This window comes from Mesorhizobium sp. B2-1-3A, assembly GCF_006442655.1.
In the GTDB taxonomy this organism is placed as follows: domain Bacteria; phylum Pseudomonadota; class Alphaproteobacteria; order Rhizobiales; family Rhizobiaceae; genus Mesorhizobium.
In genome coordinates this window covers 228869-344211 of record NZ_VFWK01000006.1, presented here as the reverse complement: position 1 = coordinate 344211, position 115343 = coordinate 228869, and the positions used below count along the sequence as shown (strand labels likewise).

Below are 115343 nucleotides of genomic sequence, written 5' to 3'. Positions count from 1 at the left end.
GACCCGGAGGCCCTCCGCGATCCGGCAAGCCTGTTCCAGGGCGGCCAGAGGCTACCTGGACGCGCGCATTGGGTTCATGAAGCCGAATCCCCTGTTCACGGCGGCGAGCCCGCCGACGACAGCGTCCAGACGATGTACGGACGCGATTTCTCCTTGGGCCATTTCAACCAGCACGGCCGCGCCAGGGGAGAGATCCGTGTCGGCGATCAATCCTGGACGATCGACGGTCGCGGATGGCGCGATCATTCCTGGGGCCCGCGCTACTGGCAGGCGATCTATTTCTATCGCCTGTTCATCGCCAATTTCCCCAATGGCGACGGTTTCATGCTGCTGAAGATCACCGATCGCGCCGGCCGGGTGCGACGCGAGGGCGTCCTGCTCGTGGACGGGCGCTACGAGCCCGTGCTCGATCTCGACGTCTCCACCGAATGGACCGGGGATCGCGATCCCGCCTTTGTTCGCCTGGGCGTGCTCACCGCCAACCGCAAGGCCCGGATCGACGCCGAAATCCTGCAACTGGCGCCGTTGCGGAACCGGCGCCGGGCCGGCGATGAAATCCTTCTCTCGCGGATCGCCGAAGGCTTCACCCGGTTCCACTGGAACGGCCAGCAGGGACGCGGCATGACTGAGTACATAGAGCGGCTGGAAGACGGCAATCTTGCCGGGTTCCCGCTCTAGACCAGGACAGGCTCTGAAAGCCGCGAAAATCTCCCGGTCACGGCAGTGGCCGGCAGGCATCGCACCCGTGGGTTTCAGGGATTCTTGCCGCCCGCCAGACTTTCCAGGCGCGCCACCGCCTTCTCGATCCGTTCGGCCACATCGGCGCGACCGGACGCAGGGTCCGGCCCCAGCTTGCGCAGGCCACTGAGGATCAGTTCGACAATCGCGTCGGCGGTCGCGTCGGGGTCGAACTCGCCTTCGCCGCGCAGATACGACCATGTTCGGTGCTCCACGCAGCCGTAGATCATGTCCCTGACGAGCGCCAACGAAACATCGTCGCGCAGTTCGCCGGCATCGACCCCCTCGCGCACGATATCCAGCGTACGGCGCGTGTAGCGGCGGTTCAGTTCGTGGACGGCGGTGTGGCTGTAGTCCTTGCCGGTGCGCAGGAACTGGAACATCAGGTTACACAGCGCCGGTTCGTCGTGGATCGTCTTCAGGTGGCGCCAGATCATGTAGCGCAGACGGTTTCGAGTGCCCGTAATGCCCGCCAGACGCTGGTCGTAGTCGGCCAGCATGCTTTCGTACCAATCCTCGATGACCTTCACCAGAAGATCGCGCTTGTTCTCGAAGTATCGGTAGATGCTGCCTTCCACGACATTGGCGCGCTCGGCTATATCGGACAACGGCGCGTCCTCATAGCCCTTCTCGCGAAAGACCGACCGTGCGGCAGCCATGATGTCGGAGACGCGGCGCTCCTTCGAAAGCCGGAAAACCTGTCGGCGTGCGGTGCCGTTCGTCATCAGTCCCCTGCCCGGAAGCTCGGATTCCTTTTTTCCGTGAAGGCGGCCATCCCCTCCCACCATTCGGTGCCGGCGGCGGCGGACGCGACGGCGTCGAGCGCGATCTGGTCCGCTTCCTGCCCTCCCACGGTCTCGCATCGGTACAGGGCGCGCTTCGTCTCGGCAATCGAAATCGGGCTGCAGACCAGGAAGCGCCTGGCAAAGGCCTCGGTCGCCGAGGCCAGCTGATCGGCGGGGTGGAGCGATGTCGCCAGCCCGGCCGCAAGCGCCTCCTTTGCGCTGAGTTGATCGCCGAGCAAGGCGATTTCGAGGGCTTTCGCGCGACCGACCACACGGGCCAGCAACTGCACTCCTCCCGCAGCGGCGAGCGCGCCGATCCTGGTCTCGGTCAGTCCCATTCGTGTATGGTCGGCCATCAGCCGGAAATCGCAGGACAGAGCCAGTTCGCAGCCGCCCCCAAGCGCGAAGCCGTTGATCGAGGCGATGGTGACGCAGGACGCGTCGCGAACCTTGCTGAATACGTTCAGGATGGCGACCACATAGTCGTCGCGTATGGCGCGCGCGTTGCGATAGAGCGGCGATTGCGGATCGGTGAAATAGGTGATCTGCGCGCCGCCGCAGAAGGTGCGGCCCGATCCGGTGAGGATGAGGACGCGTGCCTTCCGCGCGCTGACTTCGCGCAGGAGGCGGCCCACCATGTCGAGGAAGTCGAATGTCACGGTGTTGTGGCTGTCGCCGCGCGTGAAGGTTATGCGCGCAATGCCCTCGTCGATCCATTCCAGAACAGCGGGAGCTTCCTGCGCGTTCCGCTCGTCCAACCTCGACCCTGTCACCCTTAACCTCCGGCTCTACCCTGCCTGGAGCATGATGCCGAAAGGTGTGAAGCGGCTTTCGACGACATCATGCCCTATCTCTTTGATCTGGAGACGGCTTCCGACTCTAGGCGTTTAGCACGGCTCCTGCCGTCGTGACTGCCCGTACGAGCGCTTCCGAGGTGATTTTCCCGCCGCTCAATTCCGTCGAGACCTGGCCCCGGCTAAGCACGAGGACACGATCGGCAAGGCCGACCAGTTCTTCCGGTTCGCTAACCGCCACCACCACCGAGCGCCCCTCGCCGGAAATCCGGGCAAGCAGGTCGTGGATTTCCTGCCTTGCCTTCACATCGACGCCGACAGTCGGGTCGTCCAGGATCAGGACGCGGGCGTCGGCCAGCATGCAGCGCGAGAGCAATATCTTCTGCCTGTTGCCGCCGGAGAGGGCGCGCAAAGGCTCCTCGATTCTGCGCTCGAGGCCCAGTTCCGAGACGACGGGCCGCACGAAACGGCTTTCCATCGCGGCATTGAGCACTCCGAGACGGCCGACCCGTGGAATGCTGGAGGCCATCAGGTTCGCGCGGATGGTGAGATCCAGCATGCCGGCCCGGGCCCTCTCGACGGGCAGGTACGAGATCCCGCAAGCCAGCGCATCCGCGGGATCGGCGAAGGCCACTTCGCGTTCGTCGACAAGGATCGAGCCACGCACGGGCCGCTCCGCGCCACCGAGTATCTCCATCAGTTCGTTGATGCCCGACCCCGGCAAGCCGCACAGGCCCAATATCTCGCCGCGACCGAGGCTGAGGCTGACACCGCGCAGGCGTTTGCCGACGATATCGCGGACCGCCAGCAATGCGGGAGAGGCGTCGTAACGGCCGCGCGCGCGCTCCGGCGCACTGCCCGTCTCGCCCTCGGCCATGATCGCGGATACCAGCTCATGCTGGTTGCAACGATCCCCGATAAGCCTGTCGACGGTGCGGCCGTCGCGCATGACGGTCACCTCGTCGCAGAGCCGCTCGATCTCGCCGAAACGATGCGAGATATAGACGACGGCAACCCCTGCTTCCCGGAGTGTTTCCACCACGCCCAGGAAGACTTCGGCCTCTGTCGCGTTGAGCGCCGCAGTGGGCTCGTCGAGAATGACGGTGTGGGCTCCCGCGTGCAACGCGCGGGCAAGCATGACCACGCGCTGCGAGGCCGGTCCGAGCTCTCCCGCCGGCGTCGCCGAGGGAATGTCGACATTCATGCGCCGCAGCACCGCTTCGGCGGCGCGCACAGAGTGGCGCGGGCTGAGCATACCCCACAGCGAGGGCTCGCGGCCGAGTGTGATGTTCTCGGCCACCGACAACTCCGGGACGATGGTGAGTTCCTGCGGCATCACGACGACGCCGGCAGCCAGGGCGTCGGGCACCCCCTGGAAGTGGACAGCGTCGCCCCGTACCCGGATTTCTCCGGCGTCCCGTCTGACTTGTCCCGACGCGATCTTGACCAACGTCGACTTGCCGGCGCCGTTCGGCCCTATAATACCGTGGATTGTGCCGGCTTCCACGCGCAGGCAGCCGTCCCGCAGGGCCGGCGCGCCGCCATAGGCTTTCTGGATGCCCTGCATCTCGAGGGCGATTGCAGGGGCGATGGAGGGTTGGCCCGTCATCTCGTTCGCGCCGCCCTGGCGACCAGCACGGCTGACACAAGGACCGCGCCCTGGACGAAATTGTCGACCCATGAAGGGACCTGCAGCATGATCAGTCCGGTGGACAGCGTGCCCATGAAGAGCACGCCGAAATAGGTATAGGCAGGGTAGAAGCGGTTCGCGCCCGCGGCGCTCCAACCGAGGAAACAGGCCGCGAAGGCCGGCAGCAGCAATCCGACCCCGCTGTTGGGATAATAGGAACCCGCCTGCGATGTCAGCAGGATGCCCGCGAACGCCGCGGTCAGACCCATCACCACGAATGTCAGCCAGCGCACGCGCTTGGTGCGGATGCCGGCGATCCTGGCGGCCTCGTCGCTGCCGCCGATGGCATAGATGCGGCGGCCGAATACGGTAAAGGACGAGATCAGGCTGAGCGCGATCACCACGAGGATCGAGATGATAACGATCAGTGGCAAGCCGGCAAAGCTGGTCTCGGTCAAGGCGACGTATCCCGGCGGAATACCGTCATAAACGGTGTTGTCGTTCATGACAGCGCGTTCGAGCCCAAGCGCCATCGAGCCCACGGCCAGGGTGGCGATGAGCGCCGGCACCTTGCCGTGGGCGACGATCATGCCGCTGATGGCGCCGGCCGCAAGTCCCGCTATCAGGGCAAGCAGGATGGCGATCGGAACCGGCAATCCGAGCATATACATGGAATAGACGGCAATGGCGCCCGCGAGGCCGGCGACATTGCCGAAGGACAGGTCGAATTCACCGATCGCAAGCACCAGCGTGAGGGCCGAGGCCACCACGCCGAGGACGGCCGCGTCGACCAGGATCGCCCGCAGCGTATCGATCTGCAGGAACGTTCCGGGCCGAAGCACCGAGAATATGACGAGCATGATCACGAAGACCGCGAACACGCCGTATCTGAGGAGAAACTGCATCGTGCGCTCCGCGCCTTTCCGGACCTCCACCCCGCCTGCGCCCGCCACGGGCGCAGGCGACTTCGCGACCTGCTGCATCGACATTCTTCAAACCCTGGTCGTATGTTGTTCGGACTGGATGCTGGCGGGATCAGTTCCCGCCATACTCCTTCGTCCACTTCTCCTTGTACTGGTCGATGTACTTCTTCACCGGATACGGGGTGAGGAAGTCCTCGCCAGCCGGCGGCAGGTTCTCGAGGGTGAATATCTCGACAGGAACCTCCAGGCGCTGGGCGGCGGACGAATCGAACGGCTTGTTCGCCTTGAAGTGACCCAGCAGCTGGTCGACCGCCAGCAGACCAACCTGCTCCACCGGACCGTCGGCAACCGCCTTGAGGGGCGAGCCTTCGGTCTTCATGTAGGGCACGTTCACGGCGTCGGCGAAGAACGAATAGACCGACACCTTGTCGGCCCGGCCGGCGCTCTTGATCGTGTTGCCGGCGGGCGCGGCGAAGAAGTCGTACACCGCCAGGATAGCCTTCAGGTCCGGATTGGCCGTCAGATAGGTCGATACGATCTTGCGCGAGTTGCCGACGATGTCGGTCAGATTGACCGATTGGTCGCCCACGATCACCGCCTTGGCTCCCGCCATGCCTTCCTTGACCGCGTTGGTGCGGATCTTGCCGGCCAGGATGACGGTGTCGCCGAGGATACCGACCTGGGCGTTGTCGCCGATCTGCTTGCCGACATACTCGCCCAGCGCATGGCCGACGGCGGCGTCGTCGAGCGGGAACGAAGCGTCCCACGCCTTCTCGTCGGTCATCGGGCAGCCTGCCTGGACAGCCGGGATGCCCTTGCTCTTGGCAAGTTTCAACGCCGGGCGCATCGGCGCCGAGTCGGCGCAGGAGACGACAAGCGCGTCGATGCCCTGGTTGATCAGGTTGATCGCTTCCGTGTTGGCCTTGGTCGGATCGCCTTGGGCGTCCTGGAAAATCACCTTCCAGCCGAGAGCGTCGGTGCCGGCGGTGAAGTAGCTGTAGAAGCGGCGCTGCATGGCACCGGAGGCAATCAGGTCGACATAGCCGATCGTCTTCTTGTCGACCGGAAACGAGACCGTCTTTTCTTGCGCGCTGGCGCTGCTCAGTGCCGCCGTGCCGAGTGCAAGGCCGGCGGCAATCGCGGCGACTGTCTTGCGCAATCGCAACCCGCGCTTCGTTGGAAATGTCATTATCTATCCTCCCTTTGGACTACCCTCTGCGCGGCGGCGCCCGCGCACCCAGGCCCGTGAATACGAGCCCGGCTACGCCGTTGGAGCTGATACCTCAGCCTCCAAGATCAGCGACTGGAATGACTTGCCGTGTCCATCGACACGCAGGGACATGGAGACGCCGCCGGCGAGCGCGCCCTTCATGACGAAATTGAGTGCGCGCGTTCCCGGCAGCTCGTAGCGGGTGATCTCGCCGTTGACCAAGCCTGCGTAAAGCCGGCGCACGACATCGATGGTTACTTGTTCCCTGATCAGTTCCCAGTGTTTCTTGTCATAGGGGATTACGGACACGTTGATCGTGTCGCCCTTGTCACCGGATCGGGAAAAGGCGATCTCGCGCAAGGGAATGAAACCGCTGCTGGGCTTCGACGATCCCATGTCAGGTCTCCATGTAAGAGATGGACGGGGTGACGACGCCGGCGTCGATGTAGATCGGGAACACGCCCAGCGCCGGTTCGACGCGCCTGACGACGCCGCCGCCGCCGGCGGGCCCTTCCAGGTAGAGCCGCTCGACTTCGAGCGAGAGACGCTCGGCCGCCTTGCGCGTGCGGCAGCGCGCCGCGACGCGCATGCGCACCTCGACGGGATCCTGGTTGCGGCGGTCGCGGAAGGTATCGCCGACAAGCGTATTGAAGCCGTGCAGATCCTGTCGCGATTCCAGAATGTCTCCGCCCATCGCCGCCAGCTTGTGGGCGATGATCTTCTGCGCCAGTTGGGCGCGCGACAGGCAGCCCGCGGCCGCGTAGGAGATCTCGGCGACGACCTTCCACCCCATGTCGATGCCGACGAGCACCTTCAGCTTGTCCGGGCGCGCGCTCCCCCTGGCGCCACGAACCAGGACCCGGTGCGGCGCCACGGTCTCGGCCGTGACCTGCGTGAAGTCCGCGACGATATCGGGATTGGTGTAGGCGGCCGGGTCATGGACTTCGTAGGACACCTGGGCCGCGATGATCCGGTCGTCCACCAGGCCGCCGGTGCCATCGAGCTTGGTGATGATGGCGTGTCCATCGCTAACTTCCGCGAGCGGGAACGGCAGGTTCTCGATACCGTCCACCTCGCGATAGGGCGGGTCGGCGAAGAAGCCGCCGGTAATGTGCGTGCTGCATTCCAGGAGGTGACCGACGAGTGTCGCATGGGCGACGCGGTCCCAGTCGTCGAGCGACCAACCCATCTCGTGGCAGATCGGTCCAACATAGAGCGACGGGTCGCTGAGGCGGCCGCCCACGCACCACTGCGCCCCCTGCCCGAGCGCCTCGACGATCTCGCGCGCGCCGAGATAGGCGTTGGCCGAGATCACCCGCTCGCCGAGATCACCTATGCGCTTGTCGAGTTCCTCGATGAACGGGTTGATCTCGCGGACCTGCTTCAGCACGTCGTCGCCGACGATCGCGGCGACCTTGACGCCGCGATGACCCGCATTGCGGAAGCGATCCACGATCACCTCGGCCGCGGCCTCGACATTGGCCGCGCCGAAGCTGCCGACGACCTTCAGGCCATTGGCGACATATGGCGCAAGACCGTCAAGCGTGTCCTCCAGCCGCGTGTCGTAACCATGCCGCGGGTTTTCCTGCCGCCGCAGTTGCGCCATGGCCAGGGTGCGCTCCGCAAGAGCGTCGAATGCGAGATAGTCGACCCTCCCGCTGGCGGCGAGATCGAGCGCGGGCTCCAGGCGGTCCATCGCAAAGCCGGAACCACAGCCGACGCGGACGGTCTTAGCGTGCGACATAGCCACCATCCACGGGTATGGCCGTTCCGGTCACGTAGCGCGAGGCCTCGCTGGCGAGGAACAGGGCGATCCCCGCCACCTCCTCCGGCACGCCGGTCCGGCCCAGCGGGACGAGTTGCTTGAAACGGTCCACGCCCCCGGCGACGTCGGCTCGCGTCGCGGCCTTGGGATCGGCAACATCCGCCGTGGCCCGGAAGAAATCGATCAGCATCGGGGTTTCCATCGTACCGGGGCATATGGCATTCGCCCTGATGCCTTCCGGGCCGAGAGCCGCGGCCACCGCCTTGGTGAAACCGACGATGGCGTGTTTCACGGCCGAGTAGAGCGGGCTGTTCGGCGAGGCCACTAGGCCGGCTATCGATGCCGTGTAGATCAGCGATCCTGCCTTGGACTTGCGCACAAGCGGAAGCGCCTTGGACGTCAGCAGGATTGGCACGCGCAAGTTCAGGTTAGTGCCCGCGAGCCAGTCGTCATTGGTCAGCGCCAAGCCAGGAGCGCACGCACGGCCGGCATGGTTGAACAGCACGTCGATGCGGCCCTGCTCGCGCTCGATACGGGCAAGCACCGCATCGATCGCGGCGTCGTCGCTTGCATCGATCGCCACGGCATGGATTCGACCCTGGGCGGAGGACACCTCCCCGGCGACCGCCTCCACGGCTTTGCCGTTGAGGTCAAGGCCGTAGACAGTGGCGCCGGCCTCGGCAAAGGCCCTGGCGCAGGCGCGCCCCATGCCGGAGCCCGCGCCGGTGATCACTGCCACGCGATCCCGCAGGCTGAATGCCGAGGGCAGCGACAGCCCTTCTCCCTGGTGTACCGTCATTCCCAACTCCTGTTATGGCCGGCAGCCGTCTGTCGTCTCACTTGGTGCCGAATGGCTTGGTTGGCTCGCCGTCGAGCGGCCACTGGATGTGCTTGGTTTCGAGATATTCGAGGAAGCCGTCCTCGCCGCCTTCGCGGCCGAGCCCGCTGAAACCGTAGCCGCCCCAGGGAACATCGGGCCGCATGCCGCCGCCGCCATTGATGGTGACGGTGCCCGACCTTATGCGCCGGGCGACGTCGATCGCCTCGGAGGTCCTGCCCCAGATGTTGGCGTTGAGCCCGAACGAACTGGTGTTGGCGATGCGGATGGCCTCCTCGACGTCGTCGAAAGGCATGACCACGCCGACCGGGCCGAACAACTCCGTCTGGGCGATGTCGCTGTCGTTGGTGACGCCGCCGATCACCATCGGATCGACGAAGTATCCTTGCTGACGATCCTTCGGATTGCCGGCCTCGATGCGGCCGCCGCCCGCCAGGGCACGATCCACATGTCCCTGCACGAAGTCGCGCTGTTCGGCGCGAATGAGCGGGCCGAGATCGGTCTTTTCGTCACGCGGGTCACCGACGACCAGCTTTCCGAGAGCATCGCGGGAGCGCTCGACATATTCGTCATAGGCCTGGCGCGCGACCAGAGTTCGCGTCGTGCAACCGCATCCCTGACCGCTGTTCAGGCAGAAGCGCAGCAGGGATGGCGGCACCGCCACGCTGAGATCCGCGCCGGGCAAGATGATGTTGGGCGACTTGCCGCCAAGCTCCAGCGTCACGCGCTTCAGGGTGCTGGACGCCTGCCGCATGACCTGGGCGCCGACCTTGTGGGAGCCGGTGAAGCTGACCACGTCGACATCCGGGCTCTCACTCAGCCGGCGGCCGACATCCACGCCACCGATGACGAGATTGACCGTTCCCTTCGGCAGGTCCGCTTCGGCGAGAAGTTCCATGAAGGCGATGGTCGAGAGCGGCGCGCGCGGCGACTCACCACGATCGTACAGCCCGCGGCGAGTGCCGGACCGAGCTTGCGCCCGAGCAGGAGCAGCGGGTTGTTATAGGCTGTAATGGCGGCGACCACGCCGGCGGGTTCCCGCACCAGCATGCTGGCCGACAGAATCGGCTGCTTGTGCAGGTTCAGGAGTTCCTCGAAGCCGCCACGCGGTCCCTCGGCGGCCTTGTCCGCGAACCAGCGCAGCACATCGATCGCGAACTGGATCTGCAGGCCGTGCGTGATGCGGATCGGCGTACCGACCTCATCGACGATCAGCTCCGCGAGCTGCTGGCGCCGCGCCTCGAACAGGTCGACCAGATGGTGCATGCGCCGACTCCGCTCGCGCGGAGCCATGCGGGACCAATGGCCCTCGAAGAACGACCTGCGGGCGGCGGCGGTAGCCCGGTCAGCCTGCTCGACGGACGCTCCCGTCAACCGATGCAGGACAGTCTCGTTCGCGGGATTGACGACGACGATTTCCTCGCCCTCGCCTGTTTCCCATACGCCGTCGATGAGGCATCCCGGCGACGACGGCAGCGTCGCGCCCTTCCCAACCATGATGTTCATGACCGCGCGCCCTCGCGAGTGACCGTGATGTCGTTGAAAGGCTCGTCGGCCGGGCGGCAGATGACGCCGTCGAGAGCCGAACCACAGGACGGGCAGAGGAAGCGACGGAACACGAGCGCATCGGTTACCTGCGTCGACGGATCGCCGAAATAGGGCGAGATCGAAGGCAGCGGCATGTCGAACTCGGCGCAGCCGGCGCGATAGCCGGTTTCGCCGGTGCCGAGGCCGGTACCGCAATGGCTGCAGGTGAGGACGAGACCTTCCGCATTTTCGCAGACATTGACGGTGGCGAGCACCTTGCCGATCACCTTGCCGGATGCCCGGGACAAGCCCGGACGGCGCGGCTTGCCGGCCTGCGACAGCCTCTGCTCATAAGCCTTCTTGCGGGCCTGGGCGGTGGCGTCGGCGTCGACGGAGCCGTCGTCCTTCAACACCACCCCGTAGATGCGCAAGGCGTCACCTTCGAGAAGACGGCCGGAGGAACCATCGCTGGCGACGAGCTGCGGGTCGCGCAACAGGGGATCGCCGTAACCTGCGCCCGGTTGCGCCCAGCTCTCGAACACATCGCCCTCGGCGAGCCGGTTGTCGAACTTCTTGGTCGGCGGCGGAGCAAGGTCCGGCACCAGTTGCTCGAGTTCCTCCGGGCCGCCCGGCAACGTACCGCCGGCCAGCAGGGCCGGCACGCCGGTTCCCGTCGCATGGCGCATCAGCCCGGCCGTCGCCGGAAAGCCGCCTACCAGGCCAAGTCCCTGCGTGACCGTCTGGAACAGGCCGCCCGAGGAGATGAAGGCGTGGTCGGTCCGGTGACCAGTGAAGCCCGATACGAAGGAGCAGCCGCCGCGGAACTGGCCATGACCGCCCGAGGCCGGCATTTCCTTGCGATAGAGATACAGGAACGGAATCTCGCGTTCGTAGCCCTCGCAACTGCCCACCGGGTTCATCATCGACAGGATGCCGCCACCGTGATCGATACCGTCTCGGAACGTGAAGGCCCCGATCGCGCCGACGACCGAGTCGAAGGGGAAATTGGCATAGGGGGTGCCGTTCTCGTCGCGTCCGAACACCTGGTTCACGACCAGCGTGTGCAGGCAGGACGCGGCGAACACATGCGCGCCGAGTTCAGGATCTGCCGAGAGCATCTTGGCGGCGAGATAGTGCGCCTGGGCGCCCGCCGTGCACATGCCGATCGACGTGCTGACCGCAGCCGGATGGCGCGCGGAGGTTATCCGGTCGCCGCCCTCCACGAGGAAGTCGATCTGCCGCAGGACGCCGGCTCCGCAAAGGAACTGGTCATAGGCAAGAAGCGGGATGAACACATTGGCGATGACCGCCCGCAGGACGCCGCGGGTGATATTGAAGGAACCGACGCTTCGGTCCGTGCCTTCATTGGTGACGCGCAGCCTGTCGCCGCGCTTCTCGAAAGTCAGGCCGAGCTTGTAGAGGTTCTTGTCGCCCGGGCTCGATCCGGCGACATAACGAAGGTCGCGCCACGTCGCATCCGGCAGTTTTTCGAGCCTGCGGCCCACTGTGCGGGCGGCGTTGTCGATGACGCCCCGCATGGCGCCCTTCACGATGGCGGCGCCGTAGCGCTCGATCATTTCCTCCAGGCGCCGCTTGGCGAACTGGACACCGGCCAGTTGCGCCTTGGTCTCCAACGTCATCAGGTCGGGCAGGCGCGACCGCCGGACCCACATGTCCAGCACGTCCTCTCGCAGCTCGCCGCGATCGACGATCTTGATCGGCGGCATGAATGTCGCTTCGCTATAGACGTCCTGGGCCTGCTGGACGAAGCCGCCCGGCTCCACGCCGCCCAGCTCGCGCTGGTGCACGACATTGTAGACCCACGCGAACAGCTTGCCGTCCACGAAGACCGGGGCGAACACCGCCGTATCCATCTGGTGGTTGGTGCCGACCCAGGGATCGTTCTGCATGAAGACGTCGCCCGGATTGATGCCGGAGCCGCCGGAGCGATGCTCCAGCGTCCATTTCACGCACAGATCGGCGCAGCCGGCGAAGAAAAGGTTGCCGGGCCCGAACACGACGCCCTCACCTTCTTCCGTTTGGATAGAGGTGTTGAAGTCGAAACCGTAGACGACCACGAGCGATCCCGACGCGCGCCGCAGCGCCTCCTGGTGGTCCCAGTTCAGGTTCCAGAACTTCGAGCGCAGCACTTCGTAGGTGACGGGATCGAGGTTCTTCTCGTAATCGCGATGGAAAGCCACGCTCGGATCGACGATGAGCTTTTCACCGGGCATATAGCCGTCGAGCAGGCTGGCTGCCCGGCGCCGGGCTTCGCTGGGATGGGTTACGGCGATATTCATGACGCCACCTTCTGCTTGGCAGCCCGCACACTTCCGATGGCCATGGCGGACAGGTCGATGACGACATTGCCTATCGGGTCGATTTTCGCGGTCTGGTTGGGACGAACGACAACTGTCGTATGCCGATATTCGATAACAGCCGGACCTTCGATCCGATGACCGGAGTGGACAGAGCCGCCGGCGTAGATCGGCGTTTCCACGGCCTTGCCGTATTCCTGCCAGTAGACCTGCCTGCTGGTCCGCCTCGCGAGCGGCTTGTCGGTCGCCGCCTCGCGCGGCACCTGCGGCCGGTCCCAGGCGACGGAAGCGCGCACGCGCACTTCGGTCAGCGCGTAGCCCGCTTCGGCATAACGCGACCCTTTCCCGTAACGCTGTTCGTAGGCGGCATCGAAGTTGGCGATCAGCTTGGCCGCGCCGGCTTCGTCGAGATGCCCGTCGGGGACAGGGGTCTCGACCTCAAACACCTGCAAAGCATATTTGAGGTTCGCCGTGCGCTCGATCTTGACGTCCTGCGGACGGGCACCCATCGCCACGCAATCCTGGATTGCCGCCTGCTGTAGTTCGGCGAAGGTCTGGTTCAGCGTGTCGATGGCCGTCTGGTCGAACGGGGTGCGCAGGTGCCGGCTGGCCTCGCGCGTCCTCACGATGTCGGCCGTGCCTATGCCGAAGCTCGAGAACACCGAGGCCAGGTTGCCCATCGGCACGACGACCGTCTGCACGCCGAGATCGCGCGCGTAAAGGGTCGCGTGGGCGCCGGCGTGACCGCCATAGGCCCAGAGCTGGAAGTCGCGGGGATCATGGCCGCACTGCAGCGTCACTCGCCGCACAAGGTCTTCCATTTTGCTGTCGACGATCTCGACGATGCCTGCCGCGCATTGCTCGACCGTCATGCCGAGCCGTTGCGCCAGTTCGCCGACGGCGGCCCGCGCGGCCTTGCCGTCGATCTTCAGGTCGCCGCCCAGACTGCCTTCGGGGTCGATGATGCCGAGAACGACGTCGGCATCCGTCACGGTGGCCTCGCGACCGCCGCGACCGTAGCAGGCCGGCCCCGGGACGGCGCCCGCGGAATGCGGCCCCACCCTGAGCGTGTTCGATTCCTTGTCGATCCAGGCGATGCTGCCGCCGCCGGCGCCGACCGACTCGACGTCGACCTTGCGCAGGTGGAAGGCATGCTGCTCGACGCTCGCGACATCGGCGACACTCGGGCGGCCATTGTAGATGACGCTTACGTCGAGCGTGGTGCCGCCCATGTCTGTCGCGATCACGTTCGGCATGCCTCCATAGAGGCCGACATTGGCGCTGGCGACGACGCCGCCCACCGGACCCGACTGCAACGTGATGATGGGATGGCGACGAGCGAAGTCGGCCGTGACCAGACCGCCGTCGGAATGGGCGAACAGCACATCGCCGCCAAAACCGTGCGCAGCCGCGCCATCCACGATCGCCCCGATATAGTCGTGCATCAACGGGCCGACATAGGCATTGAGAACGGTCGTCACCGTGCGCTCGTACTCGCCGAGACGCGGATCGGTCGCGTGAGCCAGCGATATGAAAGTATCCCCGGCCTCTTCGCGGATGATCTCGGCCGTGCGCAACTCATGCTCCGGTCGCAGGAAGCCCCAGAGATAGGAAACGGCAAAGGCCTCGACACCGCCGGCGAGGAGCCGGGCCACGCCACGGCGAACCTCGTCCTCGTTGAGCGGGACGACGATGCGCCCCTTCGAATCCAACCGCTCGGTAACCTCGACAATGTGCTCGCGCTCGACGAACTGGCGCGGCCGCTTGGAGCGCGTGTAGTCGAGGACTTCCTCGATGGAGACGCCGGTTATTCGGCCCGAATTGTCCATGATCCGGATTGCGTCGCCGTGGCCCTTGGTTGCCAGCAGGCCAACCTTCGCGCCGGTCCGCGTCACGATCGCGTTGATGCCCACCGTGGTGCCGTGGGAGAGACGCTCCGAGCGCCTGTACAACTCGTCGACGCCGATGCCGATCTGCGCCGCGGCGTCGGCGATGGAGCCGAAGAACCCTTCGGAAAGCGCGTGGCGCGTCGTCGGCACTTTGCCGACATAGATGGCCCCACCGCGCGACACGACCGTGCAATCGGTGAATGTCCCCCCGATATCGACCCCTATGCCGTATCGCTCACCTGCGCGCGCGGCGGCATTGCTGGCACCCGGTTCTCCTCCCAAGGCGCACCTCCCTCACTATTTGGCCTCAAAATCGCTAACTGAGTTAGACTTATCAATGCGATCGGCCGAAAATGTACACGATTGACCTCTTCGCGCAACCCATAATCACCAGATTGTCATCGGTAATCGCGAATTTTCGCCTGAAATTGTGTACCATCAAAACAGATGGATAAGCGTAAAAATTGATAAATGAATTACGCTCACTAGAAGTTTGTGTACATCACCATGTAGGCAGGCACGAAGTGTCTCATATTTTTCAATATGTTAGTGACGTCCATCATTTCGCGCAACTCGGGATTGTGTACGATCCTGCGCTGGTGTAGGACTGATAATGACGCCGGGCACATCGAGAGAATAGCGTTCGCACATGTCGACAACCGCCGAACTGCAGGATTCCCGGGCGATCGAGGACGATCGCTCTTTTGAAGCCGAAAACTCGCTCCTGCGCGCCAGCACGCAACCCCTTTATGAGGGCCTTCGCACGGAGATCCTCCGAGGACGTCTCCTGCCTGGCTCGCATCTGGTGGAGTCGCAGATCGCACAGACCTACGGGGTGAGCCGGACGCCCGTAAGAGCAGCGCTCGCGCGGCTGGAAGGCGACGGTCTCGTGGAGATCATCCCGAATCGCGGAGCATTCGTCAGCCGGCTCACCGACACCGACTTCGAGGAGATCTACGGGCTTCGCGTGCGGCTGGAGCCTTACGCGGCGCGTCTCGCCGCGGGCAAGATCGAAATGCCGGAACTGAACCATCTGGAGGAGCTGACCACCGCCATGACGCAGTTGCTCGATGCCGGGACGGATGGCTGGATCGAGCGGTGCACCGACCTCAATGCCGAATTCCATACCGCGATCCTGCGAGCCTCCAATTCGCCAAGGCTCGTATCGATCGTGACGGCGCTGACGGAACTGCCGATGGTCAGGCGTGCCATCAGCCTCTATCCGCGCGACGTCTTGCGGCGCAGTTTCGAACAGCACAGCCAGATATTGCAGGCCTTGAGGCAGGGCGACGGCGAATGGGCCGAAGCCTTGATGTCCGCGCACATACTGGGAGCGCGCCAAGCGCTTCGCCTGCAGAACGATGCGGCCTCCCTTTAGGGCGGGCCGCAACAGGCCGGCGGAAATCCGCGAGTGTTTCGCGGCAAGGCTCCCTAAGCCTGGAAGTAAGCCCGGTCGGACTGAAGCAGCCATCGGGTTCGATCTTTCACCGACAGGCGACGCCGGCTCGGCGGAAACGCCGTGCGCGGGTGATCAGAACGTCCAGTTCCAGTGGACGGGACGCACGCCGGGAACCGGCGAGCGGAAGGTCGGGAAACAGTTCATCTTGAGCGTGCCTAGATAGGCGGTTCGCATATCCTCCCCGCCAAAGGCGATGCTCGCGATGTGGTTGAGCGTCTTGCCCGCGTCGGCGTAGAGGATTTCGGCGGTCAGCCCCTCCTTCTTGAAGCTCTGCTCGGCCATGGCCACGTAGGCCGGGTCGGCGTCCTCGAACATCAGGCGCGGCCTGCCGTCGGGCTCGAAACGATAGATGCGGTTGGAGACCACACTGGTCAGCCAATAGCCACCCATGGCATCGAAAGTACCTCCATCCGGATAATCTCCGATGCCGAGCTCAGCAAAGGTTTCCCGTGCCCCGAGGGAACCATCCGCGGCGACAGGAAGGCGGGAAATCCGCCTGGCAAAGGTCTCGTTGACATAGAGATAGGCGCCGTCGTTCGACAGCCGGCACTCGTTGGTGTAGCCGAAACCCTCGGCAACGATCCTGGCGGTCTTGCCGTCCCACAGCACGATGTAGCCATCCGCGATATCGTGACGATAGGCTTTGGCGCGCGGCACCTGGCAGGTGCTGACGGAAATCCAGAGCCGGCCTTCCTTGTCCGCGAGCACGAAATTCACCGGGTAGAGATGCCGTCCCTCGACTTCCATTAGAAAGGGCCGGCAATCCCCGCTGCGGTCGACCTGCCAAACCCCGCCTTCCAGGCCGCTGTTTGCGATCATCAGCCGGCCATCCGGCATCAACGCGATGCCGTTTGGCGTGAACTGCTGGGAAGTTACGCCATCCTGGCGGCCATAGAGCTTTCGGCTGCCATCCGCGGCAATGTGAAGAACGCCTATCGGGTCGTGCGATACGAACATGCCCGCCGAAGCAGTGCACAGAATGCACTCCGGCCGGCTCAAGCCGTTGGAAACGAAACTAAGTTCACTCGGGTCTATCTTGTCCATACTGCCCCCAATTGGCGCGCAATGATTCCGGCGGCGGCGGCGTTGAGCCGCTTCCACCCTCGACATTCCTGGTTATCGCGATCCGCTTTCCTGTCAGGCGTTCCTCGCGAATTGCTTCGCCATCGACCTGAACCGTGCGGCAAGATCCTTCTCGTGCGGGGCGCCCATCGCAATGCAATCCGAAAGCTTGGCCTCGAGCGCCGCGTCGGTGATCGGCGCGGCGGGTGACCCAGGATAGGCCTCAATCGAGATGCGCGCGGCAACCGAACCTCCCCTGACGAGGCTGACGGTGACGCTGCCGCGATCGATGCCCACGCCGGCTTCTCCCGCGGTACTTGTCTCCCGCAGGACAACGCGCCTTGCGATGCCGGCAAATTCAGGGCTTGCGACGCTTTCGGGAACGAATGCCGACAGGCCCAGCCGTCCAGTCGAGAGCGCGTGCGCCACTGTATATTTGCCGGAGAATTTGGCTTCGGATCCGATTGCCGGAATGTCGACCGTGAGCGCCTTGAGGCAGCCCGGCGGAACCTCGACCTCAACCCCGGTATCCTGATCGGCGAGCAGGTCGGACGCTCCCGCTTCGTGAAGACGGATGGCGGCGGCTACCGGCCGATGGGCCATATAGCAGCAGGCGAACAGCTTTCGCGACAGGCCGGCGACCGCCGCCTCAATGTCCAATTCGAGCCGGGTATCCGGCGGTCCCTCGAAGACGGCCAGGAAGCCGTTATTGCCGGTGAAGACATCGCCGGGCCCTTCCAGGCCCGACCTCGCCAGGTGCGCGGCGCGGATGCCCGCTTGCGCGGCAAGACCCGCTTGCAGCGGCTTGATCATGGTGCCGAAATTGCGCTGCAGCCCTCCCGACTGGGCCGCGGCGACGGCGAGGCTGGAGCGGAAGGCGCGCTCGTCCAGGTCCAGCAGGTGCGCGATGGCCGCTCCCGCGGCCACGGCGCCGATGGTGGATGTGGCGTGCCAGCCTTTTTCGTAATGGGCGAAGCCCATGGCATTGCCAAGGCCCACATTGACGGCAAGGCCGACCGCAAACGCTCCAGCCTTCCTGCCACCGGTGCCGGGAACCAGCCGTGCGACGGCTTCGATGGCAGGAACAAGAACGGCGCTTGGATGCGTGACGCTGGTCATATGGACGTCGTCGTAATCCAGCGCATGGGCAGCTGTGCCCCAGGTCAGCGCCGTCGTCTCCGCATCGGACGGACTGACCGCCTCCCAGGGTGCGCGAACATGTGGGTAGGTCTGGCGCAAAGCCCTTGTGACCGGTTCATTCCACCCGGCACAAAGCACTGCCAGCGTGTCGATATAGGCGCGTTCGACTTCCCGTCTCGTGGCAGGCGACAAATCGCCAATGCCCTTCGAAAGCGCGAAAATCTGTCCCGCAGGCATGTTCAGCATCCCCTGAAAAGCGGCGCGCGCTTTTCGTTGAAGGCCCTGACGCCCTCCAGCCGGTCTTCGGTCGGAACAAGCCGATTGTAGGCTTCGATCTCGAAGGCCATTCCATCCGAGAGCGACAGGCCGCAGCTGCGCGCGATCGCCTGCTTGGCCTGCCGGACCGCGAGTGGCGCGTTGATCGATATCCGCATGGCGGTATCGAGGGCCCTGCCGGTGAGCGCATCGGCTGGGCACACGGCGTTGACGAATCCCCATTCCAGGGCGTCGGCGGCCGAGAAGGAACGTCCAGTCAGGATCAGTTCCTTGGCTCGCCTTTCTCCGACCGCCCGCGCCATGGACTGCGTACCGCCGGCCCCTGGGATGATGCCGAGCTTCACTTCGGTGAGTGCGAATGTCGCCCCCTCGGAGGCATAGATGAAATCGCAGGCCGCCGCGATCTCGCAGCCGCCGCCATAGGCCGCGCCGTTCACCGCGGCGATGATCGGCACCGGGCAGTTCACCAGCGCCCTCGCCATGCGTTCGAACACGAGGTGCTGGGCGGCCCAGGCCTCGACGGACATGCCGTTGCGCTCCTTGAGGTCGCCGCCGGCGCAGAACGCCTTTTCTCCCGCGCCGGTGAGGATCACGCAGCGCAGCCGCGACGGCGTCATCGCGAGCGCTTCGAAATAGGCAACCAGTTCCTCGCCCATGCGGGTGTTCAGCGCGTTCGCCGCTTCGGGCCGGCTAAGCGCCACCGTTTCGACGTGCTCGCGTTCCTGTATGACTTCAAGGGTCTGGAAATCGGCTGTCATCCGCTGCCCATGCGGTTGTGGGTCCGCGCGCAAGGCGCCAGGATCAATGCCGCGACAATAGTCGAACCGGCCGCGCCACCCTCATAGTTCCTCGTGATAGATTCATACGTCGATCCGAATACTAGGCGCCTCCTCGGTGCAGTATCCGTCGCGGCGATACCCAGCATGGTGGAGGACGCGGATGACGAAGGACTTTCGCCTTGCCAGGTCGTGGCTTTTCGTACCTGGCGATTCCCAGCGCAAGCTCGCCAAATGCTGGTCGAGCGGCGCCGATGTCATCATTGTCGACCTTGAGGATTCGGTGACGGCCGACAATAAGGCGGCTGCGCGCGAGACGGCCGCCGAGGCTATCCGCAACGCCCGGGCCGAGGGCGTGACGACGCCGATCGTGGTTCGCCTGAACGCCCTGCAAACCGGACTGGCCGAGCGGGATATCTCCGCAACGGTCGGCGCCGGCGCTGACGGCTACGTCGTTCCGAAGGTCGCCGGCGCGCCGGACGTGGTGGAATTCGCGCGGATGCTGGAAAGCGCCGAGGCGCCCGGGGCCAGGCCCATGGCGCTTATTCCGATCGCAACCGAACTCCCGGAGGCGATCTTCCATCTGCGCGAGATCGCACTCGCGCACCCGCGCGTCGGCGCGATGTTCTGGGGCATGGAGGATCTCGGCGTGGAGGTCGGCGCGCGCCGCACGCGCCACGACAATGGCGATATCCTCGAGGCCTTCAAGACCGTGCGTTCGCTGGCTATGTTTGCCGCCTCCGCCGCCGGCATCGCCTGCGTCGACACGCCATTCATCGACATCGCCAATGGCGAGCAACTGAAGCGGGAAGCGACCGAGGCAAGCTGGATGGGCTTTTCCGGAAAGCTCGCCATCCATCCCTCGCAGGTCGAGCCGATCAACGCGGCGTTCTCGCCTTCGGTCGAGGAAATGGACGATGCGCGCACCATATTGCGGATGTCTCGCGAGGGTGGAGGCGCTGCCTTCCGGTACAAGGGCCGGATGATCGACACGCCTCATCTCGCGGCAGCCGAGCGCCTGCTCGGTCGGATGGAGAAGACTTTCTAGCTATTCTGCAGCCAGATGGCATCGCTGGCACCGCTCGGCGTTACTGAACGGATCCTGGATTTCACGCAAACGCGGGGCCGCTTTCCTCAGCCCACCGCCAGCGGATCGACCGAGACAACCCGCTTCAGCGCCCGAAGCGAGAAGGTGCTGCGCGAATGCCGGATGCCGTTGATGCGGTACAGCCGTTCGCGCAGGAAGCGCTCGTAGTCGGCGGTGCCGGCGACCGCCACCTTGACGAGATAATCGTAGTCCCCCGTCACAAGGTGGCACTCCAGCACCTCGGGTATGCGTGCGAGCTCGCTGCCGAACTGCTGCAGCACATGTTCGTCATGCTGCTGGAGCGTGATCTCGATGAAGACGATATCGCCGAGGCCCAGCGCCGACTGATCGATGACCGCCGTATAGCCTTCGATCGTGCCGTTTGCCTCAAGGCGCCTGACGCGCGTCCAGCAAGGCGATGGCGAAAGGCCGACCTGCTCCGCCAGCTCGTTGTTGGTGAGGCGCGCATTCCCTTGCAGGGCGGATAGAATCTTTCGATCAATGACGTCCAGTTCGCCAGATGTCTGCCTGCGCTTCCTTACAGAAGACATATCGGTCAACTCCGTCTTTTGCAGAAAAACCTGCCGACAATATCCTCTTTCTGGCGGAAGAAAAGAAAGAAATCGGATGTGGATCAGAATAGCCTGCCTTGGCTGGGAGGCGCCATGCTGGACGAAAGATCGAAACTTCGAATGGACGTACTCCAGATATCGACAGTGCTCGTCGATCCGTTCGATGGAGCGATCCGGATCCTTGGCGATGCCCAGCGCTTCGGCCTGACATTGCGCAGGCTTCACCTTGAACCGCTGCCCGGTGGCAAATCGACCATGAACCTCGAACTGCTGGTGCCCGCCGGCTCGGATCCAATCCTGCTCACGTCGCGTTTCGCGCGGCATGGCGCAGTGGTCAGCATCGAACAGTCCTCACTTGGAGCTGACATGCAGGAAGACGGCGCCCCTGCCTTGGCGTAGCGGAGCCACCCTCGCGGCCAGGCCAGCAAGGCGATTACAGCCACCTGCATTTTTCGGCGGCCGGAGACGTCGCAAGGCTCGCGGTGGACGCGGACGCTGCCAGCATCACGGATCTGACCAGCGGGCTGGTCCGCGTGCTGGATGATGACGGCATCGCCAGGAGGCCGTAGGATCCCAGCCTATCCGCCGATGCCATGCGGGCCGACCTGCGCGCCACGTCTGCTCCCAGCCTGAAAGTCCGGTCGTCATCGCGAAACGCGATGTGGCGATAAGCCGAAGCTTGTTTGGCCGCGCGACCCCGCAAAATAGTCTGTCCGGATGTTTCCGGTGGGCCCGCTGCGGAGCGCCGGCATCGAGGGGTCAGACATCCGCAGCCGGTTCGAGGGCCGCGTGGGTGAATGGCAGCGATGGATGGACGTCGCGCTTGACCCAATCGCGTAACAGGAGATCGAGACCATGACCGTGCAACAAGACAAGAGGCCGGTTCTCGTCGCCTGCGCGCTGCCGGATGCAGCGCTTGCCGTGCTGAATGACGCCTTCGACGTCACGGTGGTGACCACTCCGGAGCGCCCCGAGCCGGAACAGCTGGTGGCGATGGCGCAAGGCAAGGAAATCCTGCTGCTCAGCGTCACGCTGCGTTTGACGCGGGAGCTCATCGAGCGGCTGCCCGATTCCATTCGTGGGGTCGCAACCTATTCGGTCGGGTACGAACACGTCGATATGGATGCCTGCCGAAATCGGGGCTTGGCCGTGTTCAACACTCCGGATGTGCTTACGGACGCGGTCGCGGAAGTTGGCCTCCTGCTTCTGCTCGGAGCCGCACGGCGGGCACGGGAGGCCGCGACGCTGATCCTCGACGGACAATGGACGGGCTGGCAGCCCACTCAGCTCAACGGCGTCGAGCTCGCGGGCAAGTCGCTTGGCATATTCGGCATGGGCCGGATCGGACGAAGCATCGCCCATCGCGCGCGGGCCTTCGGCATGGCCATCCACTATTCCAATCGCCGCCGCCTGCCGCCCGAACTTGAAGCGGGCGCCCGCTTCCATGCCGATCCCACATCGTTGCTTGCGGCAAGCGATGCGCTGATGCTTGCCTGTCCGGCCAGCGAGGAGACACGGCATTTCCTCGACACGAAGCGGCTGGCGCTCATGAAACCTGGAGCGATCGTGGCCAATGTGAGCCGAGGCAACGTCGTCGTCGACGACGCATTGATAGCCGCGCTCCAGACCGGCAGGATCCGCGCGGCCGGCCTGGACGTCTTCGACGGCGAACCGCGCTTCGACAAGCGTTATCTTGCCCTTCCCAACGTGTTCATGCTGCCTCACATCGGCAGTTCAACGATCGAGACCCGCGTGCGCATGGCCGAAAGCTTGCGCGATGGATTGCTCGCATGGGCCGGCGGTGCGACGCCTTCCAATCGCATCGACATCAAAGGGTGGTGATCGGCCCGTCGCCGGGACATAAACGTCGGTTATCGGAACTGCAAAAAACAGATTAGTGGACCGTTTCAAATGTGACCGCGATAGTCGCGCCGAGGAGGACGCCCGCCTGGTTTGCCGGAAGATTGTTCGCGTTGCAGCGGAAGGACCATGAACCTTCCTTCCATGCGGCGGCAGCGGCACCCGCGCGGCGTGAAATACTGGTACATGCTCAGAAAAAGCCTGAAAAACGTTAGGGTTGCCGATTTCAGCCAGATAGGCGCGGGCCCGACCTGTTCGATGTTCCTTGGCGACCTTGGCGCGGACGTCATCAAGGTCGAGCCGCCCTCGGGCGATATCGGCCGGGGGCTCGGCCCGCCCTGGGTCGCCGACAATGTCAGTTCCGTCTTCGTGGCGTTCAACCGCAACAAGCGAAGCATCTGCATCGACCTCAAATCCGAGCAGGGCCTTCGGGCGGCCAAGCGCCTTGTGCAGTCCTGCGACGTGCTGATCGAGAGCTTCAGGCCCGGGGTGATGGATAGGCTGGGGCTCGGCCATGGAGAGGTGAGCGCCGACAATCCCGGCATCGTCTATTGCTCCGTCTCCGCCTATGGGAGCACCGGCGAGGCGGCGCGCCTCGGCGGCGTCGACGGCATCGTCCAGGCGGAGTCTGGATTGATGAGCCTGCTTGGCGACGAAGGCCAGCCGCCGAGCAAGGTGCAGGCGCCGGTCGTGGATGTGACCACCGGCTATGTCGCGACGATCGCCGTGATGGCGCAACTCTATCAGCGCCAGGCGACCGGTTTCGGCGGCTACCTGGACGTTTCGATGCTCGGGGCCGCGGTCGCGCTGCAGCAGTCGTCCCTGACCGGCTTTCTCGGCGACGGCGAGTTGCCCGGCCGGCTCGGCAGCGCGGCGCCCTATTCGGCGCCAAACGAGGCGTTTCCCGCAAGCGACGGCTGGATCATGGTCGCCGCCTATCAGGGCGGCCGCTGGGAACGGCTCTGTGAAATCCTCGAAAGGACGGACCTAGCGCAAGATCCGCGTTTCGAGACGTCGGCCCTGCGGGTCCGGAACCGCCAGGCCATGCGCGCGGAACTGGGTGGCGCTTTCTCCCGCCATCCATGCGCCTATTGGCTGGAACGTCTGATGGCCAGGGACATATTGTGCAGCAAGGTCTGCGACTATGCGGACCTGATCGAGAATCCTGCCGTCGCCCATCTCGAACTCATCACGAGCCTGACCGACGACCTCGGTCGGAGCCACCGCGTCCCGGGCTTCCCGGTGAATTCCCGTGAGAGCCAGTCGCTGCCGCACCGCGCGCCCCCCAGGCTTGGCCAGCATACGCTGGAGGTGCTTTCCGAACTCGATTTCACCGCCGCCGAGGCGGCGGCTCTCGTCACCACCGGCGCGGTCTTCGCGGACCGCTCCGCCAGCCCCGCAGAAACCGCTTAGGAGGAACCTAGATGTCGGAGTTTTCCGTTCTCCCCGCCAACGATACCGTGCTGGTGCTGACCCACCTGCAGAACGAGTTCGCCCATCCGGATGGAAAGGGAGCGAGCATCGTCTACAAATTCCTCAAGGAGTCGGGCTCTCTCGACCGGATCAAGCGCGTGCTCGCCGTCTGCCGCAAGGTCGGCATTCCGGTCATCTTCCACAACGAGACGTTCCGGCCCGGCCATCCGGAACTGCGCGCCAGCCGAGGCGGCTATGTGCGGGGGACAGGCCGCGTGCTTGGACTTGCCCGCGACGACATGGCGGTGCGCGGCCAGTGGGGCGCCGAGGTGATCGACGATCTGGCGCCCGATCCGGGCCGCGACGAATTCGTCCTGCACAACGCCAAGGTGGATCCCTTCACCTGCAGCGAATTCGAGGTGCTCCTGCGAAACCTGAACCGCAACATCATCCTGGTCGCCGGCCTGGCCTGCAACTTCGGCATCGAGATGACCGCGCGCAGCGGCAACGAGCGCGATTACGGCATCTGCGTCCTGTCGGACTGCATCGATCGGTTCCTCGGCGAATACAGCGAGAAGACGGTCACCGAACTGCTTCCGCTTTATGGCCGCGTCGCAACCAGCGACGAGATCGTCAAGGAACTGGAAAGCCAGGCCTGAGCCAGATCGAGAGGAGGCCGCCGATGCAGCAATTCGGGATTTGGATCGACAACGAGGAGCAGGCTTCGGCCTCGGGCCGGTATTTCGAGAGCCTCGACCCGGCCACGGGCAAGGTCTGGAGCCGAGTCGCCGCGGGCGGGAAAGCCGATGTCGAGCGCGCGGTCGCGTCGGCATGGCGGGCCTTTGAAGAGCCCGCCTGGTTCGACATGGAACCGTCGGCGAGGCGCAGGCTGCTGCTCGCGATCGCGGCGCGCATCCAGCAGAACAGGCACCAGCTTGCGGAAACGGAGAGCAACGATTCCGGCAAGCTGCTGCGTGAATGCCTGCTGCATGTCGACGCGATGGCCGAATGGTTCGAGTATTTTGCCGGCATGACCGACAAGGTCTGCGGCTCGACGATCCCGTCGGACCGGGGCGTGTTCAACTACACCACCCTGGAACCTTACGGCGTCGTTGGCGCCATCGTGCCTGGAAACTCTCCGCTGCTGCTGTCCACGTGGAAGCTCGCGCCGGCGCTGGCCGCCGGGAACACTGTCGTGATGAAGCCCAGCGAATACACCAGCGCCTCCATTCTCATCCTCATGCGGCTGCTGAAGGACATCCTTCCGCCGGGCGTCGTCAACATCGTCACGGGCGACGGCGTGGAAGCCGGCGCGGCTCTCGTCGATCACCCCGACGTAAGGAAGATCTTCTTCACCGGCGGGCCGGCGCATGGCGCCGCCGTCGCTGCCGGTTCGGGTCGAAGGCTGGCGCCCTCGATCCTGGAACTCGGCGGCAAGAGCGCCAACATCGTGTTCGACGATGCGATCTACGACAAGGCGCTGGCGGGGGTCATGGCGGGGGTCTTCGCAGCCAGCGGCCAGACATGCATGGCGGGGTCCCGCGTCCTTGTCCAGGAAACCATATTCGACAGGTTCTTGAACGACATCCGCGAGCGGACGAAAGCAATCGTGGTCGGCCATCCAGCCGACGCCGCCACGCAGGTCGGGCCGCTCGGCAACAGGAAGCAGCTCGACCGGGTGGCGTCGCTCGTCGAGGGAGCCCTCGCCGAGGGCGCCCGGATTGCAGCGGGCGGCCACAGGGCCAGGGTCGAGGGTTTCGAAGGCGGTTACTATTTCCAGCCGACGATCCTCATGGACGTGACCAACGACACCGCCATCTGCCGCGAGGAAATATTCGGGCCGGTGATGACCGTCATGCCTTTCTCGACGGCCGAAGAGGCCCTGAAAATCGCCAACCGTAGTGATTTCGGGCTCGTGGCCGGACTCTGGACCAGCGACCTCTATCGCGCTCACTCACTTTCACGCAGCCTCGACGTCGGGACGATCTTCCTCAATCTCTACCGGAAGGTCGCGCCTCAGACGCCTTTCGGCGGACGGAAAGCGAGCGGCTTCGGGCGCGAAAACGGCTTCGCCGTTATGGGCGAATATCTGCAGGTCAAGAGCGTTCTCGTCGACACGGACGCCGAGCGCGTGCAGGACCCTTTCGTCATGCGGGTTGGCAGTTCCCGCTAGGCTGTCCAGGAGAACGTGAAGCGGCTTCTGTTCCGGAACCGCTTCACGACAAGGACGCCATCAGATCCCGGTCAAGTCCGCATCCTCCCAGCGTGCCTGACAGCAAGACGCCGCCGGAAAGCTCCGGCGGCGTCTTCGCGTTGAACGGGCAAACGGTGCTCAGTGGACCGCCGCATACATGATCTTTTCCTCGGTCACGCTGAGCGGCGAGAACTCCTCGACGATGCGCCCCTTCTGCGACACCAGGATGCGATCCGAAAGATTGATGACCTCGGGAAGGTACGACGAGATAACGACGACGGCCATGCCCTCATCCGCGAGGCGGTTGATGAGTTGGTGGATCTCGGCGATCGCGCCCACGTCGACGCCCCGGGTCGGCTCGTCGAAGATGATGACCTTCGGCTTCTGCACCAGCGACTTGGCGATCACCACCTTCTGCTGGTTGCCGCCGGAAAGCTCGATGACATGGGCGTTGTTGTTGATCGCCTTGATGTTGAGCTTCTTGGTCCATTCGTCGGCGAGTTGCTGCATCTCGCTGAAGCGGACCACGAAACCGCTTGAATGCGAGGATGTCAGTTCACCCATATGCAGGTTCTCCGCGATCGACATGGTCTCGAAGAAACCTTCCATCTTGCGGTCCTCCGTCACATAGACGATACCGTCGAGCACGGCCGGCCGCGGCACGCGATAGCGCACCGATTGCCCGTTGAGGTGTACCTCCCCGCCATGGAAGAAGTTGCGCTTCAAGACGCCGGCGACGATCTTTGCCGTCTCGGTGCGGCCGGCGCCGATGAGCCCGAATATGCCGGTGATCTGCCCGGCATAGACCGTGAAAGAGTTGTTGCGCACGAGCTTGCCCATCGACAGGTTCTGTACGCTGAGCACGCGCCTCCCGGGTTTCCTGACCGACTCGCGGCGATGATAGAGCGCCTGCGACAAGGTGCGGCCCACCATGGCGCGCACGATCTTCTCGCGGTCGAAGTTCTTCGTCTCGTCGGTGACGACGTGTTCGCCATCGCGCAGCACGGTGATGCGATCCGAGATCGCCAGCGCTTCCTCGAGCGCGTGGCTGATGAAGATGATCGAGACCCCGCGCTCCTTCAGCCGCTTCATCAGCGCGAAGAAGTAATGCTTCTCCTCGGGCGTCAGCGTCGCCGTCGGCTCGTCGAAGATAATGACGCGCGCGTTGTGGCGCACGGCCCGGGCGATTTCCACCATCTGCTTCTTGGCGGCGCCGAGCGTTGCCACGTTTGCCCACGGATCGACGTTGAAGTTAAGCGACTGCAGGAACTGCTGGGCCGCGATGTACAGGCCGCGAAGGCGATTGAAGTACTTCTCGTCGCCGAGATAGAGGTTCTGGGCGACCGTCATGGACGGAACCAGGCTGTTCTCCTGGAACACCATGTTGACCCCGTTGTGCAGGGCCTCGGCGGGAGTGGCGAAATGCGTCGGCTTTCCGTCGACAAGCATTTCACCTGAGGTCGGCGCTGTCACGCCGGCCATCATCTTGGTCAGGGTGGACTTTCCCGCGCCGTTCTCGCCAAGCAGCGCATGGATTTCTCCCTTCTCCAGCGAGAACGACACGTTCTTGACCGCCGGCACGCCCCGATATTCCTTGGTGACGCCTCGCATTTCGATCAGCGATGCCATGCTATTCTCCAAACCCTTCGTCGGTCGGCAGGGAAACGATCGCGTCTCCGCCCTTGCTCGTCGCCAGGAGGCGGCCGTCGGCTTCAAGGCACGACGTGATGCCGTGGCGGCGGCCATCGGCGCGGCTGTGCATGCTGAATATCGGCTGGAACGCCTCGTCCAGGCGCAGAACCAGTCCGTAGGAGCGTGTCGGGGCCCATGGCTTGACGATACCGAGGTGCTTCAGCCCTCCGCCCTGCAGCGGCTCGAGGAACGTCAGCGGCGCTGAAATCGAGGGAGCGATCCACAGATGCTCGGGCACCTCGGTCATCATGCTCTGACGGTAGTCCTCCTCCCTGAGCACGAATTCGATGAGCTGGCTGCGCGGCGCGAAGACCGCAAGCCATGCTCCGCCTCCCGCGGCTGGTGAAAGGCGCGCCGGGTAGCCGGCTATGTCGCCGAGTTCCACGACCGGCCGCTGTCCCTTGGCAACGCGTATGAGCTGGTTGCGCCAGCTCTCCGACACGATGACGCTGCCGTCGGCCTGCGCCAGCAGGCCATAGGGGAACGCAAGACCGTCCGCCAGGCATTCGGCTTCGCCGTCGACCGGCACGCGCCAGACCGAACCACTGGCATTCTTCTGCATGAAATCGCGCTTCCAGCGCGAGGGCTGGTTCGAGGCCGAGCCCACGGCCAGGACAAGCGTGCCTTCGTCAACGAAGCTCAGCGCGGTCGGGCATCTGATGTCGTGACCACCGACCTTCGACAATGTCCTGCCGTCGTGGCGTCCGCCCTTGAGCAAGACACGACCGTCGTCCAGCCCGACGGCGAAACCGCCGCCCGGACGCGCTGCGAGCGCTGTCACCGGGCTGTCGAAAGTCGCCACGCTTTCCGACGAAGACCCGCGCAGTGACCTGACCTCGTTGCCCGAGGAGAAGAGGATGCTCGAACCGTCGGATATGAGATTATCGGGCGATTTGGCTTCGAGGGCGAGCGGAGAGCCCTCGATGACCTGATTGGGACTGAGCGCGCCGTCCATGGGCGGCACGGTGACCGAATAGGCGCCGGCACCACGCCAGGCGTCGAAGAGATTTCGGATGGCGCTGATCATTTCTGCTTCCCCCAATAGCAGTCCTGATTGGTGAAGTTCGGATCGGCGCCCGGGATTTTGTATTTGCCGACCCGGTTGTTGTAGATGCCGCCGAGATAAAGGTAGCCCTTGTGCTCGTTGCAGGAGGTGAGCATGGGGTGGTTGACGCCGCTCTTGTCCCACAGGCAGTCGACGATCTTGCCCTGTTCGGTGAACTTCACCACATTGCCGACGTTCATCTGCGGGAAGAGCCATTCGTCCTGCGCCACCCGCTGCACCATCCGCTTGCGGAAGCCCGGCTTGCGCAGGGCGAGATCGAAGACCGGTGCAGGCATGCCGACGATCGCCAGCCAATATGTGCCGTCCGAAGCGCGATTAATGTTGTCGGCGTAGCCAGGCAGGTTGGTGATGAGTGTCTCGACCTTGCCCGCCTTCGGACCTTCCAGCCAGTAGCGCTCGACCGAGCAGCCCCAGGTTGTCGCGAACAGCACGGACTTGCCGTCGTGCGCCACGCAGACGCCGTTCGGGAAACGCAGGTTGGGAACGACGGTCCTTGTCGTCTTGTCCCGCGGATCGTAGCAAAGGATGCGACCGTTGCCGCGGCCCTCAAGCGCGTCCACCATCCATTCGTCCGGGTCGAAGCGTATCGTGCCCTCGCTGAAAAAGACCCGGCCGTCCGGTGCAATGTCGAGATCGTCCGCGTAGCGGATGCGGGAATCGTCGATGATGGAGAACAAGGACCGGTTCGTTTCGTCGGCGAGCTTGACCACCTCGCGCGTGTCCTTGCGGATCTGGTAGAGCCCCATGCCGGCAACGCAGCATGTCAGGTTGCCGTCCCGGTCGAAGGCCATGCCCAGCGGCGCGCCGCCGATATGGGCGTAGACTTCCCAGCGTTTGTGGTCCGGGCCGAAGTAGCGGATGATGTCGCCCTGCCGGTTGCCGAAGTAGATGTTGTCGTCCCGGTCGAGCAGCGGATCCTCGCAGCCATCGATCTCGCCAAGGCCGATAAGCTCCACGTCGCGCAATTTGTCGTTGAGCGCGTAGGGAGAGTCGGATCCTTCCTCGGTGGAGGGGCAAGGCACCATCTTGAAGTAGGTCGGCGAAACATAGACCTGCGACAACACCTTGTGACGGTTCTTCAGCCAGCGGACATCGATCGCGACGGCGATCAGCAACGCCATGCCGAGCACCATTGTGTTGGCGCCGCTGGTCAGGCCGAGCCGAACGAGACTGTTGGTGATGATGAGCACGATGATGGCGCCGAGGACGGCCTTGGCGATCGAGCCGCGGCCGCCGCCGAGGCTGATCCCGCCGAGGACGGCGGCGGTAAGCGCCGTGACCTCAAGGCCGACACCGGTGCTGGCGCCGGCCGAGGCCAGGCGCGAGGCATAGAAGATGCCGCCGGCCGCCGCGAGCAGCCCCGACATGACATAAGTTATCGCGACCGTGCGGCGCACGTTGATGCCGGCATTGTGCGCCGAACGGCGCGAACCGCCGACGGCGAGAATGTGCCAGCCGGGGCGAAGCCGGGACAGGAAGACATGGCCGACAATGGCGATCACCGCCGCGAGCAGGAACGCGACCGGAATGCCGAAGACGCCGTCGCCGCCGACAAAGTTCCAGACTTCCGATGTCTGGGTGGGCAGAAGGATGTCGATTGAATAGTTGAGCACCAGCGTGTCGTCGATCGCCCGCACGATAATCAGCGTGACGAGAGTGGTGAGAAAGGCGCGCAGCCGCAGGTAGCCGACCAGCACGCCGTTCACGAGGCCGACCGCCGCGCCCGACAACAGCGCGGCCCCGGCCGCCGCCCATACCGGGTAGCCCAGCCAGTTGAACATCGCCAGCATCACGAAATTGCTGAGCGCGAAGGTCGAGCCGACGCTGAGATCGATGCCGCCGGCGAGCATGACGACCGTCATGGCAAGCACGACGAAGAGAATTTCGCCGAGCTCCCTCGCCTGATCGCTGACGCCGACGCCGCCGAGGAAGTTGGGTATGAGGGACCAGAAGATGCCCAGGGTGACGACCAGGATCAGGAACGGGATCGCGTTGTCGATCCAGTTCTTGGACAGAATCTCACCGATCACATGGTCCGGTATGAGGCGCGTGCGCCAGCGAGCGTAGGTCTCCGAGGCCGACATCAGCGGCGCCTCCTGCAAAATCAGTCACAGGGAGCGGCGCTTGCGCGCCGCTCGTTTTTGTTTCGGATTGTTCGCCTCATCCACTCATTGCTGCGTCCAGCAGGAGGTCGGCGTGACGTTTTCCTTGGTGATGGTCGTCAGCGTCGAATAGAAGCCGAAGGGCTTGGAGCCGGGCTTTTCCGGTGGGTTCTGCAGCAGCGAGCGGACGGCGAGAGCCAGGTCGCGGCCCTGTTCCTTCGCGTTGTAGCCGACATAGGCGTCGAAGGTGCCGTCCTCGATACGATCGCAGGCTGCTTCCTTGCGGCTGCCGCCGTCCGTTATCAGCTTGACCTTTCCGGTCTTGCCGGCTTCGGCGATCGCAGCGGCAGCGCCCATGTCCTGGCTGTCCCAGAACCCCACGACGGCGCAAAGATCCTCGTTCTGCTTCAGGATGGTCGCGGTGATGTCCTTGGCCTTGGAGGCATCCCAGTCGCCCGACTGCGTTGCGACGACCTTGAGCTCGGGATAGCGGGTCAGGGCATCCTTGACCCCCTGGAGGCCGATGGTGACGGTGGGCGTCGTCGGCGTGCCGATGAGCAGCGCGATCTTGCCGGACTGGCCGGTACCCGCGCCGCAATATTTCGCGGCGATGTCGATCTCGCTCGAAAGCAGGTCGAACCAGTCGACACCGACATAGGCGTCACCGGTGTTGAGCGACTTCAGGTTGACCTGGACGACCGCGATGCCCTGCGCGTTCGCGCGGTCGACCAGCTTCGAATAGGCCGTCATGTCGAGCGGATGCAGGACAAGGACATCCGGCTTCTCGGCGATAAGCTGGGTGACGGCCTGCGCACCGGCGGCGACGTCCCAGCTCGGATCGCGGATGATCAGCTCGTAACCGAACTGTTCGGCGTCCTTCTTCAGCGCGGCGGCCCACGCCTGTGTCAGGTCGATGCCCATCGAGAGCGGCACGAAGGCGACCTTCTTGCCCTTGAGGGCCTTCAGCGTCGTCAGATTCTGGCCGTCGTCGAAATGCTCTGCAACGGCAACGGCCGGCAGCGTGAAGAACGCTGCCGTCAGCAGGCCCATGATAAACTTCCTGATACGCATGACTTTCCTCCCTGGTCACTTGTTGGCTTTGGATTAAGGCGGGTTAGATGTCCCCTTGCTGGGACGTCTGCTCATCGCGCGGATTGACGATCGAATCCGCGACGATGGCCACGAGAAGAATGCAGCTCTTGACGATGTTCTGGATCGTGTACGGGATATCCATGATCGTCATGCCGTTGAGAAGGATGCCGATGAGGAGCGTGCCGACGACGACGTTGCGGACCCCGCCCTTGCCGCCGCTGAGGCCGACGCCGCCGATCACTGCCACCAGGATGATGTCGTAGACCAGCGTCGAGTTGGCGACGCGGGCGTTCATGGAGCTGACGGCCGTGGCCGTGATGATGCCGGCCACGAATCCGATAAGCGATGAGATCACATACTGCACCACCATCATCGGGCGTACGGGCACGCCGGCGACCCGCGCCGTCAGAGGATTGTCGCCCATGGCGAAGATGAAACGGCCCGGACGTGTCTTGCGCAGGAACAGGAACGCAACGAACGAGAACAATGCGAAAAGCAGAACCGGATTGGGAATGCCAAGCACCCGGCCGCTGCCGATCGCCTTGAACGAGGTCGCGGTGGCCGGCATGAAGGTGACATCGTTGGCGACGAGAAAATAGCGGCCGAAGCCGTAGACGACGAGCCCCATAGCCAGGGTCGCGAAAAGCGCGGGTATTTCGACATAGGCGATGAGCAGGCCATTGGCCAGACCGACGGCGAGACAGAGGCAAAGCCCGTAGAGGAGCGCAATGCCGAGCGGCGTGCCGCTGTTGGCCAGCGTCAGCATCCAGGCAACGGAAATCGCCATGGTGGCGACTATGGACAGGTCGATGCCGCGCCCGATGATTGTGAGCGCCATGCCGATGCCGAGCACTCCCAGTATGGAGACGCTGCGCACAAGCGACAGCAGATTGTCGGCCTGCAGAAATCCCTTCAGCGTCGCCGCGAAGACGAGGAAAAGGACAACGGCAATGGTGAAGACGATCTTTTCCTGACTGAAGTGAAAGGCCTTCAGGTAACGGCCCGCCGAGGCGCTCACGACAGGAGCTCTCCGGATGGCCTATCAGTGGCCGGGCAAAGAACCGCCTTCATTGCATGACAGCGCACGGCATTCCTCCCTCATTCCCACCCTTAGCCGCCCTGCGCGCGAGTCCTCCGGCGCATGACGGCAGGGTTTCCTCAGACCCAAATTATCCCAGACGGTTAGAATAAATACTGATCAGTTTTATATTGTCCCGGAAGGTACATGGCTTTGTTTTTTTCCGCAAGCTGACCCTCGAATTTTCGCAAAGCGTTTCCGCGCAATCCATTCGCGGATCGGAAGGCGCGTCTTTGGATATGATGAGTTCTCCACCTTGCGCGCCGCTTCGGTCAGGCGCCCCGGAATTGCGGCTTGCGCTTCTCGGAAAACGCGCGCCGGCCTTCCACGCGGTCCGCGCTGCCGTACAGGTGGCCCCAGAGCATCTCCTCGAAATCCGCCGCCTCGGACAAGGGCAACTCAGCCGCCTTGTCCGCCAAGCGTTTGGCTGCCCGCACCGCCAGCGGCGCGTTGTCGGCTATGGAGCGGGCAATCTCCCTTGCGCGCGGCATCAGCCGCTCCGCCTCGACAACCTCGCTGACGATACCCCATTCCAGTGCCTTGGCCGCCCCGAAGATCTCCCCGGTCAGAAGCAATTGCATCGCGACGGGTCGCGGCAGGGAACGCATCAGGCGTTGGATGCCCGCTATGGCGGGGATGGATCCGATCCTCACCTCGGTCAGGCCGAACCGCGCATTGGCCGAGCCGATGCAAAGATCGCAGTTAAGCGCGATCTCCATTCCGCCGCCGACCGCCGCGCCGTTCACGGCGGCAATGATGGGCTTGGTCAACCCCATCCTGCTCAGCGCGATATTGCGGACATAGAGCGGGTGGGTCGCATCGGTCTTGCGATCGAAATAGCCCTGGAGGAAGCCGCGTTCCTTCGGAACGGTCTCGTGGATATCGGCGCCGGCGCAAAAAGCCAGGATTCCGGCGCCGGTGAGAATGGCGACCCGCGCGCTCCCGTCGTCCTCGAAACGCAGCAGCGCTTCGTTCAGCGCGACCATCGTCGAGGGCGCCAGCGCGTTTCTGCGAGCCGGCCGATCGATGACGATCGTCGCAATGCCGTCCGCGACCTTGAAATCGATCATCCGTCACGCCCTCCCCGGCTTCAATTCGGGCGAGGGTGCGATCGGGAGGCCCGGCTGTCTAATCGCAACTTTTTTTAAGGATACAAAAACGCCGGCTTTGAATGACCGGTCAGGCCATCGGTCCTGCTCTCCCGATTGGCCGGCGAAACCGCCCTAGCCCAGCCTGAGGTCTCTCGCCCGCTTGAGCATCTCAAGCACGATCGGCTCGTTCTCGCCCTTGCGCACCACGGCGAAGAACGCGATTGGGTCGGCGACCATCTCGGGCACCGGAACGAATTCGCCTCTCGCGATCCTGTCGCGTACCAGGAGTTCGGGCAGGATCGCCATGCCGCCGGAACTGGCGACGACATCGATCAGCGTGCGGACATGGTTGCAGGTGTTTATCACGGGCCGCTTCAGGTTGGATTGCCTGAGCGATTCCGCCATCACCTGGTAGAGATGTGAGGGCCTCGACAGGCACCAGACCGGAAGATCGGGCACCTCGCCGCCATCCACGGACCGCGAAAGCCGCGAGGCAAGCTCGCGGCCCATCAGCCACTTCATCTCGACCGTGCCGATCGGAGCTGCCTCCAGCGCCGGGCTGCCGATCGGTCCGACAAGGAAAGCAAAATCGATGGCGCCGGCTTCAAGCTTGTGCCGCAGGTGGATCGTGAGGTCGATCTCAACCTCCAGAGTGACGTTCGGCATCAGGCGTTTGATCTCGGACAGAAATGCCGGCAGGCTCTCGACCGCGACGATCTCGCCACAGCCGATCTTCACAATCCCGGTCGCCGTCGAAAATGCTTCCGTCGCGAGCAGGACGGTCTCGAGCTGCGCCCACAGGGCCTCGCATTGCGCGGCGAACTCCCTGCCCTTCACCGTCAGCAGCATGCGCCGGCCTTCACGCCGAAAAAGGCTGAAGCCGAGATGGTTCTCGAGTTCCCTGACGCGCGCCGATATCGACGGCTGGGTCGTGTTCAGTCTTTCCGCGGCCGCGTTGAACGTGCCAAGGCGCGCGATCCAGAGCAGCGTCTCGATATGATAGAGCGCGATGCGATTGATCACGAGCGGCAGGCCTCCGGTCCCAACATGAAGCTGCGGCGCCCGCCCTTTCTACGCCTCTCCAGGGATTTATCAGGACGCCCGGCCAATGGCGCTCGTGGCACGCCGCGAACGGCTGCCGCGATCAATGCACGGCCGCGTACATGATGCGCTCTTCGGTCGCCTCGCCCGGCGTGAACTCCTCGACGATGCGGCCGAGGCGCGAAACCAGTATCCGGTCCGAGAGGTTCATGATCTCGGGCAGATAGGACGAAATCACCATCACGGCCAGCCCGTCGTCGGCGAGCTTTCCGATGATCTCGTGGATCTCGGCGATCGCGCCCACGTCCACGCCGCGCGTCGGCTCGTCGAAGATCACCAGCTTCGGCTTCTGCACAAGGCCCGAGGCGATGACCACCTTCTGTTGGTTGCCGCCGGACAGTTCGATGACGCGCGCGTTGGAGTTGATGGCGCGGATATTGAGCTTCTTCGTCCACTCGTCCGCCAGGACTTTCGCGCTGGCATGGTTCACGACGGCGGCCGTGTTGAGGCCCGCGCCGAGCAACCCCGAATAGAGATTGTCGGCGATCGACATCGTCTCGAAGAACCCCTCAAGCTTGCGGTCCTCGGTGACGTAGACGATGCCGTCCCGGACCGCCGGTCGAGGCACGCGGTAGCGCACGGAGTCACCGAAGAGCTTTATCTCGCCGCCGTGGAAATAGTTGCGCTTCTGCACGCCCGCTACGACCTTGGCCGTCTCCGTGCGTCCCGAACCGATCAGGCCGAAGATACCCGTGATCTGTCCGGCGTAGATGGAGAAGCTGTTGTTGCGCACCATCGAGCCCATCGAGAGGTTCTGGACGCTGAGCACCTTCTCGCCGGCCGCGCGGTTCTTGCGCGGAGCATTCGAGTAGAGTTCGTTGGACAGGCTGCGGCCAACCATGGCTCGAATGATGCTGTCGCGGTCGAAATCGCTGGTATCGCCGGTGGTCACCAGTTCGCCGTCGCGCAGGATCGTGATGCGATCAGAGATCGACAGCGCCTCCTCCAGCGCATGCGAGATGAAGACGATGGAAACCCCGCGTTCCTTCAGCCGCTTGATCAGGGAAAAGAAGTAGTACTTTTCTTCCGGGGTGAGCGAGGCGGTGGGCTCGTCGAAGATGATGACGCGCACGTCCTGGCGCACCGCCCGGGCGATCTCGACCATCTGTTTCTTGGCAGCGCCGAGCGTGGCCACCGTGGCCCAGGGATCGACGTTGAAATTGAGCGACTGCAGGAACTGCTGGGCGGCGATGTAAAGGCCGCGCAGGCGGTTGAACAGTCGCTCGTCGCCCAGATAGATATTCTGCGCCACCGACATCGATGGAACCAGGCTTGTTTCCTGGAACACCATGGCGATGCCGTTGGCGAGGCCTTCGGCCGGCGTCTGGAAGGATACTTCCTTGCCGTCGAGCAGCATCTTGCCGCCCGAGCGCTCGGTGACCCCGGCCATGATCTTCATCAGGGTCGACTTGCCTGCGCCGTTCTCGCCCAGCAGGGCGTGGATTTCGCCTTTGCGAAGCGTGAAGTTGACCTTCTTGACGGCGGTGACCCCTCGGTAATCCTTGGTCACCGACTGCATTTCGACGATAGAGGTCATGCCCGCTCCGCTTTAGCTGCAAGCGCCATCAGGACGCCGTCCCCCTTGCTCGCCACCATGGTCGCGCCGTTCCAGTCCGCGGCGCTGGTCACGCCGTGGCGCTTGCCGTCGGACCTGCTGTGGAAGCTGTCGACCGGTTTGAAGTTCTCGTCGAGCCTGACAAGCAGGCCATAGGATCGGGTCGGCCCCCAAGGCTTGTGGATGCCGAGATGCTTCACGCCTCCACCCTGCAGCGGTTCCTTGAAGCTGCGTCCCGCGCGCAGCGACGGCGCCATCCAGAAATCCTCCGGCACCTCCGCTATCATGCGTTCGCGATAGACCTTCTCGCGCAGTACGAATTCGATCATCTGACTGCGCGGCGCGAACACGCTGAGCCAATAGCCCTGCCCCGACGCGGCACGTGCGAGACGACCGGGATACCCCGGAATGTCCCCCAGTATGGTCTCCCAGCTGCCATTGGGGCGCTTGCGCACCAGGCGATGCCTCCACGCCTCCGAAACTACCGGCGCTCCGCTGGGGTCGGTGACAATGCCGGCCGGGAACGCCATGCCTTGGCCGATCGTTTCACCCCGCGATCGTGAGGGCGGCACCCGCAGCACGGTCCCATCCGACCCGAGCGTCATCAAGTCCCGCTTCCATTCCGACGCGCTGTTCCTTGTCGAGCCGACACAGACCAGCAGCGCGCCGTCGTCCGCCAAGCTCATCGCGGTTGCCGACGCGCCTTTTTCCGGAAGATCGATCTCGATCTCGTTCGCATCGCCTGCAGCGGGCCTGATAAGAACGCCGCCTTTGTCGAAGCCGATCGCCAGACCGGCGCCTTCCGATGCCGCAAGCGTGGAGATCGGGGCGTGGTAGGCCTTCACCAGCCGCGGCTGCGCACCCGGCGCGTCCAATGCCAGGAGCTTTTCGGCCTGGCTGAAATACAGCACGCCGCCATTGACCGTGAGGTTGTCGATACCGGTCGCATCTAAAGCGGTGGGAGCTTCGTCCAGCCGCGCATTGGGACGCATGGCGCCGTCCATCGACGGAACCGTGATGGAATACTCGCCCCGGCCCCAGACGGCGTCCCAGATCCGTGTCAGACTGTTTCTCACGACCAGTTCCTGAAATAAAGCGCGCGATCGTTGAAGTTCGGATCGGCATCCGGCAGCTTGAGTCGGCCAAGCCGGTTGTTGAAGACGCCCCCCAGATAGAGATACCCCTTGTGCTCGCGCATCGAGGTGATCATGGGGTGCTTCTGGCCCGAACGGTCCCAGAGGGATTCGAGGATCTTGCCGTTGACGTCGTATTTGACCACGCCGCCGGTGTTGATGTTCGGATAGATCCATTCCTCGAAGGCCACGCGCTGGGTCATGCGCCGGCGGAAGCCCGGCATGCGCATGGCGAGGTCGAGCGAGGGTGTGCGCATGCCGAGCATTGCGACCCAGAAATGTCCGTCGGATGAGCGCCGGATGTTGTCGGGATACCCCGGCAGGTCGGTGATGACCGGAAGCACCTTGCCCTTCTGCGGCCCGGCGAACCAGTAGCGGTTGATACGTCCCGCCCAGGTCTCGGCGAAGAACAGCGACTCGCCGTCGCCCGTCATGCAGATGCCGTTCGGGAACATGCGGCCCGGCAGGACGGTGCGCGTGACCCCGGTCTTCGGATCATAGCGCAGGACACGCCCGTTGCCACGTCCCTCCATGGAGTCCGTCGCCCAGTCGGTGACATCGTAGCGGATCGTCGCCTCGCTGAAATAGACGGAGCCGTCGGGCGCGAAATCCATGTCGTCGGCGAAGCGCATGCGACTGTCGTCGATGATCGAAAGCCGGCTGCGATTGGTCTCGTCGGCCAGCCGGATCACCTCGCGGTCCGGCGTCACCTTGTAGAGGCCCATGCCGCTGATGCAGGCATAGAGCGCGCCTTCCCCGTCGAAGTGCAGGCCGAGTGGCTGGCCTCCGATATGGGCAAAGATTTCGCGGCGCGTATAGTCGGGCGCGAAGAACTTGACGATGTCGCCGTGACGGCTGCCCGTGTAGATGTTGTCGTCCTTGTCGAAGGCCAGGTCCTCGGCGCCGTCCACCTGGTCGAGGCCGATCGGCTCGGCCTCGGCCAGCCGGTCGTTGATCTCGTAGGGCGAGCCGGAACCCGGATCGGTCGCGGCGGCCGCTGTCGGGGCGAAGTAGGTCGGCGAGACATAGACGCGCGAAAGCAGCTTATGCCGGTTCTTGAGCCAGCGTACGTCGGTGGCGACGGCAACGAGCAGCGCGCCGCCGAGCAGAAGCGAATTGTAGCCGCTCGGCATCTGCAATCGAAGCAGGCTGCCGGTCAGCAGGACGACGATGAAGGTTCCGAGCAGCGCCTTGGCCACGGAGCCGCGACCGCCGCCGAGGGAGTTGCCGCCGAGCACCGCCGCCGTCAGGACGGTGACCTCCAGGCCGGCGCCGGTTTCCGAGCCGGCGCTGTTGAGGCGCGCCGCGTAGAGGATGCCGGCGAAGCTGGCGAAGATGCCCGATATGACATAGGTCAGGCACACGGTGCCGCGCACATTGATGCCGGCGTTGTAGGCCGAACGCCGCGATCCCCCGACCGCCGTGATGTGCCAACCCTTGCGCATGCGGGTGAGGAAGATGTGCAGCGCCACCGCGACGACCAGCACCAGCACGAAGTTGAAGGGAATGCCGAGCACGCTACCCGCCGCCAACAGGTCCCATAGATGCGAATCCGGCATGAAGAGGACGACGTCGCGGGCGTAGCGGAACGTCAGGATCTCGACGATGGCGTCGATGATGATGAGCGTCGCGAGCGTGGTGAGGAAGGCGCGGAGCTTGAGGTAGCCGACCAGGACGCCGTTGACGAGCCCACAAAAGGCGCCGACCAGGATCACGATCGCAATGCCCGCCAGCACTGGCACCTGGATATAATTGAGCAGGAACAGCGTCAGGAAATTGGCAAGGGCGAAGACCGATCCGACGCTGAGGTCGATGCCGCCGGCAAGGATGACGAGCGTCATCCCCAGCACCACGAAAGTCAGCTCGCCCATCTGCCTCAGCATGGTCGAGAAGGTTCCGAAGGTGAAGAAATTGTCGATGACGGTGCCGAAGAAGATCAGCAGCAGCGCAAGGATGAAGACCGGGATCGCATTGTCGATCCAGTTCTTCGAAAGCAGTTCACCCACGACGTGGTCTGGCACCAGGCGGTAACGCCATTTCGCATACGTTTCCGATATCGCCATTTCACATCTCTGAATTCGTAACCTGCGGAAAATAGAGCGCCCGTGCGGGGCGCTCTATCGAAATGGGCTCAGTAGCCGCGCTTGATCTCGTCCAAGGTCCAGCACGAACTCGGGGTCAGCGCCTCCTTGGTGAGGTTCTGCGTCGTCAGGTAGATGGCGAACGGCTCGAGCGTTTCCCCGGCCGGACGCTGCAAGATGACGGCGATTGCGTCGTTGATGTGCTTCGACAGCTCACGGATGTTGTAGGAGACGTAGAAGTCATAGCTGCCGTCGGCGATCTTTTCGCAGGCCGCCTTCTCTCCCGCGCCTTGCGAGACGACGAACACCTTGCCGGTCAGGCCGGCTTCGCGGATGGCGGCGGCCATGCCCGAATCCTGGCCGTCCCAAAGGCCGAAATAGCCGCAAAGGTCAGGCGACTGGCGGACCACCGTCGAGACGACCGAATGAGCCTTGCTGGCATCCCAGTCCGCGGCCTGGTCGGACACCACGGTCATTTCCGGATGCGCCGCCATGACGTCGTTGAAGGCCTTCATGCCGATGAAGTTCGTGGGATTGTTCGGCGTGCCTTCCAGAGCGGCGATCTTGCCGTTGCCGCCGTTCTTGGGGCTGCATTTCTCGACCAGCTTGAGAGCGTTCGTCTCGGCGTTCTTGTACCAGTCGATGCCGACATGGGCGGTCGAGTTGGTGGTCGCCTTGACATTGACCTGCAGCACCCGGACGCCGGCTTCCATCGCCTGCTTGATGACGCGCGCATAGGCCTGCATGTCGACGTTCTGGATGATGACGAGATCGGGATGCTCGCTGATGATCTGCGTGATCGCCTGGACGCCCTGGTCGACGTTCCAGTTCGGGTCGCGAATCTGGAGCTGGAAGCCGTACTGGTCGGCCATCCGCTGCATGCCCGCGGCGAAGCCCGCCGCGATGTCCATGCCGATCGAGATCGGCACGAACACAACCTTCTTGCCCTTCATGCTCTCGTAGAACTTGGTCGACATGCCGTCGTCGAAGCCGCCACCTTCAGCCTTGGCGGCCGACAGGCCAAGCGTGAGTGCGATGGCTGCGCTTCCTATGATGTTGATAAGCTTTTTCATTTTCTCCTCCATTTGGTCAGTAGCGTCAGATATCGCCTTGTTGCGACGTCTGTTCGTCACGCGGGTTCAGAACCGTGTCGATGATGATGGCGACCAGCAGGATCACTCCCTTGATGAGGTTCTGGATCGAATAGGACACGTTCATGATCGTCATCCCGTTGAGAAAGATGCCGATCAGCAGCGTGCCCACGATGACGTTGAAGATCCCGCCGCGGCCACCGCTCAGCACGATGCCGCCAAGCACGACGACGAGGATGACATCGTAGACCATGGTCGAGTTGACAACGCGGGTATTCATGGTGCCGACGAGCGTCGCCAGGACCAGCCCCGCAAAGAAGGCGATTGACGCCGAAATCACATATTGCAGCAGCATCATCGGCCGGGTCGGCATGCCCGCGATGCGCGCCTTCAGGGGGTTGTCGCCCATGGCCCGGATGAACACGCCGGGTTTGGTGTGGCGCAGGAAAAGATGCGCCAGCAGCGCGACCGCAGCAAAGGCAATCACCGGGATCGGAATGCCGAACAGGTAGCCCGCGCCGAATTCTCGGGTCCAGGACGCGCTTTCGGGAATGAAAAGGAGGTCGACATCGACGAAGGCGACACGGGTGAAGCCGTAGATCGCCGTGGTCATGGCGAGCGTGGCGAATATGGCGGGGATCTCCGCGTAGGCCACCAGGAAACCGATGACCAGACCAATGCAGACCACGAAGATGTAGCCGAGCAGGACCGCCTGCCAGACCGGCGTGCCGCCGCCCAGCATGAAGATCACCCAGGCGACCGACATGGCCATCGTCGAGATGATGGCCAGATCGATGCCGCGTCCGATGATGGTGAGCGCCATGCCGATGGCGAGGATTCCCAGGATCGAAACGCTCTGGACCAGCGACAGCAGATTCCCGGCATTGAGGAAGCCGGGAAGGGTCACGCCGAAGACAACGAACATTAGCGCGGCGATCGCGAGAACGATCCGCTCCTGCGAGAAAAATGCCGAGCGCCGAGCGCCGGCCCTCTCGTTGATTGCCGTTTGCATAGTACCAGTCCCTCCACAGGCCCCGAGGGGCCAACCATGCGGCAACTACATGGTCAATACACGCTCCGAATAGAGTTCGCTCAAAAGCTCCGCCCTATGTTCGTCAAGTACGGGCGCCGGTCGCCGGATGGCGCCCGGCGTGACGCTCAGGCGCCCAACAACCGCATGCATCGGCAGCGTGCCCATGTCGTCATCTTCCATCTCGACGAAAGTGCCCCTCGCCCGCACATGCGGGTCCTCCATGAGGCTCGCGGCGTCGTAGATCGGCCCGACCGTGACCTCGGCCTTGTCGAAATGCGAAAGGTTCTCGACAAGCGTGCGCTGCGCGATGAAAGCGCCGATTATCGCATCCAGCTCCTCGACGTTCTCGACGCGCTTCTCGTTGGTGACGAAACGTGGATCCGAGCACAGCTCCGGATGGCCGATCGAGCGGAACAGGCGAAACGCCATCTCCGGGGTGGAGGCCGAGAGCGCGACGTAACCTTCGTCCCGGGTGCGATAGATGTTTCGCGGCGCCGACAGAGCGGTCCTGTTGCCTGTGCGCGTCGGCACCGCGCCGGTCGCCTTGTAGACGGCCTGGTCCGCGCCGAGGATCGAGATGATGGGCTCGAGCAGCGAGAGGTCGATCTCTTGCCCCTTGCCCACACCGAGTTCGGCCTCCCTGAGGGCCACGAGCACGGCGGAAGCCCCGTAGAGGCCGGCGATGGAATCGGCGAGCCCAAGATTGGGCAGCAGCGGCTCGCGGTCGGGAAACCCGTTCTTGTAGGCGAAGCCGGACGCAGCCTCGACAAGCGTGCCGAAGCCGGGTTTGTCCTTGTAGGGGCCTGTCTTGCCCCAGCCGCTGATGCGCGCCACCACGAGCTTCGGCTGAAGCTCGAGCAACTCCTCCAGGCTGAAGCCTAGCCTGTCGAGGACACCGGGCCGGAAGTTCTCGACCAGGACTTGGGAACTAGCGACCAGCCGCCGGAATATGTCGCGGTCGTCATCCTTCTTCAGGTCGATGACGATGCTGCGCTTGTTGCGGCCATAGACCTTCCACTGCACCGGTATGCCGTTGAGCTTCCAGGCGCGCAGGGAATCGCCTTCCGGCGGCTCCACCTTGACGACATCGGCACCCAGATCGGCCAGCACATGGGTCAGCATGTTGCCCGCGACGAGGCGGGAAAGATCCAGCACCCGGACACCGTCCAGCGGACATTTCCTGTCGCGAGCGTATGCCTCAGCCACCAACTTCCTCCCTAAGTGCTGAGGCGGGTGTACGGCAGGGCGCGGAGGCGCGGAAATAGCATCTGCCGACTGGGCTATTGGAAAAAGCTTTCGCGAATTGCATGCTTCTCAAACGAGAACGGCGCAGAATGGACAAGCCTCCGGCCCGACACGCACAATGCGGTCGCTGGATCGAGGAAAGGTTGAAGGCGCCATGCACCCGTCGAAGGTTCAAATCACCGAGGTTGGAACGCGCGACGGGCTCCAGTCCGAAAAGACCTTTGTTCCCACGGATCGCAAGATCGAGTTCATCAAGGGCTTCACGGCAGCCGGCCTGCAGCGCATCGAGGCTACCTCGTTCGTCTCGCCTCGCGCCGTGCCGCAACTCGCCGACGCGTCGGAGGTCGTCGCCGCTGTCCGGGATATCGGTCCGACGATCGCCGCGCTAGTGCCCAACGCGAAGGGTGCGATGCGGGCAGTCGAGGCGGGCGTGGACGAAATGGTGGTTTTCATCTCGGCATCGGAAAGCCACAGCAGCACCAATCTGAACATGACCGTCGACCAGGCGATAGCGGCCGTGGAGCCCGTGGCGGAAATTGCCCGGCAAAGCGGGGTCGTGCTGCGCGCCGCCATCGCGGTGGCGTTCGGCTGCCCGTTCGAAGGCGACGTTCCGACCTCCACCGTCAGCGCGATCGCTACGCGATTGATTGCGCTCGGGATCGATTCCCTGACGCTTGGCGATACGACGGGCATGGCATCGCCACGCCATGTCGAAGCCGTCTGTGGCCGACTTCTGACGGATCATCCGGATATCCGGCTCACGCTGCATTTCCACAACACCCGAGGCATGGGCCTGGTGAATGTTCTGGCCGGCCTGCGGCTTGGCATAGACCAGTACGAATCCGCCGCAGCCGGACTTGGCGGTTGCCCTTTCGCCGCGGGCGCGACGGGCAACATCTGCACCGAGGATCTGGTCTATATGCTGTCGGAGCTCGGCATCGAAACCGGCATCGATCTCGAAGCGATGATCAGGGTCGCGAAAGAGATGGAACGCTGCCTCGGCAGGTCATTGCCCGGCCAGTTGATGCGCGCTGGCCCTCGCACACGGCTTCACCCCATCGAGTCGGTGCGCCGAGCCGTCGGCTGACCGGACGAAGGCCCCCGGCGGCGGCGCGCCAGTCCGGTCAGGCGGCCTTGTGGGCATCCTCGATGATCAGGTCGGCCGCCTTCTCGCCGATCATGATCGTCGGCGCGTTGGTGTTGCCGGTCGTCAGGTAGGGCATGATGGAAGCGTCCGCCACCCTCAGCCCTTCGATGCCGCGGACCTTCAGGCGCGGATCGACCACCGCCAGCTCGTCCAGGCCCATCTTGCAGGTGCCGACCGGGTGGAAGAGCGATGAACCTTCGCGGCGTACGAACTCCTCGACCTGCGCGTCGTCGCTCACCGCGTTGCCCGGGCGTGTCTCCTTCACCACATAGGGCGAGAAGGCCGGCGCCCCGAAGATACGCCTGGCATGGGCCAGTCCAGCCGACATGACCCGGAGATCATCCCGATCGGTGACATAGCCATAGCGGATCTTCGGCCGCGCGCTCGGGTCGGCGCTGTCTATCAGCACGCTGCCACGGCTGCCTGGACGCGTCGGGCAAACGGCGACTGTCATGCCCGGTTCGTTTTCGAGAACCAGCGCCTTGCCGAACACGTAGCTCGCCGGCGTGAAGAGAAGCTGCAGGTCCGGGCTCTCCAGGCCTTCCCTGCTCCGGCCAAACACCATCGCGCTCGTGACGCCGAACGTCAGGGCTCCGTTGCCGGCAAAGCCGAATTTCAACACCTCACGGGCGAGTCGCCATCCTCTTGCAAGCTCGTTGATCGTGGTCAGGTCGCGCAGGCGGCTGACGAGCCGCACGGTGAGATGATCGGACAGGTTTCGTCCCACGCCCCGCAAGGCGACCCGCGTCTGTACCCCCACGGACGACAGGTGCTGCGGGTCGCCGATGCCGGCGAGCTGCAGCAGCTGGGGAGATCCGATCGCTCCGGCCGACAACACGACCTCGCGCCCTGCCCTGACCTCCTTCGATTGCCCACCCTGGACATATCGCACGCCGACACACCGGTTGCCTTCGAAGATCAGAGCGGTGGCGGTGGCATTCGGGATCACCTCGACATTGCGCCGAGCGGCCGGAACCCGGAGATACGTCCGGTACGTCGACCCGCGCAGGCGGCCGCGCCGCGTCATCTGGGCATAGCCGACGCCCTCCTGCTGCGCGCCGTTGAGGTCGCGTGTGTAGGCGAACCCCGCTTCCTGCGCGGCCTTGATGAACAGATGGGTCAGGGGAAGTATGGTCCGGTAGTCTTCCACCTTCAGCGGACCCGACTTGCCGCGATAATGCGGATCGCCAGCGCCCGCGTATGTCTCGGCGCGGCGGAAAAGCGGCAGAACGTCGTCGTAGCTCCAGCCACGGCAGCCGAGCTGCGCCCAGCCGTCATAGTCTGCCGGGTTGCCGCGGACATAGAGCATGCCGTTGATCGAGCTGCTGCCTCCCAGAACCTTGCCGCGCGGCGTGTGGATCTGCCGGCCGTATGTGCCCTCCTCCGGCTCGGAGGCGTACATCCAGTTGTAGGTCGAGTTGTAGAGCATGTGACCCACGCCGGCGGGAATGTGGATGAGCGGATGGGCGTCCCGGCCGCCGGCTTCGAGAAGGCACACCTTGTGACCGGCTTCCGCGAGTCGTGCCGCGACCACGCACCCGGCCGAGCCGGCACCTATAACGACGAAGTCTGGCTGCATGACGCTCCTCCCGCGACCGGCGAACTCCCAATCGCATCGACTGCATGGAAGGATGGAAAACCACACGCTTGGACGCGCATGAAATATTGAACATCGCTATGGCTATACGTAAGCCTTATATCCTATGGAAGCGGACTCCGCCGCAACCGGGGTTCGCGAGGAACTGGAATGGAACTAAGGCAGCTTCGCTATCTCATATCCATCATTGATTTCGGCAGCTTCTCCAAGGCCAGCGGCCAGCTCAATGTCGCCCAGCCGGCTCTCAGCCAGCAGATAGCCAACCTGGAGAGCGAGCTGGAGAGGCCGCTTCTGGTGCGCAGCGCCCGCGGCGTCCAGCCTACAGATGCTGGATTGCGACTCTACCGCCAGGCACAGATCATTCTGGCTCATGTCGAGCAGGCCAAGTCCGACGTTCTGATGTCGGAATTCGCCGAGCAGTTCGTCGGCCAGGTTTCCGTGGGGTTGCCGACCTCGACCGCAACCATGGTCGCGCTCCCCTACATACAGCGCATGCGCGGTAATTTTCCGGGCATTCAGCTCCGCGTGGTGGAAGCGCTCTCCGGCCACCTGATCGAAATGCTGCTCAACAACAGGATCGACCTCGCCATACAGTTCCGCTCCGAGCCGGCGGCGGGCCTGCAGGTCGAAAGGCTTCTCGTCGAGGAACTCTTCTGGATATCGTCCGAGGCCGAGACGAAGGACAAGCCCATCACCTTCGCCGAAATGGCAAAACGCCCCGTCACGGTGCCTGGCAAGCCGCATGCGATGCGGGCCGTGATCGACCAGGCATGTCAGGACATGGGCATAGAACTCCAGATCGTCGCCGACGTCGATTCGCTCCCGGCCTTGCGCGGTATCGCGGCGACGGGCTTCGCCGGCGTTATTCTGCCCCAGTCGGCGCTGGCCGAGTCCACCGGCTATGGCGAGTTGTTCAGCCGCCCTATCGTCGAGCCGAAGCTGACCCGGCCGCTGGCGTTGTGCCGGTCCGAGGGAGCGCCGCGAAGTCGGGCCATGCAGGCAGCCGAGGAAGTGCTGCGTTTCCTCATCAAGGATCTGGTCGAAATCGGCACGTGGAAGGGTGCGACGCTGGATCCTGAACTGGCATCGCGAAAGCCCGACAAGAGCCTGACGCCAAAGGCGAAGCGCCGCAGCAGGCAACCCGAACAGCGAGCCGAGCCCGCCGCTCAGATGACGCCCTTGGTCCGCAAGGCGCCGATCCGGTCCTCGTCATAGCCGACCTCCCGCAACAACGCCTCCGTGTGCTCGCCCAGCCTCGGCGGCGGTAGGCTCGGGCCGGCTTCCATGCCGCCGTGGCGGATCGGCGAGCCGAGAATGAGGATAGGCTCTTCGCCGGGGCGTGTCGTTTCGACGACGATGTCCTGGCTGCGAACCTGCGGGTCGTCGAAAGCCCGGTCGAGCCCATACACTGGGCCACTGGGGATGCCTGCCTTGTTGAGCACCTCGATCCAATGCTCGGTCGAAGCCTCCCGCGTACGCGCCTCGATCAGCGCGTTTATTTCCAGCCGGCGGGCGGTGCGCGCCTCGTTGGTGGCAAATGCCGAATCCGTAAGAAGCTTCTCGAGGCCGAGCGCCTTGACCAGCTTCTGGTAGACGGCCTCGTTGGAGGGGGCGATCGCGATCTCGCCATCGGCGGTTGCAAACAGCCCGTAGGGTGCGACCAGCGCATGGTCGTTTCCCGTGCGCGACGCGGCCACGCCTGAGTTGAGGAAGTTGGTCCCGTGGAAGGACAGCATGCTCATGAGGCTTGCCAGCATGCTCACGCTGAGGGCGCTGCTTTCCGTGCGCTCGTCCCTGCCGTGGAGCGCCGCCGCGATCCCGAGCGCCGCATAGAGGCCGCAGACGAGATCGGCTATCGGCACTCCGCTGCGCATCGGCGGATCCTCCGCCCTGCCGTTGCAGCTCATGAAACCGCTCATCGCCTGCACTATGAAGTCGAAGGCGGGACGATCGGCGTACGGACCGTCGATGCCGAAGCCGTTGATGTTGCAATGGATGAGGGCCGGATTGATCGCCTTCAGCCGCTCCGGCGCGAAACCCATCTTGCCCAGCACGTCCGGGCGGAAATTCTCGACCAGAACATCGGCTTGCGCCAGAAGGTCCGCCAGTACCTGCTTGCCTTCGGGAGAATAGAGATCGAGCGCGATCGAACGCTTGTTGCGGTTATAATTGGCAAAGTAGCTGCTCATGCCACCGACCATGACGCCTTGCTCGCGAACCGGGTCTCCCTGCTCCTTCGGCTCGACCTTGATCACTTCGGCTCCGAGATCGGCCAGAAGAGCCGTACAGAACGGGCCCGAGATCACACGGGTGAGGTCGACGATACGCACGTCCTTGAAAGACAAGCAGATTCTCCCATTGTTCAGGCAAGCTCTTGCTGATGGAAACCGAAGGAAGCGCAAGGCGGCAACAAAAACTCCACGATGCGTGACCTTCCCGATCGAGAGGCCACGTTTCGTCGGCTGGGGCTAGGATCGCGAAATCTTATGGCCGCTTACCCGCTTCGTATTTTGCCGGGCGCGGTTCACGGCCTAGACTGGCCGCTTCTGATGCATCGGGAGAATGCCATGTCAGCGCAAGCGGCGTCCAAGGTCGAGAAGCCGACCCTCAAAGACCACGCGAATTTCATTGGCGGCAAGATGCGGCCGGCGGCGGACGGACGCACGATAGACGTGATCTGCCCGTCGGACGGCCAGGTCTTCGCTACGATCGCAAGAAGCGGGCAGGCCGATGTCGACGCCGCGGTCCGGGCGGCCCGTGTCGCCTTCGACACCGGAGCATGGCCGCGAACCTCGGCGACGGATCGCGGCCGGGTCCTGGCGCGCATGTCGGAACTGATCCTCAGCGAGCGCGAGAGCCTGGCCCGTCTCGAGGCCAAGGACGTCGGCAAGATCTATCGCTCGACGTTTTCGGACGTCACGGTGCTTGCGCGCTACTTCGAATTCTACGCCGGTGCGGCCGACAAGATCGGCGGCGACGTCATCCCGCTGCCGACCGGCTTCACGGCCTTCACCATTCGCGAACCCCTGGGCGTCGTTGCCGGCATCCTCCCCTGGAATTCCCCCACCCAGATGTTCGGCCGTGTCGTCAGCCCTGCGCTGGCGATGGGCAACACTGTCGTGCTGAAACCTGCCGAGGATGCATGCCTGACGGTGCTGAGGCTGGCCGAGCTCGCCATGGAGGCTGGCCTGCCGGAAGGCGCGCTGAACGTCGTGACCGGCTACGGCCACGAAGCGGGTGCCGCCCTTTCCGCCCACCCCGCGATCGACTTCATCAGCTTCACCGGCTCGCCCGAGGTGGGCACGCTCGTCCAGCAGGCCGCCGCGGCCAACCATGTCGGCGTCACACTGGAGCTTGGCGGAAAGTCGCCACATATCCTGTTCGACGATGCCGACTTCGCGGCCGCGCTGCCCATCATCACCAATTCGATCATCGTCAATTCAGGGCAGACCTGCGTGGCCGGCAGCCGCCTCCTGGTTCAGGCCAGTGCGATCGACAGGGTGAGCGAGCTTTTTGGCGCCCACTTCCAGAGCCTGTCGACCGGGCCGCATGACGTCGAGTGCGATCTTGGGCCGCTCATCAATGCCAAGCAGCACAAGCGCGTGAACTCGATGCTGTCGACGGCGATCGGCGAAGGCGTGCCGGTCATCGCCGAAGGCAGGATCGCCGACGGCAGCTCGCCGGACGGCTACTTCGTCCGGCCGATGCTGCTCGGACCCGTGCCGCGCCAGAACACCATCGCCCGCAAGGAAGTCTTCGGGCCGGTGCTGTCACTCCTGCCCTTCACTGATGAGAGCGATGCCATCGCGCTGGCCAACGACACCCCGTTCGGCCTCGCGGCAGCCGTGTGGAGCAGGGATGTCGGCCGCGCGATGCGTGCTTCGCGGCAGGTCCGCGCCGGCCAGGTCTACATCAACGGCTACGGCGCGGGTGGCGGCGTGGAGCTTCCCTTCGGAGGTTTCAAGAAGTCGGGCCACGGTCGTGAGAAGGGCATGGAGGCGCTGCACGAATTCTCGGCGACCAAGACCGTCATTCTCAACCACGGCTGAATGGGCGCGGAATATCTCTAGCCGACAGCCTATTTCACGATCTGCCCGGGAAGCTCGCCAAACCGCTTTCCGAGCAGGAATTGCAGCATGGCCCGGGTCTGCGCGGGCAACACCGCGCCTCGCCTCACGCAAATGCGCATCTCGCGCTTTGCCCATGCCTCCCCGAGCGGAACGGTGACGATCTGCCCGGAGCGGGCATGGGTGGCCAAACCCTGAGGCAGCACGGTGACGCCGAACCCCGCCGCCACCATCTCGCGGGCAATCTCGTTGCTCTGGACCTGATAGCGCAGAACGAGGTGCCGGTTGAGGTTCGCCGCCGCCCGGCGTAGCTGGTTCATGACCGAACTGCTTTCGTTCACGCCCACGATGTCGGTCGTCAGCAGCTCCGCGAATGTCAGCGACTTCTTCGATACGAGCGGATGGTCCTTCGGTAGGACCACGACGAGTTCGTCCTGCTTGTAGGCGTAGGTGTCGACGTCGCCCGGGACCTCCGGCGGTGTCGCATAGACCCCGATGTCCGCCGTTCCGGTGCTTACCGCGTGAACCACCTCGAAACTCAGGTGCTCGCGGATATCGAGATCGATCCGCGGGTACATGGCGGCGAAATCCCTGAGCTCGACGGCGAGGAAACCTGCCAGCGCGGAAGGCACGGCGCTGATCCGGACATGCCCCTTGGCGCCTTCCGCGAACTCGCTGAGATCCGTTCGGATGCCCTCGACGAGCTGGAATATCTGGCGCGCATGCTCGGCCAGCGCCTCGCCGACCGGAGTGGGGATTGTTCCCTTCGTGTTGCGGTAGAGCAGCTTGACGTCGAAGAGATATTCGAGGTCCTGAATCCGCTTCGTCACGGCTGAGGGCGTGATGCTTTCCCGCTCGGCCGCGCGGCCGATGCTTTTTTCCTCACAGACCGTCAGGAAGAGCCTGAGGCTCAGGAGGTCGAGCTTCGAGATCGTTTTCTTCAGCGAAGGCGGTGTCATGGTTCAACCGCCGCCGCGCAGCATCGCGTCGGCGCCTTTCTCGGCGATCATATAGGTCGCGGCCATCGTATTGGCCGATGGCATGGTCGGCATGATCGAGGAATCGACGACGCGCAATCCCTCCACGCCGTGCACGCGCAAACGGTCGTCCACGACAGCGCGGCGATCCTGCGCGGGCCCCATGCGGCAGGTGCCGATCAGATGGAACACCGTCGACCCCTTCCTGCGGGCGAAATCGAGGATCTCGTCGTCGGTCACGATATCGGGACCAGGGCTCTCCCTGCCCAGGAAATAGGATTTGAGGGGATCTGTCTCGAGCAGTCGCCGCGCCAGCTTGACGCCGGATACGATTGCCCTCTGATCGATCTCGTCGCTCAGATAGTTCGGTTGGATGGCCGGATGCTCGCGCGGGTCGCGCGAGCGCGCACGCACGAAGCCCGTGCTTTCCGGACGCTGCTGCCAGACGCCGCACGTCATGCCGTCGAAGCTGTCAAGCAGGCCCGCGACGCCTTCCTTGTAGCTGGCCGGCGTGAATGTCATCTGCAGATCCGGCACCGCGAGGACCGGATCCGATTTCCAGAACACGTGCGCGAGGGAGGGGCTGACCGACAGGACGTTAGGACGGCCCAACGCCCAGCGCATCGCCTGGCCCACCAGTGGCAGGCCATTGACCATGCGGTTGATCGTCCTCACGCCGCGGACCCGCGCGACCACGCGGACGGCCCAGTGATCGCGCAGGTTTTCACCTACCCCTTCGAGCACACGGACCGGCTTGACGCCGAGCGCTTCCAGGACCGGAGCCGGCCCGATGCCGGACACCTGCAGGAGCCTGGGGCTGTTGACCGCGCCGGCTGCTATGACGACCTCGAGGTTCGCACCGAGCGTCTGTTCGCTCCCGTCGGGGCGCTGGATCGTGACGCCGACTGCCTTGCGATCGGCAAAATTCACGCAAGAGACCTGCGCGTTGGCCATCAGTGTGAGGTTTGGCCGCTTGAGGGCTGCCTTCAGGAAGCTCCTTGCCGAACTGCGGCGCTGCCCCTTGTGGATCACGCGCTGGTAATAGCCCACGCCAGCCTGTTCGGCTCCGTTATAGTCCGGGTTGTACGGTATCCCCGCTTCCATGGCGCCCTTCACGAAAGCGTCGCAGAGCGGATGATGCCAGTCCAGGTCGGTCACGTAGAGGCCGCCGTCGCGGCCGCGAAGCCGGTCGTCTCCCTCGCCAAGCCGCTTCTCCGTCCGGCGGAAGAAAGGCAGGACGTCTTCGTAGCTCCAGCCGCGATTGCCCATCTGAGCCCAGGCGTCGTAGTCGGCGGCCTGGCCGCGGTTGTAGACGAGCCCGTTGATCGAGCTCGATCCTCCAAGCGTCCTGCCCTGCGTCGTCGCAATGCGGCGCCCGGCGCTCCCCACCGAAGGCTCCGTCTCGAAACGCCAGGTATAGGCGGGATTGAACAGCGTCTTGATGTAGCCGGCCGGCAAGTGGATGAAAGGATGGTTGTCGCGCGGCCCGGCTTCGATCAGGCAGATCGAGTTGGCCGGATTCTCCGAAAGCCTGTCCGCGAGGAGGCAGCCGGCGGTTCCCGCGCCGACAATGATGAAATCGAACTGGCCCGAGGCCTGTGACATCGGTTCGTCCTCCCAATGCGACCCGCCTGCCCGAGCGCATCAGGCAATTTCGCGATGTTTGCAAAGAGCGTTTGGCTATACCGGTATTGCGAGCCGCTCACACTCCGGCGCATCACGCGTCCGCCCGGATCGCAGCCTTGGGAAACTAGCGCGGTCGAGGCACCGACGGCCGGACCACGATGACCTTCGGCTCAGTGTACTCCTCGACGGCGAAACGGACGCCCTCGCGTCCAAATCCCGAAGTTCCCGTGCCTCCGTAAGGCATATGGTCGACACGCCAGGTTCCCGGGCCGTTGATGATCACGCCACCGGCCCTGATCTCGTCGGACATCCTGAAGGCTGTGTCGATATTCGCGGTGTAGATGCCATGATGGATGGCGCCGCTCACGGCGTTCATCTCCGCTATCGCCTCATCGGCGGAATCGACGGCGCTGACCGCCACCACGGGGCCGAATATCTCGTTGCGCATCACCGTCATCTCGCCGGTCGCTCCGGTGATCACGGTCGGCTCCATGTATGCGCCTTGCCGGTTGCCGCCGCAGGCAAGCGTCGCGCCGCGCGACACGGCGTCGATAATCACGGCCTCGACCCGTTTTGCGGCCGCGTCATCGACCATTGGGCCGATGGCAGCCGGGCTGTCGGGCCGCATTTCCGTGACGCGCGCGATGAAGGCGTCGACGAACTCCTGGTAACGCGGCCGCTCGACATAGATGCGCTGCACCGAAATGCAGGACTGTCCCGAACGGACGAAGCCGCCCGCGGCGCATTCCTGCGCGGCAAGCGCGACGTTCCCGTCGGAAGCGACGAACACCGCGCCGACGCCGCCAAGTTCGAGATGCACCCGCTTCAGCGGCACGGCCTCCTTGATCTTCCAGCCCACCATGCCGCCCGTGAAGCTGACGACCGGCAGGCGGGGATCGCGCACCAGCGCCATGGTCGCATCATTGTCCACGTCGAGGACCGCGACAGCCTCGGGCGGCCAGCCCGCCTCGACCACGGTGCGGGCCAGCCTGATCGTGGCCAGCGGCACACGCGGCGACGGCTTGAGCACGATGGGTGCTCCAGCCGCGATCGCCGGCGCGATCTTGTGCGCCGCGATCAGCAGCGGACCATTGTAAGCCGTGATGCCCAGAACCGGACCGATCGGCTCCCGCCTGATATAGGCGACTGCGCCGCGCGCCCGCTCGACCGCATCGACATTGAGCGTCTCGGACATTCCCGCGCGGGCATGGGCGGCCGTCAGCGTGAACACTTCGATCGCGCGCTGCACCTCGAGCGTCATATCCTTGACGGTGAGGTAGCCGCTTTCATCGGCGAGCGCCTGGGCGATCTCGGCGGCCTTCGCGGCCAGCGCAACGGCCACCTTGTCGAGCACGACGGCGCGATCGAAGCTGCTGGTACGCCTGACCTTGTCAAGCGCTTCCGCCGCGAGCGCCACGGCCCTCTCGACCGCCGCGGCATCGACCGCGCACTCCTCGCCTTCGATGAAGCCGCGCCTGACCTGCCCTGTCATCGTTTCTCTCCCGGGAATCGGCGCGCACGTTGGTGGCCGCTGCCGATCTCTGCAATTCGAATTTCGGAAGTTCCCACCTGCCCGATGTCGTCGGGTCCCGCAAATCAATAGGAGCGTGGCATACCCCAGAATATGCTGGGCCACCTGCGCCAGCACGAGGCCGTTCGATATGGGCGCGGTGCGAAAAAGGCCGCGCCTCGCGCCATTTGCGGGGAGTTTGGGAGGGTCCTGACGGATCGGTTCCGTCAACTTGCATATCGGGTGAAACCTGCTAATACTCACCAGTAGATATTTACACTTACAGGTTTTCGGTGGGGGGAATTCGCGTTGGTGGGAAAGGACATCACGGCTACGGAAACAGCGCCGCCGGCCTCGCGAAGTCTGCCCGATCTGCTGCGCGAGCAGGCCACCTTGCGTCCCAACGCGCTCGCCGTGATCGGCGAGCACGCACAGGCAAGCTTCGCCCGGCTGCACGAGCGCGCCACCAGGATTGCCGCTGCTTTGCGGCGCGACGGGACCGGCCGGACCAGCAGGGTCGGCATGCTTCTTGGCAACGGGCCGGAGTGGCTGGAGATATTCTTCGGCGCCTCGATGGCCGGCGCGGTCGTCGTGCCCTTCAGCACCTGGTCAACTAGGGCTGAACTCGAATTCCTTATTGGCGACTCGGCCATTACCGCACTTTTTGTCAGGCCGAGATTTCTCGACAGGGACTTCGAGGCCGATCTGGACGAGCTTTCCCGCGCCGGCCGGCTTGGCACCTTGAAGACGGTCGTCGTTCTCGCGCCCGACACGACCATCGGCCTCACCATGGACAGCTATCTGGATGGCATCGGCGATCCGGGAGCGTGGCCGGAGGAGGAAGGACCGGCGCCCTCCGACGACGCGGTCGTGCTCTACACATCCGGCTCTACAAGCCGGCCGAAAGGCGTTCGCCTGAAGCACTTCGGCATAATCGAGAACGGCTTCAACATCGGTGAGCGGCAGGGGCTGCGGCCAGGCGACCGCGTGTTCCTGCCGACCCCTCTCTTCTGGTCCTACGGCGCCGCCAACGCGCTTCCCGCCACGTTCAGCCATGGGGCCTGCCTCGTGCTGCCGGATAGGTTCGAGCCCGGCGCGGCCTTGTCCATGATCGAACGCACGGGCTGCACAGCGATATACACGCTGCCGGCAATCACCAACGCGATGCTGAGGCACCCCGACTTCGATCGTTCGAGGACCAGAACGCTGCGCACCGGCCTCACCATCGGCAGTCCCCGAGATTTCCTCGCGGCCGTCGAGGATCTCGGCGTCAGCCGGCTGTGCAATGTCTACGGCGCGACCGAGACATACGGCAACTGTGCCGTGACCAGTCACGACTGGCCTTTGCAGCGACGCGCGAATTGCCAGGGCGAACCGCTGCCTGGACAGAAATTCCGCTTCAGGGACGCAGAGACCGGAGCTCTTCTTGCATCCGGCCAGCCCGGCCTCGTCGAGGTTTCCGGCTATGTTTCGCCGGGATACTCGGGTGCCAGCGCTGCCCTCAATGCCGAGATTTTCACCGAGGACGGATATTACCGGACGGGCGATGTGGGCTTCCTCGATGCCGATGGTTCCTTCGTTTTCGTCGGCCGCGATTCCGACATGATCAAGCGCGCCGGCATCAACATATCGCCGGCCGAGATCGAAGACGTGATGAAGACGTCCGAGGGTGTGTCGCAGGCTGCCGTTGTCGGCGTGCCGGACGCGGAGCGGGGCGAACTGGTTGTCGCCTATGTCGTCGCGAAGGAAGGCGCTGCCGTAAGCCCGGCGCGACTTCTCGATCACTGCCGCGTGCAACTCTCCAAATACAAGCTTCCGGACCGGATCGAGGTCGTCGAAGCGTTGCCGCTCACCGCCACAGGCAAGCTTCAGCGCAAGGAGCTCAAGAAGGCCGCCACGACGTTGCTGGCGCAGGAACTCCAGGCAACCTCGACATGAAGAACGCGTGGGGCAAATGGGGCGGCGCCGACGAACGCGGCGCGCTCAACCTGATCGGCGCGGCGGATGTGCGCGGCGCGGCGCAGTTGGTCCGGCAAGGCAAGGCGCTGAGCCTGGCGCAGCAGATTTCGCCGACGATGGCCGTGCCGAAAAGCAGGCCCGGCATGATGCACTTCATGAATCGCGACGGCGGCGACTATGCCGCCGGCCGGCGCCGCCCGGGTGGCTTCCAGGTCGCCGACGACACCGTGGTCATGCCTCTCCACGCAGGGACGCATATCGATGCGCTTTGCCACTGCTGGTACGACGACACGCTCTACAACGGCTTTGCGGCGACCGAGGTCAAAAGCAACGGCGCGGCGAAGCTCGGTGTCGACAAGCTCGGACCGATTGCCGCAAGAGGCGTGCTTCTGGATTTCGTTGGGTTGAACGGCGCCCCGCTGCATGACGGGTTCGCGATCGGGCCGCAGATGCTGGCCGCGGCAATCGAACGCGCCGGGTTGGTCCTGCGCCAGGGCGACGCCGTGCTTCTGCGGACGGGCTGGCAGGAGCGTTCACAGGCCGGCGAGGCGGTCAATTTCGACAACGAGCCCGGCCTTGACCTGGACGCGGCCCTGGTGCTCGCCGAAGGCGGCGTGGCGCTTGTCGGCGCTGACAACTTCGCGGTGGAAGTACTCCCCTTCAGCGAGGGCACAGTATTTCCTGTGCATCAGCGGCTGATCCGTGACTATGGCATACCCTTGCTCGAGGGGCTGGTGCTCGCGCCGCTTGCCGAGGAAGGGCTCTCGGAATTCCTCTTCGTCGCCGCCGCGCTGCCGATCCGCGGCGCGACAGGGAGCCCTCTCAACCCGGTGGCAATCCTGTGAGCTGGAATCCTTCACCAACCGTACCGTCGGGGTCGGCCCTCGCGACCTTTCTTGCCGGCGTCCGGGTCCTCGATCTTTCGCAATACATTCCAGGCCCTCTGGCCACGCTGCTTCTCGCCGACATGGGGGCCGAGGTGTTGAAGGTCGAGCCCCCGAGGGGAGATGAAATGCGCACGCTCGGCCCGCGCGACGCGCTCGGCCGACCGATCTTCTACAACAGCCTGAACGCCGGAAAGACCGTAAAGCGGCTCGACCTCAAGGACGACGCCGACCGCTCCGTGTTCCTCGATCTGGCGCGCTCCGCGGATGTCGTCGTCGAGGGGTTTCGCCCCGGTGTCCTCGAGCGTCTCGGCGTCGGCTACGAAGTCCTGAAGAGCGTCAATCCCAGGATCGTGCTGTGCTCGATCAACGGCTACGGAGCGCGTTCCGCCTATGCCGCCAAGGCTGGCCACGACGCCAACTACCTGGCGCTGAAGGGCATGCTCGACCGTAACGGCACGGACAAGCCGATATTCTTCGATCCACCTGTTTCCGATGTCGCCGGATCGTTGTTTGCCGCAATCGCGATCCTCGGCGCTTTGCATGGCCGCGTCAGAACCGGCAAGGGATGCGCGATAGACCTGGCGCTGGCGGACACGGCCATGCCTCTCCAGCTGATTCAGATTGCCGCCTACGGCGCGAACGGCACGATCCCTGCCCGGGGTGAAACCTATCTCAACGGAGGCGCCGCCTACTATCAGGTCTATGCGACCCGTGACGGGCGATACGTCGTCCTTGGAGCGATCGAGCCGAAGTTCTGGGAGGCTTTCTGCAACACCGCGGGACGCTCCGACTGGATCGAGAGACAGCTCGAGGCCCTGCCGCAGCATGCGCTCCGCGACGCGGTCGCTTCGTTCTTCTCGTCGTTGTCGAAGGACGAGATCGAGGCGCGGTTTCAGGATGTCGATTGCTGCCTGTCGATCGTCAACGACCTTGGCGAGGCCCTGGCCGACGTCCACACTGCGGAGCGCGGTCTTGTGCGCCGAAACGCCGAAGGCGATCTGCAGGCGCTGTTTCCCGCCCTGATCGACGGAACTCCCCCTTCGCCGCGCAGCCCTCTCTCGCAGACTGATCACCCGCGACCGGCAGCCGCCGGCGCTTCAACCGCCCATGACCGGACATGATCGAAAAGGTGCCTAACCCATGGCCTTGAACAGACGAACCGCAGTGATCGGCAGTGCGATCAAAGCGCCAGTGGCAGACGAAGGGCAATCGCTCGAAGAGCTTCTCTTCGACATCTCCCAGGAGGCCATGCGGGATGCCGGCCTGACCGCCGACGAGATCGACGGCATCGTCGTTGCCTCCAACGACCAGTTCGACGGTCGCGCGATTTCCGTGATGGCCGCTTCCGGATCTGTAGGCGGCGTCGATCGCGATATCCTGTCGACGCCCTCCGCCAGCGAGCATGCTTTCGTGATGGGCGTGCTTCGCGTCGCCTCCGGCCAGTACGAGACGCATCTTGTCGTCTCCTGGAGCCCCGTCGAGGCATCCTCCCTGTCGGAGGCGCAGCGTCTGGGCGCCGACCCCTACTTCCATCGGGCGCTCCCCCTGGACGAGTTGTCCGGCGCCGCGCTTCAGGCTTCAGCGATTCTGGCATCGCGTCCCGAAGCCGCCGAACTCGCCAAACGGCTCTCCGCGCGCAATCGCGCCAATGGAAAGCACGCCTACCCCGAGGCTGCCGCGGGCGGCTCCGACGCTTCCTCGACGCAGGCCGGGCGCTGGCCGATCGAAAAGGACATGGTCTCGCGCCCGGTCCTCGGCGCCGTGGCCATGGTGATCGCCTCGGAAGACTACGTTGCGCGACACAAGCTCGATAATGTCGCCTGGGTGCGCGGCATGGGTTGGGCGACGGAACCTGGCTTCCTTGGCGATCGTGACCTCTCCACGGCGCCGGCGCTCGAGGAAGCGGCCCGCCGCGCCTATGCGGAGGCCGGGCTTTCCGATCCGCGCAAGGCCCTGGATGTCGTGGAGTTGACCGACATAAGCCCGTATCAGGAATTGCTCGCCTACGACGCGCTCGGCCTTTCCGAGAAATCGAAGTGGCAGGACGATGTGGCATCAGGCGTCTTCGATCGCGGCGGCGACCTCCCCGTCAATCCCTCGGGTGGCGTCGCAACCATCAATCCGGTCTTCTGCACCGGCCTCATCCGCATCGCCGAAGCGGCCCGGCAGATACAGGGCAAGGCCGGACGCCACCAGATCAACAACGCCCGGACGGCACTCGGACATGCGGCAAGCGGCTTCGCCATGATGTACCAGACCGTGCTCGTGCTCGGGCAGAACAAGGACGGAGCACTGGCATGAGCGCGCCAAGAGTTGGAATCATCGGCATCGGTCAATCCGCCTTCAAGGCGCGCCGTGACGATGCAAGCTACCCGGACCTCGTGCGCGAGGCGGTGAACCAGGCCTTGACCGGCGCCGCGCTCGAACTCGATGACATCGAAGCGATCGTCTATTCCCTGTCGCCCGACGCGATGGTCGGCATCGGCAACGCCGAGCGTCTGGGGGTGGACGCCGTCGGCGGCAGGAACAAGCGCTTCCTGCGCATCAACACGGGCGGGGCGACCGGGATTTCGAGCGTTGCGGCAGCCTATTATCATATCGCGGCCGGAGCGTGCGACGTGGTCATGACGGCCGGGGCCGACAAGGTCGGCGAGTGCGGGGATTCGCAAACCGTCCTGAACAAGATCTGGGATCCGATCTACGAGCGGCCGCTGCCTCTCGGCACCATCACCATGCTTGCGATGTCGGGGATCCGCTACGCCGACAAATACAGCATGACCCAAGAGGACATGGCGCGGGTCGTGGTCAAGAACCGGAAGCATGCTTCGCTCAATCCGAACGCCCACCTCCGCAAGGAGGTGACGGTCGACGAGGTGATGGCGTCGCGTTGCATATCGTGGCCGATCAAGCTGATGGATTGCTGCCCGCAGTCCAGCGGCGGCGGCGCGATGGTGCTGGCCTCGGAGAAGTACATCAAGGAGAACCGCCTGGACGCCGTGTGGATCACCGGTGTCGGACATTGCTCCGAGACATACTATCTCGGCGATCGCATGGGCCGCGGCTTTACCGCCGACCATGCCGACGCCTATGCGCTGCGAAATTCCTTCCAGCGTGCCTACAAGATGGCCGGCATCACCAATGCGCGAAAGCAGGTCGATGTCGCGGAGCTCTACGCGCCTTTCAGCAACACCGAATACCATTCGATCGAAGCGGCTGATCTCGCCGACCTCGGTGGAGCCGTGGCCGGCGTGAACGAAGGACGCTTCTCGATCGGCGGCGACATACCGGTCAACCCGTCGGGAGGGACGCTCTGCACCAACGCGATCGCGGTAACCGCCATGATCCGGGTGGCGGAGATAGCGCTCCAGGTTTCCGGCCGGGCCGGCGGGCACCAGGTCAAGGGAGCAAAGGTCGGCATCGCGAGCGGCAATGGCGGCGACCACCAGTTCTTTGGAACGATGGTTGTGGAAGCCTGATCTCGCCGGACACCTCAAATTTCCTCGATACAAGGACGAAAGAAATGGAACTTCTGAAGCGCCGCGAGGCCTGGAACATCACCTACACCCACGCACTCGGCGAAACGGCGAGCTGGTTTTACGTTCAGGTCCGCGACAACGCCAAGATCTACGGCAAGCGTTGCGGCAAGACGGGCCGTGTCCTGGTGCCGCCGCGCGCCTTCTCCGACCAGACGCTCGAACCGACGACCGACTGGGTCGAAGTAGGCCCCGGCGGCCGCATCGAGACGTTCACGATTGTCTACGAGGAATTCCAGAACCTGCCGCCGCCGCCCTACGCCTTCGGCTATGTGATGCTGGACGGCGCGGACACCGCGATAGGCGGCTTCTTCAAGGGCGTGAATCTGTCCGACGCGGCAAAGGCGGCCGAACTGCTCAAGGTCGGCACGCGTGTCACGACGAAATTCGCCGAGCAGCGCAAGGGCGACATGCTGGACTTCTGGTTCGAGCGCGCCTGACGCAGGGCTGACAACCGGCGGCATATGTGACCAGACAGGTGTATGACGTTCAGCAGGAATCGAATAAGGAAAAATCTGCTTCCGCCGTCGGGAAAGTTTAAGTCCTATGCCACAGACAAACATGGGAATACGCGACGAGATCGCCGCGTTGAAAAGGACCCGAATACTCGCGGCGGCGGCCGATCTTTTTTATGAAAACGGCTACGAGAACACGACGCTGGACGCCGTTGCGGAACGTTTGGGTGTCTCAAAGCCGTTCATATATGCCCATTTCAATTCCAAGGCCGACCTTCTCGCGGATATCTGTTCGCGCGGTATCGCCTCATCCCTGGAGGCGCTGGATCAGGCATTGTCGACCGATGCCTCGCCGGGACAGAAGCTGGAGATGCTGAGCAAAGGCTTCGTCACCGCTGTGCTCAAGGCCCAGACCTATATTGCGATATTCTCCCGCGAGGAAAAGAACCTGCTTCCGGAGGATTTCGACCGCATCAACGACATGCGTCGCGAATTCGATCGCAAGCTGACCAACTTGCTGCGCCAAGGCGTCGATATCGGAGAATTCACCATGTCGGACCCGCATATAGCCGCGCTGGGCATCGGGGGCATGGTGAGTTGGGCTTACGTCTGGTACCGCAAGGAAGGGCGCCTTTCGATCGCGGAAGTCGCGGACGAGCTCACCAAGGTCATCCTTGCCATAGTCCAGTACCGTCCCCGGACAGGCAAGCGGTCTCGCTGACCGCAACGTCGGTCGCATAAACGCGGCGAGGAGCCCGCCCATAAGGAAGTCCTAGGATGTCAGGCGACCTCGCGCCCTTGGCTGGTGAGCGAAATCCCCCGGACCTTGGTGGCAATCGCCGCGAGGAAGTAGAGGCTGTTCTGGCCGGCGGAATAGGTGCTTGCCAGGGATTCTTCGAGTTCGATCCCACAAGATGCCCGGCCGTGACACCGGGCATCTTTGAAAATGAAAATGGATCTTCAGTCCTTATTTTTCGAAATAGGTGGGTTTTCCGTCCGCACCCTTCTTCCATTCGTAAACGACGTAGTCCGGGCGCGTCGGGTCGCCCTTCGCGTCGTAACCAAAGTCGCCGATGGCGGTGCTGAACGGACCGTTCGCCTTGAGGGCGTCGGCCACCTTGTGCGCGTCGTCGGCGGAGCCGGTTTTTGCGATTGCGGCGGCGATAACCTGGACGGCGGCGTAGGAGTATAGTGTATAGGCCTCCGGCTCGAAGCCGGCAGCGCGGAATTTCTCGACGATACCCTTGGCGGCCGGATTCTTGCGCGGGTCCGGGCCGAAAGTGTTGAGTGTGCCGATTACGGCGTCACCGGCGATCGCGGCGAGTTCGTTCGATACCATGCCATCGCCCGAGAAAAGCGTTGCCTTCAGACCCTGATCGGCTGATTGGCGCATGATCAGGCCGGCCTCGGTGTGCAGACCGCCGAAGTAGATCAATGTGACTCCGGCCTCCTTCATCTTTGCGATCAGCGCCGAGAAGTCCTTGTCGCCGATATTGATACCTTCATACAGCACTTCCTTGATACCGTCGGCGTTCAACACGCCTTTCGTTACGTCGACAAGTCCTTGCCCGTATGGGGTCTTGTCGTGGACGATGGCAATCTTGGCATCTTTGAAGTTCGCAGCAATGTAGCCGCCGGCCACCTTTCCCTGCTGGTCGTCGCGTCCGCAGGTGCGGAACGTGTTCCACAGGCCGCGCTCGGTGAACTGCGGGTTGGTTGACGCTGGACTGATCTCGAGGACACCGTTTTCGGCATAGACTTCCGATGCCGGGATCGAGACGCCCGAGTTGAAGTGGCCGACCACGAACTTGACCCCGTCGCCGACGAACTTGTTGGCCACCGAGATACCCTGTTTCGGATCGGAGACATCGTCCCCGACCTCGATCCTGATCTGCTGGCCGAGGAGACCGCCGGCTGCGTTGATGTCCGCGGCCGCCTGTTCGGCGCCCTTCTGGAACTGTGCGCCAAAGGCGGCGTTCGGACCAGTTATCGGGCCGGCAACGCCGATCACAATGTCGGCCCAGGCGGCACCACTGAACACGCTCAGCGTGATCAGGGCGATCGAATGCAAAAGTAGTTTCTTCATGGATTAACGCTCCCATTAGCATTGTGGACGCTGGTTGGTACTTTCATGCGATGCCCACGTTTGACGCAGAAAGCTGACGGAGATCCGTGCCGCCGCCGTTCCCTCTTCGGGGGGCGCCAATGGGTCTCCGGATCGTTCAGGACATGAGTTCCACCGCCAGGGCAGTGGCCTCGCCACCACCGATACAGACAGAGGCAATTCCGCGTTTCAGGCGATGTTTTCGAAGTGCGTAAATGAGCGTGACAATCACACGTGCGCCCGACGCGCCGATGGGATGGCCGAGCGCACACGCGCCGCCGTGAACGTTCACTTTGTCCGGTGGCAGGTTGAGGTCGCGCGCAGCCGCCATCGGCACCACCGCGAATGCCTCATTGATCTCGAAGAGATCCACGCCCTCGAGAACCCAATTGATCTGTTGGCAAAGCTTTCGGATGGCTCCAACAGGCGCGGTCGCGAAAAGATTGGGTGATTGCGCGTATGTGGCATGCCCCCGGATTGCCGCAAGCGGGGTGACGCCGCTTTCATCCGCCTGCGAACGGCGCATGAGCACGAGTGCCGCGGCACCGTCCGAAATCGACGAGGAATTCGCCGCCGTCACCGTACCGCCCTCCCGGAAGGCAGGTTTCAGCATTGGAATCTTTTCGATCTTGGCCTTTGCGGGCTGTTCGTCCTCGCTGATGTCGGCGTTGCCTGCCATCAGCGCGACGGGGGCGATCTCTTCCATAAAGCTGCCGTCAACAATGGCCTTTCGCGCCTTCTCAAGGGAGGCAACGGCAAATGCATCCTGGGCGCCGCGGGTAAATTGGTAGGCCTCGGCACAGTCCTCGGCAAAGGTCCCCATGAGCCGCCCTTTGTCATAGGCATCCTCCAGGCCATCAAGGAACATATGATCGACAATCCTGTCGTGCCCCATGCGATAGCCGGAGCGCGCGCGCTCGAGCAGGTAAGGCGCGTTGCTCATGCTCTCCATGCCGCCCGCTACGATGGCGGCCGCGGACCCGCTGACGATAAGGTCGTGCGCAAGCATGGCCGACTTCATGCCGGAACCACACATCTTGTTTACCGTTGTGGCACCGACGCCCAATGGGAGGCCTGCTCCGAGGGCTGCCTGACGCGCGGGGGCCTGGCCCTGACCGGCAGTCAGAACGCAGCCAAGCAGCACCTCATCAACCAGTCCGATGTCGATCCCGGACCGCCCGAGGGCGGCACGGATGGCGGTCGCACCAAGCTCCACGGCGGTGACGTTCTTTAAGTTCCCTTGAAACCCGCCAAGTGGCGTCCTGGCTGCCCCGACGATAACGACCGGATCACGCGTGTTCACCTTCTCCTCCCCTCGCCTATGGTTGGATCGCCAGGATGGCCTGGTCGACAACCGCATGGAGGCCACTGGCATGGAAGGACATGCGATTGCCCGATCCGACATTGCTGGTCATGGCAATGGTCAGCCCGCTTTCGGGATCATGCTGCATGACACAGACATAGCCCGGGACGCTGCCCTGGTGGCCGTAGAACGCTCGGCCGCCATAAGCACTCCGGAACATGCCGGCGCCGGTTTCGCGCATGCGGGTACCGGGGAAGGAGGCCGGCACCCGCGAGCCGAACATCTCCTCGAACCATGGGGACGACATCACCTCGCCGGCAAACAAGCCGCGCAGGAAGGCGACGAGATCGCTTGGCGTGGAGACCATGTCGCCCAGGCCATATGCGGCTGAATAGGGAAATGTATCGGACGAATCCTGCAACGCATCCGAATAGGCCAGCACCCCATCCATGCGCCACATCTCGCCTCCCAAGGCGATGTCTCTGGTTGCATCCGCGGGCTGTGGAGGACGATGGTAGTAGCCCCGCACCAGCCGCTCGGCAGGATAGGCTTCGGTGGCTGGCGACCAGGTATCGTGCAATCCAAGAGGCCCGAGCACTAGCTCGCGAACGCAGGCGCCGAGAGACTGGCCGGTGACCTCTTCGATCAGCAGTCCCGCCAAGACGTAGCCGGTGTTGTTGTAGACGGCTGGGCCGCCGGGCGCCTTCTGACCGCCCGCCTCGAAGGCGATGCCGATGAGTTCGTGCGGTTTCCAGACCCGGCCTGGGTCCATCGGTATCTCATACTCGAATTCCGGCAGGCCGCTGCGATGATTGACCAGTTGCCGCACCGAAATCCGTTCCGCGCCAGGGAGGTCGGGGAACCAGTGCGAGATCGGTGCTGCGAGGTTGATCTTGCCGTCCTCGGCCAACCGGACGAGCGCGGCGACGACGAACGTCTTCGTGCAGCTCCCGATCTTGAAGAGCCTATCGGGCGTAACGGCCGTGCCATCGCACCGGTCCGCCACTCCCGCAGTGACGACTTCCGTAGGTCCGCCTGCCACGGCGAAAGCAAGCGAGGCCCCTACCGCACCCTGGTCGATATAGTCGGCGAGCAAACGGCCGAGCTCATCCACTGTTCTTGTCATCCGCGCGTCCTACTCAGCGATGTCGACGCGAGCGAAATTCTGGCGGCCGAACGGATCCATCACATAGTTCAGCACGCTCTTGCGCACCGGGATCGACACGACGGAATGCGCGATCGGCACCCCGGGAACCTCAGTCTTCACGATCTCCTGCGCCTGGCGATATATCTCGGCGCGCTTGGCGAGATCGGACTCGGCGCGGCCTTGCTGCAACAGCCTGTCGAAATCCTTGTCGCACCAGCGCGAGCGGTTGGAGCCGCCGGCGACGCCATCGCAGCTCAGCATGTAACTGAGCAAATTGTCGGGATCGCCATTGTCGCTGCTGCCCCCGAGCAGGAAACTGTCGTGCTCGCCGGCCGAGGTGCGCTTGAGATACTCGCCCCACTCATACGAAACGATGGCGGACGTCACGCCGACCGCGGCCCAATCGGCCTGGATCATCTCAGCCATGCGCCGAGCATTGGGATTGTAAGGCCGCGAGACGGGCATCGCCCACAGGCTGATCGACAGGCCGCTTTCATAGCCAGCTTCCTTCAGCAGTTTCCTCGCGGCTTCGGGATCATAGTCGATGGCGGCGTCCTTGATGGCGCCGAGCTGCGCCGGCGGCACCATGCTGCCGGCCAACCTGCCGGTACCCTGGTAGACCGCCTCGACGATCGCCTTGCGGTCTATCGCCTTGGCAAGCGCGGTGCGCACCCTCACATCGCCGAATGGCTTGTGCTCGACGTTGAAGCCGAGGACACCGACGTTCTGTCCCTCGATCTGGTGGACGTCGATGTCGGGATCGCTCTTCAGGTCAGCGACGGAGGATGGGGGCGGCAACGCGGCGACCTGGCATTCATTGGCCTTCAGCCGCTCGACCCGCGTCGTCGGCTCCGGCGTGATGGCAAAGACCAGCGTGTCGATCTTGGGTGCACCGCCCCAGTAATCCTGGTTGGCGGCGTAGCGGATCTGATTGTCGGCGACATAGGCCTGAAGTACGAACGGTCCGGTGCCGACCGGCTCCCTGTCGATCAGCTCAGGGGTGCCGGCGGCGACCATCTTCTGCGTCTGCTCCAGCGACAGGATCGACATGGCGTCGAGCGCGATGCCGGACAGGAAGGTCACGTTGGGAGCGTTCAAGGTGAAGCGTACTGTGTTGTCGTCGTCCTTCTCGATCCTGTCGATCATCGAGCCGAGACCGGCGGCGGCGAACATCTCATAAGAGCCGTTGCCGAGCTTGTGGTAGGGATTGTTCGGGTCCCGCTGGCGGTTGAATGTGTAAAGCACGTCGTCGGCGCCGAAGTTGCGCGTTGGGGTGAAATGCGCACTCGATTGAAATTTGACGCCGTGGCGCAGGTGAAACGTGTAGGTCTTGCCGTCCGGCGAAACATCCCAGCTTTCGGCCAGCGCGGGCCCGATCTCGGTGGAGCCTGGCTTGAACTCGACCAGCCGGTTGAAGATGGTCTTGGCGGCCGCGTCCATGGTGGAGTCGGCGGTGCTGGTCATCGGGGTGAAGGTTTCGGGGCTGGCCTCCGAGCAGTAGACAAGCGTCTTTGCGCACACCTGTCCCGCAACGAGGATCGACGACGCAAGGATGGCGACACGCAGGAGGGACAAAGGCTTCATGTCAGGAACTCTCCCATTCTGGTTTCGGGTCATCGGCTGCGAAAGGCAGGGCCATTGACCCGCATCGAAATTCCGGCTGCCAACCGCCAGGACACGAGGCCATCGCGGGATCAGCGCGGCGCCATGCGCAGCGCGCCGTCGAGGCGGATGACCTCGCCATTCAGCATCGTGTTCTCGCAGATGTGCTTCACCAGCCCGGCGTACTCATCCGGACGGCCAAGGCGCGGCGGAAACGGCACACTCGCGCCGAGAGCATCCCGGACCTCCTGCGACATGGCGGCCATCATCGGTGTTTCAAAGATGCCCGGGGCTATGGTGGCGACGCGCACGCCATAGCGCGCCAGTTCGCGCGCGACCGGAAGCGTAAGTGCCGCGACGCCGCCCTTCGACGCCGCATAGGCCGCCTGGCCGATCTGCCCGTCGAATGCGGCGATCGAAGCCGTATTTATGATCACCCCGCGCTCGCCCTCGGCGTCGGGTTCCCCCTTCACCATCAGATCGGCGACAAGCCGCACCATGTTGAAGGTCCCGACGAGGTTGATGGCAATCGTGCGTGCAAATCTTTCCAGACTGTGGGGTTCGCCGCGTCCAATCACCTTTTCGCCTGGCGCCACACCGGCGCAATTCACCAGGCCATGGACGTGGCCAAAGGCATTCCTCGCGAGCTCGATGGCGGCGGCCCCGTCAGCCTCACTGGTGACGTCGGCCCGTTGAAAGCGCACCGCGCCGCCAATCTCCGAGGCCAGTCTTTCGCCAGCCGCGGCATTCACGTCTATCGCCAGGACGCATGCGCCCTCCTGCGCGAACATGCGTGTGACCGCCGCTCCCAATCCGGAACCTGCGCCGGTGACCAGAAAGACTTTATCCTTGATCCGCATTGCAACATGTCCGGGCGAGAGTTTCTCGCCCGGACATGTTGCAATGAAGCAAAGTGGCATACGATGACCGAAGCGTTCAGATTTGATGATCGGTTTTGCAATGTTTGCTGCCCGGTGCGGTCTGCGCGCGTCACGTCACCGAAGTCGCCGACGAATTGTCTGTCGCATTGAGCCCGGAGGCGGCCTCCCGGCGAAACGAAGCGGGGCTTTTGCCAGTCCATTTCTGAAATGCCCGATGGAAGGCACTTGGTTCTGAAAAGCCGATATCGGCTGCCAGATCGGCCACGGTTCGATTTCCGCCAAGCAGGGCTTCCATCGCCAAGGCCCTGCGCATTTCGTCCTTGATGGAACGATAGCTCTGCCCCTCCGACTGCAATCGGCGGCGCAAGGTCGGCGCCTGCATGCGCATGCCCGCGGCGAGGCTCTCGAAACTCGGCCAAGCGGATGGAACCGTCATGTGAAGGCGGCCGCGGATGGCGGTCGAGAGTCCCGCATCATGGCGGTAGCGCACCAGAATATTGGCAGGCGCCTGGCGCAGGAATTCCCGCAATGCGCATGCGTCCCGGATAGTCGGCAGATTCAGGAAGTCGGCGTCGAAGACAAGACGGCTCTCCGGCTGATCGAACCGCACAGGTGCGCCGAAAAACAGACGGTAATCGGTTCCGGTGGGCGGTGCGCTGCACTTGAAATCGACCCACCGGATCGGCAGGCGGCGGCCTACCAGCCAGCAGTTCACGCCATGGACGATGATCCAGAAGGTGCGATAGGCGAAGGCCGATCTTAGCGGACCGGCATCCTTCAACGTCACCTCGGCAAGGCCGTCCTTGATGATCAGTTCGCCGTGGGGATCATCAAGAACCGCGCGCAGGAATCGCAGGCCTCGCCGCAACGCATGCTCCAGGTTCTCGGTTGACAGGACTGCCTGACATAGCAACGCAAAACTGCCTGCCCGCATCGGCCGGGCACCTTCGCCGAAAAACTCGTCGTCCATGGTCTCGGCGACGGCGTGCCAGAGGGCGCCGTATTGCTGCGCTGAAATCGGTTCGGTAATGACCGGCGGCAGCCCCACTTTGGCCAGCAGGGGCTCGATCTGCACATCGTGGCGGCGAAGGCATTCGAGCGTATCGTCCATGAAACAGGGAGCGATCATCCGGCGTTCCATCGCTTGAACCTCCGCCGCGCTAGCGTTGTCCTCGATCAAAGGTGGCCGCGCTCACACCGCGTTGCCGCAAGGTGTTCCTGGCGACCTTTTCGGTTGGCGTTTTCGGCAGCGGGATGTCGGTGATCTCGATGTAGCGGGGGATCATATGGCGGGGTGCGAGCTCCCTGAAGTGATCGAGCAGTGCGGCTGGGTCCAGCGTTGAACCCGCTCTCCGCAGGGCTACAACCATGATGTCCTCTTCCGTGAATTCCGACGGAACCCCGAACGCGGCGCTTTCAACGATGTCCGGGTGTTTCTCGGCAACGGTCTCCACCTCGTAGGCGGAGATATTCTCGCCCCGGCGCCGGATTGCCTCGTTCAGGCGATGCTTGAAATAGAGCCAGCCGTCTTCGTCCATGACGCCGGCGTCGCCGGAATGGTACCAGAGATTCCTGAGCGTCTGCACTGTCTTTGCGTCGGCGCGATAGTAGCCGGAGAACATGCTCCAGCTCTTGTTCGGCCGCGACACGATCTCGCCCACCGTTCCGGGCGGAAGGGGTTTGTCGGCCTCATCGACGATCGCCACGTCCCAGTCCGGGTGGGGCCGGCCGCAGGAACCCGGCTTCGTTTCGTCCACCGTGTCCAAGGTCACGAAGCTGGTTTCCGTCTGTCCATAGCCCGTGACCAGTCTCATGTCGAAACGGCGCTCGAAGGCCTGCTTGTCAGGAACCATGGGAATGCACTGGCACACCCTGACGGGGTTATTGCCATCGTTCCCGGACTGCGGCGCGCGCGAGAGGATGACGGCCATGGCGCCCAGCAGGTTTGTCGCGGTCGCGCCGCTGGCGCGGACCTGATCCCAGAATCTTGACGCGCTGAAGCCATCGACCAGCGTTGTCGGCGTGCCGTAGATCAGGGGGAGGAACACGCCGAACATCTGGGCGTCGGTATGAAACAGCGGCAAGGCCGAGAAATAGCTGTCGGTGGTCGTGTAACCGAGATTGGATGCCATGGCCGCTGCCCAGGAATAGCAATGATGGTGGGACATCAACGCACCCTTGGCGGGTCCGGTCGTGCCGGACGTGTAGAGGATCGCCATCGGGTCGGAGTAGTGGATGTCAGCCAGATCAAACTCCGGCTTTGGCGCCAGACATTCCTCGAAGCTGACAATACGGCCGATCCTGATGCCCGCCGCCCTCGCCTCGCCCGGATCGGCTCCAACGAGGATGAGTGTGCGCAGACCGGGCAGCTTGTCCTGGACCCTTGCGAGCTCCGCAAGCGCGTTGGCGTCCGTAACGAGCACCTCCGCGCCACAGTTGTTCAGGTTATGGCAGAGCAGGTCTCCCTTCAGGCCGGGATTGGTCGGCACCTCGATCGCGGCCAGGCATGATGACGCAAACCACATCGCAACGAGTTCAAAGCAATTGGGCAGCAGCATCGCCACGCGGTCCGATCGGCCAACGCCCAGCTTGCGCAGGCCGAGCGCCAGCCGGCTGGATACGTCCAGCATGTCCTCGAAGCTTGCCGTACGCCCGCAGACGTCGATGAATTTCTTGCCGCCGAGCCTTTCGGCCTGCTCCAGCAGTATCCTGGACAGCACCCGGCCGGCTATGTCGTCTTCGTGCTTGCCGGGAATGTAGATGGAAGGCTGGATTTCGAGCATCGTCATGGGCGCGGTCAAAACTCTTTTGCCCGGGCCTGCGCCTCGGGAGACAAAAAGCCGCTGACCGTGGCTCTGGTCTCGAGGGTCATTGCGTCCGCGAGGGATGAATGAAAGCCTTCATTGATTGCGTGCTTGACGTCGGACACGGCACCGGCCGGCCGCCCGGCGATCGTCAGCGCCAGTTTTCTGGCTTCATCGAGCAGTTCGGCCTCCGCAAACAGCTTCCACGCGATGCCCACTTCGACGGCCTTCCTGGCATCGTGACGTTCGCCAAGGATCATCAGTTCCTTGGCGACCTGCGGGCCGACCTGTTTCGTCAGCAGCGCCGTCACGCCGCCGGTGACGAACAGCCCATAGCTGACCTCCGGGAAGAACCAGCGCGTGTTATCGGCAAACAGCCGGAAATCGCAGTTGATGGCCCATTCGAGCGCCCCTCCAACGCACCAGCCATGCACCGCCGCGATGACGATCTTCCTGGACTGCATGATCTGCAGGGTAATGTTCTGAATGGCCTCGACCCAGGCTTGCGTCGCGGCTTCGGACGTTGTCTGCGCATCAAGGTCCTTGAGGTCATCCCCGGAACAGAAAGCCCGTCCTTCGCCATGCAGAATGATCACTCGGGTGGTTTCATCCGCTTCGGCTCTCGCAAGCGCCTGGGCGAGTTCATCGACAAGCTGCCTGTTCATGGCATTGAGTCGTTCGGGCCGGTTCAGCTTGATCCAGGCGACGGGCCCGTCGTTTCTTGAGATGACTGCTTTGGTCATGGCGTCCTCCTCAGACGATCATCGGTTCGGCGTAAGAGCCCCAGACATCGCGCAGCGCGGCGCAGATCTCGCCCAGCGTCGCCCTGGCTTTCACCAGTTCGATCGTCTTCGGGAGCAGGTTGATGTCGTCGGACCCGGCCTGCTGGGCGAGTTCCTGCAAAAGTTGCTGGACGCGGGCGCTGTCGCGATTTTTCCGCACCGCATTCAGCCGATCGATCTGCAGCTGGGTGCAATGATCGTCATAGGGATGGATGTGAACCTCCGCCGACCCGCTGGTCTCGTCGACATAGCGGTTGACCCCGACCGAGACCTTCTCGCCGCTGTCGATCTTCTTGAAGGTCGCATAGGCCGAGTCCGCCAGCTTCTGCTGGAACCAGCCCTCCTCGACCAGCTTGATCGCGCCGCCGCGCTGGTCCACTTCGTCCAGCACCTTCCAGATTTCGGTTTCCATGTCGCGCGTCAGGCTTTCGACGAAGTACGAGCCGCCGAGCGGATCAATCACCGATGTCACGTTGATTTCTTCGCGGATGATCTGCTGGGTGCGGATCGCCAGTTTCATCGCCTCTTCGGTCGGGATGGCAAAGGCCTCGTCGAGACCGTTCGTGTGCATGCTCTGGCAGCCGCCCAGCACCGCGCCAAGTGCTTGGATGGCCGTTCGCATGAGGTTGTTGTGGTGCTCGACCTTGGTCAGGCTCATCGCCGCGGTCTGCACATGCACCCGCAGCCGCATGGATTCCGGCTTCCTGGCCTTGAACCGCTCGGACATGATCCTGGCGTAGACGCGTCGCGCCGCCCTGAACTTGCAGATCTGCTCGAAGAAATCCTGGTGGCTGATGAAGAAGAACGACAGCCGGGGCGCGAAGTCATCGATGTCCATGCCGGCGGCAATGACCTCCTCGCAATAGGCGATGGTGAAGGCCATGATGAAGGCGATTTCCTGCAGCGCGTTCCCGCCGACATCGGACAGATGATACCCGCTGAGGCTGATCGGATTGATCTTCGGCGTCGTCCTGGCCGAGTGCATGATCAGGTCGCGCAGGAGCCTGACCGCGGGCCGCACCGGATAGATCCATTCCTTCTGGGCGACATATTCCTTCAGCGGGTCCGCCTGCAGCGTCCCCGTCAGCTTGTGCAGGTCATAGCCGCGCTGTTCGGCGACAGTGACGAACATGGCGTAGATGACCCAGGCCGACGGATTGATGGTCAGTGAGACCGAGATCGTCTCGAGGTCGATGCCATCGAAGAGGCGGTCGACATCATCGACCGTATCGATCGCGACGCCAACGCGCCCCACTTCGCCGAATGCCATCGGGTTGTCTGAATCCAGCCCCAGCAGCGTCGGGAGATCGAAATCGGTCGAGAGCCCGGTCTGGCCTGTCTGGATCATGTATTTGTAGCGCTGGTTGGTGGCTTCCGGATTGCCGAAGCCGGCGACCTGCCGGATGGTCCAGGGCCGTCCGCGATACATCGTCGGATAGACACCACGCGTGAAGGGATAGGCGCCTGGAAAGCCGAGGTCGGCCGCGGGGATATCCGCGACATCGGCCGCGGTATAAATCCGCTTCAGCGGAATCCCGGATTCCGTTTCGTATGCGGGCTTCTCCTCGGGCCTGCTCTTCAGCGCAGCCGCGAGTTCGTTGTCTTCCCACTCGGTTTGCTTTTCCCGAATGTCTTCGATCGCTTGCTTCGAGAACAGATTCATTCCACCCGTGCCTCATTGTCCCAACCCAGCAACCGGCAGGCGGCGACGGACGGATCCATGTCCCTGTTCACCACCGCCTGGATGTGGTTCTCGAGGTCGTCGGTTTGCTCGTTGAACTTGAGCTGGAACAGATGCCTGGCGGTGCCGAGTATCCGCGTCCTGGACATGCCGCGCTGGCGCTGCGCCAATTCGCCGCTCTCGCGCAGATGCGCCCAGTGCCGGCCGATCGCGTCTTTCAGCTCGCCGATGCTCTCGCCCGAGACCGCACTGACCGGAAGAACGGGCGGATTCCAGCCCGTGCCTGTCTTGGCCGTTCCCAGCGCCATCATGCCTTTCAGGGCCGAAACCGTGGCCGGCGCCTCCGGCTTGTCGCATTTACTGACCGCGTGTATGTCGGCGATTTCCAGGATGCCTGCCTTGATCGCCTGGATGTCGTCGCCAAGCCCGGGAGCGGACAGGACCACGATCGTGTGTGCCGCCGTCACCACCTCCACCTCGTCCTGGCCGACGCCGACGGTTTCGATGATGATCGGCGAGTATCCCGCCGCATCCAGAATATCGACCGCCTGGAGGGTCGAGCGAGCGAGGCCGCCAAGATGGCCGCGCGTCGCCATGCTGCGGACAAAAGCCTGGCAGGACTGCGCCGCATCGCTCATCCGCACCCGGTCGCCCAGAATGGCACCCCCGGAAAACGGACTGCTCGGATCGACCGCGATGACCCCGACCTTGTATCCGTCCGAAGCGAAAGCCTTGATGAGAGCGGAGACAAGGGTGGACTTGCCCGCGCCCGGCACGCCGGTGATGCCGACGATATGCGCCTTGCCCGAGTGCTTGTAGATTTCCGCCAGAGCTTCCGAGGCCTCGGCATATCCGGCCTCGGCACGTGAAATCATGCGGGCAATGGCCAGAATACCGCCTGCAAGAACATCGGGCAAAAGCTCAATCGAAGGTATGTAGGCGGCGCGCTTCGCCTGTCTCGAGGATGCGCTCATATGCGACCACGGGCCTCGATCAGATTCCTGATTGTCGTGACAATCAGATCGGCCCGTGCCTCCTGTGGAACGATGGCGTCGACGCCGCTTTCCGACAAGGCGGCGTAGTCTTGCTCTGGGATCACGCCGCCCGCGACAACGAAAATGTGTTCGGCTTTCTGCTCCCGCAGGCAGCGTCCCAATTCCCGAAACAGCGGCACGTGGGAGCCCGACAGAAGGCTGACGCCGATAACGTCGACGTCTTCCTGTATCGCGGCGTTGACGACCTCATTGGGCGATTTGTAGAGGCCGGTGTAGACGACTTCCATTCCGGCATCCCTGAGGATGCGGGCCACGATCTTGGCGCCCCGGTCATGACCATCCAGGCCGAGCTTGGCGACAAGCACTCGAATGGTGCCGGGCGAATGCACGTCGGCATCCACCCCGGCGCTGATGGCCGGGCCAGTCATGTTTGTGTCAGTCATTGTTGCGCCTTCACTCCGCCGCGATGCCGGAAAGGCCCGCGGTCTCGGCAAGCCCGGATTCGATCGAGTCGGAAATGATCCTCAGGCCGAGGTCCAGTTCCTCCTCGGAGATCGTCAGCGGCGGGGCTATGCGAAACACGCCGCCCATCCCGGGAAGCTTGACGATGTTCATGCTCAGGCCGCGCCGGAACGCTTCCGCCGCGATCCTCGCGCCAAGCTCATGGTCCGGATCCCTGCGCTCGCCATTCTTGACGATCTCGACGCCAAGCATAAGGCCACGGCCACGCACGTCGCCGACGCATTCGTATCGCTGCTTCAGCCCTGACAGTCCGTCGAACAATCTCGCGCCCAGATGCCGTGCCCGCTCGACCAGCTTTTCTTCCTCGACCACGTCGAGCACGGCGAGGCCCACGGCTGCCGGCAGGGGGTCGGAAACATGCGTTGTGTAGAACAGGAAACCCTTCTCGTGCGCCGCCTCTTCAATCTCGGCTGTTGTCATCACCGCGGCCAGGGGAAGGCCCGCGCCGAGGGTCTTGGACAGGGTCAGTATGTCCGGCGTGATGCCGTCCCTTTGAAAGGCGAACATATCGCCGGTGCGGCCAATGCCGGTCTGCGCCTCGTCCAGGATAAGCAGCATTCCGCGTTCGCGGCATTTCTGCTTGAGCGCCGCCAGATAGCCGATCGGCAGCTCCAGCATACCGCCGCTTGAGAGGATCGGTTCGGCGATAAAGGCCGCGAGGTTGCCTGTCGACTGGCTGTCGACCAGATTGAACGCGTCGTCCAGTTCCGTGCGCCAGTCGAGCGACCAGTCGGCATGCTTGAAGCGCGGGCGGAAACTGTTGGGCGCCGGGATGGCCAGCGACCCGACAGCGGCAGGCCCATAGCCTTTGCGGCCGGCGCTGTACGTCGCCGATGCCGCCGCTCCCGTCATGCCGTGCCAGCTTTTCGAGAAGGCAACGATCTCGTGCTTGCCGGTCACCAGCTTCGCCATCCGGATGGCTGCTTCATTCGACTCCGCGCCCGTCGAAAGCAGCAAGGTCCTGTCGAGGTCGGGCGCGAGCGCCGCAAGGCGCTCGGCAAGCTCGACCACGGGACGGGACAGCATGCCGCTGAACAGGTGCGCAACTTTCTCGACCTGCCGGCTGACCGTCGAAACAATCCTGGGGTGGGCATGGCCGAGCAGCGCGCTCATCTGCCCGGACGTGAAGTCGAGGATGGGCCTGTCGTCCGCATCATAGACGAATGAGCCCGCGGCGCGCTCGATGATGGCGGGTTCGAACGTGCCGCCATAGCGTATGAGGTGCTTCTGCGCCGAAGCCCAAAACCCGCGATCCAAGTTCTTTGACATCTCACAGCCCCGCTGAAGCGTTCAACAGGACAATTAGCGGTTGGCGCGGATGCAGTAAAATTGATAGTAATCGGATTCAGATATCAACGGAATTGATATGCACGCTCCACTTGATCTCCGGCTGCTGGCAACGTTCGTCCGTGCCGCCCATTCGGGCACGCTCAGCGCGACGGCCGTGCAGGTCGGGCGCACGCAATCTGCCGTGACCATGCAGATCCAGCGGCTGGAAGACGCTCTTGGCCGGAGTCTGTTTCATCGAAGCGGCAGCGGGGTCCGGCTGAACGGCAATGGAGAACGCTTCCTGGTCTATGCCGAACGCATCCTCAAGATCCATGACGAAGCGATTTCGGCGTTCTCGGACAAGGGTCTGCACGGTTCGATGACGTTCGGCAGCCCCGAGGATTATCTGAGCGCTTTCTTTCCCACGCTGCTGAAGAGCTTCGGAAGCCTCTACCCCGATATCGAGATCAAGGTCGTTTCCGCGCCGACCGTTGAACTGCGCACGCTCCTGCACTCGCGCCAGATCGATCTGGCGCTTGTCTCGACCCCGAATGCAAACAGTTCTGAGGATATCGTCCGCACGGAAGGGCTGGTGTGGGTGGGCAGCAAACCGACCCTGGCGCTTCACGAGTTCGGCGACATCGTGCCTCTGGCTCTGCCTGCATCGAACGCCATGGACCACAGAGCCGCATGCGACGCCATGGCCACCGCCAGGCTGCAATACAAAATATCGTATGCAAGCAACAGTCTTGCCGGATTGATTGCGGTCGCACGGTCTGGTCTTGCCATAAGCGTGATGACCGAGGAGGCGGTCCCATCCGACCTCCATGTTCTGAACGCCCCCCTTCCCCAATTGCCCCGCCTTGGCGTTTTGATCGCCTTTGCCGACACTGAACGGTCGCCAGCGGTCGACGCATTCGCCAATCACATCCGAAGCGTTCTTCCGTCGCTCTGAGACCGTCGATATCCACGCGTGTCGTCCGCACGCAATCCACTAGCTTGATGAGGCCCTATCCGGCGGGCAAGCCCTCGACAGATTTCGACCGAACGACTTTGGTCAGGTTGTAAGATCCGAGCCTCAATCCAGCAGAGATGGTGTTGCTCGCCGCCTTCAAGAAATCGTATACGGCAACGTTGCGCGTCGGTTGTGGTCCACCATTAGCCGGCTCTTGAGCGGTGGGACGGCGCGCTGGAAGCAATTTACGCGTTCGCAAATCCGGCATGATATGCCGATCGGATCGAAAGCTGTGCAGCTGGTAAGGTCAAGACCGTCGGCATAGACGAAGTCGGCCGCATAAGTAACCTCACAGCCCAAAGCGATGGCATAACGCCGGTGCGGCGTATTGAAACCGCCGCCGCCCTTTGCGATTTCCGTGGCGACGCTCAGATAGCGCACGCCATCGGGCGTCTCGGCAAGTTGGCGGATGACGCGGCCCGGCGTTTCGAAGGCCTGATGTGCATTCCAGAGCGGACATGCCGCCCCAAAGCGAGCGAACTGAAGTTTTGCCGCGCTGTGACGCTTGGTGATGTTGCCGGCCCGGTCAATGCGGGCGAAGAATACGGGTACCCCCTTCAGCCCCGGCCGCTGCAAGGTCGAAAGACGATGGGCGATCTGTTCAAGGCTCGCACCGAAACGCGCCGCCATCAATTCGAGGTCGTGGCGGAGTTCTTTCGCTCCCGCCAGAAAATGCTGATAGGGCAGCATCAGTGCTCCGGCAAAATAATTGCGCAGACCTATCTTGCAGATCTCCGCGGATTCCTGTGTGCGGAAGTTCGCCCGCTGGATAATGGCTTCGATCTCTGCGTCCAATTCCAAGACGGCTATCTGGAACGCCATCTGGAACGTTCGTGTCGACGCCGGCGAATAGGGATTGAGGAAGAGGGCGCGGGAGGAGCCATGATATCGGCGCAGGATGTCCTCGCCGGGTTCCGCGCGCAGTATGCGCACACCGTGCCGGCTCTCCAGGTGGTTGGACAGGACAAGTCCGGTATCGCGATCCGGGATCCCAAGGCTCGTCGCCAGCCGTTCGGCTGCCAGATCGAGGTCAGAAATGTAGTTGTCGACGAAGTGGAAGAAGTCGCGGACTTCTTCGTATGGTGTTGGATCGCTCAAGGTATTGGTCCGAACCATCTGATCGTCGAAGCTTGCAAGCTGCTCGCTGTTGCGGCGATAGGCTTGGTGGCTGGCTATCAGCGCGTGGGCAAATCCTGGCGCATTTTGTGTGACGAGTTTCAGTTCCTGCAGGCTTGGCGAATAAGCATCGAAAACCGGATCGGCAAGCGCTTCGCTGAGCGCGGAGAGCAGGCGATCGCTGTCGCTTCCAGACATCGATCCGATATCGATCTTGAAGTGCTCGGCAAGCGATAGCAGCACCGAGGCCGAAACCGGGCGCTGATTGTTTTCTATCTGATTGAGGTAGCTGGTCGAGATGCCGATGCGCTCGGCGAAGGCGGCCTGGGTCGCTTTGCTGCTTTCACGCAGCTCGCGGACTTTTCTGCCGATGAAGAGCTTGCCTGCGGCCACGTTCGCAACTTTGCAAAATGCAGTTTGCAACTTTCTATATTACGCCTGCCTACCTGTTCAAACGTTTTCTCATTCGGGCCTGTCGCCTAAGACCCAGGCAGCCGGGTTCTGTGCACGGACAGGAGAAACGAATGACAATCTACAACGCCATTGCCGGGCGGTTGGGCACAACAAACCACTGGGTCGATATCGCCACCGTGGTGGCAGCCTCGCTGCTGGTGGCGATCTCGGCCAAGATCGCGGTGCCGTTCTACCCGGTACCGATCACCATGCAGACCTTCGTGGTCATCGGCCTGGGATTGGCCCTTGGACCGGTACGCGGCCTCGCTACCATTGCGCTTTATCTGGCAGAAGGTGCCGCGGGGTTTCCTGTCTTCGCCGGCACGCCGGAAAAGGGTATCGGCCTTGCCTACATGATGGGGCCGACGGGAGGATACCTCCTGGGCTATTTGCCATCGGTTCTTGTCGCCGGTTGGCTTGCTGTGCGCGGCTGGGATCGCAATCCACTTTACGCCACGGTCGCTGCCCTGCTGGCCGCCGCTGTCATCTACGTGCCGGGGCTGTTCTGGCTCGGCAGCGTCATCGGGTTCGACAAGCCGGTTCTGCAGTACGGCCTCATCCCGTTCATTCCCGGCGATATCGTCAAGGCGCTGCTGGCGGCGCTGGTCTTTCCCGCCGCCTGGAAGTGGCTCGACGCGCGGGACTGCCGTTGATGCGCGCCGTTCTCGAACAGCTTGAAGCGCGCCGCGGCGAGGCCCGTCTCGGCGGTGGGCAGAAGCGCATCGATGCGCAGCATGCCAAGGGCAAGCTGACGGCGCGCGAACGCCTCGACGTTCTCCTCGATGAGGGGTCGTTCGAAGAATACGACATGTATGTCACCCATCGTGCGGTCGATTTCGGCATGGCCGGCCAGAAGGTGGCGGGCGACGGCGTCGTCACCGGTTGGGGCACGATCAACGGCCGGCTGGTCTATGTCTTCTCCCAGGATTTTACAGTCCTTGGCGGCTCGCTGTCGGAGACCCACGCGCAGAAGATCTGCAAGATCATGGACATGGCGGTGCGCAACGGCGCCCCGGTGATCGGGCTCAACGACAGCGGCGGCGCGCGCATCCAGGAGGGTGTCGCTTCGCTCGCCGGTTATGCGGACGTGTTCAAGCGCAATGTCGATGCCTCCGGCGTCGTGCCGCAGATCTCGGTGATCATGGGCCCTTGCGCGGGCGGCGCGGTCTATTCGCCGGCCATGACCGATTTCATCTTCATGGTTCGTGACTCGTCGTACATGTTCGTCACCGGCCCTGACGTGGTGAAGACAGTCACCAACGAGGTTGTCACCGCCGAAGAGCTGGGCGGCGCGCGCACGCACACAACCAGATCGTCGGTTGCCGACGGCGCCTATGACAACGACATCGAAACGCTGGAGCGGGTTCGCGCCCTGTTCGACTTCCTGCCGCTCAACAATCGCGAAAGGCCTCCGGTCCGCCCCTTCCACGACGATCCGTCGCGGCTCGAAATGCGGCTCGACACGCTGGTGCCGGACAGCGCCGCCAAGCCCTACGACATGCGCGAGCTGATCCTGGCCATCGCCGACGAGGGCGATTTCTTCGAGATCCAGGAAGCCTTCGCCAGGAACATCCTCACCGGCTTCCTGCGCATCGAGGGCCAGACGGTCGGTGTTGTCGCCAACCAGCCGATGGTGCTGGCGGGCTGCCTGGACATAGACTCCTCACGCAAGGCGGCGCGGTTCGTGCGCTTCTGCGATGCTTTCTCGATTCCGATCCTGACTCTGGTCGACGTCCCCGGTTTCCTGCCCGGCACGGCGCAGGAATATGGCGGCGTCATCAAGCATGGGGCGAAGCTGTTGTTTGCCTACAGCCAGGCGACGGTGCCGATGGTGACGTTGATCACGCGCAAAGCCTATGGCGGAGCCTATGACGTCATGGCTTCGAAGCACATCGGCGCGGACGTCAACTATGCCTGGCCGACGGCCGAGATCGCGGTGATGGGCGCCAAGGGCGCGACCGAAATCCTCTACCGTTCCGAACTCGGCGACAAGGACAAGATTGCCGCCCGCACCAAGGACTACGAAGCTCGCTTCGCCAATCCCTTCGTCGCCGCCGAGCGCGGCTTCATCGACGAGGTGATCATGCCGCATTCATCACGCAAGCGGATCGCGCGCGCCTTCGCGGCACTGCGCGGCAAGAACCTCGAGCCGCGCTGGAAGAAGCACGACACCATGCCGCTGTGAGGCCCATGTGCACGCAGGTCCAAATTGACGGAATTCTCTGTTCGACCCCGCGGCAGCTGGCCGCCCGGCTTGGCGCCGAAGGACTGCTCGAATGGGTGGATCACCAAGGCGAGATGGACTGGTGCCTGTGCGTGATCGACGTGCCCAGGACATTGGAGCGTTCGGCGCTGAAATGGATACGCGAAGGGGAGTCGGAAATGTTTGTGGTCGAGCGATAATGTTCAGGAAAATCCTCATTGCCAATCGGGGCGAGATCGCCTGCCGTGTCATCCGCACGGCCCGCAAGCTCGGCATAGCGACAGTGGCGGTCTATTCGGATGCCGATCGCGACGCGCTGCATGTGAAGATGGCCGATGAGGCGGTCCACATCGGGCCATCGCCGTCGAGCCAATCCTACATCGCTATCGCCAAGGTCGTGGACGCGGCGAAGGCCGTGAGTGCCGATGCGGTGCATCCAGGCTATGGCTTCCTGTCGGAAAACGCCAATTTCGCCGGAGCCCTCAATGACGCCGGCATAACCTTCATCGGCCCGCCGGTGGTGGCGATCGAGGCGATGGGTGACAAGATCACCTCCAAGCGCATCGCCGCCGCGGCCGGCGTTTCCACCGTGCCCGGTCACATGGACCTGATTGAGGATGCGGACGAAGCCGTGCGCATCGCAGCATTGATCGGCTATCCAGTGATGATCAAGGCGTCCGCCGGCGGCGGCGGCAAGGGCATGCGCATCGCCTGGAATGACCGCGAGGCGCGTGAGGGGTTCCAGTCATCAAGGAACGAGGCCAAGGCCTCCTTCGGCGACGACCGTATCTTTATCGAAAAGTTCGTCACCGAGCCGCGTCATATCGAGATCCAGGTGCTGGGCGACCAGCACCGCAACATCGTCTATCTGGGCGAGCGCGAATGCTCGATCCAGCGGCGCAACCAGAAGGTCATCGAGGAAGCACCGTCGCCGTTCCTCGATAAAGCCACCCGCAAGGCCATGGGCGAGCAGGCCGTCGCACTGGCGCGCGAGGTCGGCTATTTCTCGGCCGGTACGGTCGAGTTCATCGTCGACGGCAAGAAGAACTTCTATTTCCTGGAGATGAACACCCGCCTTCAGGTCGAGCATCCCGTGACGGAGCTGGTGACCGGCCTCGATCTGGTGGAAGAGATGATACGCATCGCCGCCGGCGAAAGACTGCGCTTTGGCCAGGACGACGTGAAGCTCGACGGCTGGGCGATCGAAAGCCGGCTCTATGCCGAGGATCCGTATCGTAATTTCCTGCCCTCCATCGGGCGCCTGACCCGCTACCGGCCGCCGGTCGAAGGGCGGCGCGAGGACGGCACGGTCGTGCGCAACGACACCGGCGTGTTCGAGGGCGGCGAGATCTCGATGTACTACGATCCGATGATCGCCAAGCTCTGCGCCTGGGCGCCGGAGCGTAGCGGGGCGATCGATGCAATGGCGCGCGCGCTCGACGACTTCGAAGTGGAAGGTATTGGTCACAACCTGCCGTTCCTGTCGGCGGTGATGGCGCAGCCGCGCTTCCGCGAGGGCCGGCTGACCACGGCCTACATCGCGGAAGAGTTCCCGGACGGTTTTCAAGGCGTCGAGCCGAACGATACCCAGGCGCGTCTGCTGGCGGCCGTTGCCGCCTTCATCAATGCGAGGATCGCTCGCCGGTCGGCGCAGATTTCGGGTGCGCTTGCCAACCATCCGCGCAGCATCGGCAAGGACTGGGTTGCGACGGTGGCCGATCGTGAATTCGCGCTCGTCATGGTTCAGGATGAAGCCAGCGACGTCATCGCCTTTGCCGATGGGCCGGGCCTCGCGGTGTCCAGCGACTGGCTGCCGGGCGACAGCCACGCAACCTTCGTCGTGGACGGCAAAGCGGCGGGCGTGAAGGTGTCGCTCAACGGCTCCGGCCTGCGCCTGCGCTGGCGGGGCATCGACGTCACCGCATTCGTGCGCTCGCCCCGCGTGGCCGAGCTTGCCCGGCTGATGCCGGTGAAAACGCCGCCCAACACGTCGAAGATGCTGCTGTGCCCCATGCCCGGCATCATCACCTCGCTCGCCGTGCAGGTGGGCGATACGGTCGAGGCCGGGCAGACGCTGGCGACTGTCGAGGCCATGAAGATGGAGAACGTGCTGCGTGCCGAGCGTCGGGCGGTGGTGAAGGCGCTCGCGACAAGAGCCGGCGCCAGCCTCGCCGTCGACGAACTCATCATGGAGTTCGAATGATGGCGGACGAGCTGGAACAGTGGCGCGCCCTCGCCGGGAGGGAAGTCAAGGCCGGCCCGGACACGCTTGTCTGGCGCACACCGGAAGGCATCGACGTCAAGCCTCTCTACACAGCACAGGATCTTGAGGGGAACGACTATCTCGGCGGCTTGCCGGGGCATAAACCGTTCCTGCGCGGGCCGCGCGCAACCATGTATGCCGGCCGTCCGTGGACCATCCGGCAATATGCGGGCTTCTCGACGGCGGAGGCATCCAACGCCTTCTATCGCAAGGTGCTCGCCGCCGGCCAGCAAGGCGTGTCGGTGGCCTTCGACCTTGCCACCCACCGCGGCTATGACAGCGATCACCCGCGTGTCGAGGGCGATGTCGGCAAGGCGGGCGTTGCCATCGATTCCGTCGAAGACATGAAGATCCTGTTCGACGGAATCCCGCTCGACAAGGTTTCGGTGTCGATGACCATGAACGGCGCGGTGATCCCGATCCTGGCCAGCTTCATTGTCGCGGGCGAGGAACAGGGCGTACCGCGAGGGCTGCTTTCGGGAACCATCCAGAACGACATCCTCAAGGAGTTCATGGTCCGCAACACCTACATCTATCCGCCGGAGCCCTCGATGCGGATCGTCGCCGACATCATCGAATATACGGCGAAAGAGATGCCGAAGTTCAACTCGATTTCGATCTCCGGCTATCACATGCAGGAGGCAGGAGCGACGCTGGTACAGGAGTTGGCCTTCACGCTCGCCGATGGGCGCGAATATGTCCGGGCGGCGCTGAAGAAGGGCCTCGACGTCGACGACTTCGCCGGCCGGCTGTCCTTCTTCTTCGCGACCGGCATGAACTTCTTCATGGAGGTGGCCAAGTTGCGCGCGGCGCGGTTGTTGTGGACCCGCATCATGGAGGAGTTCCAGCCGAGGAAAGCCTCTTCGCTCATGCTGCGCACGCACTGTCAGACATCCGGCGTGTCGCTGCAGGAGCAAGACCCTTACAACAACATCGTACGCACCGCTTTCGAGGCGATGAGCGCGGTGCTTGGCGGCACGCAGAGCCTGCATACCAATTCCTTCGATGAGGCGATCGCCCTGCCTACCGAGTTCTCGGCCCGCATCGCGCGCAACACGCAGCTGATCCTTCAGCACGAGACGGGCGTCACCAAGGTCGTCGATCCACTCGCCGGCTCCTACTATGTAGAGAACCTGACCAAAGAGCTCGCCGACGCGGCATGGAAGCTGATCGAGGAGATCGAAGCGAAGGGTGGCATGACAAATGCTGTCATCGAGGGATTGCCCAAGCGCTTGATCGAAGAAGCGGCGACACGCAGGCAGGCGGCGGTCGACCGCGGCGATGAGGTGATCGTTGGCGTCAACCGGTACCGGCTCGACAACGAGGACAAGATCGACGTCCTCGACATCGACAACAAGGCGGTGCGCGGGGCGCAGGTGAAGCGCCTGGACCGGGTTCGCCGGCAGCGAGATTCCAGCCGGGTCGAAGCGGCGCTCGCCCTGCTGGAGGAGGTCGCCGTCACCGGCAAGGGCAACATGCTTGAAGCCGCGGTGGAAGCGGTGCGTGTTCGTGCAACGGTGGGCGAGATTTCCGATGTCTTGCGCGGGGCCTTTGGCGACCATGCGGCGACGCCCAAGGTCGTGCGCGGCGTCTACGGCCCGTCCTATGCCGGCGAACCGGAATTCACCACGCTGGTTGCGCGCCTGCAGGAAGTCTCGGCCTCGCTCGGCTCAAGGCCGAGGATCATGGTCGCCAAGCTCGGCCAGGATGGCCATGATCGTGGCGCGAAGATCATCGCCTCGGCCTTCGGCGATATCGGCTTCGAGGTCGTCACCGGGCCCCTGTTCCAGACGCCGGGCGAGGCGGCCGACCTGGCCATGACCTCGAAGGTGCATGTCGTCGGCGTGTCTTCGCTGGCGGCCGGCCACAAGACGTTGCTGCCGCAGCTTGTCGAACTGCTGAAGCAAAGGGGCGCGCAGAACATTATCGTCGTCTGCGGCGGGGTCGTGCCGCGTCAGGATTATCAGTACTTGTTCGACCACGGGGTCGCGGCCGTGTTTGGTCCAGGCTCCAATGTGCTGGATGCAGCGCGCGCCATCCTCGACCTGATGGAAGGAAAGCGCAGCAACATCTGATTTTGAATTTATCCGTGTTCGCTTATGGGAAGCGCCTGGGAATGTTTCACCTGCCCTAGTGCAAAGCTCGACTCGATTGACGCAACTCCTTCCAAGCGTGTCAGCTTTTGCTTGAGAAAGCTCTCGTAGGCCTCGAGATCCTTCACAACGATCCGGAGCAGATAGTCTCGCTGCCCGGTCATAAGATAGCACTCGACAATCTCTGGCCAACGCATGACGGCCTTCGCGAACCGATCCAGCTCCTCTTCCCTTTGCCTTTCAAGTTTTATCGATGCGAACACGCTGATCGGCAGCCCAACTTTCACCTGATCGACAACCGCTACATAGCTCTTGATCACACCCGAGGCCTCGAGGTTACGAACCCGGCGCGCGCATGGTGACGGCGATAGTCCCACAATCTCGCTTAGCTTTTCGCTTGTCGCATGAGCATCGGATTGGAGAACTCCAAGGATTTTCCGGTCGATTTCGTCAATTTCTGCTTTTGACATATTCTGCCATTTTTCGAATGTAAATTCGCTCAACCAGCCAACTTTACCAAAGCGTCCGACCATATTTGGTCACACTCTGCTCATGTCGTCCAGTAGCTTATGTGCATTCGAAAGCGAGGGGCCATGGACAAACAGCGCTTGGAATTCCTGACGGAATTGGAGAAGAAGGTCCTGTGGCTGGCGACGTGGACGATCCATAACGCCAACCACCTTCGCACGAGCGATGACGGGCTCAAGGTCGGTGGCCACCAGGCTTCGTCCGCGTCCTTGGCGACGATCATGACGGCGCTGTATTTCGCGATTTTGCGCCCCGAAGACAGGGTCGCCGTGAAGCCCCATGCAAGTCCCGTCTTCCACGCTATCCAGTATCTGTTCGGCAACCAGACCCGCGAAAAGCTCGAGGCCTTTCGCGCGTACAAGGGCGCACAGTCCTACCCATCCCGCACCAAAGACATTGATGACGTCGACTTCTCCACCGGCTCTGTCGGTTTGGGCGTCGCACAGACGCTGTTTTCATCGCTGGTACAGGACTATCTGCACGCAAAGGGCATGGCAGCGGATCTACCCGATGGAAAGATGGTGGCGCTTATCGGCGACGCCGAGATGGACGAAGGCAACATCTTCGAGGCGCTCCTTGAAGGATGGAAGCATGGGCTCCGCAATACGTGGTGGATCGTCGACTACAATCGCCAGAGTCTCGATGCCGTCGTCCGTGAAGGTCTGTGGGAACGATTCGAATCCCTTTTCCGGAATTTCGGGTGGGACGTCGTCATTCTCAAATACGGCAGGCTGCTCGATGCCGCGTTCGCCGAACCCGGCGGCGAGGCGCTCCGACACTGGGTCGATACATGCCCAAACCAGCTCTATTCCGCGCTGACATTCCAGGGCGGCGCATCCTGGAGGAAGCGGCTTCTGGATGATATCGGGGATCAGGGCCCGGTATCGAAACTGATCGAAAGCCGTTCGGACGAAGAACTGGCCCAGCTCATGGCCAATCTGGGCGGACATGATCTGCCGGCATTGCTCGACGCTTTCGAGGAAGCACGAACGCATGATCGGCCGGTGTGCTTCATCGCGTACACGATCAAGGGATTCGGGCTTCCGCTCGCCGGCCACAAGGACAACCACGCCGGCCTCATGACGGCGACGCAGGTCGAAGGATTGCGCGCCAGCCTCGGCGTGACACCTGGCCGTGAGTGGGAACCGTTCGAAGGCTTGTCATTGCCGGAAAGAGATCTGGTCGAATTCATAAAAACGGCGCCGTTCAACAGCCGCGGAACCCGTCGCTTTCAGGCGGCCAAGGTTGCCGTTCCGGAGAAGCTGCCAGCGCCGTCGCAGCCGTCCATGTCCACACAACAGGGCTTCGGACTGCTGATGCACGAGATTGCCAAGAGCGATACAGATCTTGCCAGCCGCATCGTCACCACGTCACCGGACGTCACCGTATCCACCAATCTCGGTGCATGGGTAAATCGCCGTGGGCTGTTTGCACGCGAGGAAATGGTCGATCTCTTCAGGAAGGAACGGATACCGTCCACCTTCAACTGGGAATTTTCGCCCAAGGGCCAACACATGGAACTTGGCATCGCCGAGATGAACCTGTTCATCATGCTGTCCGCTTTGGGACTGTCCCATTCTATTTTCGGCGAGCGGCTGCTGCCGGTAGGCACGCTCTATGATCCGTTTATCGAGCGCGGTCTCGACGCCCTCAACTATGCCTGTTACCAGGATGCCCGCTTCATCGTGGCGGCGACCCCTTCGGGCGTGACGCTTGCACCAGAGGGTGGCGCGCATCAATCCATCGCAACACCCCTGATCGGCATGGCGCAGGACGGCTTGGCCAGTTTCGAGCCAGCCTTTGTCGATGAACTCGCCACGATCCTGCGTTTCTCGTTCGATTACATGCAGCGATCCGGCGACAGCGAGCCAGACGCTGTGACATGGTTGCGGGATGCCGTTGGCGGGTCCGTCTACCTCAGGCTATCGACACGGTCGATCGAGCAACCGAAGCGTGAGGTCGATGGTGAACTTGCCGAAGCCATCGTCAATGGCGGTTATTGGATGCGCAGGCCTGGGCCCAATGCGCAGGCGGTCATAATCTATTCCGGCGCCGTGGCGCCTGAAGCGATCGAAGCTGTCGGGTTGATCGCCGAGGACCGGCGCGACGTCGGCCTGCTCGCTGTCACCTCGGCCGATCGACTGAATGCGGGCTGGACAGCGGCTCAACGCGCCCGCGAGCGCGGATTGATCCACGCACAGAGTCACGTTGAGCGTTTGCTGGCACCTGTGCCGGGACACTGCGGCCTTGTCACCGTGATTGACGGTCATCCGGCAACGCTGGCGTGGCTGGGCTCGGTTCATGGTCACCGAACCCGTTCGCTGGGCGTCGAGCATTTCGGGCAGACGGGCACGATCGCGGACCTCTATCGCCACTACGGCATCGATGCACAAGGTATAGCGACCGCAGCTCAAGCCATCGTACCGGGCAAGCCGATCAGACACATCCACGTGGTATAGCTGACCTGCCTGATCAGGGATCGGCTCTCGCTCGGCTCGCCGTTCGGGCCGGCATGGTGGCGGTCGTCAGCAACAAGCGAGGAAAGCAAAGCCTCGAGGACTTCGCCCGGCAACTCGGCGACCTCGTCGTCGCGGCGAGCCTGTTCGAGGCGGGCGCAAGAGGAGATCGTCGTGCTCGCCGTGCCATGGTCCGAGCTCGCCGTAGCGCTGGTGGAAGTCCCCGACTGGGACGGAAGGATCGTGATAGACGCGACGAACCCCGACGTGCCCGCGACGGCAATAATTTGAATGCGGCGTGCGAACTGAGACAGTTGGCGAGTTGGCGCTGAGGTTCAACTTCTCAGGAGTCCGCGACGTTACAGTACTTCGAAGAGCCCTGCCGCGCCCATGCCCCCGCCCACGCACATGGTGACAACGATATAACGCACGCCTCGTCGTTTGCCTTCCAGGAGGGCGTGGCCAACCATTCTTGCTCCCGACATGCCATAGGGATGGCCGATTGAAATCGCGCCGCCATTGACGTTGAGCCGTTCAGCAGGGATGCCGAGCCGGTCGCGGCAATACAGAACCTGGACGGCGAAAGCCTCATTGATCTCCCAAAGACCAATGTCTTCCGGAGAGAGTTCGAAGCGCTCAAGGAGGCGCGGCACGGCGAAGACTGGACCAATGCCCATTTCATCCGGCTTCGTGCCGGCCACAGCCATACCGACATAGCGGCCGAGCGGGTTCAGACCGCGTCGCTCCGCGAGGCGCGCTTCCATCACAACGCAAGCAGAGGCGCCATCGGAAAGCTGGCTGGCATTCCCGGCCGTGACCGTGCCGCCTGGAATCACTGTCGCCAGCGCGCTTAGTCCTTCGAGCGTGGTGTCGGGCCTTGCTCCCTCGTCGCGATCGAGGATGACTTCGTGAAAGGTGACGTCCTTGGTTGCTTTGTCGACGCGTTTCATCGTCGTCCTCATCGGCACAATCTCGGCATCGAAGCGCCCGGCGCGCTGAGCTTCAGCAGTGAGCTGCTGCGAGTTGAGCGCGTAGGCGTCGCATGTCTCGCGTGCGATGCCGTAGCGTCGCGCGACTACCTCCGCGGTCTCGATCATCGGCATGTATGCGTCGGGATGCATGGCGGTGAGCATAGGGTCGGGCGTGATCCGCAATTCGGGCGTCTGGACCAGCGAAATCGACTCTACCCCGCCCGCAACGACGATATCCATCCGGTCGACAATGATCTGCTTTGCAGCGGTCGCTATGGTCATCAGTCCGGATGAACATTGCCGGTCGAGGGTCATGCCTGGCACCGTTACCGGGAAACCCGCGCGCAATGCCGCCATACGGCCGACCGACTGCTGCACCCCTTGCGGCAAGGAGGAGCCGAGCAGGCAGTCCTCGATCTCCGCAGGCGCAACGCCGGCGCGTTCGACGGCCGCGGTGAGGGCATGCGCCGCAAGCGTCGGCGATGGTGTGTGGTTCAACGCGCCGCGATAGGCGCGACCAATCGGCGTCCGCGCCGTCGATACGATCACCGCGTCGCGCATCAGCGATACATCCCCGCTGCCCTGGCGGCCGTCTCGGCGCTGGCAAGTTCGCGCTCGGCCTGGGTGAAGCCGTAGTCCGGTACGACCTCACGGTCGCGTTCTGATATCGCATCCCATTCCTGGACGACCCGTTCGCCCGCGTCTTCGCCCCCGCCGATATAGAGGCCTTGCGTAAGGACCACGCCTGCCCGGGCGAAATGGCCCGCGCCGGCGCAAAGGATCGCGCGGGTGGGCGCGCCCTCGCCGACGAGCGCGAGCAGTCCCGGACTGACCAGCGCCGGATCGAGCAAGTTCAGGTGTCCTTCCGACAGCAGGCCATCGGTCATCTGCGTCGCGGCGGTTGGAGCCAGGCAGTTGACCCGGATGCCGTATTTGTCGCCCTCTATCGCCAGGGTCTGCATCAGCCCGACCAGCGCCATCTTGGCGGCGCCGTAGTTGGCCTGGCCGAAATTACCGTAGAGCCCGGACGACGACGTGGTCATCACGACCCGGCCGTAGCGCTGTTCGCGCATGATGTCCCATACCGCCTTGGTGCAGATCACCGCACCCATCAGGTGAACGTCGACCACCAGGCGGAAATCGTCGAGGCTCATTTTCGCGAAGCTTTTGTCGCGCAAGATCCCGGCGTTGTTGACCAGAATGTCGACGCGACCCCAGCGCTGCATTGTCCGCGCGGTCAGTTCGGCAACGGCGGCCTCATCGGTCACCGATGCGGCGATGGCGATGGCTTCGTAACCCGCCGCCACGATTTCCGCGGCGACGCGATCCGCTGCCTCATGCGACAGATCGTTGACCACCACCCTGGCGCCTTGCCGCGCCAGGAAAAAGGCATGCGCACGGCCAAGCCCGCCGCCCGCGCCGGTTATAATCGCGATCCTTCCATTGACAGACATTCGGCTGCATCCTCTGATTTCGACCGGCCATGTTCGCCGGGTAACGGTTCATCGACAGTTGTTGGTGACCGACATCAACCGCCGCCGTATTCGGCTCGCAGTCGCATCTTGTCGATCTTGCCGGTGGCCGCGAGCGGCATGCGCTCGAGTCGATAGACCGCATCGGGAATACACCATGACGCGACATGCCCTTGCAACGAAGCCAGAAGGTCTTCGTCGCTGATCACCTGCGCCTCGCGTATCTCGACCAGAAGGATCGGGCGCTCACCCCATTTCGGATCCGGCCGTCCAATCACCGCTGCGAGCCCGACCTCTGGGAGAGCGCCGATCACCGCCTCGATCTCGGCCGGGTTGATCCATTCGCCGCCGGATTTGATCAGGTCCTTGACCCGGCCCGTAATCGCGACATTGCCGCTTTCGTCGATGCGCGCGAGATCGCCTGTCGCAAACCAGCCATTCGCATCGCTCGCCTTGTCCTGCTCTCCGAAATAGCGTTCAACGACAGCGGCACCGCGCACGCGCAACTGGCCTTCAACACCGCGCTGCCGAGGCAGCGCCTGTCCGTCGGCGTCGGTCAGCAACAGATCGACGCCTATAGCGGGGCGGCCCGAGAGCCCCGCTTGCGATCGCTCGTGAAGCGGCGCCACCGTGCCTGACGGCGAGAGCTCGGTCATTCCCCAACTCGTCTGCACTTTCACATCAAGGCGGCTTTCGATCCGCTCCATCAGCGCCGGTGCGATGGGGGCTCCTCCAACGGTGATGCGCTTGAGCGTCGGCATGGATATGCCGGTCGCTTCGACATGCTCGACAAGGCCCAGCCAGACGGTGGGGACGCCCACTGCCATCGTCACCTCTTCCTCCACAATCAGGCGCGCCAGGCTGGCGCCGTCCATGGCGCGTCCCGGCAGGACCAGCCTTGCGCCCACGGCCGGCACCGCGAATGGAAGGCCCCAGGCGTTGGCATGAAACATCGGCACGACGGCAAGAACGCTGTCGGCGCTTGAGATGGCCATCACATCGGCCTGCAACAGCCGCAGCGTGTGCAAGAAGCTCGAGCGATGGGTGTAGGTGACCCCCTTGGGGGCGCCAGTCGTGCCCGAAGTGAAGCAAAGTCCGCAAGGAGACGTCTCGTCGAAATCACCCCAGCCCGCCTCGCCCTGCGACCGGGCAATCAGCAGGTCGAGCGAGCAAAGCGGCGGTTCGGCGACGAAGTCTCTTGCCCCGTCGATCACCCAGATGCGCTCGATGTCCGTCGCGGCGGCGACTATCTCGGCGGCAAGCGGCAGGAGATCCGCACTGACGACGAGGATTCGCGCTTTGGACAAGCCCGCCATGGCAGCGAGTTGCGCGCCGGTCAGCCGCGGGTTGAGTGTATGGCAGACGGCGCCCATGCCCATGCAGGCGTACCAGACCTCGACATGAGCATGGGTGTTCCAGGCGAGAGTGGCGATCCGGTCCCCAACACTTATGCCGAAGCCCCGCAGCAGTGCCGAGATGCGCATGCTGCGATCCCTCAAGGCGAGGTATCCAATTCGATCGGATTTGCCGCCCGTGCGTCCGGTTACCACCTCCGCTTGAGGATGCCATTTGGCGGCGTGCTCGAGAAACTTCTCGAGCGTCAACGAGAACGGCTGGACGGTGCCGTCCATCATCGCGACCTCACCGGGCAGCCGGCCACGATCATTCGTCCGCGATCGCCCTTTCCACCCGAGGCAATCGGTATGAAATTCACTATCGAGCCAGTTAATAACATGGATTGACCTGTCTAATTGATGTCCTGCTCCGCCTCCCGTCACCGGGGGGCGGCGCGCTCAGTGAATCGCGGCATTGAGAATACTGGCCGCGCTTGCCTCGGCCCGTGAAAACTCGGCGGCAATCGTGCCGCTTTTGGCGACCAGGATCCGATCGCAGGTTTCCAGAATTTCCGGCAAATAGGACGATATCAGAATGACGCCGGCACCGCTGTCGGCAAAGCTGCGGATGATCTGGCGGATCTCGGCAATTGCCCCGACATCCACCCCGCGCGTCGGCTCGTCGAAGATAACCAGCTTCGGCTTCTGAATGAGTGATTTGGCGATGACCACCTTCTGTTGGTTGCCGCCGGAAAGATACAGGACCGGTCGTTCGACGCCGATGCTCCGGATTGAAAGCCTGTCCACCCACTCGCTTGCCAAGGCTCGCATCCTTGCCCGTGGAGCAAGGAAGCGACGACCTCCGAACTTGGCCAGCCAACCCAAGCCGATGTTTTCCGCCACGCTCAGCGTGTCGAAGAAACCGTCGAGCTTGCGATCCTCGCTGATATAGGCGATCCCATCGGCCACTGCCTGAGCCGGGAGGCCGTAGCGCACTTCGCGGCCGTCGAGCCAGATACGGCCACCGCCGAAATTGCGCTTTGTGTGTCCCATGATGACCTTGGCGACTTCGCTCCTGCCCGAGCCGATCAAGCCTGCCAGGCCTGTGATCTCGCCGGGGAAGATCGAGAAGGACATGCTGTTGACCATGCTGCCCATGCGGATGTTTTCCACGCGCAGCACCGGCAGGGCGGACCGGGGCGGACGCCTTGCCGCCGGGGCCTTGTCCTGCTCTTTCAGTTCATCGCCGATCATGTGGTGGATGAGCATGCCGCGATTGAAATCGGCGGCCGGCCCGGTGGTCATCATGCGTCCGTTTCTCAGAACGGAGATTCTGTCCGCATAGGTCAGGGCCTCTTCCAGCGCATGCGATATGAAGACAATCGCCACACCGTCTCGCTGCAGCGACTTCATCAGATCGAAGAGATGATCGGTTTCCTCCGGGGTCAGGGCCGCCGTGGGTTCGTCAAGGATGATGACCCTTGCCTTGTTCAGCACCGCGCGGGCGATCTCGACCATTTGCCGTTTGGCTGCGGAGAGCGTCCCTGCAAGCTGCGCGGGGTCGACCTTGAAATTCAGTCGCTGCAGAACTTGCCGGGCAGCACTGCGCACCCGCCGTACCGAGTTGAACATGTGCTCGCGGCCCAGGACCATGTTCTGGGCGACGGTGAGTTGCGGCACCAGGCTGGTCTCCTGGTAGACCATTGAAATCCCCTGCCCGCTCGCATCCCTGGGTGAAGAGAAAACCACCGGCTGGCCATCAATCCTGAGAATGCCCTCGGATGGCGAGATCACGCCGGCGATCAGCTTGCATAGCGTCGACTTTCCAGCGCCGTTCTCTCCGACCAGGGCGTGAATCTCGCCAGCCATCAAATCAAAGCTCGCATCGGCAAGCGCCGCGGTGTTGCCATACGTCTTCGTGACATTCTCAAGGCTGACGATGGGCTGGGCTGTCATGGCACGCTCCCAGAACCGAGATTGAGGATTTCGCCGCTGGCCCGGCTGACGGCAATCAGGTTCCCGTTCCACGAACAGACATCGCAGATCGCATGCCGCCTTCCGTTGGCGCGCGAATGCGCGCAGGCGATCGGCATCAGGGCCTCGTCCAGTTCGATCACCAGCCCATATGAAAATGAAGGCGCCCAGGGTTTTACGTCACCGAAGAGCCGGGCCGCCCCCAGTTCGATTGGGAAGTCGTGGCTGATTTCCGGCGTGGCTCGCGGCGAGATCCAGTAGCGAGGATCGAGATTGGCCTTCATATCCGAAACGAACACCGGCTCCGTCTTCAGGAATTCGATCAAGGGATCACGCCTCGACAGGCAGGCCATCGCGTATCCGGTGTGGGTCTTGCGAATGCGGCCGAGATAGCCGGGATAGCCAGACTGGAGAGTGCGGCCTGAAAGATCGACGATGCTGGCCCGGTCGAGTTGGGAGACGATGAGGCCGCCGGCGACGTCTGGGGTGATGCCCATCGGGCAGTGCAATGCTCGCGCAACGATGCGCGGCTCCTTGAAGCGGCCCACCACCACGACCTTCCCGCGAGGCACTTCATCCCATGGCGCGATGGACAACACGTTTTGATCGTCGCGGTAGCCATTGTCGACGACAGCGATCTCGCCGCTGGACAGGAAGGCGCAATCGCTCACAGAGACGAGATCCGGCGGCGCGGACCAGCCGTCGACCGCCTGCCCGCTCTGGTCGATGACCGCGATGGAGCCACCTTGCAGACCGACCGCGACAAGCCCGTCGGCACTGCACGACAGGGCGGACACGGGTTGGTCGAACCGCGCCCAGGCTGTCGGTTCTTCGCGCCATCGGTGCAGGCGGAATATCTGGCTGCCGGAACTGAACAGCAGGTGGCCTTCGGCTGATACGGACAATGCTTCCGACTTCTCCACAGGGATGGCCTCCGCGTCGTCCAGCCGGTTGTTGGGGCCAAGAACCCCTTCCAGCGTCATTCCGGGAGTATCTTTGGCCTTGCGTGCGAAGAGCATCAACGGTCCCTCCCCCAATAGCTCGCAGGCCCGGTCCACCGTGCGTTGGCGCCTTCTAGGGCGAGCCGACCGATCTTGTCGTTGGTCACGCCGCCGAGGAACAGCGATCCTTCGTGCTCGCGCATCGATGTGATCATGTAGAGAGGTCCATCGGAAGCATCCCACAGTGCATCCACTATCTTGCCCAGCCCGTCTATCTTGAGCACGCCTCCGATGTTGAGGTTGCCGAAGAGCCAGTTTGTCGGTGGCACGCGCCTTGTCATGCGCCGTCGCAGGCCCGGGTGTTTCAGCACCCGGTCGAAGAGCGGATTGCGCATCCCGGCCAGCGCCACCCAGTAGCCGCCATCCGACGCCCGGTTGATGTTGTCGGGATAACCCGGCAGACCTTTGAGGAAGATGCGTGGCCCATCCGACAACTTGGCGAGATCGAAGATCAGGATCGAGCAGTTCCACGTACTGGCGACCAGCAGGTGCTTGCCGTCATGTGTCAGGCACACACCGTTTGGAAACACCAGATTGTCGCAGATGGTCCGGGTTTTCCCGGATTTCGGGTCATGGCTGAGGAGACGGCCGTTGGGCCGCCCTTCAAGAAGGTCCATTCCCCAGTTTTCAATGTCGTAGCGCTTCGTTGCGTCTGTGAAATAGATCGTGCCATCGGGTCCTATGTCCAGATCGTCGGCCATACGGATTGCGGTGTCGTCCTGGACACTGAAGAGGCTGCGTGACGTCTCGTCCGTCAACAGTTCGACGTCGCCTGCCATGGTGACGCGGATCAGTCCCATTCCGGCAACGCAGGTGACGATCCGCCCTTCCCGGTCGAAGGCCAGCCCAAGTGGGCGCCCGCCAATCTTGGCCAGCACGCTTACATCCGAATAGGTCGGTGCGGCGATTTTCAGGATGCAGCCATTGCGGTTGCCGCAATAGAGGTTCCCTTCAGCGTCGAGAATAACATCCTCGGGTCCGTCAACGCGCCCGGAAGCCAGGATTTCCGCGCCCTTCAGCCGCGGGGCCATCTCATCCGGCATCAATCCGCGCATGCCCTCGACCGGCCCGGCATCGAGCACGATGGGATCGAGGTAGCTCGAGGCCAGCAAGCGGTGCCGGTTCTTGCGGAATCGGACGTCGATCGTCAGGATCACGATGATGATGGCGCCCATGCAGAACTGGACGAAATCGCCACGGAAGCCTGCATTGATCATCGCGTTGTTCAGGAGGTAGATCGTCGTGAAGCCGATGAGCACCGTCACGGGCGAACCCTTGCCGGGAACGAAGCCGCCAAGGCCGACCACGAGAGCCGTCAGCGCGAAAAACTCCATGCCGATGCCGGTGTCGGCGACGCTGATGCTGTTTTGACGTGCCGCAAACAGAAAGCCGGCCAGACCGACGATAAGTCCCGCCAGGAGGTAGGCCAGGAAAATGGTCGTCCTGACAGGGATACCACCATGGCGCGCGGCCTTGCGGTTCCCACCGACCGCGAGGATATGCCAGCCGAAGCGAAGCTGGCGAAACATGACGAACACCAGCGCCGCCACGGCGATCAGGCACCAGGCTCCGATTGGGACGGCCAGGAACTTCTCGAAGCCAATCCAGTCCCAAAGGTCATCGGTGCGGCTGCTCGTCGATATTTCCACGAGTTCAGCCTGGGCGGCGAGCGCAAACAATGCCCTGACGGTGATCATCGTCCCGAGCGTCGTCAACAACGCGCCACAGCCGAGCAGACCGGCGACGATGCCATTCGTCATGCCGACCGCGGCGCCGGCCGCAAGCGTGAGCACCAACACGGCAGGAACCGGCAGGTTGAGAATGTGGAAGCAGTAGAGCGCGACGAAGGCCGACATGGCGAAGTTCGAGCCGACCGAGAGATCGATGCCGCCAACTGCGACGACAATCAGAAGCGCCAGGACGACGAGCCCGCCATCGGCGGCATATTGCGCGAGATTCTGCAGGTTGGCCGGCGAGAAATAGCCGTCTGTCGTCAGTGCGATGCCGATCAACACGCACAGCAGGGCCAGGAACGGAATTGTGCTCTCGATCCATCCCTTGGCGAGGATGTCCGCCAGAATGCGCCGCGGCGACACCACGAACAGGGGTACGTGTTGCCTTGGCAGGCTGGCGAAGTCGATTTCAGCGGGCATGGCGCGTTCCAGGCGATGGAAAAGGCGGGGCTGGAGAGCCCCGCGGAGTCCGTTATGTCAGCGACTGGCCGTCGCTCACATTTTCCAGCAAAGGCTGGCATCGTATGTGGGGCCCCCCTTGATGATCTTGAGGGGGGAATCCACCGTCAGCATGGACCCGTCCGCGGCGGCGGCTCCCTGCAGCAGCAGGTCGATCACCGTGGCCGCATCGCGGCCCTGCCCATCGGCGTCGTAGCTCCACACACGGTCGAGAATCTTGTCCTCCACCGCCTTGCAGGTGACGTTGTCGCCACCGCCCGTTGCGTAGACCAGCACCTTGTCCTCAAGCCCAGCGTCCTTGACGGCATGGCCGGCGCCCATCGTATGAACATCCCAGTGGCCGAAGATGGCGCAGAGGTCTGGATGCTGTTGCAGCACGGTTGCCGTGATCTGGCGTGCCTTTTCTGGCTCCCAGTCGGACGCCTGGTTGGAGACAACCTGGATCTCGGGGTGATCCTTGAACACCTTGAAGGCCGCATCGTTCATCATGACGCTGTCGGCGGCGGTCAACTGGCCGGGGATGATAGCCACCTTGCCCGACTTGCCGCTGCCTGCGCCGCACTCCTTGACGATGTCCTCCGCGACGTCGTGGCCAATGCGGGTCCAGTTGGCGCCGACGAATGCGGAAGATGGCTGGTTGGACTGCAGGTTGAGCTGCAGGACCTTGATGCCCGCGGCCTCGGCCTGCTTGATCTGGCGGGCCAGCAACTGAACCGTCGGATTGTGAACGACCAGAACATCAGGCTTTTCACTGATCGCCTTGGCCAGAAGTTCGGCCATTGCGCCGCTGTTGAAGGCGGGATCGCGGATCTCGAGGGTGTAGCCATGCAACGCCGCATCCTCCTTCATGCGGCGCGCCCACCCTTCGGTCAGCGAAATACCCATGGCGATCGGTATGAAGATCACCTTCTTGCCGGCGAGGTCGGTGCCCGCCGAGGTCGATCCGGTTGAACCCATCGCCGCGGTCGCCGCGATCAGAAAAGCCATAGCTGCGGTTCGGACGCGATTTCCAATTCTATAGACCATGTTCTCCTCCTTGGTTTGATTATCAGTCTTTAAAGATCGCCAACGGTGTCCGTTTCGGTGTCCCTGGGGTTCAGATAATTGTCGATGACGATTGCAAGGATGAGGACCAGCCCCCTCAGCGCGTCCTGCATCTGGGTGGTAAAGTTCATGAGCGTCATCCCATTGCGCAGTATGGCGATGAGTGCCGCCCCGACCAGGATGTTCCTGAGGCCGCCGCGGCCACCCCGAAGCGGTATGCCGCCGAGCACCACGACAAGGATCACATCAAACAGCAGGGTTCCGTTCGAGACGGTCCGGAAGTCAACCGCGCCGCTGGCCGCCGAGGTGACAAGGCCGGCCAGGAGCGCCGTGACGGCGGCAAAGACGTACACCACCACGGTTGTCGTCCTTACCGGCAGGCCGGTCAGGCGGGCGGCCTGATAATTGTCGCCCATGGCGTAGATAATGCGCCCGGCCGTCGAGTAGCTGAGCAGCACCCCGGTCGCCACAAGGGTAGCGATCATCAGCGCGACCGGTACCGTCACGCCGGGCAGGATGTTTCCCGACAGGAAGAGCACCGCGGGGTTGGATTTCGGCAGCAGCAGGATGAATTCGCCACGCAGGATCGCGAACCGAAACAGGCCGGTGATGAACATGGCCGACGCCAATGTAGCCAGCATGGCTGGAATGCCTACATAGGCGATTAGAAAGGCGTTCACGATTCCGACCAGGACCATGGCGGCGACCGCCACCAGCAGCGCCAGCGAGGCCGGGCTGCCGCCGGTAACCAGGATGCTGAAGATGGTTGCCCCTGCCACCATCTGGGCGATCAGGGACAGATCCAAGCCCCTCGATATGATCACGACGGCCATGCCGCAGCTCAGCATGACGAGCGAGGTGGAATTGGACAGGATGACCAGCAGGTTTCCAGAGGTCGCAAATCCATCGATGAAGAGAGCGAACAAGACCGCCAGGGCAAAGGTCACGACGAGCACGACGCGCTCGAGCATGCCGACCTCACGTCTGCCCGTCATTTTCCCCAGCACGGTCTCAGTCATGGCAGGCGCCGTCCGAGCCGATCGTATCAACGGCTCCGCACGCGCCGGCCGGCGACCGGAAGGCCCCTCGACGGCCTGACAAGCGAGACGCAACGGTTGCGTGGGGACGCATCGCGCAGCCCACACCGATCAAGCCCGCAATCCCTGCTTTGCGTTGCATGTCCTCTCCTCCCGGGCGAAGCTGTAGCAAGAATTACATTCACTAACAAGATAGCGAATGTTATTTGTCGCAAGGATGATCCACCTGCCGGCAACGCTGGCGTCGGACGGCTTCGACCGGCCGCCCGCCCAGGCGGCGATGGCGATTTTCAGGATGATCTCAAGGTGAGAAGTCGGCCGCCGGGACCATATCGCTTGGGATCGGGTGCCCGACAGGAGCTTGACCGGAGATGGCGGTCGCGCACACCGGTCTTGGTCCGGGATCGTGTCGAGACAGCGCCGCCAGAGTGGCTTCGTACGAGGCTATGGCGGGTCAGGTCTTGCGCGTCGCCCCCAGCCTGTCGCCCGCGGCCTCCCGCTTCACGCAGATGGACCGGATGCCCGCCGCCATGAACGTCGCCATTCGTTCTTTTACCGCCATGAAGTCATCCGATTGGCACAGTCCGCCTGACAGCTTGTCGATGCGGCCGGTTCGCGCGAGCGTCAGCATCAGCGCCCCGGTGACGAAATGATACCCCCAGAAAATGTCTTCTTCAGCGGATCCGGGAAGCGCTTTCTTGAGCAGATCAATCAGTCTCAGCACGACGGGATCGAAATGCTTGTCCATCAGTTCGGCGCCCCATTGCGGTGTGTTCGCTACCTGGGCACCCAAGGCAGCGTAATTCTTCCAGCCCTCGTCGCCTTCGATGTAGAGGTCGAGATCGGTGTCGAGAAAGGCGTGCAACGCGCCCTCTACCGTAGGCTTGCCTTTCATTGCGCGGTCATAGTCGGCAAGCGCCTTCATCCGCCGATCGCTGGTGACCGCAGCCCTGCGCGCAAAGACAGCGTCAAAAAGCATCTTCTTGTCGGTGAAGTAGTAATTGATCAGCGTGTGGTGCACACCGACGGCTCGAGCGACGTCCTTCAGTGCGACTCCATGCAGTCCATGCTTTGAGAAGAGGAATTCGGCGGTGTCGAGAATCTGCTCGATCGTCTCGGCTCGTTGCTCTGCTTTCGTGGCACGCTTGCGCCTTACGCCGCTCTCCTGAGACAAGCTGATACCCTTTCCAATTCACCGTCGAACGGACCGCGCCAGTCCAGCAGCGGATACATTCGAAAGTCCAACCAAGGCAAGTGATCCTGCGAGGTAGGCTGGGCGCCACAATGCATCCGCTTAACAACCGACGCCAGCGCATCCATTTCGCGCGCTGTGAAGCGAGCCTTGGCAATTCGACGCATTCCAAGTCAATCCAAAAATCAATCAATGTGATACACGAGTCAATCCTCACTCGCTAGATAGTGAATTAAATCGCTTTTCGGTTGTGTTTCAGCCGTCTCCGATCACTGCTTGGATGGGTTGGACCAAAAATCATTGGCCTCAAGAAGGCGCTGGAACTCCTTCAGGAGGAAGGTCTGGAAAACGTCCTCATCCGCCATGACCGCGGGCTCTTGGCAGGATTTTCCTATTTTTTTCAATAGGTTAAAATGAAAAAGTACCGTCACGAGCCTCATTGGCCGTGACGGTACTTTGAAAAATTGGTCGGGGCAATATGGTCGAGGCCCGTCAGGCGGGCCGCCAACGGCAAACTCTAAGTGCCGATGGGCACCGAATGTCCTGGAGAGGATTTATCCTTTATTTCAACGGCTTGCGTCGTATTTCGGCGCATCTCCGGTGGCGTTTGGATGGGCCTGAATCACTCCCACTCGATCGTACCCGGCGGCTTCGACGTCACGTCGTAGACGACGCGGTTGATGCCTCGGACCTCGTTGATGATGCGCGTGGCGGCGGCGCCCAGGAAGGCCATGTCATAGTGATAGAAGTCCGCCGTCATACCGTCGACCGAGGTAACGGCGCGCAACGCGCAGACGAATTCGTAGGTGCGGCCGTCGCCCATCACGCCGACGGTCTGCACCGGCAAGAGCACGGCAAAGGCCTGCCAGATGGCATCGTAGAGGCCAGCCTTGCGGATCTCGTCGAGATAGATGGCGTCGGCTTCGCGCAGGATCTCCAGCTTTTCGCGCGTGATGCCGCCCGGGCAGCGGATGGCAAGGCCAGGACCCGGGAACGGATGGCGGCCGATAAAGCTCTCGGGCAGGCCGAGTTCCTTGCCGAGCGCCCTCACCTCATCCTTGAACAGTTCACGCAGCGGCTCGACCAGCTTCATGTTCATGCGCTCGGGCAGGCCGCCGACATTGTGGTGCGACTTGATGGTCACCGACGGACCGCCGGTGAAGGAGACGCTTTCGATGACGTCGGGATAGAGCGTGCCTTGCGCCAGGAAGTCGGCGCCGCCAAGTTTCTTTGCCTCTTCCTCGAACACTTCGATGAACAGCCGGCCGATGGTCTTGCGCTTCTTTTCGGGGTCGACCTCGCCTTCCAGCGCCGAGATGAATTTTTCCGAGGCATCGACCAGGATCAGCGGCAGATTGTAGTGCTGGCGGAACATCGCCACCACACCTGCCGCCTCGTCCTTGCGCATCAGGCCGTGGTCGACGAGAATGCAGGTGAGCTGGTCGCCGACCGCCTCGTGGATCAGCAGTGCCGCGACCGAGGAGTCCACGCCGCCCGACAGCGCGCAGATGACCTTGCCCTTGCCGACCTGCTTGCGGATCGCCTCGACCGCGTGCTCGCGGTAGGCGCGCATCGTCCAGTCGCCCTCGATGCCGGCGATGTTATGGACGAAGTTCCTGAGCAGCCTCGCGCCATCGGGCGTATGCACCACCTCGGGATGGAACATGATGCCGTACATCTTGCGCTCGACATTGCCGAAGATGGCGAAGGGCGAACTTTCCGACTTGCCAAAGACCTGAAAACCCGGCGGCAGGGCGATGACGCGGTCGCCATGGCTCATCCAGACCTGGTGCCGCTGGCCCGTCGCCCACAGGCCCTCGAACAGCGGGCTGTCCTTCTCGATCTCGACGAAGGCGCGGCCGAATTCGCGATGGTTGGAGCTTTCGGCGACACCGCCCATCTGAACGCACATCGCCATCTGGCCGTAGCAGATGCCAAGCACCGGCACCCCGGCATCGAAGACGATCTGCGGCGCGCGCGGGCTGCCGATATCCGATGTCGAGGCCGGACCGCCGGACAGGATCACGGCTTTGGGATTGATGCGCTTGAACGCGGCTTCGGCCGACTGGAACGGCACGATCTCGGAAAACACGCCGGCCTCGCGGATGCGGCGGGCGATGAGCTGCGTAAACTGGCTGCCGAAATCGACAATCAGGACGGTGTCGGGGTGATTGGCTGTTGTCATGGCGAGCGTTTAGAGAAAGAAATGAGTCTGCGCAATGGGTTGCGTAGCCTGACTTCAGACGGGTCTGGCCTGGTCGTTGGATGGAGCAGTCCGCAGCAAGCCCGACCCGATCGCCTGTTCGAGGCGCATGACGGCCTCGGCCAGCTTCTCGTCGATGACGTGCAGATATTCCGTCCAGTCGCCGACATGCCTGAGATCAGCCGCGCCGTCTGAAATGCCGCGCAGCCCGATCAGGGGCACATCGAACAGTTGGCAGGCGCGCAGGCAGGCGAAGGTTTCCATGTCGACCATGTCGGCCGCGATCGTGTCATAGGCCGCACCGGTGATGATCGCGCCGCCGGTGGACAGCGTGGCTTGCCTGATTTCGGGTATCCGCAGCGGCAGCGGCACGATGACCGGCAGGTCGAGGAACGGCGTCGCGCCTTTCTCGAAACCCAAGGGCGAAGCATCGATGTCGCGATAACCGACCGAGACAGCCTGATAGATTTCCGTCTGCTCCAGGGTCCGGCTACCGGCCGAGCCGAGCGACACGATAAGGTCCGGCAAGGCCTTTTCCGATTTCAGCCAGGACAGCTCGGCGCCTAGCCGGACGGCGGCCTCGACCGGCCCGACACCCGTCATCAGCGGCATGAACAGTTTTTGCAGATGGGGGCCATATTCGGCCTGCGCCGCCATGACGAAGAGGACATCCTTGCCGCCAATTCGCGTAACATTAGCCATCAGCCCGCAATCCCATCGCGGCCTACCACCGTCATCATCGTCCCCGTCATGGTCGCGATCAGCTTGGCTTCGCCGTCGGCGGCAAAGGCGTAGGCCTGGCCATCGGCGACGATGATGGTGCGGCCAGGCTTGGTCACCGAGCCGCGAAACAGGAAGCGCTCACCCCTGCCCGGCGCCAAAAGGTTGACCTTGAATTCGATGGTGAGCACCCCGGAATTTTCCGGCATCAGGGAAAAGGCCGCGTAGCCGCAAGCCGAATCCAGCGCCGTCGAGATGACGCCGGCATGCAGGAAGCCGTGCTGCTGGGTCAATGCCGCCGAATAGGGCATCTCGATTTCGATGATGCCGGGCGTCACCAATGTCAGTTCGGCGCCGATCGTGGCCATTGCCTGCTGGCGCGCGAAAGACGCCCTGACGCGATCCTCATAGTCCGGAGCCGGTACGATCTTTGCTGCCATCGCAATTGCCTTCAGTTTTGCCGGAGAAGCTTATCGCAGAGGCACGGGCGGCAGGCAAATGCTTTTGCTGCACTGCAACAAAACGACATTGGAGGGGCCTAGTTCAACCAGACAAGCGAGGCGTTGAGCACGGTGGCGAAGGCCACCCATGCCGCATAAGGCACGAACAGCCAGCCCGAAAGCCGGTCGCGGTTCCAGGCTCTCACGATGAACAGCACGATGCTGGCGAGAAGAAGCACGATGACGACCAAGGGGGGTCCCATCATCCTTGCGCCGAAGAAGGTTGGCGACCACAGGAAATTCAGGGCGAGCTGGACGCCCCAGATCTTCATCGCCGCTCCCGCCGGTGCTCGCCCCCACGTTCGCCAGCCGGCCACCGCGATCAGCACGTAGAGCAGTGTCCAGACGGGCGCGAAGACCCAGTTGGGCGGATTGAAGGGCGGTTTGACCAGCGATGCATACCAGGCGCCCGGCAACGTCGCATAGCCGATCAGCAAGCCTCCACCGATCACCAGGACAAGGAAAGGCAGCAGCGACAGATATTTTTTCAAGAATCCCACCCCACAGCGACACGGCGCCGCGCATCTGCAACTGGGGCACTGGCGCTCCTTGTCAACGGCAGCGCTCAACTCACCTTGCGCATGGCGCAGAAGTAAAACCCGTCAGTGCCGCTCAGTGCCGGTGACAGCGAGATATCCGCGCCAGCGCCGATTCTTGCGGCCGCCTCGTGCCCCGGAAAACAGCTATCCCAGAGCGCGCGGTGATCGAGCGGGGCAAAGCCGCTGTTGCGGTCGCGAAACGCCGCGATCTGTTCGCCGTTCTCCTCGTCGAACACAGAGCAGGTGATGTAGACCAGCAGGCCGCCGGGTTTCACATACGCCTTGGCAGCATCGAGGATCGCCGATTGCTCACCCTTGCGGGCGTCGAGCTGCCTTTGCGTCAGCCGCCATTTGGCATCGGGGCGGCGCCGCCAGGTGCCGCTGCCGGTGCAGGGCGCGTCGACCAGCACGATATCCATATGGCCTGAGAGCGGAGCGAGTTCGGCCGGCTTGGTGACGACCTGCACATTACGGTTTTCCGAGCGGCGGATGCGGTCGAAGATCGGCGCCAGCCGCGCCTTTTCGGCATCATGGGCAAAGATCTGGCCGCGGTTGTCCATCGCTGCCGACAGCGCCAGTGTCTTGCCACCGGCGCCGGCGCAGAAGTCGAGCACCTGCATGCCGGCCTCGGCGCCGGCAAGCGTGGCCGCTATTTGCGAGCCCTCGTCCTGCACCTCGAACCAGCCTTTCTGGAAGGCCGGCTCGGACTGCACGTTCGGGTGCCTGCCGTCGCCATCGATCGGCGGAATGCGGATGCCGAGCGGCGCGATCCGCGCGGCCTGCGCCCCGGTATCGGCCAGCTCCTTGAGGACCTTGGCACGATCGGCCTGCAGCGTGTTGACCCTGATGTCGAGCGGCGGGCGGGTCGCCAGCGCCGCGCCCTCCCCAACCCATGCCTCGCCAAAGGCCCGTTCGAAAAGCGGTTCGCACCAATCGGGTATGTCGGCCCGCACCGCAGATGGGGCATCGGCAAGCCGGCGACCGGCGATCGTCTGCAGCTCGGTGGTGCTGAGCAGCGGCGGTGCGAACTTGTCACCGTCGAGCGCGTCGTTGAGCGACTGCGCCGTCTGGCTCCATTCGAGCAGCAATGCGCCGAAGCCGATGGCGCGTGGCGTGTCTTCGCCAAGCAGCCAGCCGGCGGAGCGTTTGTGGCGCAACGCGTCGTAAACGATGTTGCCGATGGCCGCGCGATCACCGCCGCCAGCGAAGCGATGTGACAGGCCCCAATCCTTCAGCGCATCGGCCACCGGCCGGTGACGCCGGCCAATGTCCTCCAGCACTTCGATGGCCGCAGCCAGCCGTCCGCCCAGTCGCATTGGTCATTCCATCAAATCTAACACGTGATCTATCGCCTGCTCTTAGAGCCTTTCGCGTCCGGATTGAACCCCGCTCCGTCTCGCGACGAAGCGGCAGCCTGAAATCCGTCCGATCAATAAATCTCGCGGACCGGCAACAGCAGATCGATCAATAAATGCAAGGTGTCTAATGTTCGTAACTGCCGACTGCAAGCACGACCTGTGGGGCAACCGCTCTGCTTTCCAAGTTTTTCGGTTGGTAATACTCTTCACACCATGATTCGCGGCGTGGAAAACGCGGACCGGCGGATCGCTACGAGGAGAGGGCAATGAAGACTTATTTGGCGGAAGTTCTAGGCACATTTCTGTTGGTGTTCATCGGTACGGCATCGGTGGTGACGGGCGGCTTCGGCGGCGCGCTGCCGCTCGGCCAGGAAGGCATCGGTCTGGCATTCGGCATCGGCCTGATCGCCGCTGCCTACGCGATCGGCCCGATTTCGGGCGCGCATCTCAATCCGGCGGTGACGCTCGGCGTCTTCCTCGCCGGCCGGCTGCCGGCCAAGGACGTCATCCCCTACTGGATCGCGCAGGTCATCGGCGCCATCCTGGCTTCGCTGGCACTGTGGATCATCGTTTCCGGCAAGACCAGCGAACCCATCACCAACTTTGGCGCCAATGGCTGGGACGTGGCGAAATGGGGCATGAGCTCGGCCTTCCTGTGGGAGCTGATCGGCACCTTCACCTTCGTCACGGTGATCCTGGGCGTTACGGCTGAAAAGCACTCGACGGCGTTTGCCGGCCTGGTCATCGGCCTGACGCTGGCCGGCATCCACTTCGCCATGATCCCGGTCACCGGCACCTCGGTCAATCCGGCCCGCTCCATCGGCCCGGCGCTGTTCACCGGCGGTGCCGCGCTCAGCCAGCTCTGGCTGTTCATCGTCGCCCCGCTGATCGGCGGCGCCATCGCCGGCGTCGTCGCCAAGGCGCGCGTCTTCGAGAAGGATTGATCTCAAGAGCCTGAATGCAAAAGGCGCGGGCCATGGCCCGCGCCTTTTTTGTTGGATAGAACTCTTTCCGGATCAGCCGGCGATGTCGAAGCGGTCGGCGTTCATCACCTTGGTCCATGCCACGACGAAGTCTTTCGCGAACTTCGCCTTGGCGTCCGCGGTCGCATAGACTTCGGCAAGAGCGCGCAGCTGCGAGTGTGAGCCGAAGATGAGGTCGGCACGGGTGCCGGTCCACTTGACTTCACCGGTCTTGCGGTCGCGGCCTTCGAACACGTCCTTGGCATCGGACGTCGCCTTCCACTCCGTGCCCATGTCGAGCAGGTTGACGAAGAAGTCGTTGCTCAGCGTTTCCGGCTGTTTGGTGAAGACACCATGCTTGGACTGCCCGGCATTGGCGCCGAGAACGCGCAGTCCACCGACGAGGACGGTCAATTCCGGCGCCGTCAGCGTCAGCAACTGCGCACGGTCGACCAGCGCCTCCTCGACGGTCAGCCGCTGCTTGCCGCTGACATAATTGCGGAAACCGTCAACGGTCGGTTCCAGCGGCGCGAAAGAGTGGATGTCGGTCTGCTCCTGCGAGGCGTCCATGCGGCCCGGCCAGAAGGGAACGTCCACATTGTGGCCGGCGGCCTTCGCGGCTTTCTCGATTGCCGCGTTGCCGCCGAGAACGATCAGGTCGGCAAGCGAGACCTTCTTGCCGCCGGTCTGTGCGGCGTTGAAGTCCTTGGCGACCGCTCCGAGTTTGTCGAGCACCTTGGCGAGCTCGGCAGGCTGGTTGACGGCCCAGTCCTTCTGCGGGCTGAGGCGGATGCGCGCGCCATTGGCGCCGCCGCGCTTGTCGGAACCACGGAAGGTCGAGGCCGAAGCCCACGCCGCCGAGACCAGCTGCGACACCGACAGGCCGGAGGCCAGGATCCTGGCCTTGAGCGCTTCGGCATCCTGCTCATCGATCAGCACATGATCGACCGCTGGGATGATGTCCTGCCAGGGCAGCTCTTCCTTGGGGACGAGCGGGCCGAGATAGCGCGCGACCGGGCCCATGTCGCGGTGGGTCAGCTTGTACCAGGCGCGGGCGAATGCGTCGGCGAACTGATCCGGGTTCTCGTGGAAGCGCCGCGAGATCGTCTCGTAAGACGGATCGAAGCGCAAAGCGAGGTCGGTGGTCAGCATGGAGGGCGCGTGGCGCTTGGCCGAATTGTGCGCGTCCGGCACCGTGCCGGCGCCCGCGCCACCCTTCGGCGTCCACTGATGCGCGCCGGCCGGGCTCTTGGTCAGCTCCCATTCGAAGCCGAACAGATTGTCGAAGAAGTTGTTGCTCCATTTGGTCGGCGTCGTCGTCCAGATGACTTCCAGACCGCTGCCGATGGCGTCACCGCCCTTGCCGGTGCCGAATTTGCTCGCCCAGCCAAGACCCTGCTGCTCGATGTCGGCACCTTCCGGCTCGACGCCGACAAGTGCCGCATCGCCAGCGCCATGGGTCTTGCCGAATGTGTGGCCACCGGCGATGAGCGCGACGGTTTCCTCGTCGTTCATCGCCATGCGGGCGAAGGTGTCCCTGATATCGCGCGCCGAAGCCAGCGGATCGGGCTTGCCGTTCGGCCCTTCCGGGTTGACGTAGATCAGGCCCATCTGCACGGCACCGAGCGGGTTCTGCAGGTCACGGTCGCCGCTGTAGCGCTCGTCTGCCAGCCACTTGCCTTCGGGGCCCCAGTAGACGTCCTGCTCGGGCTCCCACACATCGGCGCGGCCGCCGGCAAAGCCAAAGGTCTTGAAGCCCATCGATTCCAGCGCGACGTTGCCGGTCAGGATCAGAAGGTCGGCCCAGGAGATCTTGCGGCCATATTTCTGCTTGATCGGCCACAGGAGCCGGCGGGCCTTGTCGAGGTTGACGTTATCCGGCCAGCTGTTCAGCGGCGCGAAACGCTGCTGGCCGGCTCCGGCGCCGCCGCGGCCGTCGGCGATGCGGTAGGTGCCGGCGCTGTGCCACGCCATGCGGATGAACAGCGGCCCGTAATGGCCGAAGTCGGCCGGCCACCATTCCTGCGAATCCGTCATCAACGCATGCAGATCCTTGATGACAGCGTCGAGGTCGAGGCTCTTGAATTCCTCGGCATAGTCGAACGCCTCGCCCATCGGGTCGGACAGAGACGATTGCTGATGCAGGATCTGGACATTCAGCTGGTTCGGCCACCAGTCACGGTTGGTCCGGCCGGCGGATCCATGCGCCACAGGGCATTTGCCCGCGCTGTTGTCGTCGGTTTTCGCGTCCATCTTACTGCTCCGATTTTGCCGAGGTTTGACTTTGCCGAGGTTGATTTTTGCCAAGATCTTGGGGCCGGCCAGCGACCGCACCAATCTGGAACGATTCCAGACTAGGCCGCATTGCTGATAAAAACAAATTGCCTTTCCTGTTCATTTCGATAGGCTTTTCTTATGATAGGCTTGACTGTCCGACAGATGCACTATTTCGACGCGCTGGCGCAGACGCTGCATTTCGGACGGGCGGCAAAACTCGCCGGTGTCAGCCAGCCGGCGCTGTCCTCTCAGATCGCGGAGATGGAGCAACGGCTGAACTGCCGGCTGTTCGAGCGCGGCGGCAAGTCGGTCCGAATGACCGACGAGGCGGCCGCCCTTTTGCCGCGTATCGAACGCATCCTGGCCGACATACGCGACGTCGAAACGACAGCCCGGCGCGGCCGCACGGCCATGGAGGGGCGCTTCCGGTTGGGCATCATCCCGACTGTCGCGCCCTATCTTCTGCCGCGCGCCCTGCCCGAACTGAAGAAGCATTTTCCGGCCTTGCTGCTCGAATTGCGCGAGGCCGTCACAACCTCCCTGGTCGAGGACACCGCATCGCGCAAGCTCGACGCTTTCATCGCGGCACTTCCGCTCGATCATCCTGGCCTGACCACCGAGGCACTGTTTCCCGACCGGTTTTTCCTCGCCGTGCCAGCTGGCGATCCGGCCTTCGCCTCGCCGCCGGTTCCGCCTGAAAGCCCGGCACTGGAGCGGCTGATGCTGCTGGAGGAAGGGCATTGCCTGCGCGAACAGGCGCTGGCGGTCTGCGGCAATGTGCGTCCGGTGGCGATGGCAAGCTACGGCGCCACCAGCCTGACCACGCTGTTGCAGATGGTGGCGCATGGCCTCGGCGTCACGCTCATCCCCGAAATGGCGGCCGGCCCCGCCGGCACCATCCCCGACCTCAAGATCGTGCCGTTCCAGGAGCCGATGCCGCAACGCATGATCTGCCTTGCCTGGCGGCGCAACAATGCAAGGCATGGGGAGTGCGTCGAACTCGCCAAGATCATCCGCAGTCTCGGCACGGCGGTGTTGGCCGCGTGAAGCCAGGCGTCACAGAACCCGGGACAGGAACTCGCGGGTGCGCGGCGATTTCGGGCTGGCGATCATCTCGCGCGGCGCGCCGCGCTCGACGATCACGCCGCCGTCCATGAAGACGAGCTGATCGCCGATCTCGCGGGCAAAGCCGATCTCGTGGGTGACGACGACCATCGTCATGCCGCTCTCGGCCAGATCACGCATCACCTGCAGCACCTCGCCGACCAGTTCGGGGTCGAGCGCCGATGTCGGCTCGTCGAACAAAAGCACCTTCGGCTTCATCGCCATGGCACGCGCGATCGCCACGCGCTGCTGCTGGCCGCCGGACAGTTCGCGCGGATAGCGGTCGACCTTGTCGGCAAGGCCGACGCGGCGCAGCAGCACTTCCGCCTCGGCCTTGGCCTGGTCGACGGGGATGCGCCGCACCTGTGTCGGCGCCTCGATCAGGTTCTCCATCACCGTCATGTGCGAGAACAGGTTGAACGACTGGAACAGCATGCCGATCTCGGCCCGGCGCTGACATAGGAGATCGTCCTTGACCTCGTAGAGCTTGTCGCCCTGGAGGTCGTAGCCGACGAACTGGCTGTCCACCAACAGGATGCCGCCGCTGAGTTTTTCCAGATGGTTTATGCAGCGCAGGAACGTGCTCTTGCCGGATCCCGACGGACCGATGATGCAGGCCACCGTTCCCTCGGCGACGTCGAAGTCGACGCCCTTGAGCACTTCAAGCTGGCCATAGGTTTTGCGCACGCCGCGCGCGAACACCATGGAATCAGCCGGGACGCCGAAGCGGGCGCGATTTTCGGACTTCACGTCGCTCATCGGGCAACGCCGCGCAGGCTGATCAAGTTGCGCAAGGCGCGCATCGTCAGGGGATCCCGGCGCGTGTCGCTGCGGCCGAAATGGCGCTCCAGGAAATGCTGTCCGACCGACATCATGCTGACCACGGCGAGGTACCAGAAGGCGACCACGATCAGGAGCGGGATCGTCTCGAAGGTACGGGCATAGATGCTTTGCGCCGTATAGAACAGGTCATCAACGGCGATGAACGTCACCAGCGAGGTCATCTTCAGGAGGTTGATCGCTTCGTTGCCGGTCGGCGGCAGCACGAAGCGCATGGCTTGCGGCAGGGTGATGCGCTTCAGGATCATGCGGTAGGGCATGCCGAGCGCGCTCGCCGCTTCCGACTGGCCCGACGGCACGGACTTGATGCCGGCGCGGATGATCTCGGCCATGTAGCCGGCCTCGCACAGCGAAAGCGCAACGACAGCGGAGAAGAACGGGGTCATGAAATCATTGGTGCGTACGGAAAACAGCGTGCCCAGGAAAGGCAGAGTGAGCGAAATTTCGCGCACCAGCAGCGACAGGTTGAACCAGAAGATCAGCTGGATCAGGGCCGGGACACCCCGGAAGAACCAGACATAGACGCCCGCGAAGGCGCGCAGCACCTGACTTGGCGATACCCGCATGATGGCGATGACAGTGCCGACCACGATCGCCAACACCATGATGATGACGGTGAGCACCAGCGTGTTGCCAAGGCCGCGCATGATCGAGGGGTGGAAGAGATAGCCGGCGGCCGTGCTCCAGGCGAAGGCCGGATTGCTGGCGAAGGCGCGAATGATGAGGAACGCCAGCAGCAAGGCGAACGCCGTGCCGATCCAGATGCCATAACGGCGCTGCGGCACGACGGTCAGTCGTGACACGGCAGCGGCAACGCCCGGCTCGACGCCGATCTCGGTCGGGTGGGCCACGCCCATCAATCGTCTCCTGATTGCTGGCCGGCGCCTGACCGACGGTCAGGCGCCGGGTCGTTTCTATTCGGCGCGCAGCGCGTCCATGGTCCCGACGAAATAGGGTTCCTTGATGGCGTAAGCGCCCATGCCGTATTTGTCGAGGATAGCCTTGTAAGTGCCGTTCTTGAACAGCTCGGCGAGCGCGCCCACCATCATGTCGGCGGTTTCCTTGTCGTCCTTGGCGATCGCCATGCCGAGAGGCGCGACCTCGTAAAGCGTCGGCAACACCACCAGCTGGCCCTTGCTCGTCACCTCGAAAAAGCTCGACGCGGTCGCATCGTCCATGCGGGCGTCGACACGGTCGGACAGCACGGCCTGGACGATATCGGTCGAGGAGTTGAAGACCGACTTCTCGATGGCCGCCTGGCCCTTGTCGGTGCACTCCTTGCCGAGCTTGTCGACTAGGAAGTCGGAGGCGCTGCCGGCCGAAACGCCGATCCGCTTGCCGCAGAGCGGCGTGTCGCCGCTGAAGCTCGCCTTCTTGTCGGGCGACGTCGATACGGCAAGGCCGGCCTTCAGGAACATGACGAAATCGACCTGTTTCAGCCGTTCGGGCGTGGCCGAGAACGTCTCCCAGGCGATCTTGAAGCGACCTGCGGCCAGGCCGGGGATCATCGAGGGGAATGGCGTGCGCTGAACATCAAGCTTGGCGTCGACCAGCTTGGCCACCTCGCCCGCGAGTTCGATGATGATGCCGGTCTGCTTGCCGTCGGCATCGAGATATTCGAACGGCGCATAGTCCAGCGTGTTGGCGACAGCGAGCGTGCCGCTCTGCTTGACGTCGGTGGATTTCGCAACCTCGGCGGCCCGGGAAACCCCTCCCCAGGCCATGGTGGATATCGCCAGCGCAAGGCTGGCCGCTCGCAGATATGCATTCATTGCTGTTCCCCTTTCTTGCTTGTTTGCAGTCTTCACCAGGCAAAGCCCGAGCCGGCCTCCGTTCTGGGACCGGCTCGGGCTCGACATTCGCTTACGCGCTTGCCGCTTCGGCCGCCTTCTTCTTGCGATAGTGGTAGTTCTTGTCGATGCGCTCCATCAGATAATCGCCGTAAAGCACCGGTGCGTATTTCGGCTGCGTGCCGGCCGGCACGCAGACCGGCAGCGCCTCGATGGTTTCGTCCATGGAGGGATCGAAGAAGAAGGGTTGCGAATAGCGCTCGCGTCCCGACCGGTTGATGACGCGGTGCGGCGTCGAGACAAACTGGTCGTTGGACCAGCGTGCAAGGATGTCACCGACATTCATCACGAAGGAATCCGGGACCGGAGGCGCCGGAACCCAATCGCCCGCCTTGTTCTTGACCTCGAGGCCGCCGACATTGTCCTGAGCCAGCAAGGTGATGAAGCCATAGTCGGTATGCGGCGCCGAACCGAAGAGCCCTTCTTCCTGAGGCTGGGTCGGATAGTGCAGCAGCCGCAGGAAGGTCGTCGGCTGCTCGAAATAGCGATCGAGGCTGTCGGAGGGCAGTCCGAGCGAGAGCGCGATGGCGCGGACCATCTTGCGGGCTAGCGTGCCCATCTCATCGACATAGCGCTCGATCGTCTGCCTGAAGCCCGCCACCGTGGCCTCGTCCGGCCACTGGTTAGGGCCTTGCAGCGGCTTTTCTGCCAGCACCCTGGGATCGTCGGCGCCGACCTCGTGCATGAAGAAGATCGATTCGCTCTGGTTCGGCTTGCTGACGGTCGCCACCGACGAGGTCACGATGGTCGAGCCGGCAAAGGGCAGGAAGCCGCGGAAATTCTTGTCGATCTTGAGCTTCGCCTTTTCCTCCTCGGGCAAGGCAAAGAAGCGCTTGGAGGCTTCGCGGACGGCTTCGACGTCGGCGCGCGGAATGGGATGGCCGGTCACGTAGAGGAAGCCGATCGTCTCGAGATAGCGGCGCAGCGTCGCCGCCGTTGCCCGGATCGCGCCTTCGTCGTCGCCATAGAGCGCCGAAACGTCGAGGATCGGAATTTCGGAAAAATCACCGCGCTCTTGTGCATCCATTTTCGAACACCCTGTCTTGAACATAAGATACAGTACTGTATTTCTACACATCCGAACGGCCTCATCAATAGGCTTTCGATCGCAAAAGGAGAGTCGCGGCATCATGGCACCACGCAAGATCATCATCGACACCGATCCGGGCCAGGACGACGCGTTCGCCATCCTTTTCGCACTGGGCTCTCCGGCCGAACTCGACGTGGTCGGCATCACCACGGTCGGTGGCAATGTGCCGCTGGCCCTGACGTCGAAGAATGCACTCAAGGTCGTCGAGCTGGCCGGGCGCGCGGACGTGCCGGTCCATGCCGGATGCCCGGCGCCGATGGTGCGCAAGCTGATCACGGCCGAGTATGTCCATGGCGAAACCGGTCTCGACGGCGCCGACCTTCCCGAACCGGTGACGCCGCTGCAGGACGAACACGCCGTCAACTACATGGTGCGCACCATCATGGATGCGCCGGAGGGCGAGTTGACCGTCTGCACGCTCGGGCCGATGACCAATCTCGCCATGGCCATGACCATGGAGCCGAGGATCGTGCCCCGGCTGCGCGAAGTCGTGCTGATGGGCGGTGGCTTCTTCCAGGGCGGCAACGCCACACCCGCGGCCGAGTTCAACATCTTCGTCGACCCGCATGCGGCGCACAAGGTGTTCGACAGCGGCGTGCCGGTGACCATGGCGGGCATAGACTGCACCTACACCGCGCTGATGACGCCCGAGTGGCTCGACCGCCTGCGCGCCACCGGCAGCCGCGCCGCGATCGAGGCCGCCAACCTGGCCGACTTCTTCCGCCAGTACGGCACGCACAAATTCGAAACGCCGGCGCGCCCCATCCACGATGCCTGCGTCACCGGCTATCTGCTGGCGCCACAGATCTATGAGCAGCGCCAGTGCGCGGTGACGGTCGACATCGTCTCGCCGGAGACGATCGGCATGACCGTCGTCGACTGGTGGCACGTGACCGGCCGGCGCAAGAACTGCAACGTGCTGCGGCGCATCGACCCGGCGCCGTTCTTCGAACTCATGCTGGAGCGGATCAGCGCATTGCCCTGAGCCCGGCGTTCCGCGATAGATGGACACTCGAAGAGTCGCGAAGCGCATCGGAGCCGGCAAACAGATTGCAGGCGTTGGGCATGGCGATGAAGGTCTTGATCAGATGA

General features: G+C 63.4%; 95 protein-coding genes (2 of these 95 running past the window's edge). 28 read left to right on the top strand and 67 right to left on the bottom strand.

Annotated features, from left to right (window positions below; translation table 11 throughout):
* On the top strand, positions 1-678 hold the 3' portion of the coding sequence (locus FJ977_RS26045) for a hypothetical protein (protein WP_210243868.1). 330 nt of this gene lie to the left of the window's left edge; only the last 678 of its 1008 coding nucleotides appear in the window; its start codon lies beyond the left edge, outside the window; its stop codon occupies positions 676-678.
* 74 nt (positions 679-752) lie between these two features.
* Here the strand turns inward: FJ977_RS26045 and FJ977_RS26040 are convergent, their stop codons facing one another.
* From FJ977_RS26040 to FJ977_RS25990, 12 genes are all read right to left on the bottom strand, one after another.
* Entirely contained in the window at positions 753-1463 is a 711-nt protein-coding gene (locus tag FJ977_RS26040; RefSeq protein ID WP_181180069.1) for a TetR/AcrR family transcriptional regulator, read from the bottom strand.
* On the bottom strand, positions 1463-2296 hold the full coding sequence (locus FJ977_RS26035) for an enoyl-CoA hydratase/isomerase family protein (protein ID WP_140775021.1): 834 nt from the start codon (positions 2294-2296) through the stop codon (positions 1463-1465). Before FJ977_RS26035 ends, FJ977_RS26040 begins: the two co-directional genes overlap by 1 nt.
* Before the next feature lie 106 nt (positions 2297-2402).
* Positions 2403-3926 carry a sugar ABC transporter ATP-binding protein gene (locus FJ977_RS26030; RefSeq protein ID WP_181180068.1) on the bottom strand — a complete coding sequence of 508 codons (1524 nt, stop codon included), beginning with the start codon at positions 3924-3926 and terminating at the stop codon, positions 2403-2405.
* The gene (locus tag FJ977_RS26025) at positions 3923-4852 is read right to left on the bottom strand and encodes an ABC transporter permease (RefSeq protein ID WP_181180067.1); all 930 of its coding nucleotides are present in this window, start codon (positions 4850-4852) and stop codon (positions 3923-3925) included. The genes FJ977_RS26030 and FJ977_RS26025 overlap by 4 nt, the downstream gene beginning before the upstream one ends.
* A gap of 130 nt (positions 4853-4982) precedes the next feature.
* Entirely contained in the window at positions 4983-6059 is a 1077-nt protein-coding gene (locus tag FJ977_RS26020) for a sugar ABC transporter substrate-binding protein (protein ID WP_140775018.1), read from the bottom strand.
* A 72-nt stretch (positions 6060-6131) separates the two neighbouring features.
* Positions 6132-6476, bottom strand: a complete 345-nt coding sequence (locus tag FJ977_RS26015) for a hypothetical protein (protein ID WP_244735226.1) — start codon at positions 6474-6476, stop codon at positions 6132-6134.
* A 1-nt stretch (position 6477) separates the two neighbouring features.
* Positions 6478-7824, bottom strand: coding sequence for an acyclic terpene utilization AtuA family protein (locus FJ977_RS26010; RefSeq protein ID WP_140775017.1), 1347 nt, complete (start codon positions 7822-7824; stop codon positions 6478-6480).
* Positions 7811-8644 carry an SDR family oxidoreductase gene (locus FJ977_RS26005; RefSeq protein ID WP_140775016.1) on the bottom strand — a complete coding sequence of 278 codons (834 nt, stop codon included), beginning with the start codon at positions 8642-8644 and terminating at the stop codon, positions 7811-7813. Before FJ977_RS26005 ends, FJ977_RS26010 begins: the two co-directional genes overlap by 14 nt.
* A 37-nt stretch (positions 8645-8681) precedes the next feature.
* On the bottom strand, positions 8682-9581 hold the full coding sequence (locus tag FJ977_RS36710; protein WP_210243867.1) for an aldehyde dehydrogenase family protein: 900 nt from the start codon (positions 9579-9581) through the stop codon (positions 8682-8684).
* Positions 9500-10189: an aldehyde dehydrogenase family protein gene (locus tag FJ977_RS36705; protein WP_210243866.1), complete on the bottom strand. Its 690-nt coding sequence runs from the start codon at positions 10187-10189 to the stop codon at positions 9500-9502. Before FJ977_RS36705 ends, FJ977_RS36710 begins: the two co-directional genes overlap by 82 nt.
* Positions 10186-12510, bottom strand: a complete 2325-nt coding sequence (locus FJ977_RS25995; RefSeq protein WP_140775015.1) for a hydantoinase B/oxoprolinase family protein — start codon at positions 12508-12510, stop codon at positions 10186-10188. Before FJ977_RS25995 ends, FJ977_RS36705 begins: the two co-directional genes overlap by 4 nt.
* Positions 12507-14699: a hydantoinase/oxoprolinase family protein gene (locus FJ977_RS25990; protein WP_140775014.1), complete on the bottom strand. Its 2193-nt coding sequence runs from the start codon at positions 14697-14699 to the stop codon at positions 12507-12509. Before FJ977_RS25990 ends, FJ977_RS25995 begins: the two co-directional genes overlap by 4 nt.
* Before the next feature lie 367 nt (positions 14700-15066).
* On the opposite strand from FJ977_RS25990, the gene FJ977_RS25985 reads away from it, so the two are divergent.
* On the top strand, positions 15067-15795 hold the full coding sequence (locus FJ977_RS25985) for a GntR family transcriptional regulator (RefSeq protein ID WP_140775013.1): 729 nt from the start codon (positions 15067-15069) through the stop codon (positions 15793-15795).
* A 153-nt stretch (positions 15796-15948) separates the two neighbouring features.
* Here FJ977_RS25985 and FJ977_RS25980 read toward each other — a convergent pair whose 3' ends face one another.
* From FJ977_RS25980 to FJ977_RS25970, 3 genes are all read right to left on the bottom strand, one after another.
* The gene (locus tag FJ977_RS25980) at positions 15949-16833 is read right to left on the bottom strand and encodes an SMP-30/gluconolactonase/LRE family protein (protein ID WP_181180066.1); all 885 of its coding nucleotides are present in this window, start codon (positions 16831-16833) and stop codon (positions 15949-15951) included.
* Positions 16834-17013: 180 nt separating this feature from the next.
* Entirely contained in the window at positions 17014-18315 is a 1302-nt protein-coding gene (locus tag FJ977_RS25975; RefSeq protein ID WP_181180065.1) for an MmgE/PrpD family protein, read from the bottom strand.
* Positions 18316-18317: 2 nt separating this feature from the next.
* Positions 18318-19112, bottom strand: a complete 795-nt coding sequence (locus FJ977_RS25970; RefSeq protein ID WP_140775010.1) for an enoyl-CoA hydratase-related protein — start codon at positions 19110-19112, stop codon at positions 18318-18320.
* 181 nt (positions 19113-19293) lie between these two features.
* On the opposite strand from FJ977_RS25970, the gene FJ977_RS25965 reads away from it, so the two are divergent.
* Positions 19294-20178 carry a CoA ester lyase gene (locus FJ977_RS25965; protein WP_140775009.1) on the top strand — a complete coding sequence of 295 codons (885 nt, stop codon included), beginning with the start codon at positions 19294-19296 and terminating at the stop codon, positions 20176-20178.
* A gap of 86 nt (positions 20179-20264) precedes the next feature.
* Here FJ977_RS25965 and FJ977_RS36795 read toward each other — a convergent pair whose 3' ends face one another.
* Complete coding sequence (locus tag FJ977_RS36795) at positions 20265-21113, bottom strand: Lrp/AsnC family transcriptional regulator (protein WP_348643230.1); 849 nt, start codon at positions 21111-21113, stop codon at positions 20265-20267.
* A 531-nt stretch (positions 21114-21644) separates the two neighbouring features.
* On the opposite strand from FJ977_RS36795, the gene FJ977_RS25950 reads away from it, so the two are divergent.
* From FJ977_RS25950 to FJ977_RS25935, 4 genes are all read left to right on the top strand, one after another.
* Positions 21645-22631: a D-glycerate dehydrogenase gene (locus FJ977_RS25950; RefSeq protein ID WP_140775008.1), complete on the top strand. Its 987-nt coding sequence runs from the start codon at positions 21645-21647 to the stop codon at positions 22629-22631.
* 147 nt (positions 22632-22778) lie between these two features.
* Complete coding sequence (locus FJ977_RS25945; protein ID WP_246683335.1) at positions 22779-24062, top strand: CoA transferase; 1284 nt, start codon at positions 22779-22781, stop codon at positions 24060-24062.
* Between the two features lie 11 nt (positions 24063-24073).
* Positions 24074-24721 (top strand): isochorismatase family cysteine hydrolase, encoded by a 648-nt coding sequence (locus tag FJ977_RS25940; RefSeq protein WP_140775007.1) that lies wholly within the window; start codon positions 24074-24076, stop codon positions 24719-24721.
* A gap of 23 nt (positions 24722-24744) precedes the next feature.
* Positions 24745-26235, top strand: a complete 1491-nt coding sequence (locus FJ977_RS25935) for an aldehyde dehydrogenase (protein WP_140775006.1) — start codon at positions 24745-24747, stop codon at positions 26233-26235.
* 159 nt (positions 26236-26394) lie between these two features.
* Here the strand turns inward: FJ977_RS25935 and FJ977_RS25930 are convergent, their stop codons facing one another.
* The 13 genes from FJ977_RS25930 to FJ977_RS25870 form a co-directional block, all read right to left on the bottom strand.
* A complete protein-coding gene (locus tag FJ977_RS25930; protein WP_140775005.1) occupies positions 26395-27885 on the bottom strand; it encodes a sugar ABC transporter ATP-binding protein in 1491 nt (496 codons plus the stop codon).
* Between the two features lies 1 nt (position 27886).
* On the bottom strand, positions 27887-28975 hold the full coding sequence (locus tag FJ977_RS25925) for a hypothetical protein (protein ID WP_140775004.1): 1089 nt from the start codon (positions 28973-28975) through the stop codon (positions 27887-27889).
* The gene (locus FJ977_RS25920) at positions 28972-31098 is read right to left on the bottom strand and encodes an SMP-30/gluconolactonase/LRE family protein (protein WP_140775003.1); all 2127 of its coding nucleotides are present in this window, start codon (positions 31096-31098) and stop codon (positions 28972-28974) included. The genes FJ977_RS25925 and FJ977_RS25920 overlap by 4 nt, the downstream gene beginning before the upstream one ends.
* Before the next feature lie 84 nt (positions 31099-31182).
* Positions 31183-32187 carry a sugar ABC transporter substrate-binding protein gene (locus tag FJ977_RS25915; protein WP_140775002.1) on the bottom strand — a complete coding sequence of 335 codons (1005 nt, stop codon included), beginning with the start codon at positions 32185-32187 and terminating at the stop codon, positions 31183-31185.
* Positions 32188-32230: 43 nt separating this feature from the next.
* Positions 32231-33226: an ABC transporter permease gene (locus FJ977_RS25910; protein ID WP_246683334.1), complete on the bottom strand. Its 996-nt coding sequence runs from the start codon at positions 33224-33226 to the stop codon at positions 32231-32233.
* Between the two features lie 332 nt (positions 33227-33558).
* Positions 33559-34356: an enoyl-CoA hydratase/isomerase family protein gene (locus FJ977_RS25905; RefSeq protein ID WP_140775001.1), complete on the bottom strand. Its 798-nt coding sequence runs from the start codon at positions 34354-34356 to the stop codon at positions 33559-33561.
* A gap of 153 nt (positions 34357-34509) precedes the next feature.
* Complete coding sequence (locus FJ977_RS25900; RefSeq protein WP_210243865.1) at positions 34510-35400, bottom strand: LysR family transcriptional regulator; 891 nt, start codon at positions 35398-35400, stop codon at positions 34510-34512.
* A gap of 121 nt (positions 35401-35521) precedes the next feature.
* Positions 35522-37015, bottom strand: coding sequence for a sugar ABC transporter ATP-binding protein (locus tag FJ977_RS25895; protein WP_140775000.1), 1494 nt, complete (start codon positions 37013-37015; stop codon positions 35522-35524).
* The gene (locus FJ977_RS25890) at positions 37012-38037 is read right to left on the bottom strand and encodes a hypothetical protein (RefSeq protein WP_140774999.1); all 1026 of its coding nucleotides are present in this window, start codon (positions 38035-38037) and stop codon (positions 37012-37014) included. The genes FJ977_RS25895 and FJ977_RS25890 overlap by 4 nt, the downstream gene beginning before the upstream one ends.
* A gap of 68 nt (positions 38038-38105) precedes the next feature.
* The gene (locus FJ977_RS25885; RefSeq protein WP_140774998.1) at positions 38106-40229 is read right to left on the bottom strand and encodes an SMP-30/gluconolactonase/LRE family protein; all 2124 of its coding nucleotides are present in this window, start codon (positions 40227-40229) and stop codon (positions 38106-38108) included.
* Between the two features lie 68 nt (positions 40230-40297).
* Positions 40298-41320: a sugar ABC transporter substrate-binding protein gene (locus tag FJ977_RS25880; protein ID WP_181180064.1), complete on the bottom strand. Its 1023-nt coding sequence runs from the start codon at positions 41318-41320 to the stop codon at positions 40298-40300.
* A gap of 25 nt (positions 41321-41345) precedes the next feature.
* Positions 41346-42350, bottom strand: coding sequence for an ABC transporter permease (locus tag FJ977_RS25875; protein ID WP_140774996.1), 1005 nt, complete (start codon positions 42348-42350; stop codon positions 41346-41348).
* Positions 42351-42395: 45 nt separating this feature from the next.
* Positions 42396-43577 carry a CoA transferase gene (locus FJ977_RS25870; protein WP_244735228.1) on the bottom strand — a complete coding sequence of 394 codons (1182 nt, stop codon included), beginning with the start codon at positions 43575-43577 and terminating at the stop codon, positions 42396-42398.
* 193 nt (positions 43578-43770) lie between these two features.
* Between FJ977_RS25870 and FJ977_RS25865 the strand changes: the two genes are divergently transcribed.
* The gene (locus tag FJ977_RS25865) at positions 43771-44703 is read left to right on the top strand and encodes a hydroxymethylglutaryl-CoA lyase (RefSeq protein ID WP_181180063.1); all 933 of its coding nucleotides are present in this window, start codon (positions 43771-43773) and stop codon (positions 44701-44703) included.
* Between the two features lie 37 nt (positions 44704-44740).
* Here FJ977_RS25865 and FJ977_RS25860 read toward each other — a convergent pair whose 3' ends face one another.
* Complete coding sequence (locus FJ977_RS25860) at positions 44741-46342, bottom strand: GMC family oxidoreductase N-terminal domain-containing protein (RefSeq protein WP_140774994.1); 1602 nt, start codon at positions 46340-46342, stop codon at positions 44741-44743.
* Between the two features lie 168 nt (positions 46343-46510).
* On the opposite strand from FJ977_RS25860, the gene FJ977_RS25855 reads away from it, so the two are divergent.
* Positions 46511-47575, top strand: a complete 1065-nt coding sequence (locus FJ977_RS25855) for a LysR substrate-binding domain-containing protein (protein WP_140774993.1) — start codon at positions 46511-46513, stop codon at positions 47573-47575.
* On the opposite strand, the gene FJ977_RS25850 is transcribed toward FJ977_RS25855, so the two are convergent.
* A complete protein-coding gene (locus FJ977_RS25850; protein ID WP_140774992.1) occupies positions 47527-48705 on the bottom strand; it encodes a CaiB/BaiF CoA-transferase family protein in 1179 nt (392 codons plus the stop codon). The genes FJ977_RS25855 and FJ977_RS25850 overlap by 49 nt on opposite strands.
* 222 nt (positions 48706-48927) lie before the next feature.
* Between FJ977_RS25850 and FJ977_RS25845 the strand changes: the two genes are divergently transcribed.
* Positions 48928-50409 carry an aldehyde dehydrogenase family protein gene (locus FJ977_RS25845; protein WP_140774991.1) on the top strand — a complete coding sequence of 494 codons (1482 nt, stop codon included), beginning with the start codon at positions 48928-48930 and terminating at the stop codon, positions 50407-50409.
* A 29-nt stretch (positions 50410-50438) separates the two neighbouring features.
* Here FJ977_RS25845 and FJ977_RS25840 read toward each other — a convergent pair whose 3' ends face one another.
* From FJ977_RS25840 to FJ977_RS25830, 3 genes are all read right to left on the bottom strand, one after another.
* Entirely contained in the window at positions 50439-51386 is a 948-nt protein-coding gene (locus FJ977_RS25840) for a LysR family transcriptional regulator (protein ID WP_140774990.1), read from the bottom strand.
* A 3-nt stretch (positions 51387-51389) separates the two neighbouring features.
* Entirely contained in the window at positions 51390-53009 is a 1620-nt protein-coding gene (locus FJ977_RS25835; RefSeq protein WP_140774989.1) for a GMC family oxidoreductase N-terminal domain-containing protein, read from the bottom strand.
* 145 nt (positions 53010-53154) lie between these two features.
* Positions 53155-54522 (bottom strand): aldehyde dehydrogenase family protein, encoded by a 1368-nt coding sequence (locus FJ977_RS25830; protein WP_140774988.1) that lies wholly within the window; start codon positions 54520-54522, stop codon positions 53155-53157.
* Between the two features lie 330 nt (positions 54523-54852).
* Between FJ977_RS25830 and FJ977_RS25825 the strand changes: the two genes are divergently transcribed.
* From FJ977_RS25825 to FJ977_RS25795, 7 genes are all read left to right on the top strand, one after another.
* Entirely contained in the window at positions 54853-56478 is a 1626-nt protein-coding gene (locus FJ977_RS25825; RefSeq protein ID WP_140774987.1) for a class I adenylate-forming enzyme family protein, read from the top strand.
* Positions 56475-57344, top strand: a complete 870-nt coding sequence (locus tag FJ977_RS25820; protein ID WP_140774986.1) for a cyclase family protein — start codon at positions 56475-56477, stop codon at positions 57342-57344. Before FJ977_RS25825 ends, FJ977_RS25820 begins: the two co-directional genes overlap by 4 nt.
* Entirely contained in the window at positions 57341-58507 is a 1167-nt protein-coding gene (locus FJ977_RS25815) for a CoA transferase (protein WP_181180062.1), read from the top strand. Before FJ977_RS25820 ends, FJ977_RS25815 begins: the two co-directional genes overlap by 4 nt.
* A gap of 19 nt (positions 58508-58526) precedes the next feature.
* A complete protein-coding gene (locus FJ977_RS25810) occupies positions 58527-59687 on the top strand; it encodes a hypothetical protein (RefSeq protein WP_140774984.1) in 1161 nt (386 codons plus the stop codon).
* Complete coding sequence (locus FJ977_RS25805; protein ID WP_140774983.1) at positions 59684-60862, top strand: thiolase family protein; 1179 nt, start codon at positions 59684-59686, stop codon at positions 60860-60862. Before FJ977_RS25810 ends, FJ977_RS25805 begins: the two co-directional genes overlap by 4 nt.
* 44 nt (positions 60863-60906) lie before the next feature.
* The gene (locus FJ977_RS25800) at positions 60907-61359 is read left to right on the top strand and encodes an OB-fold domain-containing protein (RefSeq protein ID WP_140774982.1); all 453 of its coding nucleotides are present in this window, start codon (positions 60907-60909) and stop codon (positions 61357-61359) included.
* A 106-nt stretch (positions 61360-61465) separates the two neighbouring features.
* A complete protein-coding gene (locus FJ977_RS25795) occupies positions 61466-62095 on the top strand; it encodes a TetR/AcrR family transcriptional regulator (RefSeq protein ID WP_140774981.1) in 630 nt (209 codons plus the stop codon).
* Positions 62096-62341: 246 nt separating this feature from the next.
* On the opposite strand, the gene FJ977_RS25790 is transcribed toward FJ977_RS25795, so the two are convergent.
* The 12 genes from FJ977_RS25790 to FJ977_RS25735 all read right to left on the bottom strand — a co-directional run bounded on the left by FJ977_RS25790 (position 62342) and on the right by FJ977_RS25735 (position 76464).
* Entirely contained in the window at positions 62342-63460 is a 1119-nt protein-coding gene (locus FJ977_RS25790) for a branched-chain amino acid ABC transporter substrate-binding protein (RefSeq protein ID WP_140774980.1), read from the bottom strand.
* A gap of 136 nt (positions 63461-63596) precedes the next feature.
* Positions 63597-64781, bottom strand: coding sequence for an acetyl-CoA C-acyltransferase (locus FJ977_RS25785; protein ID WP_140774979.1), 1185 nt, complete (start codon positions 64779-64781; stop codon positions 63597-63599).
* A gap of 16 nt (positions 64782-64797) precedes the next feature.
* Positions 64798-65907, bottom strand: a complete 1110-nt coding sequence (locus tag FJ977_RS25780) for a serine hydrolase domain-containing protein (RefSeq protein WP_140774978.1) — start codon at positions 65905-65907, stop codon at positions 64798-64800.
* Positions 65908-65916: 9 nt separating this feature from the next.
* Positions 65917-67512 carry an ABC transporter substrate-binding protein gene (locus FJ977_RS25775; protein WP_140774977.1) on the bottom strand — a complete coding sequence of 532 codons (1596 nt, stop codon included), beginning with the start codon at positions 67510-67512 and terminating at the stop codon, positions 65917-65919.
* 110 nt (positions 67513-67622) lie between these two features.
* Positions 67623-68390, bottom strand: a complete 768-nt coding sequence (locus tag FJ977_RS25770) for a 3-hydroxyacyl-CoA dehydrogenase (protein ID WP_140774976.1) — start codon at positions 68388-68390, stop codon at positions 67623-67625.
* A gap of 130 nt (positions 68391-68520) precedes the next feature.
* Positions 68521-69552: an AraC family transcriptional regulator gene (locus FJ977_RS25765; RefSeq protein ID WP_140774975.1), complete on the bottom strand. Its 1032-nt coding sequence runs from the start codon at positions 69550-69552 to the stop codon at positions 68521-68523.
* 19 nt (positions 69553-69571) lie between these two features.
* On the bottom strand, positions 69572-71200 hold the full coding sequence (locus tag FJ977_RS25760) for an AMP-binding protein (RefSeq protein WP_140774974.1): 1629 nt from the start codon (positions 71198-71200) through the stop codon (positions 69572-69574).
* Positions 71201-71208: 8 nt separating this feature from the next.
* The gene (locus FJ977_RS25755) at positions 71209-71958 is read right to left on the bottom strand and encodes an enoyl-CoA hydratase/isomerase family protein (RefSeq protein ID WP_140774973.1); all 750 of its coding nucleotides are present in this window, start codon (positions 71956-71958) and stop codon (positions 71209-71211) included.
* A 10-nt stretch (positions 71959-71968) separates the two neighbouring features.
* Entirely contained in the window at positions 71969-73660 is a 1692-nt protein-coding gene (locus FJ977_RS25750; protein ID WP_181180061.1) for a methylmalonyl-CoA mutase family protein, read from the bottom strand.
* A complete protein-coding gene (gene meaB / locus FJ977_RS25745) occupies positions 73657-74652 on the bottom strand; it encodes a methylmalonyl Co-A mutase-associated GTPase MeaB (RefSeq protein WP_140774972.1) in 996 nt (331 codons plus the stop codon). Before meaB ends, FJ977_RS25750 begins: the two co-directional genes overlap by 4 nt.
* Positions 74649-75116 carry a cobalamin B12-binding domain-containing protein gene (locus tag FJ977_RS25740; RefSeq protein ID WP_181180060.1) on the bottom strand — a complete coding sequence of 156 codons (468 nt, stop codon included), beginning with the start codon at positions 75114-75116 and terminating at the stop codon, positions 74649-74651. The genes meaB and FJ977_RS25740 overlap by 4 nt, the downstream gene beginning before the upstream one ends.
* Before the next feature lie 10 nt (positions 75117-75126).
* The gene (locus FJ977_RS25735; RefSeq protein ID WP_140774971.1) at positions 75127-76464 is read right to left on the bottom strand and encodes an aspartate aminotransferase family protein; all 1338 of its coding nucleotides are present in this window, start codon (positions 76462-76464) and stop codon (positions 75127-75129) included.
* A gap of 97 nt (positions 76465-76561) precedes the next feature.
* Here FJ977_RS25735 and FJ977_RS25730 point away from each other — a divergent pair, with 97 nt between their 5' ends.
* Positions 76562-77419, top strand: coding sequence for a LysR family transcriptional regulator (locus FJ977_RS25730; protein WP_140774970.1), 858 nt, complete (start codon positions 76562-76564; stop codon positions 77417-77419).
* A 156-nt stretch (positions 77420-77575) separates the two neighbouring features.
* Here the strand turns inward: FJ977_RS25730 and FJ977_RS25725 are convergent, their stop codons facing one another.
* Positions 77576-78988, bottom strand: a complete 1413-nt coding sequence (locus FJ977_RS25725) for a short-chain fatty acyl-CoA regulator family protein (RefSeq protein ID WP_140774969.1) — start codon at positions 78986-78988, stop codon at positions 77576-77578.
* 131 nt (positions 78989-79119) lie between these two features.
* Between FJ977_RS25725 and FJ977_RS25720 the strand changes: the two genes are divergently transcribed.
* From FJ977_RS25720 to scpA, 5 genes are read left to right on the top strand one after another with little or no spacing between them, the layout of a single operon-like run.
* Positions 79120-79701, top strand: a complete 582-nt coding sequence (locus FJ977_RS25720; RefSeq protein WP_140774968.1) for a biotin transporter BioY — start codon at positions 79120-79122, stop codon at positions 79699-79701.
* Positions 79701-81233, top strand: coding sequence for an acyl-CoA carboxylase subunit beta (locus FJ977_RS25715; RefSeq protein WP_140774967.1), 1533 nt, complete (start codon positions 79701-79703; stop codon positions 81231-81233). The genes FJ977_RS25720 and FJ977_RS25715 overlap by 1 nt, the downstream gene beginning before the upstream one ends.
* A gap of 5 nt (positions 81234-81238) precedes the next feature.
* Positions 81239-81451: a hypothetical protein gene (locus FJ977_RS25710; protein ID WP_140774966.1), complete on the top strand. Its 213-nt coding sequence runs from the start codon at positions 81239-81241 to the stop codon at positions 81449-81451.
* Complete coding sequence (locus FJ977_RS25705; RefSeq protein WP_140774965.1) at positions 81451-83454, top strand: acetyl/propionyl/methylcrotonyl-CoA carboxylase subunit alpha; 2004 nt, start codon at positions 81451-81453, stop codon at positions 83452-83454. Before FJ977_RS25710 ends, FJ977_RS25705 begins: the two co-directional genes overlap by 1 nt.
* Positions 83454-85589, top strand: coding sequence for a methylmalonyl-CoA mutase (gene scpA / locus FJ977_RS25700; RefSeq protein ID WP_140774964.1), 2136 nt, complete (start codon positions 83454-83456; stop codon positions 85587-85589). Before FJ977_RS25705 ends, scpA begins: the two co-directional genes overlap by 1 nt.
* 8 nt (positions 85590-85597) lie before the next feature.
* Here scpA and FJ977_RS25695 read toward each other — a convergent pair whose 3' ends face one another.
* Complete coding sequence (locus FJ977_RS25695; RefSeq protein WP_140775224.1) at positions 85598-86077, bottom strand: Lrp/AsnC family transcriptional regulator; 480 nt, start codon at positions 86075-86077, stop codon at positions 85598-85600.
* Between the two features lie 123 nt (positions 86078-86200).
* Between FJ977_RS25695 and FJ977_RS25690 the strand changes: the two genes are divergently transcribed.
* Complete coding sequence (locus FJ977_RS25690) at positions 86201-88594, top strand: transketolase (RefSeq protein ID WP_140774963.1); 2394 nt, start codon at positions 86201-86203, stop codon at positions 88592-88594.
* 356 nt (positions 88595-88950) lie between these two features.
* Here the strand turns inward: FJ977_RS25690 and FJ977_RS25680 are convergent, their stop codons facing one another.
* The 14 genes from FJ977_RS25680 to FJ977_RS25615 all read right to left on the bottom strand — a co-directional run bounded on the left by FJ977_RS25680 (position 88951) and on the right by FJ977_RS25615 (position 106086).
* A complete protein-coding gene (locus FJ977_RS25680; RefSeq protein WP_140774962.1) occupies positions 88951-90123 on the bottom strand; it encodes an acetyl-CoA C-acyltransferase in 1173 nt (390 codons plus the stop codon).
* Positions 90123-91016 (bottom strand): SDR family NAD(P)-dependent oxidoreductase, encoded by an 894-nt coding sequence (locus FJ977_RS25675; protein ID WP_140774961.1) that lies wholly within the window; start codon positions 91014-91016, stop codon positions 90123-90125. Before FJ977_RS25675 ends, FJ977_RS25680 begins: the two co-directional genes overlap by 1 nt.
* A gap of 74 nt (positions 91017-91090) precedes the next feature.
* On the bottom strand, positions 91091-92812 hold the full coding sequence (locus FJ977_RS25670; RefSeq protein WP_210243864.1) for an AMP-binding protein: 1722 nt from the start codon (positions 92810-92812) through the stop codon (positions 91091-91093).
* A 15-nt stretch (positions 92813-92827) separates the two neighbouring features.
* On the bottom strand, positions 92828-94324 hold the full coding sequence (locus FJ977_RS25665; protein ID WP_140774960.1) for a sugar ABC transporter ATP-binding protein: 1497 nt from the start codon (positions 94322-94324) through the stop codon (positions 92828-92830).
* The gene (locus tag FJ977_RS25660) at positions 94321-95361 is read right to left on the bottom strand and encodes a hypothetical protein (RefSeq protein WP_140774959.1); all 1041 of its coding nucleotides are present in this window, start codon (positions 95359-95361) and stop codon (positions 94321-94323) included. Before FJ977_RS25660 ends, FJ977_RS25665 begins: the two co-directional genes overlap by 4 nt.
* Positions 95361-97496 carry an SMP-30/gluconolactonase/LRE family protein gene (locus tag FJ977_RS25655; protein WP_140774958.1) on the bottom strand — a complete coding sequence of 712 codons (2136 nt, stop codon included), beginning with the start codon at positions 97494-97496 and terminating at the stop codon, positions 95361-95363. Before FJ977_RS25655 ends, FJ977_RS25660 begins: the two co-directional genes overlap by 1 nt.
* Before the next feature lie 75 nt (positions 97497-97571).
* Complete coding sequence (locus FJ977_RS25650) at positions 97572-98522, bottom strand: sugar ABC transporter substrate-binding protein (protein ID WP_181180059.1); 951 nt, start codon at positions 98520-98522, stop codon at positions 97572-97574.
* A 68-nt stretch (positions 98523-98590) separates the two neighbouring features.
* A complete protein-coding gene (locus tag FJ977_RS25645; protein WP_140774956.1) occupies positions 98591-99598 on the bottom strand; it encodes an ABC transporter permease in 1008 nt (335 codons plus the stop codon).
* A gap of 472 nt (positions 99599-100070) precedes the next feature.
* Positions 100071-100790: a TetR/AcrR family transcriptional regulator gene (locus tag FJ977_RS25640; protein WP_210243863.1), complete on the bottom strand. Its 720-nt coding sequence runs from the start codon at positions 100788-100790 to the stop codon at positions 100071-100073.
* 640 nt (positions 100791-101430) lie between these two features.
* Complete coding sequence (guaA, locus tag FJ977_RS25635; protein ID WP_140774955.1) at positions 101431-102993, bottom strand: glutamine-hydrolyzing GMP synthase; 1563 nt, start codon at positions 102991-102993, stop codon at positions 101431-101433.
* A gap of 54 nt (positions 102994-103047) precedes the next feature.
* Positions 103048-103713: a 5'-methylthioadenosine/S-adenosylhomocysteine nucleosidase gene (locus FJ977_RS25630; RefSeq protein WP_140774954.1), complete on the bottom strand. Its 666-nt coding sequence runs from the start codon at positions 103711-103713 to the stop codon at positions 103048-103050.
* On the bottom strand, positions 103713-104171 hold the full coding sequence (locus FJ977_RS25625; RefSeq protein WP_023686843.1) for a PaaI family thioesterase: 459 nt from the start codon (positions 104169-104171) through the stop codon (positions 103713-103715). The genes FJ977_RS25630 and FJ977_RS25625 overlap by 1 nt, the downstream gene beginning before the upstream one ends.
* Positions 104172-104269: 98 nt before the next feature.
* Positions 104270-104722 (bottom strand): TspO/MBR family protein, encoded by a 453-nt coding sequence (locus FJ977_RS25620; RefSeq protein WP_140774953.1) that lies wholly within the window; start codon positions 104720-104722, stop codon positions 104270-104272.
* Positions 104723-104796: 74 nt separating this feature from the next.
* The gene (locus tag FJ977_RS25615; RefSeq protein ID WP_140774952.1) at positions 104797-106086 is read right to left on the bottom strand and encodes an RsmB/NOP family class I SAM-dependent RNA methyltransferase; all 1290 of its coding nucleotides are present in this window, start codon (positions 106084-106086) and stop codon (positions 104797-104799) included.
* 308 nt (positions 106087-106394) lie between these two features.
* Here FJ977_RS25615 and FJ977_RS25610 point away from each other — a divergent pair, with 308 nt between their 5' ends.
* Positions 106395-107072: an MIP family channel protein gene (locus FJ977_RS25610; protein ID WP_140774951.1), complete on the top strand. Its 678-nt coding sequence runs from the start codon at positions 106395-106397 to the stop codon at positions 107070-107072.
* 72 nt (positions 107073-107144) lie between these two features.
* Here FJ977_RS25610 and katG read toward each other — a convergent pair whose 3' ends face one another.
* Positions 107145-109343 carry a catalase/peroxidase HPI gene (gene katG / locus FJ977_RS25605; RefSeq protein ID WP_140774950.1) on the bottom strand — a complete coding sequence of 733 codons (2199 nt, stop codon included), beginning with the start codon at positions 109341-109343 and terminating at the stop codon, positions 107145-107147.
* 162 nt (positions 109344-109505) lie between these two features.
* Here katG and FJ977_RS25600 point away from each other — a divergent pair, with 162 nt between their 5' ends.
* Positions 109506-110414, top strand: coding sequence for a hydrogen peroxide-inducible genes activator (locus FJ977_RS25600; protein WP_140774949.1), 909 nt, complete (start codon positions 109506-109508; stop codon positions 110412-110414).
* 9 nt (positions 110415-110423) lie between these two features.
* Here the strand turns inward: FJ977_RS25600 and FJ977_RS25595 are convergent, their stop codons facing one another.
* From FJ977_RS25595 to FJ977_RS25580, 4 genes are all read right to left on the bottom strand, one after another.
* The gene (locus FJ977_RS25595; protein ID WP_140774948.1) at positions 110424-111230 is read right to left on the bottom strand and encodes an amino acid ABC transporter ATP-binding protein; all 807 of its coding nucleotides are present in this window, start codon (positions 111228-111230) and stop codon (positions 110424-110426) included.
* The gene (locus FJ977_RS25590) at positions 111227-112168 is read right to left on the bottom strand and encodes an amino acid ABC transporter permease (RefSeq protein WP_140774947.1); all 942 of its coding nucleotides are present in this window, start codon (positions 112166-112168) and stop codon (positions 111227-111229) included. Before FJ977_RS25590 ends, FJ977_RS25595 begins: the two co-directional genes overlap by 4 nt.
* A gap of 57 nt (positions 112169-112225) precedes the next feature.
* Positions 112226-113083, bottom strand: a complete 858-nt coding sequence (locus FJ977_RS25585) for an ABC transporter substrate-binding protein (RefSeq protein WP_140774946.1) — start codon at positions 113081-113083, stop codon at positions 112226-112228.
* A 91-nt stretch (positions 113084-113174) separates the two neighbouring features.
* A complete protein-coding gene (locus tag FJ977_RS25580) occupies positions 113175-114188 on the bottom strand; it encodes a 2OG-Fe(II) oxygenase family protein (protein WP_140774945.1) in 1014 nt (337 codons plus the stop codon).
* Between the two features lie 103 nt (positions 114189-114291).
* Between FJ977_RS25580 and FJ977_RS25575 the strand changes: the two genes are divergently transcribed.
* Positions 114292-115236: a nucleoside hydrolase gene (locus FJ977_RS25575; protein ID WP_140774944.1), complete on the top strand. Its 945-nt coding sequence runs from the start codon at positions 114292-114294 to the stop codon at positions 115234-115236.
* A 103-nt stretch (positions 115237-115339) separates the two neighbouring features.
* Positions 115340-115343, top strand: partial view of a TetR/AcrR family transcriptional regulator gene (locus FJ977_RS25570; protein ID WP_140774943.1) — the start only. 683 nt of this gene lie beyond the right edge of the window; the window shows 4 of its 687 coding nt (coding positions 1-4); its start codon is at positions 115340-115342; its stop codon lies off the right edge, out of view.

Bases quoted from the DNA above. Each gene is read 5' to 3' on its own strand.
- FJ977_RS26040 (WP_181180069.1), bottom strand. From the start codon at position 1,463: ATGACGAACGGCACCGCACGCCGACAGGTTTTCCGGCTTTCGAAGGAG.
- FJ977_RS26030 (WP_181180068.1), bottom strand. From the start codon at position 3,926: ATGACGGGCCAACCCTCCATCGCCCCTGCAATCGCCCTCGAGATGCAG.
- FJ977_RS26025 (WP_181180067.1), bottom strand. From the start codon at position 4,852: ATGCAGTTTCTCCTCAGATACGGCGTGTTCGCGGTCTTCGTGATCATG.
- FJ977_RS26020 (WP_140775018.1), bottom strand. From the start codon at position 6,059: ATGACATTTCCAACGAAGCGCGGGTTGCGATTGCGCAAGACAGTCGCC.
- FJ977_RS26015 (WP_244735226.1), bottom strand. From the start codon at position 6,476: ATGGGATCGTCGAAGCCCAGCAGCGGTTTCATTCCCTTGCGCGAGATC.
- FJ977_RS26010 (WP_140775017.1), bottom strand. From the start codon at position 7,824: ATGTCGCACGCTAAGACCGTCCGCGTCGGCTGTGGTTCCGGCTTTGCG.
- FJ977_RS26005 (WP_140775016.1), bottom strand. From the start codon at position 8,644: ATGACGGTACACCAGGGAGAAGGGCTGTCGCTGCCCTCGGCATTCAGC.
- FJ977_RS36710 (WP_210243867.1), bottom strand. From the start codon at position 9,581: ATGGAACTTCTCGCCGAAGCGGACCTGCCGAAGGGAACGGTCAATCTC.
- FJ977_RS36705 (WP_210243866.1), bottom strand. From the start codon at position 10,189: ATGAACATCATGGTTGGGAAGGGCGCGACGCTGCCGTCGTCGCCGGGA.
- FJ977_RS25995 (WP_140775015.1), bottom strand. From the start codon at position 12,510: ATGAATATCGCCGTAACCCATCCCAGCGAAGCCCGGCGCCGGGCAGCC.
- FJ977_RS25985 (WP_140775013.1), top strand. From the start codon at position 15,067: ATGTCGACAACCGCCGAACTGCAGGATTCCCGGGCGATCGAGGACGAT.
- FJ977_RS25980 (WP_181180066.1), bottom strand. From the start codon at position 16,833: ATGTTCGTATCGCACGACCCGATAGGCGTTCTTCACATTGCCGCGGAT.
- FJ977_RS25975 (WP_181180065.1), bottom strand. From the start codon at position 18,315: ATGCCTGCGGGACAGATTTTCGCGCTTTCGAAGGGCATTGGCGATTTG.
- FJ977_RS25970 (WP_140775010.1), bottom strand. From the start codon at position 19,112: ATGACAGCCGATTTCCAGACCCTTGAAGTCATACAGGAACGCGAGCAC.
- FJ977_RS25965 (WP_140775009.1), top strand. From the start codon at position 19,294: ATGACGAAGGACTTTCGCCTTGCCAGGTCGTGGCTTTTCGTACCTGGC.
- FJ977_RS36795 (WP_348643230.1), bottom strand. From the start codon at position 21,113: ATGCCGCGCGAAACGCGACGTGAGCAGGATTGGATCCGAGCCGGCGGG.
- FJ977_RS25950 (WP_140775008.1), top strand. From the start codon at position 21,645: ATGACCGTGCAACAAGACAAGAGGCCGGTTCTCGTCGCCTGCGCGCTG.
- FJ977_RS25945 (WP_246683335.1), top strand. From the start codon at position 22,779: ATGAACCTTCCTTCCATGCGGCGGCAGCGGCACCCGCGCGGCGTGAAA.
- FJ977_RS25940 (WP_140775007.1), top strand. From the start codon at position 24,074: ATGTCGGAGTTTTCCGTTCTCCCCGCCAACGATACCGTGCTGGTGCTG.
- FJ977_RS25935 (WP_140775006.1), top strand. From the start codon at position 24,745: ATGCAGCAATTCGGGATTTGGATCGACAACGAGGAGCAGGCTTCGGCC.
- FJ977_RS25930 (WP_140775005.1), bottom strand. From the start codon at position 27,885: ATGGCATCGCTGATCGAAATGCGAGGCGTCACCAAGGAATATCGGGGC.
- FJ977_RS25925 (WP_140775004.1), bottom strand. From the start codon at position 28,975: ATGATCAGCGCCATCCGAAATCTCTTCGACGCCTGGCGTGGTGCCGGC.
- FJ977_RS25920 (WP_140775003.1), bottom strand. From the start codon at position 31,098: ATGTCGGCCTCGGAGACCTACGCTCGCTGGCGCACGCGCCTCATACCG.
- FJ977_RS25915 (WP_140775002.1), bottom strand. From the start codon at position 32,187: ATGCGTATCAGGAAGTTTATCATGGGCCTGCTGACGGCAGCGTTCTTC.
- FJ977_RS25905 (WP_140775001.1), bottom strand. From the start codon at position 34,356: ATGATCGATTTCAAGGTCGCGGACGGCATTGCGACGATCGTCATCGAT.
- FJ977_RS25895 (WP_140775000.1), bottom strand. From the start codon at position 37,015: ATGACCTCTATCGTCGAAATGCAGTCGGTGACCAAGGATTACCGAGGG.
- FJ977_RS25890 (WP_140774999.1), bottom strand. From the start codon at position 38,037: ATGGACGGCGCCATGCGTCCCAATGCGCGGCTGGACGAAGCTCCCACC.
- FJ977_RS25885 (WP_140774998.1), bottom strand. From the start codon at position 40,229: ATGGCGATATCGGAAACGTATGCGAAATGGCGTTACCGCCTGGTGCCA.
- FJ977_RS25880 (WP_181180064.1), bottom strand. From the start codon at position 41,320: ATGAAAAAGCTTATCAACATCATAGGAAGCGCAGCCATCGCACTCACG.
- FJ977_RS25875 (WP_140774996.1), bottom strand. From the start codon at position 42,350: ATGCAAACGGCAATCAACGAGAGGGCCGGCGCTCGGCGCTCGGCATTT.
- FJ977_RS25865 (WP_181180063.1), top strand. From the start codon at position 43,771: ATGCACCCGTCGAAGGTTCAAATCACCGAGGTTGGAACGCGCGACGGG.
- FJ977_RS25860 (WP_140774994.1), bottom strand. From the start codon at position 46,342: ATGCAGCCAGACTTCGTCGTTATAGGTGCCGGCTCGGCCGGGTGCGTG.
- FJ977_RS25855 (WP_140774993.1), top strand. From the start codon at position 46,511: ATGGAACTAAGGCAGCTTCGCTATCTCATATCCATCATTGATTTCGGC.
- FJ977_RS25845 (WP_140774991.1), top strand. From the start codon at position 48,928: ATGTCAGCGCAAGCGGCGTCCAAGGTCGAGAAGCCGACCCTCAAAGAC.
- FJ977_RS25840 (WP_140774990.1), bottom strand. From the start codon at position 51,386: ATGACACCGCCTTCGCTGAAGAAAACGATCTCGAAGCTCGACCTCCTG.
- FJ977_RS25835 (WP_140774989.1), bottom strand. From the start codon at position 53,009: ATGTCACAGGCCTCGGGCCAGTTCGATTTCATCATTGTCGGCGCGGGA.
- FJ977_RS25830 (WP_140774988.1), bottom strand. From the start codon at position 54,522: ATGACAGGGCAGGTCAGGCGCGGCTTCATCGAAGGCGAGGAGTGCGCG.
- FJ977_RS25820 (WP_140774986.1), top strand. From the start codon at position 56,475: ATGAAGAACGCGTGGGGCAAATGGGGCGGCGCCGACGAACGCGGCGCG.
- FJ977_RS25810 (WP_140774984.1), top strand. From the start codon at position 58,527: ATGGCCTTGAACAGACGAACCGCAGTGATCGGCAGTGCGATCAAAGCG.
- FJ977_RS25805 (WP_140774983.1), top strand. From the start codon at position 59,684: ATGAGCGCGCCAAGAGTTGGAATCATCGGCATCGGTCAATCCGCCTTC.
- FJ977_RS25800 (WP_140774982.1), top strand. From the start codon at position 60,907: ATGGAACTTCTGAAGCGCCGCGAGGCCTGGAACATCACCTACACCCAC.
- FJ977_RS25795 (WP_140774981.1), top strand. From the start codon at position 61,466: ATGCCACAGACAAACATGGGAATACGCGACGAGATCGCCGCGTTGAAA.
- FJ977_RS25790 (WP_140774980.1), bottom strand. From the start codon at position 63,460: ATGAAGAAACTACTTTTGCATTCGATCGCCCTGATCACGCTGAGCGTG.
- FJ977_RS25780 (WP_140774978.1), bottom strand. From the start codon at position 65,907: ATGACAAGAACAGTGGATGAGCTCGGCCGTTTGCTCGCCGACTATATC.
- FJ977_RS25775 (WP_140774977.1), bottom strand. From the start codon at position 67,512: ATGAAGCCTTTGTCCCTCCTGCGTGTCGCCATCCTTGCGTCGTCGATC.
- FJ977_RS25770 (WP_140774976.1), bottom strand. From the start codon at position 68,390: ATGCGGATCAAGGATAAAGTCTTTCTGGTCACCGGCGCAGGTTCCGGA.
- FJ977_RS25765 (WP_140774975.1), bottom strand. From the start codon at position 69,552: ATGGAACGCCGGATGATCGCTCCCTGTTTCATGGACGATACGCTCGAA.
- FJ977_RS25760 (WP_140774974.1), bottom strand. From the start codon at position 71,200: ATGACGATGCTCGAAATCCAGCCTTCCATCTACATTCCCGGCAAGCAC.
- FJ977_RS25755 (WP_140774973.1), bottom strand. From the start codon at position 71,958: ATGACCAAAGCAGTCATCTCAAGAAACGACGGGCCCGTCGCCTGGATC.
- FJ977_RS25750 (WP_181180061.1), bottom strand. From the start codon at position 73,660: ATGAATCTGTTCTCGAAGCAAGCGATCGAAGACATTCGGGAAAAGCAA.
- meaB (WP_140774972.1), bottom strand. From the start codon at position 74,652: ATGAGCGCATCCTCGAGACAGGCGAAGCGCGCCGCCTACATACCTTCG.
- FJ977_RS25740 (WP_181180060.1), bottom strand. From the start codon at position 75,116: ATGACTGACACAAACATGACTGGCCCGGCCATCAGCGCCGGGGTGGAT.
- FJ977_RS25735 (WP_140774971.1), bottom strand. From the start codon at position 76,464: ATGTCAAAGAACTTGGATCGCGGGTTTTGGGCTTCGGCGCAGAAGCAC.
- FJ977_RS25730 (WP_140774970.1), top strand. From the start codon at position 76,562: ATGCACGCTCCACTTGATCTCCGGCTGCTGGCAACGTTCGTCCGTGCC.
- FJ977_RS25720 (WP_140774968.1), top strand. From the start codon at position 79,120: ATGACAATCTACAACGCCATTGCCGGGCGGTTGGGCACAACAAACCAC.
- FJ977_RS25715 (WP_140774967.1), top strand. From the start codon at position 79,701: ATGCGCGCCGTTCTCGAACAGCTTGAAGCGCGCCGCGGCGAGGCCCGT.
- FJ977_RS25710 (WP_140774966.1), top strand. From the start codon at position 81,239: ATGTGCACGCAGGTCCAAATTGACGGAATTCTCTGTTCGACCCCGCGG.
- FJ977_RS25705 (WP_140774965.1), top strand. From the start codon at position 81,451: ATGTTCAGGAAAATCCTCATTGCCAATCGGGGCGAGATCGCCTGCCGT.
- scpA (WP_140774964.1), top strand. From the start codon at position 83,454: ATGGCGGACGAGCTGGAACAGTGGCGCGCCCTCGCCGGGAGGGAAGTC.
- FJ977_RS25695 (WP_140775224.1), bottom strand. From the start codon at position 86,077: ATGTCAAAAGCAGAAATTGACGAAATCGACCGGAAAATCCTTGGAGTT.
- FJ977_RS25690 (WP_140774963.1), top strand. From the start codon at position 86,201: ATGGACAAACAGCGCTTGGAATTCCTGACGGAATTGGAGAAGAAGGTC.
- FJ977_RS25680 (WP_140774962.1), bottom strand. From the start codon at position 90,123: ATGCGCGACGCGGTGATCGTATCGACGGCGCGGACGCCGATTGGTCGC.
- FJ977_RS25675 (WP_140774961.1), bottom strand. From the start codon at position 91,016: ATGTCTGTCAATGGAAGGATCGCGATTATAACCGGCGCGGGCGGCGGG.
- FJ977_RS25665 (WP_140774960.1), bottom strand. From the start codon at position 94,324: ATGACAGCCCAGCCCATCGTCAGCCTTGAGAATGTCACGAAGACGTAT.
- FJ977_RS25660 (WP_140774959.1), bottom strand. From the start codon at position 95,361: ATGCTCTTCGCACGCAAGGCCAAAGATACTCCCGGAATGACGCTGGAA.
- FJ977_RS25655 (WP_140774958.1), bottom strand. From the start codon at position 97,496: ATGCCCGCTGAAATCGACTTCGCCAGCCTGCCAAGGCAACACGTACCC.
- FJ977_RS25650 (WP_181180059.1), bottom strand. From the start codon at position 98,522: ATGGCTTTTCTGATCGCGGCGACCGCGGCGATGGGTTCAACCGGATCG.
- FJ977_RS25645 (WP_140774956.1), bottom strand. From the start codon at position 99,598: ATGACTGAGACCGTGCTGGGGAAAATGACGGGCAGACGTGAGGTCGGC.
- guaA (WP_140774955.1), bottom strand. From the start codon at position 102,993: ATGACAACAGCCAATCACCCCGACACCGTCCTGATTGTCGATTTCGGC.
- FJ977_RS25630 (WP_140774954.1), bottom strand. From the start codon at position 103,713: ATGGCTAATGTTACGCGAATTGGCGGCAAGGATGTCCTCTTCGTCATG.
- FJ977_RS25625 (WP_023686843.1), bottom strand. From the start codon at position 104,171: ATGGCAGCAAAGATCGTACCGGCTCCGGACTATGAGGATCGCGTCAGG.
- FJ977_RS25615 (WP_140774952.1), bottom strand. From the start codon at position 106,086: ATGCGACTGGGCGGACGGCTGGCTGCGGCCATCGAAGTGCTGGAGGAC.
- FJ977_RS25610 (WP_140774951.1), top strand. From the start codon at position 106,395: ATGAAGACTTATTTGGCGGAAGTTCTAGGCACATTTCTGTTGGTGTTC.
- katG (WP_140774950.1), bottom strand. From the start codon at position 109,343: ATGGACGCGAAAACCGACGACAACAGCGCGGGCAAATGCCCTGTGGCG.
- FJ977_RS25600 (WP_140774949.1), top strand. From the start codon at position 109,506: ATGATAGGCTTGACTGTCCGACAGATGCACTATTTCGACGCGCTGGCG.
- FJ977_RS25595 (WP_140774948.1), bottom strand. From the start codon at position 111,230: ATGAGCGACGTGAAGTCCGAAAATCGCGCCCGCTTCGGCGTCCCGGCT.
- FJ977_RS25590 (WP_140774947.1), bottom strand. From the start codon at position 112,168: ATGGGCGTGGCCCACCCGACCGAGATCGGCGTCGAGCCGGGCGTTGCC.
- FJ977_RS25585 (WP_140774946.1), bottom strand. From the start codon at position 113,083: ATGAATGCATATCTGCGAGCGGCCAGCCTTGCGCTGGCGATATCCACC.
- FJ977_RS25580 (WP_140774945.1), bottom strand. From the start codon at position 114,188: ATGGATGCACAAGAGCGCGGTGATTTTTCCGAAATTCCGATCCTCGAC.
- FJ977_RS25575 (WP_140774944.1), top strand. From the start codon at position 114,292: ATGGCACCACGCAAGATCATCATCGACACCGATCCGGGCCAGGACGAC.